Consider the following 113,770-nt stretch of genomic DNA (forward strand, 5'->3'; position numbering starts at 1 on the left):
CGCCTGTCCCGCGTGTTCCGCGACCATCTCGGCCAGACCGTGTTCGAATATCTGCGCGACACGCGCCTGCGCGCCGCGATGCATTTCCTCGCGGAGACGTCGATGGGGATCGGCGACATCGCCGAGGAAATCGGCTTTTCCACGCCCGGCAACTTCGCAACCGCGTTCCGCGAACGCTTCGGCATCACGCCGTCCGACTGGCGGCGCCAGCGCCATGCGGTCAATGCCCCTCCGGCCACGCCCGGGGAGCATCATCACGATGCTTAGGCGCCACGCGGCGTGGGCGGCCGGATGTCGCGCAGTGCTGCTGCTTCTGCTCGCGATGGCCGTCACCTGTGCGACCGCGCGCGCCGCGTCGGCGCCGGACCCGGCGCAACTGGACGCCGTGTCGGTAATGGAAGACGCAAGCACGACGATGTCAGCCGCCCAGGTCGCCGCACGGCTCGCCGATCCGGTTAATGGCACGCCGTTGGCAGGTACGTCGACGTTCAACGTCGAGTTCTCGCGATCGGCATGGTGGATCCGCGCGACGCTGACCAACCGCGACAGCGTCACGCGCCCGCTGGTGCTCGCGATTCGCGACGCACGGGTCGACCAGGCGGACTTCTATATCGGCCAGAACGGCCGGTGGACACTCGACAGCCGCTTCCCGGCCGCCGGCGCCGGCGTTGATGCCGCCGCGCCGTCCTCGCGCTACCCGGCGCTCGACGTCACGCTACGCGCCGGCGAAAGCGTCCCCGTGCTGATCCGCGTCACTTCGCGCAAGGAAATGCGGCTCGCGCCGGTCGCGTTCACGCGTGCGGCGTGGGATGCGCTGGAACGGCGCGCGACGATGTGGGACTTCGGCTTCTTCGGCGGGCTGCTCGCGCTGATGTGGTGCGCGCTGCTGATCGGGTTCTTTTCGCGCAGCGGGGTGTTCCATGTGCTGGCCGCGGTGGCGCTGGGCACGACGCTGTTCGAAGCAACTTACCGAGGCTATACGGCGATGGCGTTGCCGCCTGCGCTGCGTGAATGGTCGGCGCGCGGCGAAGTGATCTTCGCGTACCTGGCGGTCTCCTGCTTCATCGTCTTCATCCTGATGGTCGCCCGGCGCGAGCAGACGAAGCTGCCGATGCGCGCGATCTACATGGCCCTTCTCGCGCTCGAAGGTGTCGGCATGATCGGCGCCGCCTGCGGCGACCTGCTGACGTTCACGTGGTTCTGCCTGCGGCTGAACGCGCTAGTCGGGATCGTCAATATCAGCCTCGCGCTGCTGCTCGCGATCCGCCGGACGCCGACCGGCCGCGTGATGCTGATTGCCATCGCGATCGCCACCTTCAACATGCTGATCCGCGTGCTCGACGGCATGAACACGCTGCCGCCGGCGCTCGCGTGGCTGAAATCCGACATCTACCCGAACCCCGTCATCGCGGTCATCGGGCTCGCCACGCACCTGCTGGTGCTGGCCGCATGGATCCACCACGTGGGCCGCCAGCGCACCGAGGCGAGGAAACGGCTCGAACACTGGCAGATCACCGAACAGGATCGCCTGCGCGACGAAGTCGCACGACGCACGCTCGCGCTCAACGACGCGCTGCAGCAGGTGACGACCCACATGCAGCAGAAGATCGAGACGCTCGGCTACGTCAGCCACGACCTGCGTGCACCGCTGTCCACGATCAACGGCTACGCGAAGCTGCTGCTGCAAGGCGCGACGCACGGCCAGGCGCGGCTGATCCGGTCGATCGACCGCAGCATCCGATACCAGCTCACGCTGATCGACGAACTGCTCGCGTTCACGAAGGCGGAGCTGCAGCCGCTCGGCGTGTCGCCGGACGCGACCGACCTGCCCGGCCTGCTCGACGACATCGGCCACTACGCGCTCGCGCTGTGCGCGCAGCAGGACAACCGGTTCGTCTACCGGCCTGCCACGCCGCTGCCGCGCACGGTGTCGATCGACGGCATGCGGCTGCAGCAGGTGCTGCTCAACCTGCTGTCCAACGCATCGAAGTTCACGCGCGACGGCACGGTCACGCTGTCGATTCATGCGGCGCGTGAAGGCGACGCGTGGCGCCTGCTGTTCGAAGTCGCCGATACGGGCATCGGGATCGACATCAGCGGAAACCGCGACATCTTTCGCGCGTACCAGCAAGTGCAGGCCGTGAACGGCGGCACCGGGCTCGGCCTGTTCATCGCGCAGCGCATCGTCGGCGCGATGGGCGGCGAGCTGGCCGTCGCCAGCCAGCCGGGCATCGGCACGGCGTTCTCGTTCGCGTTTGTCGCGCCGGCCGTCGGGCACGCGCTCGTACCGGCGTCGGAGCTTCTCCGGCGGTTCCAACCGGACCACGATGCCGAACCGGACATCGCCGCGCCCGCGATGCCGTGCCCGCCCGACGATGCGCTCGACGCACTGATCCGGCTCGCCGACAACGGGCAGCTCACCGATATCGAGGAATGGCTCGGCCAGTATGCGGACCAGCCGGATTACGCGGCCTTCGTGCGGGACGTGCGCGAGCACCTCGATACACTGGATCTGGACGCGATCGGGAAACTGGCCGGCTCGCTGAAACACGCGCGCAGCGCCGATATGTCGTTCGACGCGAAGGCCGGCGCGGCCGGGCCGGTCTGACGGCGCGGGCGACCGCATCGCTCACGCTCAGGCCGGGCACCGGCCGGCCGCCGGGTTCGACAGCCCGCGCATCGACATCGCCCTCCGTCACGCCAGAGCACGTCGTCGTGCCGTTCGTTACCCTAGCCGGACGATACGCGCGCTACAGCCGCTGCATCGTCGAAACCAGCGCGGCATCCTCGTCAGGCGATGCCGGCCGCGCCTGTGCGGGGCCGCGTTTCGGCCTCGGCGCCCCGAGCCCCGTGCCACCCGTGCGCCGCCGCGCCGCGTGCCGTTCGATCACCCGTTGCAGCACGCAGAACACGCACAGCAGCGCGCCGATCACGATCCGCGTCCACCACGAACTCAACGTGCCGTCGAACGTGATCAGCACCTGGATCGTGCCGAGAATGCCGACACCGAACACCGAGCCGATCACGTAGCCCACGCCACCCGTCAGCAGCGTGCCGCCGATCACGGTCGCGGCGATCGCATCGAGTTCCATCCCCTGTGCCTGCAGCCCGTAACCCGACAGCACGTACAGCGTGAACACCACACCGCCGAGCGCCGAACAGAAGCCGCTCAACGCGTACACGCCGATCTTCGTGCGCGCGACCGGCAGCCCCATCAGCAGCGCCGAACGCTCGTTGCCGCCGATCGCGTACACGTTGCGGCCGAAGCGCGTGAAATGCGCGACGTAGATCGCGCCGGCCAGCGTCGCGAGCGCGATCAGCGCACCTGCGCTCAGCGTGCCGCCGCCCACCGGCACGCTGATGCCCGCGATCGCATGGAACACCGGCTCGTTGATCGTGATCGACTGCGTCGTGATCAGGAAGCACGCGCCGCGCGCGAGGAACATCCCGGCCAGCGTGACGATGAACGGTTGCAGCCGGAAGTAATGGATCAATGCGCCCATCGCCGCGCCGTACAGCGCGCCGAACGCGAGCACCAGCGGCACGATCACCCACACGGGCCAGTGCAGCCGCTCGGCACCGACCGCGCAGAAGATGGTCGTCAGCGCGACGACCGAGCCGACCGACAGGTCGATGCCGCCCGACACGATCACGAACGTCATCCCGATCGCGACGATCAGCAGGAATGCGTTGTCGACGAGCAGCCCGGTCAGCACCTGCATCGAGAAAAAGCCCGTGTACGTCACGGACCCGAAGCCGAACAGCGCGGCGAACAGCACGATCGTCACGACGATCGGCAGCGTGCGCGGGTCGGCGAGCCGGCCAAGGAGTCGGTTCATCGCGGCGTCGCTCCGGAAGTGGCGCGCGAACGCGCGGAAGACAGCAGCCGCGACGCGTGCCGGACGACCAGCGCGCGCGCCGCGTCCGACTGGATCAGCGTCACGACGATCACGACGACCGCCTTGACGACGAGCGTCGCCTCCGGCGGCACGCCGATCGAATAGGTCGTGTAGGTGAGCGTCTGGATGATCAGCGCGCCGAGCACCGAGCCGGCGAGGCTGAAACGGCCGCCGAGCAGCGACGTGCCGCCGAGCGTCACCGCGAGGATCGCGTCGAGTTCGAGCAGCAGCCCTGCATTGTTGCCGTCGGCGCTGCGCACGTTCGAGCTCGCTAGGATGCCGGCGAGCGCCGACATCGCACCGGAACACAGATACACGCCGAACACGACCGCGCCCGAGCGCAACCCGACGAGCCGCGTCGCGACCGGGTTCACGCCGATCGCGCGGATGAACAGCCCGAGCGCCGTGCGGTTCACCAGCAGCGCGGTCGCCGCGATCGTCGCAACAGCGATCCACACCGCGCACGGCACGGCTGCGAGATAGCCGCCGCCGAGCGCGAGGTAGCCGGGCGCGCCGATCGGGATGATCTGGCCGCCCGTCAGCAGTTGCGCGATGCCGCGGCCGGCCACCATCAGGATAAGTGTCGCGATGATCGGCTGCATCCCGACGAATGCGACGAGCAGCCCGTTCCACGCGCCCGCGAGCAACCCGACGCCGAGTGCTGCGGCCAGTGCCAGGCCGACCCGCGACGGGTCCGCGTCGAGCACGATCGCCGCGGCAGCCCCTGCGATCGCGACGATCGCGCCGACCGAGATGTCGATCCCGCGCGTCGCGATCACGAGCGTCATCCCGAGCGACACGATCACGAGCGGCGCCGCGCGGTTCAGGATGTCGACCGGCGCGCCGAACAGGTGACCGTCGAGCAGCGTGATCGACAGGAAGCCCGGGCGATGCGCGACGTCGAGCGCGAACAGCAGCACGAGCGTCAGCACGGGCCACACGAGCGAATGACGGAACATTGTGCGCAGCAGCGTCATGACTGGCCTCCCGCGATCAACCGGTAAACCTGCTCCTCGGATGCGTCGGCACCGGTCAGTTCGGCGACCTTGCGACGATCGCGCAACACCGCGATCCGGTGGCTCACGCGCACGACTTCACTGATCTCCGACGAGATGAACAGGATCGCGAGCCCCTGCGCGCACAGCGCGAGCACGCGCTCCATGATGTCGAACTTCGCGGCGACGTCGATGCCGCGCGTCGGCTCGTCGAGGATCAGCAGCTTCGGTTCCGTCGCGAGCCAGCGCGCGAGCAGCACCTTCTGCTGGTTGCCGCCGGACAGCAGGCCGATCGGCTGCTCCGCGTCGCGCGCCTTGATGCCGAGCCGCGCGATGTACGTATCGGCGAGCTCGCGCTGGCGCGCACGCCCGATCAGCCGCCACCAGCCGCGCCGCGCCTGCAGCGCGAGGACGATGTTCTCGCGGATCGACAGCTCGGCGACGATGCCCTCCTTCTTGCGGTCCTCCGGGCAGTACGCGATCCCGTGCCGCACCGCGTCGTGCGGCGACGCGAGCCGCGTGCGCGCGCCGTCGATCTCGATCGCGCCGGTGTCGGTGCGTTCCGCGGCAAATGCCAGCTGCGCGGTTTCGGTGCGCCCCGAGCCGAGCAGCCCGGCCAGCCCGACGATCTCGCCGGGCCGCACATCGAGGTCGAGCGGGCTCATCATCCCGCGCCGCCCGACCTGCTGCATCGACAGGAACGGTTCGGCCTCGCCGGCGGTGCGCTCGACGGCCGCGGCGCCCGCCTGCAGCGTGTCGGACATCCGCTCGCGGCCGGTCATTTTCGCGACGAGCACATCGACCGGCAGGTCGCGCGCCAGGTACTCGCCTTCGCGCTCGCCGTTGCGCATCACGGTGATCCGGTCCGACACCGCATAGGTCTGCTCGAGAAAGTGCGTGACGAACAGGATCGCGATGCCCGACGCCTTCAGGCGGCGCAGCACGTCGAACAGCCGCGCGACCTCGCCGTCGTCGAGGCTCGACGTCGGTTCGTCGAGGATCAGCACGCGCGCGTCGACCGACACGGCCCGTGCGATCGCGACCATCTGCTGCACCGCGATCGGATACGCGTCGAGCGAGCGCGTGACGTCGAGCGACAGGTCGAGTTCGGCCAGCGCGGCGCGCGAGCGCGCATGGATCGTGTTCCAGTCGATCGCGCCGCGCCGCATCGGCTGCCGGCCCGCGAAGATGTTCTCCGCGACCGACAGGTTCGCGCACAGGTTCACTTCCTGGTAGAGCGTCTGGATGCCGGCCGCCTCTGCCTCGCGCGGCGCGGCGAAGCGCACGGGCTCACCGGCGACGCGAATCTCGCCCGCGTCGTGCGCATGCACGCCGGTGAGCACGTTGATCAGCGTCGACTTGCCCGCGCCGTTCTGGCCCATCAGCGCGTGGATCTCGCCCGGAAACAGCCGGAAGTCCACGCGCTGCAGCGCGCTGACGCCCGGAAACGACTTGTCGATGCCGATCATCTCGACCACCGGCGGATTCGTCATGAACCCTCCCTCGGAGCGGTTGCCATCCGGGCGGCCGCCACGCCGCCGCCCGTGCCGGATTGTCAGCGCGTGCTCAGTACTTGCGGGTCGGCAGCACCTGCGCCGCGACGTTCATCGGGAACACGGTCTCGTTCGTGACGATGCGCTTGGGCAGCGGCTTGCCGGCGACGACGTCCTTCACCGCGCTCATCAGTTGCGGGCCGAGCAGCGGGCTGCATTCGACGTCGACGTTGATCTTGCCGGCGACCATCGCCTGGAAACCGCCCTTGGTCGCGTCGAACGACACGACGCTCACGTCCTTGCCGGGCTTGATCCCCGCTTCCTCCATCGCCTGGATCGCGCCGAGCGCCATGTCGTCGTTGTGCGCGTAGACGACGTTGATCTGCTTGCCGTAGGTCTTCGCGAACGCTTCCATCACCTGCTTGCCGCCGGCGAGCGTGAAGTCGCCGCTCTGCGACGCGATCACCTTGAATTTCGGATTGCTCTTGATCACTTCGAGCAGGCCGGCACGCCGGTCGTTGGCCGGTGCCGAACCGACCGTGCCCTGCAGCTCGACGATGTTGATCGGGCCTGCGTCATTCTTGTAATGCTCTTCCATCCAGTGGCCGGCGCGCCGCCCTTCCTCGAGGAAGTCCGAACCGATCATCGTCACGTACAGCGACGGATCCTTCACGTCGACCCCGCGGTCGGTCAGGATCACCGGGATGTGCGCGGCCTTCGCCTCGGTCAGCACGGGCTCCCAGCCCGATTCGACGACCGGCGAGAACGCGATCACGTCGACCTTCTGCGCGATGAACGAGCGGATCGCGCGAATCTGGTTCTCCTGCTTCTGCTGCGCGTCCGAGAATTTCAGGTTGATGCCGGCGTCCTTCGCCGCGCCCTTCACCGACACGGTGTTCGCGGTGCGCCACGCGCTCTCCGCGCCGACCTGCGAGAACCCGAGCGTGATCGGCTTCTGCTGCGCGTACGCGCCGCCAGCCAGCACCGTCGCCGCGGCAACGATCGCGCCGGCCGCCAGCTTCCTGATGAATGTCATGGTTCGTCTCCGATGATGTCGTTGTCTGCCGCGGCGCTGTTCTGTTTCTGCATGGGCCCGCGCGGGTCGGGACTGCGCCGGGCGGTGCGTCGAGCCGGCCCGGTCTGCACGCCCCGCATCAGTCTAGAAACAAGCCCGATAACCTTCCAATGAATTATTGGATTGAGGCGATATCGAAATCGGCATACGTATAAACACCTAAGCACATGGAGACGATGGCTTCGGTGCGCCTGCGGGGTCGTTTTGAACGCGCGAAGGCCGGCGCATTCGGGGAATGCGCCGGCCAGGTCACAAAGATATCGGCCTGCGTCGGGCAGAAAATGCCAGCCACTCGCCGGGCAGCGTGCGATGAGCGCCCGCCAGCAAGCCCGTACGTCGATGCCGTGCGCCGCCATGCAACGGCGCCTGCCGGATCAGCGCAACGCGCCCTTCGCGCGCAGTTCGTGGCCGATGCGCACGATCTCGCGCTCGCCCTCCACCAGCGCGGCTGCGCTCGTGTGCACCGAGTAGTTGCCCAGATGCAGATCGTGCGGATGCGGAACGGCCGTGCCGACCACGAAGCGCACATCGGTCACCGCTTCGAATTCGATCGGGGTGTCGGACGGGTCGAACACCACCAGTTCGCCCTGGCCGACCGGATCCGGTACGCGCAGGCTGCCGTCCATCACGGCGGTCCAGCCGACGCTGCAGCCCGGCTGCGGCCGGCAGGTCCAGCGCTCGCCGGCCTTGAGCTGCACGACGACGTAGTGGAGGCCCGGCGGCGCATCGATCGGGCTGACCGCGTCGCCGCTGCGGCCGAGCAGCACGCGCGCCGGGCCGTCCGACGGGATGTCGGCGATCGACAGATGCTGGCTGAAGGCCGGCGCCAGCTCGCGCTCCGGCGGCAATGCAACCCACAGCTGGAACACCTTGACCGGCGGCACGACGGTACCGGTATGCCAGACCCCGCGCCCGGCGCTCATCCATTCGATGTCGCCCGCCACGGTCGTGCCTTCGTGGCCGGTGGATTCGGCATAGCTGCCTCGACCGTCGATCACGAGCGTGAGCGTGGCGATCCCCGAATGCGGATGCCAGCCGAAGCCCGACCCGATCGACGCTTGCGTATCGACCAGATCGAGAAAGACGAACGGCTTGATCATCTCGCCGACGTCGGACGGGCTCACCATCCGGACGATCGGCCCGTGCGCGCGGCCGCGCGTGCGGAAGATGACGTGACGGCTGGCGACGGCGACATCGACGTCGGCAGGCTGCGTGGCAGGTGACATGGTGGTTCTCCGCTGGTCAGTCTCGTGTGCGTGGCATCAGGCCGCGAGCGCAGCCGCCGCTTCCTTCGCCGATGCGATGGCGCCGCTGCGCAGATCCTGCCCCATCGCCACGCCTTCCGCGCGGATGAACGTGATGTCCGTGATGCCCAGGAAGCCGAACGCTGCTTTCAGATAGGTTTCCTGATGATCGAACGCCGCGGCAGGCGAACCTTCGCTGTACACGCCGCCGCGCGACGACGCAACGACCAGCTTCTTGCCGCCGCACAACCCGACCGGCCCGTTCTCGCCGTAACGGAACGTCGTGCCGGCCACCGAGATACGGTCGATCCACGCCTTCAGTTGCGATGCGATGCCGAAGTTGTACATCGGCGCGCCGATCACCACGATGTCCGCCGCGAGAAATTCGTCGAGCGCGCGCTGGCCGATCTCGACGTCCGCTTTCAGCGCGTCGGAAATCGGGGCGCCCTGCGCGGCAGCCAGATGGTCCGCCGTCAGATGGCCGATCGGCGTGGCGGCGAGATCGAGGCGCGTGACCGTGAGGCCCGGATCGCGGGCGCGGAACGTCGCGACGACTTCCGCCGACAGTTCGCGGCTGACTGAGCCCTGACCGAGGATGCTGGAATCGATATGGAGCAGTTTCATGCGTGTGTTCTCCGAACGGAATTACTGTTTGAGCGCTTCGGCCGTGATCAGCAGCTTCGTCTTCATCTTGAAGCCGTACTGCTTGCCGTAGTCGAGGCCGAAATCGCTGCGGTCGAATTCGCCGACGGCGTCCACGCCGCACACTTCACGCTTGAGCATCGGGTGCGGCATGCACTTGAACGAATCGATCTTCAGCGTCACCGGCTTCGTGACGCCATGCAGCGTCAGGTTGCCGACCACCGACACCGGCTTGTCGCCGTCGAACTTGATCGCGCCCTTGTAGTTCGCCTGCGGGAACTTGGCGGCATCGAAGAATTCGGCCGTCTGCAGATGCTCGTCGAGCTTCGTGCTGCCGGTGTGGATCGACGCGATGTCGGTCGTCACGTCGACCGTGCCCGTCTTCGCCGCGCGGTCGAGCGTCACGGTGCCGCTCGACTTGTCGAACTTGCCGCGCCAGACCGACAGGCCGCCCATGTGGTCAGCCTCGAAGCTCGGGTACGTGTGGCTCGGGTCGAACTGGTACGTGACGCTTTCGGCGAAGGCCGGGAACGACAGCGACGCTGCCAGTGCGCCTACGGCGATCATCAGATGCTTCTTCAACTCTTTCTCCCTGGAACGTAGTGGTTCGTCTGTAGTGTGAGAGCAGTATGGAGATTGAAGCTGCTTTACACTAGACGGATAAATAGGATTTGATTAATCCATTTTTGGAGGAATCCGATGCTCGATCTGAATGACCTCGCGCTGTTCGTCCAGGTCGTCCGCGCCGGCAGCTTCTCGGAAGCCGCGCGCCGCCTGCGCATGCCGGCCAATACGCTGAGCCGGCGCATCGACCAGCTCGAAGGGCAACTCGGCACGCGCCTGCTGCATCGCTCGACCCGCAAGCTCGCGCCGAGCACGGAGGGGCAGGCGCTGTTCGAGCGCTATGCACCGGCGCTCGACCGGATCTTCGAGATCGAGCGGCTGCATGCGGACGGGCAGGAACCGTCCGGCACCGTGCGCGTGACGGCGATGGCCGGCCTGTTCGAAATTTTCCGGCTGGAATGGCTGGCCGAGTTCTATGTGCGCTATCCGCAGATCAGCATCGACTTCCTGCTCGACGACACGCCGTCCGACCTGATCGGCGAGCGCATCGACCTCGCGTTGCGCATGGGGATCGAGACCGGCAGCAGCTTTCGCGTGCGCCGGATCGCACCGGGCACGATGATCCTCGCCGCGAGCCCCGCCTATCTGGAACGGTGCGGCACGCCGCGCACGCCGCGCGAACTCGCCGACCACGACTGCCTGACGGTGTCCGGCCGCCAGGGCCGCAGCATGTGGCGCCTGCAGGGGCCGCGCGGCACCCAGGAAATCTCGATCGACAGCCGCTTCTCGGTCAACGACATGCGCGTGGTGGTGCAGGCCTGCATCGCCGGGCTCGGGGTCGCGCTGCTGCCGCAGTTGCTCGCCGAACCGGGCATCGAGCAAGGGAAGCTGGTGCGCGTGCTGCCTTCTTATCGACGGTCGAGCAGCGACCTCGGGCTGCAGCTCGTCTACACGGGCCGCCCGCCGTTGGCGCCCGCTGTCACGGTGTTTGCCGATTTCCTGCTGGAGAAACTGGGCGAGGCGCTGCCCGGGCAGATGAAGAATTCTGCTGGTCGATAGCGTTTCGTTGTTGCGGCAAGCGAGATTCGGCGATCGGACACGACGGTGCGTCGCGTCGGGTATCGACCGGCGTAATGCACGGGCGCGAAGCCAGCCCCATCGCAGAAGACAACCATGCCTGCAGCAGGAAGAACCTCGCACTCTTCCGTCTTTGACGTACACAAGCAGAATCCCGCTCGACACGGCGTTTCGCGCCCCGTGCGCCGGCCCGCTTCAACAGCATCCGCCCTGCTCGCCCCCGTGTCGTTTACCACCGGTTTCCGGGCGCATGACCGATAGTCGCCTGCGCGCGTTTCTCTAAACTGGCTCTCACAACACACCTGCCCGGTGTCGCCCGCAGCGCGCGTTACTTCACCGACATCGAGGCGCCCCGAGACACCCGCCTTCGCTGTCCCTCGGCCCGCACGACTCCACTGCACACCCGCCCGGCCGGCTGCCAAGGCAATTCCAGGAGAGTTCTTTGAGCCCGTCGCAAGCGCACCCCGCGAAATCCCGGTCTTCTCGCAAGTCCATCAAGCTGGATGACATCACGATCGTCGACCCCGCCGTCCTCAAGCGCGCGGTCGGCGCAATGGCGTTCGGCAACGCGATGGAATGGTTCGACTTCGGCGTGTACAGCTACATCGCCGTCACGCTCGGCAAGGTGTTCTTCCCGTCCAGCAGCCCGTCCGCGCAGCTGCTCGCGACCTTCGGCACGTTCGCGGCCGCGTTCCTCGTGCGCCCGCTCGGCGGCATGGTATTCGGCCCGCTCGGCGACCGCATCGGCCGCCAGCGCGTGCTCGCCGCCACGATGATCATGATGGCCGTCGGCACGTTCGCGATCGGCCTCATTCCCAGCTACGCGTCGATCGGCATCATGGCGCCCGTGCTGCTGCTCGTCGCCCGTCTCGTGCAGGGCTTCTCGACCGGCGGCGAATACGGCGGCGCGGCCACCTTCATCGCCGAATTCGCGACCGACAGGCGCCGCGGCTTCATGGGCAGCTTCCTCGAATTCGGCACGCTGATCGGCTATACGCTCGGCGCGGCGACGGTCGCACTGCTGACCGCGTCGCTGTCGCAGGAAGCGCTGCTGTCGTGGGGCTGGCGCGTGCCGTTCTTCATCGCCGGCCCGCTCGGCCTCGTGGGCCTCTATATCCGGCTGAAACTCGAGGAAACGCCCGCCTTCAAGAAGGAGGCCGAAGCACGCGAAGCAGACGAGCGTGCGCGGCCGAAGCAACGCTTCGCGTCGCTGCTCGTCGAACAGTGGAAGCCGCTGCTGCAATGCGTCGGCCTCGTGCTGATCTTCAACGTGACCGATTACATGGCGCTGTCGTACCTGCCGAGTTACCTGTCGGCAACGCTGCACTTCCGCGAATCGCACGGCCTGTTCCTGGTGCTGCTCGTCATGGTGCTGATGATGCCGATGACGCTCTACGCCGGGCACCTGTCGGACAAGATCGGCCGCAAGCCGGTGATGATGGCCGGCTGCGTGGGCCTGCTCCTGCTCGCGGTGCCGGCGCTGATGCTGATCCGCACCGGCGGCATGCTGCCCGTGTTCGGCGGGATGCTGATCTACGGTGTGCTGCTGTCGACGTTCACCGGCGTGATGCCGTCGGCGCTGCCGGCGCTGTTCCCCACGCGCATCCGCTATGGCGCGCTCGCGATCGGCTTCAACGTGTCGGTGTCGCTGTTCGGCGGCACGACGCCGCTCGTCACCGCGTGGCTGGTCGATCGCACCGGCGACCTGATGATGCCCGCGTACTACCTGATGGGCGCATCGTTCATCGGCATCGTGTCGGTGCTCGCGCTGCGCGAGACGGCACGCCAGCCGCTGCCCGGCTCCGCGCCGTGCGTGGCGAGCCGCGCGGAAGCGCTGAGCCTCGTTCGCGGCGGGGCCGACGAAGCGCGCAAGCGGGACCGGAAGCTCACGCCGGTCAGCGAACGCGCGTGATGCGGGCTCGTGTGCTGCGACGCCGCGCGACATGCGCCGGCGCTGCGCGCACCGGCGTCAGCCTGCCGACAGGTGTTGTGCGTCGAACCAGTCGAGCAGCGTGCGCGTGACGAACGCGGGATTTTCCAGATTCGAGATGTGGCCGGCGTCCGGCACCAGCGCATGCGGGCACCCGATCACGCTCGCCATCTTCACGGTTTCCGACGGCGGACGCGCCATGTCGCCCGCGCCGCACATCAGCAGCGTGCGTTCGGCGTCCAGTTCGGCGAGTGCCGACAGCGTGTCGGGCCGACCGAAGATCAGCCGGCCGAGCGGGACGATCGATTGCCGCAGCCGGTCGGCCGGCAGGTTCGCCAGCGCATCGCGAAACGCGGACGGCACCGGGTCCGCCAGATTGACATCCGGCCGGAAGAACAGCGGCACGATCGCATCGAGCAGCGGCGGCGCGATACGGCCCGCGGCTGCGATGGCATCGAGCATCCCGAAGTAGCGCAGGCGCGTCGCCTCGGGCTCGGCCTCGAGCGACGCATCCATCAGCACGAGCGCGCGCACGCGCTGCGGTTCACGCAACGCGAGCCGCGCGCCCCACATCCCGCCGACGCTGAGCCCGACGAGTGCGCACTGTTCGATCTCCAGCGCATCGAGCAGCGCACTCGTCTGCGCGGCGAGATCGTCGAGCGTCTGCGTGCCGTCGGGCAGTGCCCCCGATGCGCCATGCCCCCACAGCTCCGGCACGATGACACGGTACTGACGCGACAGCGCTTCGATCTGCGGCGCCCACATCGCCGCATCCCACAGATAGCTGTGCCCGAGCAGCACGGGGAACCCCGTGCCGTGATCCTGATAATGCAGGGTACTGCCATGAATGTTCACTGCGGGCATGTCGTCTCCGGTGTGGGCGCGAGCGGCAGCGGCCCGGAACCGGGCGCCGCGGTCAGCGGCGTGCTGCAACGCACGCGAAGCGGCGCATCATCGCACAGGTTGCAGGTGCGACGCATGACGCATCGCCCATCGATCCGTATCGAGCCTGCCGCACGACACCCTTGCCACGCCCGTGCCGTACTATCCGACGCGATACATCGGCAGCACGTTGCTGCCGGCAGCTTCCTGATCCGACGCGAGCGGATCGCGCGCCTGTTCGAGCAGCCAGTTGGTCAGCACCGCGATATCGAACTCGTTGCATGCATCCGGGTTCTGCACCAGCGCGTAGCTGCCCGATGCAACCGTGCAGTGCGGGAACAGCTCGACGAGCCGGCCCTGCTTCAGCAGCCCGTCGACCAGCGGCCGCCGCCCGATCGCGATGCCATGCCCGTCGACCGCCGCCTGCACCAGCTGGTCGTACTGGCTGAAATGCAGCGCGCCGGCGGGCCGCAGGCGCGGCACGCCCAGCTCCTTCAGCAGATGGCTCCACCCGTGCCACGGCCACTCGCCGCGCGGATCGTCGAGATGCAGCAGCACATGCTTGTCGAGGTCCTCCGGCTTCATCGACGCGGCGTCGCCCGCCGCCGGCATCAGGCTCGGGCTGCAGACCGCCACGACACGCTCGCGAAACAGCACGTCCGTCTCGTCCATCGACGTATACGGCCCGGCATATCGCACGGCCAGGTGCAAACGTTTGCGTTTAAGATCTTCAATTTCGCTCGTTGCCGATACGCGTACGTCGATGTCGGGATAGCTTGCGCGGAACGAACCGAGCCGCGGGATCAGCCACAGTGCCGCGAACGACACCGTCGTCGACAACGAGATCGAGCGCTGGCCGACACTCGACGACAGCTTGCCGATCACCGATTCCAGGTCGGACAACGCGAACGAGATCGCGTCGTACAGCTCCCGCCCCTTGTCGGTCAGTGTCAGGGAACGAATGTGCCGGTGAAAGAGCTCGATCCGGAGCTGCTCCTCGAGCGCCTTGACCTGGCGACTCACGGCGGATTGCGTGACGCTCAGTTCCTGCCCGGCACGCGTAAAGCTCAAATGACGCGCCGCGCATTCGAAGCCTCTCAGGAAATCCAGCGAAGGCATACTTCTCAATCGCTTTGCCAATCTCACATTAGCCATACTGCCGCCTCAAAGTTGCACCCACCGACAGGCAAGTCGCCGTTCGTCTCCCTGAATCGTTTCTCCTTTTTGGATTCTGGAGCGATTTTATATTGAAGCATGGATGCGGATCATTCTTATTTTCAATCGTGACACGCGTATTTACCTATCACTTTTTATCGGCCTTGAATTCTTACATTACCATTATGAAGTAGTGATTTTGTAAATATATATTCACTCGAAATGACGCGGAAGCCGATCGATAAAATCGCATAAAAACAGGATATTACGGGGATTAATCGGTGTTCTCGCAGCCATTCGGACGCCGCAACAGAGCCATGCCGGAATGCCTACAATATAATTTCAATTTACAAACAATTCAGCTCATTTACCGGATTACGAAAAGAAAAAGCGCTTCAACATACATGCGGAATACTATTTAAATCCGCAATTTCATGTTTATGAAAATATACTAAACGCATGAAATTGAATTGATTCCCGCAACGTCCGGCAATTGATGAACCAATTATGTCGGGAATTGAATATTCCGCCGGATCGAAACGGAAATCCGTGCGCATTGCACCGGCACGCGCTCCGGAATCGGTTCCTCCCTTGCCGGACGGAACGCGCGCATCCGCTTATATGCTGTCCACCACGCCGTCCGCCACGCTATTCGTTCGCGCGATCACTTCGCGGCGATAGCGGTTCAGCTCCTGCGCAGTGGAGAACGTGCGCTCGAACAGGATCGACAGGTTGTGCAGGATCCGCTCGACGACCTTCTTTTCCCACTCGCCGTCGAACCGGATCTGCTCGTCGAGCCAGCGCTCGAGCCATTCCGGATCGGGCAGGCGCGACTGCACGGTGTCGCGCGGGAACAGCGCCTGGTTCACGTGCAGGTTGGTCGGGTGCAGCGGCTTCTCGGTGCGGCGCGCCGACGCCATCAGCACGCCGATCTTCGCGAACGCGGCACGTGCGACGTCGCCGCAGTCGTTCAGCGCCTTCTTCATGTAGCGCAGGTACGCGCCGCCATGGCGCGCTTCGTCGCGCGAGATCGTTTCGTAGATTTGCTTGATGACCGGCTCGGTGTGCCAGTCGGCCGCGCAGCGGTACCAGTGGTTCAGGCGGATCTCGCCGCAGAAGTGCAGCATCAGTGTCTCGAGCGGCGGCGCCGGGTCGAATTCGAAGCGCACCGCGTGCAGTTCCGCTTCGGTCGGCACCCTCTCCGGCCTGAAGCGGCGCAGGTACTCCATCAGCACGAGCGAATGCTTCTGCTCCTCGAAGAACCACACGCTCATGAACGCGGAAAAGTCGCTGTCGTGCCGGTTGTCGCGCAGGAACATTTCCGTCGCGGGCAGCGCCGACCATTCGGTGATCGCGTTCATCCTGATCGTCTCGGCCTGCTCGTCGGTGAGCAGCGATGCGTCGTACCGGTTCCATGGGATGTCCGTCTCCATGTCCCAGCGCACCGCTTCGAGCGACCTGAAAAGTTCCGGATAGAGCATCGTCGTCACCGTCGTTGAAAAGCGTTCGGGCGCGGCACCGGCCGGCACCGTCGCGGTCATGCCGATTGCGTGGACGCCGGCGCGGCCGCTTCGGCGTCGGTTGCACGGTCGTCCGTGTCGTCGTCCACCGTGCGCGGCGACAGCCTGCCGCGCAGCAGCGCGTAATAGAACTGCCGGTACGTGCGGTGGTAATAGCGGATGCGCGGCCCGATCGCGCCATGCAGATCGTGCAGCCGCTCGATCGGCAGGTTCGGCATCATGTGGTGCTCGACGTGATAGTTGTTGCCGTTCGTGAACCACGTCATGAACGCATTGCTCTCGATCGTCCGCGTATTGCGGAACGGGTCGGTGCTCGTCAGGTCGCAACGGTAATGCTCGGGCATCTCGACCAGCGCATGCACAGGCGCGGCCACGAACACGAGCGGCACGACCCACACCCACACGACGAACCACGTGTGCAGCGCGAACGACACGCCGGCCAGCAGCGCGATCGCCGCGACCATCAGCAAGTGATCGCGGCGGATCGCGCGCGAAACCAGCGGGTTGTCGCCGAAGCTCGCGCCCGGCACGACGAGCTTCGCGACGTTCTTCGCGAACTGGATATAGTGCGCGGCCATCGACAGCCGCCAGGCCCACAGGCCGAGATTCACGACGGGGCTCGCGCCGTACTGGTCGCCGTAGTCGAAGAACTCCTTGTTCTCGGGCGTGCCAAGTAGCCGGTGATGGCGCAGGTGGCTGTCCTGGTACGCATGGAACGACACGAGCATCGGCATGCCGAGCAGCACGCCGAACACCATGTTGAGCCGCTTGCTCCTGAATCCCTGGTAATGCAGCGCCTGGTGCTGCAGCTCGACGCCGTGCGCGAACATCGCGCCGATCAGCAGGACGCCGACGATCTTCAGGACCACATACGTCGACAGCGCGAACAGCATGCCGTGCGCGATGAGCGCGACGTAGACCGCCAGTTTCAGCGAGAAAACGACGCCGCTCGGGCGGCTCTTCATGTCTGCAACCGGCTTCGGACGGGCGACAAGCGATGAGGTGACGGACAAAACGCTCTCCTTGGCCGGACCCTGCCCGGCGCCATGACACGGCGACGCTGGCGCGCTGCCGGGTTGCAATTCTTCTGTGAGTCGATGCTTCGGACAAACGAATTTTCCGAACGCATTGCATGACGCCCGCGCATGAGCGCACCACATCGTGAACTAGACGACCGGTCGAATGCGTACCGACCATTCACCTCGCACGTGCTCACGCGCATCGCAGCGTCGAGTGGATGCGTGCTGCTCATGCATAGCCTGCAAATATTCCGTTTGTCGCGTCATGTCGATCCGGCAAGAATCCCCCTCACTCGACGAACGGCGCCGCCGGCACCGTGGCGCGAGCGGCCGTGTTCCTCAAGGGGAGAATCCTCGTGACGAAGTGCGCATCCACCATTCATCGCCTGATCGAATCGCTCGAAGACGTCGCGGGCGCCATGCATCGCATGACGTTCGTCGACGACGCCGGCAACGAGGCGAGCATCACGTACCGGCGCTTCGCGGAAGAAGTGTTTCACCAGGCCGGCGCGCTGCGCGAACTCGACGTGCGCGAGAACGACATGGTGATGCTGGCCTTGCCGGCGTCGGTCGAACATGCGGTCGCGATGATGGCCTGCGTGATGACGGGCGCGCTGCCCTGCACCGTGCCCGTTCCCGCGCGCCGCACCACCGCCGGGCGGCAGGTGATCGACGTCGCATGCGAGCTGTACCGGCCGCGCCTCGTCATCGCCGCGGATGCGCAGTCCGCCGCTTGGCGCGACGACGCGTTTCCCGCGTCATCCACACGCATCGTCGATCTCGACACGCTGTCGATCGTCGCGGATGCCGGCGCGCGCGCGCTGATCAGCGCAAAGAACGGCCGCGATCCACACCATGTCCAGCTCACGTCGGGCTCGACGTCGCATCCGAAGGCCGCTGTGCTCAGCCACGAGAACGTGATCGCGAACGTGCTCGGCATCGGCGGGTCCGTGCGTTTCGACCTCGCGGCGGGCGACGGCACCGCGTCGTGGCTGCCGCTCTATCACGACATGGGGCTGCTCACGCTGCTGTCGAACCTGCATTACCGCGCGCCGCTGATGATGATGCAGCCGAACAGCTTCATCCGGAATCCGCTCGGCTGGTTGAAGCGCATCGCGTCGGCACGCGCGACGACGACATCGGTGCCGACCTTCGCATTGCGCTACTGCGTGCGCCGTTTCAATGCCGCCGCGATGGAAGGCGTCGATCTTTCCGCGTGTCGCAACATCTTCATCGGCGGCGAACGCGTGGACGACGCAACGCTGCGCGACTTCGCCGCGACGTTTGCGCCGTACGGCCTCGCGGCATCGGCGCTGCAGCCGTGCTACGGGATGGCCGAATCGACGCTTGCCGTTTCGATGCATCGTGCGTGGCACGAAGGCACGGTGGACGGCGCGCCGTACGTGATCGCCGACACGCTCGACCGGCGTGCGCTGATCGAGCGCCGCGACGCGCAACCGGCCGCCGCGAACGACGGCGCCGAAACGGAAACCGAAACCGTGCTCGCGATGGGCACGCCGATCGAGGGCATGGCGTTCCGGATCCTCGACGAAGGCGACCACGCGCTCGCGAACCGCGCGGTCGGCGAAGTCGCGATCCGCGGCACGTCGGTGATGCTCGGCTACCTGAATCCCGACGACGGTTCGATCGCCGCGCCGCTGACGGCCGACGGCTGGTTCCGCACCGGCGACATCGGCTACATCGCGGACGGTCAGCTCCATATCCTCGGGCGCAAGAAGGAAGTCATCATCATTCGCGGCAGCAACTACTTCCCGCACGAAATCGAGGAGGCGCTGGCGTCCCATCGCACGCTGCGCAAGAGCACGTGCATCGCGTTCGGGCTGCCCGATCCCGAGACCGGCACCGAGCGGCTGGTCGTCGCGATCGAGGCGCGGCCCGTCGACGCGACACCGCAGACCCGCGCCGAGTGCCAGCAGCTGCTCGCATCGCGGATCGGCTTCGCCGCGCAGGATCTGTGCTTCGTCGAACCCGGCTCGCTGCCGCGCACGACCAGCGGCAAGCTGCAGCGCCTGAAGTGCCGCGACCTCTATGCGAACGGCACGCTGTCCGTGATCCACGCGACGGCCGCCGAAGCCGGCCAGGGAGCGTACGCATGACGACCGCCACGCTCACGCCGGTGCTCGAACTGCGCGACGTCACGCGTGTGTACGAGGGTGCGGGCCGCGTCGTCGCGGTGCGCGGCGCGACGATCTCGATCGGCCAGCGCGACGTCGTCGCGCTCGTCGGCCCGTCGGGCAGCGGCAAGAGCACGCTGCTCAACCTGGCCGGTTTCCTCGACGTGCCGAGCACCGGCGAACGTTGGCTCGAAGGCCGCCGGATCGACGATGCGCCGGACACGCTCGAACGGATCCGCCGCGAGCGCATCGGTTTCGTGTTCCAGCAGTTCAACCTGATACCGGTGATGTCGGCGCTCGAGAACGTCGAGCTCGGCTGCTTCGCGTGGGGCACGCCGCGCACGCGCCGCGAGCGGGCCCGCGCGATGCTCGACGCGGTGGGGCTCGCCGCGCGCGAACGGCACCGCCCCGGCGAGTTGTCCGGTGGCGAGCAGCAGCGGGTCGCGCTGGCCCGCGCGCTCGCCAAGGAGCCGGCGATCGTGATCGCGGACGAGCCGACCGCCAGCCTCGACAGTACCAACGCACGGGCGGTGGCCGAGCTGATCCTCGATACCAACCGCACGCTGGGCACCGCCTTTCTGATTGCGTCGCACGACGATCGTCTGTGCGCGCACCTGCCGCGCCGCATCGAGATGCGCGACGGCGTACCGGGAGAGAATCGTGAACTGGTCGACGTTTGCGTGGCGTAACCTCTGGCGCAACAAGCGCCGCACCGTGCTGACGATGGCGATGATCGGCGTCGCCGCGTTCGCGTCGAGCCTCGCGCTCGGCTACGTGATCGCGACCTTCGACGCGGTGCGCGAAGGGTCGATCGACAGCGGCGTCGGCCACGTGCAGGTGCTGCACCACGGCTATCTCGACCTGATCGGCGAGCGGCCACTGCAGTACGGGCTGACCGCCGACGAACAGGCCACCGCAACGCACGCGATCGCGGCACTGCCCGGCGTCGCGACCACCGCGCGCGGTATCGACTTCGACGGGCTGATCTCGAACGGCGATCTCAGCTACGGCTTCGTCGGCGAAGGCATCGAGCCGAACCGCGAGCCGCCCGGTTTCTTCGACTATCACACGGTGCTGTCGGGCCGCTACCTGTCGCCGACGAACGCCGGCACCGAAGTCGTCGTCGGCGCCGAACTCGCGCGCAAGCTCGGCGTGCACGTCGGCTCGGTCGTGCAGCTGATGGCGTCGACCGCGCACGGCGGCATCAATGCGACCGATGCGCAGATCGTCGGCGTGATGAGCACCGGCAACAAGGATGTCGACGAGCGGATCGTCAACGTAACGTTCACCGCCGCTCAGGCGCTGCTGCGCACCGATCGCGCGTCGCGCATCGCGGTGTTCCTGGCGGATACGGCACATACGCCGGCCGCCGCCACGACGCTGCGCGCCGCGCTGCCGACGCTCGACGTGAAGACCTGGGACCAGCTCGTGTCGCTCTATCACCAGGTCGTCGCGCTGTACAAGAACCAGTTCTCGGTATTCGGCGCGATTCTCTGCCTGACGATCCTGCTGTCGATGAGCAACTGGATCCTGATGAGCATCGTCGAGCGCCGCCGCGAGATCTCGACACTGCGCGCGCTCGGCGTGCCGGCCGCGACGGTGCGCGGCGTGCTGATCCAGGAGACCGCCTTTCTCGGCCTGCTTGGAGCAGCCGCCGGAATCGCGGTGGCACTGCTGACGATGGTCGCGCTCAATCACGCGCAGATCCACCTGCCCGCGCCGCCGGGCCGCGTGAAGCCGATCCTGCTCGAATTCACGGTCTCGCCGGCCGCCGTGGCCGCCGTCGAAGGCGCGTTCGTCGTGCTCGGGGTCGCCGCCGCGCTGCTCGCGACGCTCGGGCTCGCCAAACGCAACATCCTCGAAGGACTCGCCCCATGATTCGCATCCGCCATCTGGCCGCCGCGCTCGTCGCGTGCGCGCCGCTCGTTCATGCCGCCGACGCCCCGACGGCCCAGACCATGCTCGCCCGTGCCGACGCGTACCGCAGCACGGCCGCCGATACGCAGACGAACATCCAGATCACGAACGAAGTCGGCGGACAGTCCGGCGACGCGACGCGCTACCTCGTCTATACGCGCGGCAACGGCGACACGCTCGCGCTGACGCGCAGCGGCGAGAACGACGGCCAGAAGTATCTCGCGACGACGCGCGGCCACTGGTTCTATGTGCCGAACACGCGCAGCGCGGTCCGCATCAACGGGATGCAGCGGCTGCAGGGCGAGGTCGTGATCAGCGACATCACGCGCACGCACTGGGCGGACAGCTATCGCGCATCCGCCGCCGCGGGCGCAACGACGATCGCCGGCAAGCCGGCCACCGAGCTCGACCTGACCGCGACCGATCCCGACAACGTCTACCCGACGATCAAGCTGTGGGTCACGCCCGACACCGACGTGCCGGTGCGCGCGCAGTTCTTCCTCGCGAGCGGCCTGCTGTTCCGCAGCGCCGACTTCTCCGCGCCGGTCGATGCGAACGGGCGCAAGGTGATCCGCAAGATCACGTATCGCAACGAGATCGAGAAGCAGCGCGCGAGCGTCGTCGACATCCTCGACGGCCAGCCGCGCAAGATTCCGTCGGGCTGGTTCAATCCCGACACGCTTGCCGATGGCCAGTGACCACGACGCCCATGTCGACGCCCATCGTGACCGCCTCCGTCCATCATCCGGCCGAATCTGGCCCGCCGTCGCGCTCGCCGTCCCGCTTGCGCTCGGCTGCACGCTCGCGCACGGAGAATCGCTGATGGAACAGTTGAGCACGCTGAACGGCATCGCCTACGCACGCTCCGTCGACAGCATGGACGGGCACGCGCTGCTAGGGAACCTGATCGGCGACCAGCCGCGCGACCAGCAGGAAGCAGGCGTGCTCGCGCGCATCGACGGCGAGAACCTGTTCATGAGCGCGCGCGCCGTGGCCAGCAACCACTCGCTCGGCGCGCAGGCCACCCGCTTCAACGAGGCCGGCGTGCGCTACGCGTTCGACAACGGCATCACGCTCACGGCCGGCAAGCGGATCGATCCGCTCGACACGTCGCAGGCGTTCTTTCCGCTCGGCTTCTTCCAGAAGCGGGCCGCGACGGCCGACATCTACGACCGCTACGGCGACGTCGAAGGCACGCCCCTCGTCGAAGCGAAATGGGCCGGCGAACAGACCACGCTGCAGTTCATCGCCGGCGAAAACCGCACGCTGCGCAACGACGTCGACAACCGCGACGTGCAGGGCGCGACGCAGCTCGTGCGCGGCGCGTACAACTGGTCGGGCGGCTCCGCCGCGTTGCTCGCCGGCCGTCATGCGGGCCGTGGCGGCGCCGGCGCGACGCTGTCGCTCGACGTCGCGCGCTCGAACACCGTCTATGCGAGCGCGTGGCTCGAACGCGGCACGACGCGGCCATTGCCGGCGTTCATCGCGAACGGCACGCCGCTCGATTCGCCGGCCGCATACGACGCGGTCGATCGCCGCAACGATCGCCAATACATGTGGCGCAGCGCGGTCGGCATGCAGAGCGCACTGCCCGGCAACCTGTCGCTGATCGTCGAGTGGTCGCACGACGAGGCGCGTTACGACGCGAACCAGTGGCGCCAGATGGTCGGCGCGGTCCGCGCGAACAACGCGCTGCTGCCCGTCGCGCCCGGCGCAGCGCTGGCCGGCCTCGGCGGCACGGCCGATTTCGTGAGCGTCGACGGCAACCTGCGCGACTACCTGTTCGCGCGGCTCGGCAAGAAGATCGGCCGCGTCGAGTACTCGCTGCGCGGCGTCTATTCGCCGCAGGACAAGGGCCTGCTCGCGATCGCGCAGGTCGTCGCCGACGTGAACAAGCGCGTGAGCGTCGATGTCGCGGTCACCCGCGCGTTCTCCGACAGCAACTCCGAGTACCGGATGGTCGGTCTCGGCACCCGTATCGACGCCGCCGTGCGCGTGCGCTTCTGACAGGAACCCCGCCCCATGTCCACGCTTTCCGTCCCCGCTTCGTCCGCCGACCCGCTCGCGACCCCACCGCTGCTGCGCGTGGCCGACCAGGCCGCGTATCCGGTGCTGCGCCACTTCGACACGATCGCGTCGCTCGGCACGCCGCCGCGCGCGGCCGCCCGGCTCGTCGAAGCGGCGGCCGTGCGGCTGCTCGACAGCGAGATGGTGATCGCGCTGCATGCCGCCACGCCGGACGTGCTGCCCGATTCGTCCGCGTCGACGCCGCTGCGGCACGACGAGGCGCCGCTCACCGAAGCGCTGCTCGAACAGATCAGCCGGGAGGGATTTCATCACCTGTTCAAGCCGTTCATGCGCGCGTTCATCCGCATCATGTTCGGGCTGTTCTTCTCGGACGAGCAGAACCGTCGCGCGTGCGACTGCATCGACAGCGGCCACAACTTCGCGTTCCTGATGAGCGACGGTGGCGGCCCGACGCTCGCCGCATGGCGCACGGTCATTCGCAGCGACGACAGCGGCCTCTCGCTCACCGTCGACAAGGTATGGGGCATCGAAGCACATCGCGACTGCATGGCGGTGGTCGCCGCGCGGTTGCCGGGCGTGATGTTTCCGGCCGCCTACCTCGTGTGGCCCGACGAATACCGGAAGCTGAAGCGCACGACCTGCGGCGCGCCGTTCCTCGCGGGCAACCTGCAGCTCGCGAACGTCGGCGGCCAGGTGCGCGTGAGCGCCGAGGATCGCCTGCGGATCGGCGGCCCGACCGTGTTCAACAAATACCTGACCGTCGTGCGCCCCTACTTCGTCCGCGCGCTGATGGCGCACGTCGGCTGGCTCGAACGCACCGGCCGCGTCGAACTCGACGCCGACGCGCGCGCCGTGCACCAGTTCATCTCGGACGCCGCACGCAGCCAGACCGACGACGCGCACTACAGCTTCGGCAAGGTGCAGCGCGTGCTCGCGATCAAGCTGCTGTCGAACGAGTTCCTGACGGCGCTCGTGCGCGACGGCAGGGTGGCGACCTTCGACGACCAGCGCGACCTGCTGGCGTTTTCGAAGATGGAAGGCAGTTCGTACCGTTGTTATCACGAGCTTCGCAAGAGCCTGCGCTGCGAAGCCGGCAGTTGACCCACGCGACAGGCCGATCGATCCCGATCAACCCACTTCATTATCAGGAGCTCCTCTCATGACGACCCAGAACGTTCCGGCCGACGCGCTCGACATCCTGTCCCGCGAAGTCGCGAAGATCCTCAACGTCGAGACCGTCGACACCGACGCCGGCATCGGCGAACTCGGTATCGATTCGCTGAACATCGTCGAGCTGATCGTGTTCTGCGAACAGCTCTACGGTTCGATCGACCCGGAAGCGCTGAACATCACGCAGTACACGACGCTGCAGCAGCTCGACGCGCAACTGCGCCGCCAGCAGCACGCCGCCTGATACGACGATGCTCGCGCCCCTTGCGACCGTGGCGGCCCCCGCCGCCCAGCCGGCCCCGGCGACCGCGCTGACCGTGCAGGCGCTCGCGTACCGGCGCGTCGCGCCGTCGCGCGACGGCGCGGCCGTGCCGCTCGACGACACGGCCCGCGCGATCGGCACGCTCGCGTGCGCCGAACGCGAGCGGCTGTGCGGCGCGGTTGGCGCGGACGACTACGTGGTCAGCTCGACGATCCTGTCGATGCTGCTGATGAACGATTCGCCGCAGCATCGCGTGTTCGCACAGGCACTCGCCGGCGCGAACGACTACACGCCCGACTGGATGACCTGCTCGTACGAATGCGCGGGCTGGGGCTACGTGCTGCGCCGCACGCTCGCGACCGCTGCAGAAACCGGGCCGCGCACGCTGCTGCTGCAGATCGTCGATATCGACGTGCACGGCTTTACGTACTGGCACGGCAACCCCGCGTGGGGGCAGTCGGGCTTCGGCGTGTGCACGCTGCTCGTCGACATCGGCCGCGAAGCGTCACCGTCGGCGCCGTCGGTGCTTGCGGACGCCGCGCCGCCGGCCAGCGCCGTCGCGCGGCTGGGTCGCGACATCCGCACCTTCTGCGCGGCCCGCCCCGGCTTGCAGGCGGCGCTGCCGTTCTTTCCCGCGACGTCGCGCCGCGCGTTGCTTGCGTCCGTCGGCAAGACCCCGCTGCTGCCGGACGGCCACGGGCTGTTCGGTCATGCGTTCGGCAGCGATCCGTGGCTGTCGGTGCTGCTCGCGCATCGCGACGGCGACACGCCGCGCCGCGCGGCCGTCTGCTCGCTCGCGCTGAACGGCTATTACGCGGTCGCCGACGTCGCGTTCGCGCCGGACGCGACGTTTTCTCTCGACGACGAGGCGTGACATGGTGCGACCCGTTCACTTCACCTACCGGATCGAGCGCGACGCGCGGCAGCCGGTCGCGGTTGCCGCAAGCGCGTACCGGATGCCGCTCGACACGCCGGCCGACTATGCGCGCGCCGCGCTCGCGGAAACGGCCGGCGACGTGTATGACGCCGGCGCCGTGCATACGGGCGATGCGCTCGGCGGCGATCGCCGTGTGCTGCTCGACCACGTCCAGTACTTCGCGTTTCTCTCGGACATCACCGCGCGGATCCGCGACGCCGTGCATCCGGACGCACGCGTGTTCATCGAAGTCTGCGCGCCGTACTTCGGCGCGCTGCCGGCCGAACTGCTCGCACCGCACGTGCTGCTCGGCGTGCACCTGTACGACGAAGCATTGCGCGATGCCGCGCGCGGCGCGCCGGTCGTATGGATCGGCGACCGGATCCTGCGCGATGCGGAATTCGCCGGCGACAACCGCGTGTGCTGCGCGATCTGGCCCGCGCGGCTCGCCGATGCCCTCGACGCGCAGCTGCGCGGCCCGTGGCCGTCGTATGCGATCCGCCTCGATCCGCACCCGGCCGCACCGCGCGGCACCGCCACGACGCTTACCGATCCCGCCCATCATTCCGGCGCCGCCGCGCGGCCGGGGAGACCTTGAAATGACTGACACGCTCACCGTAATGCAGGACACGGCCGACATTCGCTGGTCGATGCCCGTCGACGCCCTGATGTCGAACGACTACGAACTGCGCGAAGAGGCGCTGAACCGGCTGTACGAAAAGGCGAAGGCCGCGCAGTGGGACGTCGCGACCGATGTCGACTGGAGCCACGATCTCGACCCGGCGAACCCGCTCGGCATGCCCGACCCGACGCTGCTGATCTACGGCACGGAACTGTGGGGCAAGCTGTCCGACGCCGACAAGCGCGAGGTGCGCCATCACGCGCAGGGCTGGCTGCTGTCGCAGATCCTGCACGGCGAGCAGGCCGCGCTGATCTGCGCATCGAAGCTCGCATCGGCCGAGAACGGCCTGAGCGCGCGGCTGTGCGCGGCCGCGCAGATGATGGACGAAGCGCGCCACGTCGAGGCCTACGCGAAGCTCGTCAACGAGAAGCTCGACGTCAGCTACCCGATGAGCCGCTCGCTGAAGGGGCTGCTGCACGACACGATCACGAGCAGCGCACTCGACATGACGAACCTCGGGATGCAGGTGCTCGTCGAGGGCATCGCGCTGTCGATCTTCCAGAGCGTGGTCGCGTACAGCACCGATCCGTTCATCAAGGACCTGTTCGTGCGGATCCAGCGCGACGAAGCGCGTCACTTCGCGGTGGGCCGGATCACGCTGTGCCGCGTGTATGCGGAGATGAGCGCGGTCGAGCTGCGCGAGCGCGAGGAGTTCGTCTGCGAAGGCGCGGCCGTGCTGTACGAGCACCTGTGCGCGGACGACATCTGGGAACCGATGGGGTTGTCGAAGCGCGAATGCAGCGCGATGGTGCGCGAGTCGCCGGTCTCCAGCTCGATCCGCCGCTCGATCTTCCGGCGCCTGGTGCCGACGATCCGCGAAATGGGCCTGCTCACGCCGACAGTGCAGGCCACCTTCGAAAAACTCGACGTCCTCGACTACGCGGCGATGCCGCTCAACTGAACCATGACGACGAACGCCTCCCAAGCATCCCGCGACACCGGCTTCTGGATCGGCATCGACGCGGTGGCCTACGAGCTGCCGGGCCTGCCCGTCGATATCGAGGCCTGGGCCGCCGAGCGCGACTACCCGGCGCAGCGCGCCGCGGCGATCGCGCACTCGGGCAGCCGCTATTTCCACATGGCGCTCGACACGAGCGAGACCGATCTCGCGATCGCAGCGGCCGGCCGCCTGCTCGACACCGCGCGCGTGCATCCATCCGACATCGGCGCGATCGTGCACGTGCACACGCAGCAGTTCAGCGTGCCGCCCGCGCCGCGTAGCCTGCCGCACGAGCTGGCCGCGCAGCTCGGCATCGAGCCGCTGTGGCTCGGCTCGGTCGCGCAGCTGAACTGCGTGTCGGTCGCGGCCGGCATCGAGACGGTGCGCGCGCTGATGCGCCGCTATCCGCAGCTCGACGCGGCGCTCGTCGTATCGTCCGACCGCGTGTACGGCGAGGATTACCGGATGCGGCAGATGACGGGCGTGCAGTGCGACGGCGCTGCCGCGATGCTGATCGCGCGCAACAGCACGAAGAACCGGCTCGGCGGCATCGCGATCGAGACGCATGCGAAATGGCACCGCGGCTCGGACACCGTCGCCGCGAACGAGGCCGACCTGATCATGATGGAGTGGCCGTACACGCGCAAGGCGATCGACGCGGCGGTCGCGCTCGAGCCGCACGCGCTCGACGCGTACGAACTCGTGCTGCCGCACAACGCCGACCTGCCCGGCTGGAACGCGCTGTGCCGCGCGATGCGCGTGCCGGCCGAGCGGCTCTATGCGGAAAACATCCATGCGCGCGGCCACGCGTGCTGTTCGGATTTCCCGATCAACCTGGCCGACGTCGGGCTCGACGCGGTCGCGCGCGGGCAGCGCGTGCTCGGCGTGATGCAGTCGAACTGCGGCGCGTACGCAGCCGCCACGCTCCATCCGGTGGGCCGCCATGACGCCTGAGCGCCCGCTTCCGCCCGCCGGTGACCACGCGTGGATCGCCGACCTGCGCACGCCGTGCTACGTGTACGAGCCGGAAGTCGCGATCGCGCGCTACCGGTCGCTGAAGGCGCGGCTCGGCACGCGGCTGATCGTGTCGCTGAAGGCGAACCCGAACCAGGACATGCTCGCGCGCTGCGCGCATGCATACGAGGACGGCGTCGAACTCGCGAGCCGCGGTGAGCTCGACGCGGTGATCGGCCGGATCAAGACGGCGCGCTACCTGAACAACCCGTCGATGGACGAGATGTTCATGCGCGCCGGGCTCGCGTCACGCTGCCATTTCGTGCTCGACAACCCGGACGCGGTCGCGCGCTTCGTGCCGCTGGCGCGCGAGGCGGCGGCCGGCGGCAGCACGCCGGGCCCGGTCCTGCTGCGCGTGAATGCCGGCGCGCTGGCCGGCGACGATGCGCGCGCGCTGTGGCACGACCACTTCGGGATGACGCCGAACGAGGCGCACGACGCGGTGCGCACGCTCGCCGCCGCCGGCCTGCCGGTAGCCGGGCTGCACGTGTTCTCCGGCCCGCATTCGTTCATCCGCCAGGACGCGACGCAACCCGACACGCTCGTGCTGCCCGAACGGCTCGCGGCGCTCGCCCGCGATCTCGCACCCGCCAACGGCGCCCCGCTCGCGTCGCTGAGCCTCGGCGGCGGCTTCGCCGACGATCACCCGGGCGACGCCGCGTTCGAGCGCTATGCCGCCGCGCTCGCCCCGCTGGCCGGCCAGTACTCGCTCGCACACGAATCCGGCCGGGCGATCTTCGCCGATGCGGGCGTGTTCGCGACGCGCGTCGTCGCGGTGAAGACGTGGCAGGACCGCACGATCGCCGTCTGCGACGGCGGGCTGTCGCATGCGTTCCTGCTCGCGCAGACCGAATCGGTGATGCGCCGCCTCGCCGCGCCGTCGCTCGTGCGCCGCACGCCCGCGCAGCCGGCGCGTGGCGTGCCGACGATCTATGTCGGCAGCACCTGCAGCCGCGCGGACGTGATCGGCCGCGACGATACGGGCGCCCCGCCGCAGGTCGGCGACATCGCGGTGTTCGCGCGCTGCGGCGCGTATCACCGCACGTACTCGATGGCGCATTTCCTGTCCCACGAAGCCGCGCACGTGTACGTGCGGCCTGCCTAGACCAACCTGAGAGAGGAGCCGATCATGAACGCCCTGATCAGCGTCGCCGACCTGCTCGAACATGGCGCCGCGCGCTGGCCGCAACATCCCGCGTATGCCGACGGCGGCGGCACGATAACCTACGAACAGCTCGCACGCGCGGTCCGCCGTGCCGCCGCCGCGCTCGCGTCGCGCGGCGTGCAGCCCGGCGAGCGCGTCGCGATCTACGCGCCGAAACGCATCGAAACCGTAGTCGCGATGCTCGCGGCCAACGCGCTCGGCGCGATCTTCGTGCCGGTCAATCCGCAGTTGAAGGAAGCGCAGATCGAACACATCGTCGCCGACAGCGGCGCGGCGCTGTTCATGACCGGCGTGCAGCGATTGAAGCGCCTGCCTGCGCTCGCCGCGCTCGTCGGCGCCCGCGCGATGCTAATCGAGGAACTGGCCGATGCGATCAACGCGGCCGGCACCGACACACCGGAACCGGCCCTCTCCGGCCGGCCGGTGGACGACGATCCCGCCGCCCTGCTCTACACGTCCGGGTCGACCGGCAAGCCGAAAGGCGTGGTCGTGTCGCACCGCAACCTGGTGTCGGGCGCGTACAGCGTCGCCGCGTACCAAGGGCTGGCCGACGACGACGTCGTGCTCGGCGTGCTGCCGCTCAGCTTCGACGCGGGCCTGAGCCAGCTCACGACCGCGCTGGCCTCCGGCGCGTGCTATGCACCGCTCGACTTCCTGCAGCCCGCCGAAGTGCCGCGCCATTGCGACGCGTTCGGCGTGACGTCGATCACCGGCGTGCCGCCGTTGTGGATGCAGCTCGCGACCGCCGGCTGGAGCGATACGGCGCGCACGCGGATCCGCCGCTTCGCGAACACCGGCGGCCATCTCGCGACGCCGCTGCTGCACCGCCTGCAGGCGCTGTTCACGAACGCCGCACCGTACCTGATGTACGGGTTGACCGAAGCGTTCCGCTCGACGTACCTGGCGCCGGCCGACGCCGCACTGCGCCCGACATCGATCGGCAAGGCCGTACCGAACGCCGACATCCTCGTGCTGCGCTCGGACGGCAGCGAATGCGCGGCCGACGAGCCCGGCGAACTCGTGCATCGCGGCGCGTTCGTCACGCTCGGCTACTGGAACCGGCCCGAGCTGACCGCGCAGCGCTTTCGCCCACTGCCGCGCCGGCACGGCGAGATCCCGCGCCCCGACGTCGCCGTGTGGTCCGGCGACATCGTGCGCCGCGACGCGGACGGCTACCTGTATTTCGTCGCGCGCGGCGACGACATGATCAAGACCTCCGGCTATCGCGTGAGCCCGACCGAAGTCGAGGACGTGCTGTTCGCGCTGCCTCACATCCGCGAGGCGGCGGTGTTCGGCGTACCGCACGCATCGCTCGGCGAGGCGATCGCCGCGTGCGTCGTGTCGACGCTCGACGCCGACGCATGCCGCGCCGACATCGCGCGCGCCTGTCGCGACGCATTACCGACCTACATGAGCCCGCTCGTCGTCGAGCCGATGCCGGCATTGCCGCGCAACCCGAACGGCAAGATCGACCGCCCCGCGCTGAAAAACCAGTATCGCGACGCGTTCGCGCGCACGAACGAGGAGACCGCCGCATGACCCTGTCGACGCTCGATGAAACCTGCCTCGGCGCGCGCCGCGTCGCCGAGCCCGGCACGCTGGCCCTGTCGGGCGGCGTCGTGGTGCTGCCGCCCGCCGTGGTGTTCAGCGCGATCCAGGCGCAGGAACGCCATCCCGGCTACCGCCACCTGCTGCTGCCGCAGGCACGCTTCGCGCGGCCGCGCGGGATGGGTGCGCTGACGCCCGACGAAGGCACGCGCCTCGCGCCGGGCGGACGGCCTACGCTGCGGGTCGCGCCGCCCGGGCGCAGCCTCGCCGATCTCGCCGCCGATGCGGCGCTCGACCTGCGCGACCAGCTCGGCTCCGGGCAACTGGCCCGCACGACCCACGTGATCGTCGCGAGCTGCGCGCTCAACGAAGGGATCGGCGACTCGGTCGTCGGCCGCATGCAGTACGAGCTCGGCCTGCAGCACGTGACGCCGTTCGCGCTCGGCCAGAACGGCACGCTCGGCTGGTATTCGGCGCTGATGCTGCTCGACGGCCTGCTCGACGAAGGCGACCAGGCGCTCGTGATCCTCAGCGACAAGTGGCTCTACCCGTTCTTCCGCCAGTTCGGCGACCTGGTCGGCTACGGCGACGCGGCCGCCGCGCTGCTCGTGTCGCGTGCGGGCCCGGCGCCCGAACCGGCCGACTGGGGCGGCGTGCGGTCCGTTGCGGTCGAATTCGGGCCGTCGATCGCCGATCCGTGGGCCGACGCGCCGGGCGCGCTGCGCGACACGCTCGCGCCGGTCGCCGCGCGTGCGATCCGCCGCGCACTCGACATGGCTGGACTGCGCGCCAGTCAGATCGACTGGTGCGTGCCGCCTGGTTTCGATCCCGGCTTCGCGGCGCGCGTGGCCGACGCCGCGTCGATTCCCGTCGCCGCACGCATCCAGCACGAGGCCGCCGGCCACCTGTCGTCCGCCGAATCGGCGGCCGCGCTGATCCGGCTCGCGGGCGCACTCGACGAAGGCGAACGCCGCACGGTACTCGTGTGGGACGCGGCACTGCATGGCGCGGCGGCGGCGGCCGTCGTCGACCTCGCCGGCGGCCTCGATGCCGCGCTCGATATCGAAGGAGACGCGTGATGAGCGCCTACAAGGTGAGCCTGCGCGAACTGCGCTTCTTTCTGTGGGAGCTGTTCGAAGCCGACCAGCGGTTCCTGACGGAACACAGCCCTTACGGTACGCACGACCGCGCGTCGATCGACGCGCTGCTCGAACGCGCGCGCGACTTCGCGCTCGACCTCGGCCACAGCTACCAGCAGGCGGACGCCGAGGGCTGCACGCTGCTCGACGACGGCCAGGTGCGCATTCCGTCACATTTCCACGCGTTGTGGGCGCGGTTTCGCGACGAATGGTCGAACACGCTGTTCGGCACCGCGCACGGGCTGCCGCCGATCGTCACGCAGATGATCTACGAGATGTTCATGGGCGCGAACCCGTCGTTCATGACGTACGGCGGCTTCACGCGCCCCGCGATCAAGCTGCTGCAGATGCACGGCACGCCGCACCAGAAGGCATTGATCTCGCCGCTCGAGGCGTACCGCTGGGACGCATGTTTCTGCGCGACCGAACCGCAGGCCGGTACCGACCTCACCGCGGTCGCGCTGCGCGCGACGCCGCTCGAACGCGACATCTATGCGATCGACGGCGAGAAGGTCTATATCTCCGCTGGCATGCACGAGCTGACCGAGAACACGCTGTATTTCGTGCTCGGCCGCATCGACACTGCGTCGCCGGATTCCTTCTCGCTGTCGTGCCTCGTCGTGCCGCGCTTCTGGCCGGACGAGGAAACGGGCGAACTGCAGCCGAACCATGTCGACTGCATCGGCCTGCCGCGCAAGATGGGGCTCAAGGGCTGCGCGAACACGCACCTGGTGTTCGGCGCGAACGGCACGACCAAAGGCTGGCTGCTCGGCGGCCGGCGCAACGTCGGCTTGCTGCAGCTGATGCCGCTGATGAACCAGGCGCGGATGAGCACCGGGATGTTCGGCGTCGGCGTCGCGTCGAGTGCGTACCTGCATGCGGTCGAGTATGCGGGCCGCCGGCTGCAGGGCCGGCCGATCGAGCGCGCGTCGAATACCCATGCGGCACGCGTCGCGATCGTCGAACACGCGGACGTGCAGCGCATGCTCGTCGACATGAAGAGCCGCGTCGACGGCTGCCGCGGCCTGCTCGGCAAGCTCGCCGCCACCGCCACGCGCGCAGCGATGCTCGAAGCCGCGCCCGACGCCGACCCGGCCGAGATCGAGCGCCACCGCAAGCTGCAGCTGCTGCTGACGCCGATCTGCAAGGCGTTCATCTCCGATCAGGCGTGGCGGATCTGCGAGACCGCGATCCAGGTGCACGGCGGGCTCGGCTATACCGATGCGAGCCCCGTGGAGCAGAACGCGCGGGACGTGAAGATCCTGTCGATCTGGGAAGGCACCAACTACATCCAGGCGCAGGATCTCGTGCGCGACAAGCTCGGCTTCGGCCGTCATTCGCGGCTGATCCAGTACTACCGCGACGAACTCGACGTGTTCCTCGCGCGCCAGCATCACACCGGCACGCATGCGGAGCTGCGCCCGCTGTTCGACGCGTTGCGCACGGGTGCCGACCGGATCGCCGCCGCGCTCGACGACATCGCGCGCGACGTGCAGGACGGTCACACGCACCGCAGCAGCCAGTTCTACACGCGCTTTCTCGAGATGTTCGGTGTCGTCACGTCGGCGTGGGTGCTGCTCGAATCGGCGACGATCGCCGCGCGCCGGCTCGACGCGCCGGACACCGCCGACACGCCGGCCGAACTCGCGTTCTATCGCGGCAAGCTGAAAAGCGCGCGCTACTACTTCGCGAACGTGCTGCCTGTCGTCGACCAGCACGCGGCCGTGATCGCCGCGATGGCGCATGCGGCGATCAGCGTCAGCAGCGAAGAACTCGCGCAGGTGGAATGACATGGATACGACTCTCGATTCCGGCACGAGCGCTTCGACCGCCACGGCCACCTCGACCACCTCGACCGGCGAAGCGCCGCGCAACCTGCTCGGCCGTCCGGCGACCCGCCATCGCGGCACCGACATCGACGGCGCGACGCTCGAACCCGAAGCGCTGCGCGTACGCGATCTCGACCTGAACGCGCTGATCGGCGCGACGACGTTCGAAGGCGCGCTCGCGCACCTGTGGTTCGACGTCGCGCCCGGCAGCGCCGAGCATCGCGCGCACGAGGCGGCGATCCGCGCGCGGCTCGCGGCATTCGCCGATGCGCTGGCACCCGGCTCGGCTGCGCAGTCCGTCGCCGCGGATCTCGGCGCGGCGGGTGTCGCGCCGGTATTTGCAGCGGCGTCCGGGCTGTTGCGCGGCTTCGACGACTCGACCGAACGCGTGCACGGCGAAGCGCCGGACGACGCCGATCTCGACACGATGCTGCTGTGCGCGGCCGCCGCGCCGTTCCTGCTGCATGCGGCGATCGAAGGCCGTCCGTTTGCAGCACGCAGCGAATCATTCACCGCATCGCTCGCCGGCACGTCGAACCAGGCACAACGCATGCTCGTACTAACCGGCGCGACGCGCACCGACGCGCCGGCGCAAGCGGCGATGGACATGCTGCTCGTCGCGTGGCACGCCGGCTTCGGCTACATCACGCCGACCGTACTCGCACCGCGTGTCGCGATCGGCACCGGCGTCACGCTCACGCAGGCGATCGCGTCCGGTTTCCTGGCGAGCGGGCCGTCGCACGTCGGTGCGGCGCTCGAAGCGATGCACTGGCTCGCCGCGCTCGCGCAGTTCATCCCGGGCGGCACCGATGCACCGCCCGCCGCGCTCGACGCTGCCGGGCGCGCGGCGATCGATGCGGCGCTCGACGCGAAACACACGCTGTACGGCTTCGGCCATCCGCTGTTCGTCGCAGACCCGCGTCCGCCGCACATGCGTGCCCTGTTCGCAGCGCAACGCTTCGACGGCGCATACGTGACGCTGTTCGACGCGTGCTGCGCACAGGCCGACGCCCGCCGTGCCTTGCGGCCGAACATCGATTTCCTGACGGCCGCGACGCTGCTCGAACTCGGTGTCGCCGCGCCGTCATGGGGTGTCGGCGTCGGGCTCGGCGCGCGCATCGCGGCGATGGCCGCGCATGCGGTCGAGCGCCGCCGCCGCCCTGCTTTCGGCGTCAACAGCGCGACCGCGCGACGGCTGCTGGCCGCCGTGCCGGTCGGCTGGCTGTGATCCCTTCCTCCCTTCGGCACCCTTCTGCAAAAGGAACGTCATGCTGCTCAAGAACCTGCGCCCGGCGAACGACTACGATCGCTTCGCCACCGAAACGCTCGAACCGTGGGACCTGCTGTTCATCAGCCGCATCCGCCAGCTCGCGCGCGGGATGACGCCCGGCGTGATCGCCGACATCGGCACGGCCACCGGCGTCGTGCCGGTGCGGCTCGCGACCGATCCGGCGATGCGCGGCTGGCGCTACGTCGGCATCGACCTCGATCCCGCGATGCTCGACGAAGGCCGCCCGCGCATCCACGAACTCGATCTCGACGACACGATCGAGATGCGCGTCGGCGACGCGCTCGCGCTGCCGTTCGACGACGGCACGCTGACGATGGCCGTCGGCCGCGCGACGCTGCACCACCTGCCCGACAAGGCGCTGAGCCTCACCGAGATGTATCGCGTGCTGGAGCCGGGCGGCATCGCGCTCGTGCACGACATGCGCCGCGACGCGCCACAGCACCTGCTCGACCGCTTCACCGAGATGCGCGCCGCCGCCAACTATCCGCCGACTCACGTCGAGGAAAAGATCACGCTCGACGAAGCGCATGCGCTCGTCGCCGAAGCCGGTCTCGCGGAAGTCGCGTCGATCTACAGCCCGAGCGCCGGGCTCGGCGCGCTCGGCTTCGAGATCCTGCTGAAGAAACCGGCGCTGGCCTGAGTGATGACCGACCTCACCTTCCTCGCCGCGCACGCCGCCGCGCGGCTCGGTGCCGACGACGTGCACTGCTCGGCGGTCGCGCCCGGCGCGACGCTGCCGCTGTGCGTGACGCCGCGCAGCGCCGAACTCGCGACCTCGCCGGAGATGTTCGTCGCGTGGTACCGCTCGCGGCTGGACACGATCGACACGCTGCTCGACGCGTGCGGCGCGCTGCTGTGGCGCGGCTTCGCGGTGCCCGACACCGCCGCGTTCGGCCACCTCGGCGCGCTGTATCCGGCGCACGCGAACGGCTACACGGCGGGCGCCGCGCCGCGCAAGCAGATCGACGGCCAGGTGTACGAGTCGACCCGCATGCCGCCGCCGTTCAAGATCGGGCTGCACCAGGAGATGGCCTACATGCCCGCGTTCCCGCGCCTCGTCGCGTTCTATTGCCGGCAGCCGGCCGATGCGGGCGGCGAGACGCCGATCTGCGACATGCGGCGCGTGACGGCGCGCGTGCCGGCCGCGCTGCGCGAGCGGTTCGCCGAACGCGGCGTGATGTACCTGCGCAATTTCGCGGCGCCCGGCGAGCGCGCGGACGGCCTTGCCGCCAATCCAGGCATGCCGTTCGCCGAATACCACCGGCCGTGGGACGACGCGTTCGGCACGACCGAGCGCGACGAGGTCGAGCGGCTGTGCGCGGAACGCGGCGTCGGTTGCCGCTGGCTCGACGACGGCAGCGTGACGGTGTCGCACGTCGGCAGTGCGCTGCGCGCGCATCCGCGCACCGGCGAGACCGTGTGGTTCAACCAGGCGAGCGCGCAGCACCCGAACCCGCGCTCGATGGGCGAGCTCAGCTACCGCTACCTGCAGCGCATGTACGGCGGGCGTGCCGCCTTCCCGTACGAGATCCGCTATGGCGACGGGTCGCCGATGCCGTTCGACGATCTCGTCGCGATCTACGACGCGTTCGACGACGAGGAGCTCGCGTTCCCGTGGCAGGCCGGCGACGTGCTCGTCGTCGACAACATGCTGGTCGCGCACGGCCGCAACCCGTACCGGGGCGCGCGCGACACGCAGGTCATGCTGCTCGACTGACAGGAAGCCGACGATGAGCGATTCGTTCCTCGCCTCCGTGCGCGCGCTGTTCGGCCCGCACACCGCGTTCGACCGGCCGCTGCGCACGGCCGCGCAGCCGCTGCCCGATGCGCACGCGCCGGGTGCGGCGCTCGGCGCGCGCGCGATCGACGTCGCGGCCGGCGATTTCCGTTTTTCCGCGCGCCACGTGCGGTTCCGGCTCGGCGCGATCACCGCGATCGTCGGGCCGAACGGCTCCGGCAAGACCACGCTGCTCGAAACGCTGCTCGGCTTCCGGCGCGGCGGCACCGACGTGCGTGTGCTCGACGTGCCGGCCGCGCGCTTCATGCGCGATACGCCGTCGCTGCGGCGCATCGGCGCGCAGTTGCAGAAAGTCGAGTATCCCGACCATCTCCGCGTGTCGGAGATCGTCGCGCTGCACCGTGCGATGTACGTGCAAGCCGACGCCGCGGTCACGGATGCGCTCGGCATCGCCGAACTGCTCGACAAGCCGTGCCGCGCGCTGTCGAAGGGGCAGCGCCAGCGCGTCGATCTCTACGTCGCGCTCGCGCACCGGCCCGAACTGGCCGTGCTCGACGAACCGTTCACCGGCCTCGATCGCCGTTATGCGGGCGTCGTGATCGACCTGCTGCGGCACCGCGCGCGTGGCGCGAGCGTCGCGATGATCTGCCACGCCGAGGAAGAACTCGCCGTCGTCGACGATCTCGTGTGGGTGCGCGACGGCGGCGTGCGCTACCAGGGCGACAAGGACGCGCTGCGCGCGGAGCTCGTCGGCGATGCGCGCGCGGTCCTGCATTGCCGCGACGAAACCGACGCACGTGCGCTGCGCAAGCGGCTCGCGGCGCTGCCGGGCGTGACCGGCGTGCGCGTGTCGGCCGCGCATGTCGTCGAGGTATTCGGTGATGCGACGCTGCATCCGAACGTGCACCGCATCGTCGGCGAACAGGGCATCCAGCATCTCGCGCTCGCGCCGAGCACGCCGGGCGACCTGCTGCGCCTCTGTACCGAGGGCCCCACCCATGACTAAGGTGTTCCTGATTCTCGTGCGCAACGAGCTGCTCGGCTACCTGCGCAGCCGCTCGTCGCTGTTCTGGACGCTCGTGTTCCCGGTGTTCCTGTTGAGCGTGATGCTGTTCGCGTTCGGCGGATCGGGTTCGCTCGGCACCGCGGACATCGCGTTCGACGTGCCCGGCGGTGCAACGCCGTACAGCCGCGCCTGCGAAGCGCAGATCGTCGCCAGCCTCACCCACAGCGACACGGTGAAGGCGACGTTCGACGGCCGCGGCACGGCGGCCGATCGCGTCACCGTCGTGCTCGGCAACGACGAGCGCACGCCGGCGACGATCCGCTACGACTTCAACGGCTCGCTCGCGGTCAAGGCCGCGTCGCGCGTCGTCGAGATCGCGCTCGCGCGCTGCGCCGCGCAGCGGCTCGGGCTGCCCGCCGCGCAGGCGCGTTTCGAGAACTCGGCGCCCGCGCGCCGCCCGTTCGACTACGGCGCGTTCTTCGCGACCGGCATTCTCGTGATGGCGTTCATGGCGATCGGCCTCAACTCGACGACGACCGCGATCGCATCGCTGCGCGAACGCAATACCTTCAAGCTGTACGTGTGCTTCCCGGTCTCGCGCGGCGTGTTCCTCGCCGCGCTGATCGTTGCGCGGATGGCGATGATGGCGCTGTCGGCGCTCGTGCTGCTGACCGTCGCACGCGTCGCGTTCGGCATCGCACTGCCGATTGCGACGCCGGACGGGCTGCGCGCGTTGCCGATCGTGCTGCTCGGCGCGGCGATGGTGCTCAGCATCGGCGTGCTGCTCGCGAGCCGCACCAGATCGCTGGCCGCCGCCGAACTCGCCTGCAACGTCACCTACTACCCGCTGCTGTTCTTCAGCGACCTGACGATCCCGATGCACGATGCGCCGGCCTGGCTGAAGGCGGTGCTCGCGTTCCTGCCGACCAACCAGTTCGCGGTCGCGCTGCGCGGCGCGCTGGTCGACGGCGCCCCGTACGCGCAGCTCGCGCCGCAACTGCTCGGCATGACCGCGAGCACGGCGCTGTTCCTGTTTGCCGCCGCGCGGCTGTTCCGCTGGCACGACGCTTGACGCGTCGCCCGCTGTTTCGACGTTTCGACGAAGGAGAATCCCCCGATGAAATCGAGCAATCCCATCACCGGCTACCTGCTGCACGCGAGCAACTTCCTGCCGGCGATCGTGTTCCTGTTCTACGGCCGGCTCGGCCCCGAACAGCCGGACGTGCGCTGGACGCACGCGTTCCTGATCGGCGGCGTGCTCGCGCTCGTGCACGGCGCATGGCTGATCCGCCGCGCGGATCGCAACAGCATTGCGATCGGCGTCGACCTGTTCCTCGTGATCGGCGCGGTGCTCGCGCTCGTGTCGCCGACAGGTAGCCGTTTGTGGGGCGAAGAACTCGGGCCGGCCGCGATGCTCGTCTGCGTGTTGGTCGTCGGCATCGTGCATACCGCGTGGTCGGACGGCGGCTTCGTCGACGGAACGTTCGTCGACCAGGGGCGCGCGCGTTCGCTGTCGATCGTGCTGCTCGCCGTCACCGTCGTCGCGCTCGCGGTGTCGATCACGATGCGCCACAGCCCGCTGTGGGGCGGCGTCGTGCCGCTGATCGCGCTGGTCGTCGTGCGCGGTCGCCTGCGCAAGCAGCTCGTGCAGGCCGGCTGACGATGAGCGCGCTGCCCGACCGCGCCGCGCAACGGCACGCGCTCGCCGCGACGCTCGGCGACGGCTGGCTCGACGGTGCGTCGGGCGACGCATGCGAGCCGTACGCGACGGACGTGACCCGTCACGGCGGCATCGCACTCGGCGTTGCCCGACCGGCCTCGACCGCCGACACGAGCGCGCTCGCACGGGTCGCCGTCGCGCACCGCATCGCGCTCGTCGCGCAGGGCGCGCGCACCGGGCTCGTCGGCGCCGCCGTGCCCGATCGCAGCGGCACGCAATGCGTGGTGTCGTTCGACCGGATGCGCGCCGTTCGTGCTTTCGATCCGGCGAACCGCAGCATCACGGTCGAGGCCGGCGCGCGGCTGTCCGACATCAACCGCGTGGCGGCCGAAGCCGGCCTCTGCCTGCCGATCGACCTCGGCAGCGATCCAGCAGCCGGCGGCCTCGTCGGCGCCAACGCGGGCGGCAGCCGCCTGATCAAATACGGCGACGTGCGCCGCAACGTGCTCGGCGTCGAAGTCGTGCTCGCCGATGCGGCGGGCACCGTGATCGACGCGCTCGCGCCGCTGCGCAAGCGCAACGCGGGGTTCGACGTCACGCAATGCTTCATCGGCGCGAACGGCGCCAACGGGCTCGTGACGGCCGTGTCGTTCGCGCTCGCGCCGCTCGAACGGTCGTCGTGCGCCGCGTTCGTCGCGTTTGCATCGTACGAGGCCGCGCTCGCCGGCCTGCTCGCGTTCGAGCGCGCGTTCGGCGAGATGCTGTCGGCGTTCGAATTCATGTCGGCCGCGGCCGTCGGCTGCGTCGCGACCGCGTATCCGTCATCGCGCATTCCGTTCGAAGCCGACGCTGCCGCGTGCTATGCGCTCGTCGAAATCGCGACCGGCATGCCGGGGCTCGACGCGCTGCTCGAGGAACGCACCGTCGCAACCCTCGACGCGCTGGCGGGCGAACACGTGGTGCTCGACGCGGCCTGCGCGCCGGCCGAACGGTTCTGGCGGATCCGCGATGCACTGCCCGCCGCGGTTGCGCAGGACGGCATTCCGCTGTCGTTCGACGTGTCGTTTCCGCGCGGCGCGCTGGCCGCGTTCGTCGCCGATGCCGAGCAGTGGATCGCGGCCGCGCATCCGTCGCTGCGCTGTCACACGTTCGGTCATTTCGGCGACGGCGGCTGCCATCTCGTCGTATCGATTCCACACGCCGGTGCAGAACGCTACGGGCCGCTGCAGCAGGTGGCGCTGCGCGGCGCGCTGTACGACCGCGTGGTACGGGCCGGCGGCTGCTTCAGCGCGGAGCATGGCGTCGGGCCGGTCAACGTCGCGTACTACCGCAAGCACGTGCCGGCCGCACAACGGCAGGTCGCCGCCGCTATCCAGCACGCTGTCGACCCGCTGGGTCTGATCGGGCGTGTCCGCTATTGATGCGCCGTTGCGCGGCGCCCCGGAGAATTCGCATGATCCTTCGACACCCGCCCGGCCCGGGTACCGTTTCCGAACCGGATGCCGACCCGCCGCACTCCGGCATTCCAGCCACGCTGCCCGACTCGGGCGTCGTGATCAACGTGCGGGGGGGGGCGTACGTGATCCAGCTGCCGCCGCGCGATCATGCGCGCCCGGCGCTGTGGCGCGAGCTGGCGGATTGGCGTGATGACCGGTCGGTCGATGGCACGCCGGGCGGCGGCACCGATCCGGGCAAGCGGCAGGATTGATCGGTCGCGATGCGTCGATGGTCGCGGGCCCCCGCCCACCCGCGATCATCGTTGCCGGTTCGTGCATCGCCGCTGAAGCGGATATCCCGCGCGACGCCGCCCCGGGCAGACGCTCACCCCACCCGCGCAACCCGGAAAACCGCCATCGCGGCCTGCATGGAACCGGCCTGCTGCTCGAGCGCGGTCGCGGCGGCACTGGCCTGCTCGACGAGCGCCGCGTTCTGCTGCGTCATCTGGTCCATCTGCGTGACGGCCTGGCCGACCTGGTCGATACCCGCGCTCTGCTCGACGGTGGCCGTCGTGATCTCGGTCATGATCGTCGCCACGCGCCGCACCGACGCCACGATCTCGTCCATCGCCTGTCCCGCCTGCGTCACGAGCGTATTGCCGTCGCGTACGTCGTCGATCGACGCGCCGATCAGCTGCCGAATCTCGCGCGCGGCGCTCGCGCTGCGCTGGGCCAGCGTGCGCACCTCGCCCGCGACGACCGCGAAACCGCGCCCGTGCTCACCCGCGCGCGCCGACTCGACCGCCGCGTTGAGCGCGAGAATGTTGGTCTGGAACGCGATACCGTCGATCATCCCGGTGATCTCCGCGATCTTCTGCGAGCTCGTGTTGATCACGCCCATCATGTCGACGGCGCGACCGACCAGCTCGCCGCCGTGCTGCGCGAGGTCCGCCGCGCTCGCCGCGAGCGTGCTCGCCTGCTGCGCGTTGTCCGCGTTCTGGCGTACCGTCGACGTCAGCTGCTCCATGCTCGCGGCCGTTTCCTCGAGCGACGCGGACTGCTGCTCGGTGCGGCTCGACAGGTCGACGTTGCCCGCGGCGATCTCGCGCGCGGCCGTATGGATCGCGTCGCTGCTGTCGCGCATGCCGGTGACGGTCGCGGCGAGCCCTGCCTGCATCCGCTTCATCGCCGCGAACAACTGGCCGATTTCGTTACGGCCGGCATCGGGCACCGTCACGGTCAAATCGTTCGACGCGATCCGGTCGAGCAGCGCGGCCGCGTTCGCGAGCGGCCGGGACACGATCGCGCGCAGCGCGAAGTGCGTCGCGGCGATCAGCGCGAGCGCCAGTGCGACACCCAGGCCGACCATCGCGATGATGCGCGAGTACGCGGCGTTGTCGTCGTCGATCGTGTCTTCCGCCAGCTGGTTGGCCGTGCGCTGGAATTTCTCGACGTTCGCCGAATACACCTGGCCGGCGAGCGTGATTTCCTTGTCGTTGATCTCGGCATACGCTGCGGTATCGCCGCTGCGCAGCGCATCGGTCGCGCGGGCGAGGACGCTCGCGAGATGCATCGACGATTCGACCAGCGCCTGCTTCAGGTCGGCACCGAGACTGCCGATCGGCGCGGTGTCCTTGAATGCGAGCGTTTCCTTTGCGGACAGGTCGAACGTGCGCTGCGCGCTTTGCAATGCCGAGTCGCGCTGCGCCGGGTCGTTGTGTTCCTTCAGTGCCGAATAGGCACGCACGAGCGCCGAGCGGGTGCGGGTGCTGTCCTTGTACGCGTCGTTGACGAGCGACGTCTGCGCCGCGATGCCGTGCAGACGTTTCGCGTTCGTGTTCGCGCTGCCGAGCGCTACGACGCCGACAATGCCGCCGACGATGATCATCGCGGCGAACGCGGCCAGCACGGCGAGCAAACTGCTTTTTACCTTCAGATCGCGCATGGTGAATCGACTCTCGAAGTTGTCCCTTGTCGGTTAACGACAGCGGTTTATCCAACTTGAGTCGATCGAATGCAATTTCGATGCACCCCCGGCATTGCATGCAGGCGCACATCTAGAGACGGGCGGCACGCGCGCGATGCCACCCGCTCCGTCGCATGCAGATCAGTTCGCTCCGTCGTACGTGACGATCTCGACCCAGTTCGCGCCCTTGCCGACCGGATACTTGCCGATCGCGTCGAGGTGGCCGGAGTGCCGGTCGATCCTGTACACCGCGAGCGTCGGCGACAACTGCCCGGCCGCGAGCAGATACGTGCCCGACGGATCGATCGCGAACCCGCGCGGCTGCTGCTCGGTCGCGAACGTACCGATCCGCGCGAGCCTGCCCGACGCCGGATCGACACGGTACGCCGCAAGCGTGCTCGACGTGCGCTCCGACGCGTAGAGAAACTTCCCGTCCGGCGTCAGGTGCAGGTCGGCGCCCCACGGCTTGTCGCCATGAAAATCCGGCGGCAGGATCGACACGGTCTGGATCGGCCGCGCATCGGCGCCGCCCCGCGACAGCGCGAGCACGTGCAGCTTGCCGTCGAGCTCGTCGATCAGGTATGCGAACCGCCCGCTCGACGAAAACACGAAATGGCGCGGCCCCGACTTCTCCGGCAGCCGGTACGCGGGCTCGCCCGTGTCGGTCAGCTTGCCGGTCGATGCGTCGAACGGCAAGCGCAGCCACGCATCGGCGCCGAGCACGGAAGCGAACGCGTAGCGACCGTCCGGCGACTGGCGGATCGCGTGCGCCATCGGACCGGTCTTGACCGTCTGCTGCACGTCGCCGGCCACGCCGTTCTCGCCGATCCGGTTGACCGCGAGCAGGTTGCCGCCATACGACGCGGAGAACAGGTAGCGGCCAGACGCATCGGTCGACACATACGCCATGCTGTCCGCGAGCGGCGAGCGGCCGAGTTCGATCAACCGTCCGTCGAGCGGATTGATCGCGAAGCTGACGACGCGATAGGGCGTCGAGCGCAGCGCCGCATACAGCCGGTGGTGATCGGGCGACAACGCCATCGGCATCACGGTGCCGTCGACCGGCACGGTTTCGATCGCAGTCAGCGCGCCGTTCGACGGGTCGACGCCGAACACCGAGATGTCGCGGCTGTCGCTGTTCGATACGTACGCATACGTCGCGGCGTGCGCGAGCGACGCGGCCATCGCGAATGCGGCGGCCGCGACGGCCCGCCATGCTGTCTTCTTGTTCATGTGGAGTCGCTGCGGTGAAGGAACCGTTGACGTGATTGCGGCGCCGGACAATCGGGATCGTCCGGCGCCGCGACAGGCAAGGCAGCCGGTCAGAACACCGCGTGCCCGCTGATCAGGCTCGGCAGCCAGGTCGAGAAGAACGGCAGGTACGTGACGATGTTGATCGCACTGAAGATCGCGAGGTAGTACGGCCACGCCATCTTCGTGGTCTCGCCGATCGACACGTTGCCGATCGCGCAGCCGACGAACTGCACCGAGCCGATCGGCGGATGCACGAGGCCGAGCGAGCAGTTCAGCAGCAGCATGATCCCGAACTGCACCGGCCCGACGCCGCACGCCATCGCGATCGGCAGGAACAGCGGCGTCGTGATCAGGATGTGCGCGGCCATGTCGACGAACGTGCCGAGGAACACCTGGATGATGTTGATGTACAGCAGCATCAGCCACGGCGCGGCGGTCGACTGCTTCAGCAGCCCTTCGATCGCATCCGGAATCTCCAGGTACGACATCTGGAAGCGCAGCATGTTGGACACCGCGATCAGCAGCAGCACGACCCCCGTCGTGCGCGCCGCATGCGACAGCGCGCGGCGCAGCTTCTCGGCCGTCAGCGTCCGGTAGACCACCGCGGTCAGCACGAGCGAGTACACGACGGCGATCGCGGCGGCTTCGGTCGCGGTCGCAATCCCCTTCGCCACACACACGAGGATGATCGCGATCACCATCAGGCCGGGCACCGCGCCGACGAAGCTGCGCAGCACCGCATACCAGCCGGGAAACGCGGGCAGTGCGGACGAACCGTCTTCACGGCGCGGATAGCCGTGACGCACCGCCTGCCAGTACGCGGCGGCGAGCACGAAGCCCATCACCCACAACACCGGCAGCAGCCCCGAGAACAGCAGGTCGCCGATCGACACGCCGCTCACCGGCTGGCCGTGCAGCATCCCGGTGATGCCCTGCGCGGCGAACGCGTAGATGATCATGTTGGTCGACGTCGGCATCAGCGCGCCGGCGAGCGACGCATGCGTCGTCACGTTCACTGCGTACGCGGCGCTGTAGCCTTCGCGCTTCATCAGCGGAATCACCACGCCGCCCATCGCGGACGTATCGGCGGTCGGCGAACCCGACACGCCGCCGAACAGCGTACAGGCGACGACGTTCGCCATCCCGAGGCCGCCGCGGAAATGGCCGACGGTCGCCTGCGCGAAGCGCAGGATCCGGTCCGCGATGCCGCCGTGCAGCATCAGTTCGCCGGAGAAGATGAAGAACGGCACCGCGAGGAACGAGAACGCGTTCATCCCCGAGATCATGGCCTGCATCGCGGTCGCGATCGGCAAGCCTTCGACCATATAGGTCAGCACGCAGGCTATCCCGAGCGCAAACGACACGGGTACGCCGAGCACGAGGAAAATCAGAAAACTGACGGACAGGATCGCAAGTTCCATGGCGTTATTGTCCCGGCGAAGAACGACGAAGCGCGAGCAGGTGCTCGAGCGAGAAGAGGATGATGGCGATCGCCGCGGGCATCGCGATCAGGTAACGCACACCTTCGGGCAGCCCGATGATCGGAATGCGGTCGCCCATCGTCTCGGCGGCCATGCTGCCGCAGCCGACCATGATCATGATCGCGAATGCGATCAGGCTCAGGTGCTGGATCGCGATCACCGCCGTGCGCGATTTCGGCGGTAGCCGGCGCACGAGCGAATCGAGGCCGATATGCCCGCCGTCGCGCACCTTCATCGCCGCGCCGAACATCGCGATCACGATCACGAGCAGCAGCGCGATCGGCTCCACGAAATCCGGCGCATTCTCGAACACGTAGCGCATCACGACCGCGTAGAACACCAGCACCGTCAGCACCGCGAGGCACGCCGACGCAATCACGGCCAGCACGCGGAACAGCACGTCGTTCACGCAACGCAACAGCGGCGCGGCATGCGGCCGCGCCGGCGTCGCGCCGTCCGGGGCGGCCGCCGCCCCGCCCGCGGCCGTCGCGCTGTTCAGGGAAGTGCGACGCGTCACTTGGTGGCCTCGATCTCGTCGACGATCTGCTTCATCTGCGGCGTCTTCTCGTACTTCGTCCACAGCGGCTGCATCGCCTTCACGAACGCAGCGCGGTCGATCTGCGCGGCCGGCAGGACCTTCGCGCCACCCTTCGTCACCGTCTGCTGCGCGGACGCTTCGCGCGCGGTCCACAGCTTCTGGTAGTACGGCACCGAATCGGCCGCCGCCTTCTTGATGGCCGCCTGCTCCTGCGGCGACAGCGTGTCCCAGATCTTCTTCGAGAACACCAGCACTTCCGGCGTCATCGCGTGCTGCGTCTCCGAGTAATCGGGCGCCACTTCGTAATGCTTGGTTTCCTCGTACGACGGCATGTTGTTTTCGGCCGCATCGACGAGGCCCGTCTTCAGGCCCGTGTACACCTCGGCGAACGGCATCGGCGTCGGCGTGCCGCCCATCGCCTTGATCTCGTCGACCATCAGGTCCGACGGTTGCACGCGCACCTTCAGCCCCTTCATGTCGGCCGGCGAGCGCACCGGGCGCTTCGCGTAGATCGAGCGCGCGCCGCTCTCGTAGAACGTCAGCGCGATCATCCCCTTCGCGGTGAACGCGTCGAGGATCTTCTGGCCGGCCGGGCCATACATCGCCTTGCGGAAATGATCGACGTCGCGGAACAGGAACGGGAACGACGGGATCAGCGATTCCGGCACGATCTCGTTGAACGACGCGCCGTTCACGCGCGCCATGTCGATCGCGCCGATCCGCACCTGGTCGACCGTGTCCTTCTCCGAGCCGAGCGCGCTGTTGCCGAACACCTTGATCGAATCCTTGCCGCCCGTCTGCTTCGACAGCTCGTCGCCCATGAACTTCACGGCCATGTTGGTCGGGAAGTTGTCGCCGTGCACGTCCGCCGAGCGGAACACGCGCGCCTGGGCGGACATGGCAAAGCCGGCCATCAGCGCGACGGCCAGTGCGGTGCGGGAGCCGGTGAATCGGTGCTTCATGGTGAGTCTCCTTGATGGTCGATCGTTGTTGTGCGGCGATCCGTCGGCCGGCGCGTGCGCCGTCAATGTGCTTCCCCGAACCGCAGAGTCATACGTCGTATGACGTGTTGAGCGAATGTACGTCGGTTAATCGTTTAACTCACTTGGTGCATACCCCTATGACCGCCGCTATAACGGGTTCTCGGCGAGTTTCGGGGAATCGCCTTCTCCGCTTTGGGGATTTCTGGCGAAACGTTTTCCGGAAATGGGTTCGCATTTGAATCGGATGCCCGTGTGGCTGTTTCCCGACGCCGAAACGCAATCTTTCGCTTCGCCTGGCGTTGTCATAGGATGACTGACCACGACACGGACCTACCCGCGCGGTGCCACGAGCACGCGCCGGCCATGCATCGCGCGCCACGCGATCGCCCCCGTGGCGCCGGCTCCGGCAACTCGCGCCGGAGGCCCGCGCTCACCCGCCCCGGCCTTGCCCGCAGCACGTTCAGGCGCACGTTCGCGCCGGCTGACGCGCACGGCCCGGGCGACCCGATACCCACCCGGCATCACGCGACCGATGCCTCATCAGGAGATCTTCGCCATGACATTCCCCCTTTCCCGGCCGAACGGACGCCCGCGCGTGCTCGGCCTGCTCGCGGCGTTGCTCGCGACGGCCGCAACGCTGAGCGCGTGCGGCGGTGACGATTCGAGCAGCGCGGGCGGCGTCGCCTCCACCGCGCCGCCCGCCACCAGCGTGTTCCAGGTCGGCACGACGACCGTCGACGCGAACCTGCCGGCCGAACCCGTGCTGCCCGCCGACACGCAGGTCTGCAGCACGCTCGAGGCCGCCAATACGCTCGTGAGCCGCCCCGACGGCTCGCTGCCGCCGGAGGCCGACCCGTCGACGGCCGGCGTCGGCAAGGCCGTACCGGCCGCGACGGCCAACCCCGACCAGGCGCGCCTCCAGGCCGCGCTCGACGCATGCGGCGCGGCGGTGGACGCCGAGGTCGGCGCGACGATCGCGGCGGCGGACGCCGCGGCCACCGCCGCGCAGAAGTCGGCCGCCGTCCCGAACGCGAACCTCGCCGGCGCGTCCGGCGAGGAGCTCGCGAAGCCGAAGTACCGCGCGAGCAAGTTCGCGGTGCGGCTCGTCGTCAATCACGCGGGGCCCGGCAACGGCTTCATCAGCGGCCCGCTGACCCTGCCGTCCGGCGTCACGCTGTGGATCGACAAGGGTGTCACGCTGTATGCGTCGCGCGACGTGAAGGCGTATTCGCCGAACGCCGCGGGCCCGTACTGCGGCAATACGGCCGTCAGCACGACGAAAGCCGGCAGCTCGTCGAACTGCGCCGCGCTGATCACCGGCACCAACCTCGTGAACGCGGCGGTGGTCGGCGACGGCCGCATCGACGGGCGCGGCTACGCGGAGCTCGTCACGTCCGATGCGAAATACCCGCTGATGAAGGTCGATCTGACCTGCTCGAACACCTACGCGGCATACAAGGGCGGCACGGTGGCACCCGACGGCACCGCCTGCGACGACGGCGGCACCGTCGTCGACTCGAAATCGACGGTGCGCAACATGACCTGGTGGGATCTCGCGTATCTCGGCAACATGGTGCAGAACGGCACGACCGGCTTCGGCTCGCAGTCGAATTTCCGGCTGATGGTGTTCAACTACGCGAAGAACCTCACGCTGTACCGCATCACGCTGAACAACAGCCCGAATTTCCACGTGGTGCCGAGCGGCGTCGACGGGCTGACGATCTGGAACGTGAAGGTGCAGACACCGACGCTCGCCGCATTCGCGAACCCGGCCGGTAACGGCAACCCGCTGTACAACGGGCAGACGTTCAACGCGGACAACGTGAAGAACACCGATGCGTTCGACCCGGGCTCCGCGTCGAAGCCGACGTCGGTGGTGCTGTCGACCGGCAGCACGACGACGTCCGCCGCCGCGATCTCGTTCGACGGCTACCTGAAGAACTTCGTGTTCGCGTACAACTACGTGAGCACCGGCGACGACGACATCGCGCTCAAGGGCAGCAACAACCCGGCACCCGCCGGTTCGGGGCTGTTCGGCATCGACGGCAATCGCGACGTGCGCGCCGATCGCAAATGGGGCGTCGTGATCGCACACAACCACATCTACTGGGGGCACGGCATCTCGATCGGCAGCGAGACCAACGGCGGCGTGACGAACGTTCAGGTGTACGACAATTCGTTCCAGGATTCGGAAGAAGGGTTGCGCATCAAGTCCGACTATGCGCGCGGCGGCGAAGTGAGCAACATCCGCTATTCGAACATCTGCATCCGCGATGCGAAGAACGCGCTGCTGTTCACGCCGTACTACAGCACGAAGGCCGTCCCCGCGAGCGGGCCGCTGTACCCGAACTTCCACGACATCTCGCTCGCGAACGTCGTGATCGAGGGCACGGCCGGCGTGAAGCTGCAGGGGTTCGAAGCGAACACCGGCGGCTACGGCGAGCCGGCCTTCCCGCTCGTGATGTCGCTGAGCGACGTGGTGGCCGACACGCCCGACGGCATTTCGACGATCGCGTCCGACGCGAACCTCACGCTGCACAACGTGAACCTGCCGGTGTTCCCGTCGACGGCGAACCGGGTCGTCGTCAACGGCACGGCGGTCCGGACGATCGATCCCGCCAGCGTGCTCGACTGCAGCAAGGCGTTTGTCGACTTCCCCGGAATCGACCAGTCGAACCCGTTCGGTTCGACGTGGGCGCCGGCGCTGTAACGCGCGGCCAACGCGATCGGGTTTCCCGCGCCGACGCGGGAAACCCGCCGCGCCCGTGCGCGCGGCGCGTTCAGGTCTGCATGACCAGCGACGTCAGTTGCGCCGCGCGCGCCACGGCCGTCTTCGCGTAAATCGATTTGATCTGCGTGCGGATCGTGCCGATCGACACGCCGCGCAACCCCGCGCATTCCTGCGGCGACAGCCCGTCGCAGCACAGCAGCACGGCGAGATCGGCCTCGGCCGACGACAGCCCGTAGAACACGCGCAGCCGCTGCGCGCGGGCCGACGGCGAACGCAGGTCCGCGGCCGTCATCAGCGTCGCGACGCCCGGCCGCTCGCGCATCAGGCGCGACTGCTCGGGCACCGGCATCAACGCCAGCGGCAGCGGTTCGCCCGTTGCACGCCGCAACAACAGCCCGCCGCGCGCGTACGCGTGCCGCCATTGCGCATCGTCGACGCAGCCTTCCGGCGCGAAACGCCCGTTCACCACCCGCAGCGCCGGTTCCGACGCGATCAGCTGATCGGCCGCGCGATTCGTGTAGCGCAGTTCGCGCTGCGCGCCGAGCAGGAACACCGGCACCGGAATCGCATCGAGCGCCGATTCGGCTGCAGCCACGCGCGCTTCGAGCTCGCCGATCCGCGCCTGGATCTGCAGCGCGCGGCTGATGTGCATCCCCATGTTTTCGATCGCGTGGCGCTGATCGTCGGAAAGACCCTGCGATTCCGGGCCGCCCTGAACGCTGAGGAATGCGCCCGAGCCCTCGCTGCGATGGATGTACAGGCCCGAGATGCTGCCGAGCCCATAGGGGTGAAGGAATTCCTGATAGAACGCGCTGTGCGCGCGCTGGTGCGCGGACAGGTGCTTGACGTCCTCGAACCAGCGGCCCGCCGGCCAGTTGGCGGCGACCGGCACGACCGGGTCGTACAGATAGAACTCGGTGTTGTAGGTGTGGTAGCACGCGGCGACCCAAGACGCGTCGTCGCCCGCCGCCTGCTCGATCGCCGGCACCCTCGCCGCATCGTCGAATGACAGCAGCGTAACCATGCGCACGCCGACCCACGATCGCAGCCCGTCCAGCACCGTTTCCCATCGTTGATCGCCCAGCGCCGCAGCGTAGACGTCATCGATCCATGCCGATGGAATCAACCCGTTCATCTGCATCTGGCCACCCCGCGCCGTGCGTTTTTGTCGAACGTCTTCTGCGCATCTTAGTCAATCGGCGCCAACGTTTGAATCACTCGTTCGCATTTGATCGAAATACCACGTTTGTTACCGTTTATCGTCAGACGTAATGGCCGCTTGTTCCGGCGTTGCAACGCAATCGCATCCGGCGCGCGCGGTGCCGCCCGCTTTTCATCCGGATCAGGGTATGCCATGATGCGATGCATGACGATTCGAAACACCGCGATCTCGCTGCACCATCACCACGGACGCCCTCTGTTGCGCCGTGGCTCGTTTCGCATCTAGCAATTGCATCGGGTGAATGCCCGATCAAGACGACAACCAAGGCGCCTCCGGCGCCTTTTTTGTTTTTTGCCGCCTTAAAAACCTGCTGCGTCGATCAATCGAAACCGTACGGAGTGTTTTCAATGCAACAACCCTGGAAAACCGTCGCCTTGCCGGATTTGCCGCTCCGCGAGGATCTCAGGTTGCAGCACGCGTACGGGGCGCCGCAGCTCGACGTGCCGGTTTGCCTGAACGTCAACGAGAATCCCTATCCGCCGTCGCCGGCGCTCGTCGAGCGCATCGCGACCGCGGTGGCCGACGCCGCGCGCACGGCGAACCGCTATCCCGATCGCGACTTTGCCGAACTGCGAACGCATCTGGCTGCGTATCTGACGCACGACACCGGGGTGACGGTCGACGCATCAAGCGTCTGGGCGGCTAACGGCTCGAATGAAGTGATCCAGCAGATCCTGCAGGCATTCGGCGGCCCGGGACGATCGGCGCTGGCCTTTACGCCCGCGTATCCCATGTATGACGAATACTGCCGCACGACCTTCACGCGCCTGCATACGTTGCCGCGCACCGAGGATTTCGCGCTGGATCGGGATCAGGCGCTCGACAGCATTCGCCGGCACCAGCCGAGCGTGGTGCTGCTGACGTCGCCGAACAACCCGACCGGAACCGCGCTGCCGATCGACAATATCCGCGCCATCCTCGACGTCGCGCCGGGCGTGGTCGTCGTCGACGAAGCCTATGCGGAGTTCCGGCGGCGCGGCGTCCCCAGCGCGGTGACGCTGCTGCCGAGCCATCCGCGGCTCATCGTCACCCGTACGCTGAGCAAGGCGTTCAAATTCGCGGGCGGCCGCGTCGGATATTGCGCATGTGCGCCGGCGATCGTGGAAGCGCTGAAGCTGGTGCGATTGCCCTACCACCTGTCCGCCTTCACCCAGGCGGCGGCCTGCGCGGCGCTGGTCGCGCGTGACGAGATGCTGTCGCAAGTCGAGGCGATCAAGGCCGAGCGCGACTCGACCGTCGACTGGCTGCGCGGCGTGGGCCTTACGGTGGCCGATTCCGATGCCAACTTCGTGATGTTCGGCGAATTCGCGGATCGACACCGGATCTGGAGCGGACTCCTGCGCCACGGCGTCCTGATTCGCGAGTCCGGGCCGCCGGCGTATCTTCGCGTCTCCATCGGCACCCGCGCGGAGATGGCCGCGTTTCGTGCGGCCCTGCTTGACGTGATGGCGCCCGGATAAGCGACCGGCCACCCGGTCGACGACGCGGTGGAGCGCATGCGGACGCCGTATCCGACGATGTACTTACTTCATCGTCGCGAACCGCAATTCCATCGCGTTGATCTTCGCGAGCACCACTTCGCTGAGCTTCCTGACGTGGCGCGGCACATCGGGCGCCGACAGCAGCTCCTCGATGCGCCCTCGCCAGTAGCTCGGATGTCGCACACGCCCCGCGCCCGACATCGACACATCGTCAGCGTGCGTATCGCTGTCCAGGAGAGCCACCATCCTCTGGATGTGAGAGAGCTCTCGTTCTGCATAGTCTCGTGCCAGCATATTGATTGAAATTCCCCGAAATACGACAGCAGGCCTTCCGTCATCAACGCTCCATCGTGTTGCGATGTAAGGAACTCACCGCACACGTCGAGCGTCATCGTACGCAGAAGCTGTGTCAGTAAACCGCGTGGGCATTTGCTGATTTCGACACGGAATGGCGGGCCTTTCCGATTGTTCTGAAGACTTCCGGCCCCGATGCCCTGAGGGCAATCGTAGGCTTACTGTCGGGCGATGGCATCTCCCAAAGTGGGGATGTCGGAGGATATGGGTGGGGCGGGTTTTTCCGGAAGTTTCAGGGAGTCGGGAGTAGCGCGGAAGGCATGTGATTGCCGGCTGGCGACAAACTCACGATCGGCTTACGACTTGAACGGCAGGCAACCGATGTACTGCTGCCGGGTACGCGGAAGGCAACGATTTTCAGCGCGCACCGGGGTAGTGCATAGCCAAACGCGACGATTGCAGGCTCGAACGTGCAGCGCCGTGTTGCCGTACGCGTCGGCCACGGCAGCGTCCGCGCCTTGCTCGATGAGCCAGCGCGCATTCACATCTCAGGTATTGAAGATCGCCCGAAGGTTCGCGAGATCCTCATCGGCGAGCAACCTGTCGAAATCCTTCGGCGGCAGTCTATATTTTCCTTCGCCATTGTGGGCGCCTGCTGTCACTGGCTGGCGTGTCATGCGTCGGATACCTGAATGATTCGCGAAACGACACACCCGCAAGAGATGGCCCGCCGGAATCAGATACCGACTTCGCCGCGCTTCAACCCGAAAATGAAATCCGCTTCCACCGACGCGCCTTTAGGCAATTGCAGCACACCGACCGACGAACGCGTATGAACGCCTGCGTCGCCAAGCACCGCATACAAAACGTCGGATGCGCCATCGGCGACTTCGCTTTGCATCGAGAAGCCGGGCGCACTTCGCACATACACGGTGATGCGCGGCACCGTCGCTATCGCATCGAGCGTGCCGCAGTGCTTTTTGATCAGCGAGAGCGCACGCAGCGCCGATACGCCGGCGGCCCGGCGAGCTTCATCGAGCGAAACGGATTCCCCCACTACGCCCACGAAATGCACCACTTCGCCGATCCGCGGAATCTGGCCGGCAATGTACGCCGTGTTCCCGTCGACCAGAACCGGCGTGTACTTTCCGCCGATCCTGATTTCCTCGTCCGGATTGAAGCCGAATTCGGCCGCGACCTGGCTGAGCTTATTGTCTCTGTTCATTAGTGAATTCCCCGATACTTCAGAAAAATGTAAAGAATAATTAAATCTCGATTGCTTGTCTCGAGAAAAAACGACATGCCGCGAGCGGTCAAAATGACGTGCCGCCGCCGTTAAGACTTTCCGGGTAATCCTCTACGTTTTCTCAAACATGACACACTTCTCAGGTGTTCGAAGCAGTCCTGCATAGCCGAATGGATGATAAAAGGCGTAGTCGAAGAGAATTTCCTAAAAATTTCCCGCTGAAACCGCTATCATGTGGGTACTCAACCTGAAGAGTGATACATGGCAACGTACAAGGAACTGAAAGCCCAAATGGAGGCTTTGGCCGAAAAAGCCGAAGCTGCACGTGCCGCGGAATTCCAGGCTATCGTCGACGACATCCGCACCAAGGTTGCGGAATTCGGCATTACCGAAAAGGATATTTTCGGTTCGCGCCGTGGTCGACCGGCCAAGCAAGCGGCCGCCCCCGTGCAGGCCAAGTATCGCGACCCGAAGACCGGGGCAACCTGGTCGGGCCGCGGTCGCGCGCCCGCATGGATCAAGGACGCGAAGAATCGCAATCGATTCCTGATCCAGGAATAAGATTCTCGACGCGTAGCGGCGTGCGGTTTAGCGCGCCGCCCGGCTATTTGGGCATCGATACCGGCGGTATTCAAAGACCGTTCCGGTTGATGAAGCTTTGTCTCAATCGGCGCGTGGCGTGCATGCTACGCGCCGAATCGTATTTCGCCCCGCCCAATATTTCCTGACTCAACGTTCGTAATAGATCGCAAGCCAGACGGATTGCGTTTCTTCGTGCGTCCACGCGACGCGATGGCGGCAATGCGGCTCGATCAGCACGTAGTCGCCCGGGTGCATTTCATGGCGCGTCGGGCCTTCTTCGAATTCGAGTACGGCTGCCCCCGACAGCAGCACGACCCATTCGGCGCGCGAGTCGTCATACCAAAAGCCGTCGGGGCTCGTGTGGCCCATCGATATGATTCTCTCGACGTTCAGGCGCTGGCCTGTGACGAGGAGGTCGATTTGCTCGTCGTCGCGACGCTGGCCTTCGGTGGTGAACAGGTTGCCGGTTTGAAGTTGCATGGATCGCCTCGTCGGTAATATTCGGGGAGCTGCGGGCAGGCTTGAAGGTGGCGGGGAATGTTCACTGTAGTCCAGTGGCCGCCAATACGGCGCCCTTGTTTCGCTGCGAAGGACGCGGCGGAACACGTCGATCCGTAGTCGACCGAGGCCGGCGTAACGTGCCGAATCCCGGCGAAATCGCGTCAAGCCCCTGCAAACGTGTCGCCGATTCCATAACCAGCGTAACGACTCGCCATTACAACGCCTGCGCCCATTCGTTGCCGGGGTGGAGAACGTCGAGACAGCCTTTCAGCCACGCTCGTTCGGCAGCCGGCAGTTTCGGCAATGCGCTGTCGAAATCCTGTTGATCTTTCGGGCGCCGGTCTCGAGCCTTGAACAGCAGTACGGCAGATGGGTTCAGATAGGGAATGCCGCTGGCTGTCTTCAACACCATTTCGGCGCGCGGTCGCTTGAACGACGGCTCTCTCTTGTACGCCCACGATTCAACCGTTCCCGGTTCGATCATCATATCTATCCGCCAGCTTCCATCCGCGCGGTCGAATCCCCAGAATTGCATGATCCCCGATGGGGCATCCTGATCTTCCGGCAGCTTTTCGACAACGCCGGCGTGCGCAGTGTAGAACTCCAGATCACTGAACGCTCGGCGGAAGGATCCAAAGTCTTCTCGCAATATGGTGAATTCCAGATCGTCATGTTCACGCGTCTGGGCGCCGTGCCAAAGATCGAGGGCCCATCCGCCGACGACACACCAGGGCAAATGGACGGCGTTCAATCGTTGGGCGAGTTCGGCCGGGTGCCATGCTTTCCACGCATCCTGGTCGGGGACAGTCATTCGAGTATTCATCCTGTTGAAGCGACTTGTGTTGAAGAATGCTTACCGAGATCGCCAGCAAATGTCCCAATACATGGCCGCCTCGCAGCGACCCCGATGCGCATGACGCGTTGCCAGCTGCCGTCGATCATCGTCAGTTTCGCATGCCTGGAGAGCGGCGACGCGGGTATCGCACAAGACGCAATCATTGACCCGCTGGCGGTTGATTCGCTTTCTATACTGTTTACGTTGCCGAATTATCAGGGCATGCGTGCATCAGCAACGCACACGTCCGACAAATCCCGGGGTAAACGAAAACTGCACCTGCCGCAATCAATTGTGGCCGGCCGGTGATGTTCGTCCCGTGCATGGACGGCGGAACGTGGATGGGCTCCTTAACCATCGGAGGCAATATGGCGACATACATTGTGTTGATGAATTGGACTGAACAAGGCGCGCGATCCGTGAAAGACACGGTCCAGCGAGCGAAAGCGTTTCAGGAAGGAGCACAAGCGATGGGCGTCACCGTCGCCTCGCTCAAATGGACACTCGGGCCTTACGATATCGTCGCGACACTCGATGCGCCCGACGACGAAACCACGACGCGGCTGGGACTGATGCTGGCGCAGATGGGCAATGTTCGAACCGTCAGTATGCGTGCTTTCGGCGAAGCGGAAATGGAGAGGATCGTCGGCGGCATGAAGTGAAGCCTTGACGCGCGAGATGCAACAACCATCGACAGATGGTGAAACAGGCGTCCTGGAAGCCGGCTGGTTGCCTTCGCATCGTGGCGTCACGGGTATTGCTCACGAGCCAGGCGCATAGCGCAGACAAAAGCCAACGACGCGGGCGGCGAGTGTGTAGCGTGACGCCATTCTCGCGCGCCTCGAAATGAGCCGGGCGCCTGCGCCGTTGCGCTCTCGGCGGTTGATCCACGACCAGGAACGGTGACGCTTATCCGGGAAGGTTGTACATGAACGGGCAGCTTTCCTGCGCGACATCGATAACCGAATAATGGGTCGGTTAATGCCTGCTGCATAAAACGTGCCGCCGGGATGATGCTCATGCCCGTTGCGCGGCGGATGCCAGGACGCCCGACTCCGCGTGGCGAACCGACAGCTGCGCCGCCAGAACGAGCGAAGTCTCGGCGACGACATACCGGTCAACGCCCCGCGCGGCAGCCGATCCGCGCCGCCTGCGCCACGCATGAACGTGCCGCGACGCACCCCGCGACCGATTCACTCGGTCAGCAATTCAACACCGCGGCGCGACGAGATCTCGACCAGCTGTTCGGCGGGCTGCGGCCGCGCGAACAGGAAACCCTGCACCTGGTGGCAGCCGATCTCCTGCAGGAAAGCCAGCTGCTTTTCCGTCTCGACGCCCTCCATCACGACATCGAGCCCCAGCGCACGCCCCATCGCCACGATCGCGCGCACGATCGCGTCGTCCGTGCTGCCCGAACCGCAGTCCGTGAGGAACGATCGATCAATCTTCAGCGTATCGACGGGTAGATCCTTCAGATACACCAGCGACGAATAGCCGGTACCGAAATCGTCGATCGCCAGGCTGATCCCCCGCGTCGCCAGTTCGCGCAGCAGGATGCCGATTTCCTCACGCGTGTTCATCGCCATGCTTTCGAGCAGCTCGAGCTGCAGGCATTCGGCCGGCAATGCGGTTTCGCTGAGGATGGTCGTCAGGTCGCTCAGGAAATGGTCGGTAAAGCATTGCCGTGCCGACACGTTCACCGACACACGCCCGAACTCGAAGCCCTCGTCGAGCCAGCGGCGCGCCTGCCGGCAGGCTTCGCGCAGCACCCACCGTCCGATCGGGACGATCAGCGCGGATCGCTCCGCCAGCCCGATGAAGTCGCCCGGCGGCACCAGGCCCTTGCGCGGATGTAACCAGCGCAGCAGCGCCTCCACACCGACGATCCGCCCGCTAGCCAGATCGTATTGCGGCTGGTAGAACAGGCGGAATTCGTTCTGCTCGAGCGCGCGGTGCAGCTCGCCGAGTGTCTCCAGCTGCTCCATCGCCGACGACGTCATCTTGCTCTCGAAGAACTGGAACACATTCCTGCCGCGGCTCTTCGCGCCGTACATCGCCTGGTCCGCGAGCAGGATCAAGTGCTCCGCCTCGGTGCCGTCGTCCGGATAGATGCTGATGCCGATGCTCGGCGTCACGAAGATCTCGCGGCCACCGATATCGATCGCCCGCCCCACTTCGTCCAGCAGCTTGCGTGCCACTCGCCCGACGTCGCGGACATCGTCGAACTCCTCGAGCACGAGCGCGAATTCGTCGCCGCCCATGCGCGCCACCGTATCGTTCGCGCGCACTTTCGCGACGATGCGGGCCGCGACCATCTTCAGCACCTCGTCGCCGGCGTTGTGGCCGAGCGTGTCGTTGACCAGCTTGAAGCGGTCGAGATCGAGGTACATCACCGCGACCTTGCGGCCGAGCCGCTTCGCGTGAACGATCGCGTGCGAGAGCCGCTCCTCGAACAGCGCCCGGTTCGCGAGATCGGTGAGCACGTCGTGCGTGGCGAGATAGCCCAGCCGCTCCTCCGCCTGGCGCCGCTGCGTGATGTCGGAGAAGATCGCCGCATAGTGCGAGATCTCGCCGTCGTTGTCGCGAATGCTGGTGATCGTCAGGTATTCGAGAAACAGCTCGCCGGTCTTGCGGCGATTCCAGATTTCGCCCTGCCAGTGGCCATCGGTCGTCAGCGAATGCCACAGCTGCTTGTAGAAATCAGGCGTCTGGCGCCCGGAACTCAGCAGGCCCGGATCGCGCCCGATCACTTCGTCCTCGGTGTACCCGGTCAGGCGCGTGAAGGCCTGGTTGACGCGCTCGATCTTCGCGTGCCGGTTGGTCACCATGATGCCTTCGAGCGCCGATTCGAACACCCGATCCGCCATGCGCAGGTTGAAGCGCGCGAGACCCAGCGCTTCGTCGCGCTCGCGCAACGCGCTGCGCAGCTCGTTCGCGTATTCGTGCTCGATGCTCTGCAGCACGTCCGCGAAACAGAGCAGCCCGGTCAGCCTGCCCGCCTCGTCCTGGATGCCGACGTGCCGCATATTGTGCTCGGTCATGAAGCGCTGCGCCGCATACAGGCTCTGCTTCGCGGTCAGCATCTGCAGCGGCTTGCTCGCGTACGCCCCGACCGCGCCTTGGGCCCCGCCGTCCGCCAGGAGCCGGACGATGTCCCGTTCGGTCAGGATGCCGTGCTCGCCGTCGTCGTAGCCGACGAGGATCGCATCGAGTCGTTGCGCGCGCATCCGCGCGATGACCTCGTGCAGCGTGACCTGCTCGGGCACCACAACGGGCGGATGAACGCGGATCGATTCGATCGGCTTCAGGTGCAGGAAGAATTCCGGCCCCTGGTTCACGACGACGTCGGTCTGCGTCAGTACGCCGATCGCGGCGCCATCGCGGACCACCACGAAGTGCCGCACGCCCGACTGCTTGAACTTCATCGCGGCTTCGCCCAGCGGCGTATTGGCGTCGAGAGTCAGCACCGGACGGCTCATCACCTCGCTGACGGGTCGATCGAGCCCGTGCGGATCGTCGCCGGCCGACAGGGCGTCATGCTCGGTCCAGATCCCGACGACCTGTTCATCCTCCATCACGACGATCGAGCTGCAACGCTCGGTGAACATGCATCGCGCGACCTCCCGCACCGGCGTGGCAGGCGCGCAGGACAGAATCTGACGCGCCACGAGGCGCGCAATCGGAACATCGTAGCTGCTCGGATACATTCTCTAACCAAGACGAAAAAGCCTCGCCGGCGCACTTCGATGCGGCAACCTGCGGGCTCGCCCGCGACAAGCACGGTGCGATCTCACTTACCTCGGATGGTTGCGTACTCATCGAATTCGCAAACGGGGAATTGACCCATCGTTTGAGGCGTCGCGGCGGCGAGCGCGGCACATTGGCCGCGATGCCGCATTTGACGATCCCTTGCCCGGCGGGTCCACACGCCGGAGCACTGCCCTCGCAGGGGCAGCCGCCCTGAGTTAACGACAGATTTGGACAAGAGTTGAGTGCTGTGGCGATATTCGGGCTGCGCGCCGGCGAGGTGAGCGGCTGCGGGCCGCGTGACATATCGACGCGCCTGCGACGTCGCCGCCCCACCCAACTGCTGTGCTCTACGTGGGCGGCAAGACATGTCACCGTGTTCGGACCTGCGTGATATACCCAGGCGATTCCGCTCGCGGAAGGGTGGGCGCCGTGACGGAAAGCGACCGTTGCCATGTCTGTCGAACAACGGTGACGGCCGTACCGGAACAGGCCGCACCCCATACGTGGCGAGTATTGCGGCCGGTGCAACACCGCCAAGGACACCCCATACCTTTCAAGACATATCGATCGCCTTCCACACGAAAAGAATGGCGACCGATCCGTACCGCGGGAATAAAACCATGCGGGCTCCGGTATATCGGGGCATCACGCCGCGCTCACCACGCCGAACGAGCCGGTGCACTACGCCCAACCGAAACGGAGAGACCGCAATGTCACGCCCTGACCACGTCGCCTACACACGCTTCGCGATCGCCATGCACTGGTCGATCGCAATCTTGATCCTGTCGAACCTGTTGATCGGGATCTACATGGATACATTTCCGCACAACTCGTCTCAGTTCAACAGCATCCTGTTCTATCACGCGTCGATCGGCAGTCTGATCTTCATGCTGACCGTGCCACGCCTCGCGTGGCGTGCGACGCATACACCGCCGCCGCTGCCGGCCAGCGTTCCGTCGTGGCAGGCGCGGATCGCCGGCGCACTGCACGGCGTGCTTTACCTGCTGCTGTTTCTCGTACCGCTGACCGGCTACGTGCACCGCCTCGCCGGCGCCCATCCGGTCAGTTTCTTCGGAATCGCGGAATTGCCGGTGTTTGTCGGCCGCGACGAACCGTTGCGACTCCTGACCGATACGCTGCATCGCGCGCTGGTGCTGACGCTTGGCTTGCTGCTGGTCATGCACGTCGCGGCCGGGCTGAAGCACAAGTTCGTCGATCGAGACGGTGTCGCGGAGCGGATGGGGATCTGAGCGCGACGCGGTGGATGACTCGAGGCTGTACTGTGGATTGCCCGCACGGGTAATCCGTGGCGTGATTTGCCAGGAGAATTTGGCAGCTGGAACAGCGTGTACAGGCGATTCGCTTGATGGTCCCAAGCCGGCATCTGGCATGGCGTTTTTGCTACGTTGACGGGAGGTGCTGACTTCGATGAGATCTTCATAGACGGCACCATCGTGCACGCGCACCAGCACGCCGCAGGCGCGCCGAAAAAAGGAAGATCAAGCTCTTGGACGTTCTCGCGGCGGGCTCAGCACGAAGATTCATGCGCCGTCGCATTAACTGCTTCGCTCATCTGGCTCGCCCGAGATGATCAAGCAGACTTTAGCGAGACTGAAGCCAGTCCAGAAATTCAGAGGCAACGTCGGGCGTAAGTTCTAATGCGGCCTCGGCAACCGTACCGAAGCCTTTTGCGGAGGCAATAGCAGCCAGTGCGCAAACCAGAAATCCATCATCCCAGTCTTTGTCAGATGCGAATGCCACCAGGCGGGGAAGCGCCGCCAGTGCGCCGAAGTAATCAGCACGCAAGTCTTCTGGTACTTCGATGCCCTTCCGCTGACGCCATGCCTCGACAACAGCAGGAAACTGGAAATACGGCCACGTGGCGCTCGCTGGTGCTCCAGACAAAACACGTATCACATGAGGGACAGCTGCAAACGAAGCAGAGAAAACATCACCCTGATGTGCCAAAGAACTCCAGAGTGAGAACCACGGTTCTTCGTCATACTCTAACCCCGGTGGCAGTGCCTCCAGCCTTCCTAAAAGCACCGGAATGTCATCAGCCTTTCCATACGCATGGTCAAGCTCTGCCCAGCGGGGGCTATCAAGCGAGAGACATCGAATGGAAGGAGCGCTGGTCACAGTTGGATATCCGGTTGTCGCGGCACCAAAGGATACTCCACGCATTGTGTCGGGGCGCGTTCAAGCCGTCTCTTGTGCTTTGCCCGGAGATTGTCAACAAACCCTTGCAGCATGCTTCTTTGCCGGAGTAGTGCAGCCACTACTCCGGACTTCCGCGTCGGCGATCAGAAGCCGTGGTACATGCCGATGTTGACTTGAACCTGGTTGCCGCCCGATGCCGTGTTGCCAAAGTCGGCCACCGAAGCCTGAGCGCCCTGAGCGTGAACGTACCCGCCCATGGCGTACAGCGCGGTGCTCTTCGACAGCGAGTACGTCGCGCCCAGCGACACCTGGTTGATCGACGCCATCGTGCGGCCTTCGGCAGCCAGCTTGGGTGTGGCTGCGGAACCGTAGACGTACGTGTACCCGGTCGCCAGCGCCAGCGCCGGGGTTACCTGGTACTGCAGGAGGGCACCCAGCACGTTGAAGTGGATCGACGGCTGGCCAGCGTTGCCTTGGTACTGCGCGTTCGAATAGCGCAAGCCGGCCGTGTACGGACCAATCTGGTATTGAGTCGCGACTTGCGCGATGCCCGCGCTCTTGAACGCATTGCCGCCGTTGTAACCCGAACTCGGATAGCCCAGCGCACCACCGAAACTCGGTTGCGCTGTTGCATTCATCCACCCGTTCTCACCCTGGTTTGCAGCATGGAAGTAGCCGCCGGCGACCGTCAGACCACCCTGAGCGTAGTTCGCAGCCACCGACCACGATTGACCCGAACCCATCGAACCGGCAACGCCGCCGAACGAGTACGCGCCTTCAGCCTGGAAGCCGTGGATGAGCGGCGAAATGTACTTCACGGCGTTGTTCTGGTTCGTCGTGTTGTCGTTGTTGTCTACGTCGCCCGGGGTCGAGAATGTCGACGCCGAAATGGCGTCGCCCGTCAGGACCTGAACCATTTCCGTCACGGCGTCGAGCTGGCGCCCCATCCGCACCGTACCGTACTGATCGGAAGCGAGCGATACGTAAGCCTGGCGGTTGAACAACGAACGCGTGGAACCGATCGGCCCCTGGCCGCCTATGCCGCCGGTACCAATGTTGAAACCGTTTTCGATCTTGAAGATAGCCTTGAGGCCGCCGCCGAGGTCTTCGGTCCCCCTGAGGCCCCACTTGTTCGAACCTGCGGCACCGCCATCGAGGCCGACCCGCTTGTGGCCGTTGATGTTCGACGTGTAGCCGATACCCGCATCGAGCATGCCATACAGGGTGATCGACGACTGTGCCATTGCTGCCGAAGATGCTGCGAAGGCGGCAACAGCGATAACGCTGACCTTGATTTTCTTGTTTTTCATCTGTATTTCACTGTCAGGAGTGGTTTCGGGATTGTTTGAAACGGGTTTTGTTGTTTTCGAATGCAGATGACGGCGCACGGCCTGCGCGTCGTCTCAAGCCGGAACGACCGGCGTCATATTCACCAGATCGGCATATTTGACTCAATCATTTCGTCATCCTCAAAATTCCATGCAGGAAGGCGCCTCGCATCTCGACCTGTCCGGCATTCCCTCGACTAGAACCATCGCGGCGTCCCTACCTGGACGAAAGCCGCTTCCTTGCTTCCGTTGCCGCTCCAGCTATCCGGCGCCGTGGATTGATAACGTGCCGACTTGCCTACTCCAACGGATCACCGCGTGGAACCGAACGTTTCTTCGATGGCATTTCGAAGAAGTACTCCACCGCCACGTTCCACGCTCGCGCAATACCCACGAGCGAGATCAGCGATGACGAAGCCGGACCACACTCGACCTGCGACAAAAAACGGCCTGGAAATACCGGCCGCCATTGCAGGCTGATTGAGCGCCCGGTCCAGGCGCCGGCGACGGGCGCGAGCCTTTTCGCCGAGCGCCAACGACAACCGGGGCGCGCTTTGCAGGTGCGAAAAACCATATCAGGAACATAAATCGTCGTCAAAATTTGTTTGATATAAGTTAATCGCGTTTGATAACCATGCGCCTTACCGGGATTTCCCTAATAGGAACCGGCACCAGGACAAAGTGTTAGGGAGATCCGTGCACGATCAGACACAAATCGGGGGGGCGAACGGGCGCGCCCAAGCGGTAACGGCAAACGGTTTGCGCGTTTCGCGTGCATCATCGAAAGTCTTTCGTCACTGCCGGTACCTGAATGAATTGATACCCCATTCGACTCCGCGAGCACGTACCGTCCGACATCGATCGATTTTGCGAATTGCGGATGAGTTCGCAGGTGGCCCGCCATGTGTCGTGACTCCCGCGAACGAGAACGCAATGTGAGCACGCGTTGGCCGATGCAATCACTCGGCAACGTTCCGCGGCTCGGGTTCGGCGGATTGTGGCTGGTTTTTATTGCCGGACTTTTGGGGAAAGGGCTATGCGGCGCCCGCGATTCGTGCGCGGCTCGTTCTCGCATTTGGTTCAGACGGGATGATGAGCATGGCGGCGTCATGTTCGATCGCGAATCGATTCGAGACAAGCGGAAGCCATCGAGTTGGCCGTCTCGGCTGCATCCGCATCACTTCGGCCATCGCCACGACGGCTCGGAAAGGTGCTCCGCAAAGTAATCGGACAGCGCGGCAACCTTGGCAGGACGCGCGCGCGCCGACGGTGTGACGAAGTAAAGGCCGCCCGTGGTCAACGACCAGTCGGTGAGAATTGCTTCGAGGCGACCATCGGCCAGATATTCGCCGGCAATGAATTCCGGCAGTTCTGCAATCGCGAGGCCATCGAGCAGCGTGGGCAGCAACGCATCGGCATTCGTCACGCGCAGCGGTCCGTTCGGCATGACCGGTTCCTCGTCACCCGCTCCGTTCGTGAAGCGCCACACATCGCCGCGCGCGCGATACGCATATGAAAGGCACGGCCGATCCACCAGTTCGCGCGGATGTGCTGGCCGTCCTTCGCGCGTCAGATACGCAGGCGACGCCACCACGAACTGGGTGACCGCGCACAGCCGTCGCGCGACCAGCGACGAATCCGGCAGCGCGGCGATGCGCAGCGCGGCGTCAAAACCGTCGGCGACCAGATCGACTGACGCATCGGAAAGATGCAAGTCGATCGACACCTCGGGGTACGCGCGAAAGAAGCCGGGTAACAGCGGGGCAACCCAGCGCAGCCCGAACGACATCGGCACGGCGAGACGCACCAGTCCGCGCGGCTGCAACGACATCTCGCGCGCGGCGCTTTCCGCCTCTTCGGCCCGGCGATAGATTTCGCCGGCTGTCTCACAAATGGTCCGGCCGAATTCGGTCAGCGAGAGCTGGCGCGACGTGCGATTGAAGAGCCGCGAACCCAGCCGGTCTTCCAGACGGGCGACGCCACGAGAGACTGTCGCGACGGACACCCCCGTCGCACGCGCCGCGGCCGCGAACGATCCTTCCTCGGCGACCTTCGCGAACATCGCGAGTCCTTCGAAATCCGGCAGCTTTGCCATTGCCCCTCATCTTTTCATTTATGCAACGTTAGATTGCAATCAATTCTATTTAGAAACGATCGGGGCGTCGATATTCTCCTCACATCGCAACACGCAACACCGAACGCAGTCACCCACTTATCGAACGGAAGGAGAAGCAAAATGGCACGCAAACTCGACAGCAAGATCGCACTCGTTACCGGCGCAACCAGCGGCATCGGCCTTGCCACCGCCCAACGCTTCGCGGCAGAAGGCGCGCACGTCTACCTCACCGGTCGCCGTCAGGCCGAACTCGATGCCGCCGTGAAGAGCATCCAGGCAGCGGGTGGCAACGCGACCGGCGTACGTGTCGACTCCACGAAGCTCGGTGAACTCGACGCGTTGTATGCGCAGATCAAGGAAGAACAGGGGCGCCTCGACGTGCTGTTCGCGAACGCCGGCGGTGGTTCGATGCTGTCGCTCGGCAACATCACCGAAGAACACTACGACGACACCTTCGACCGCAACGTGAAGGGCGTGCTGTTCACGGTGCAAAAGGCGCTGCCGCTGCTCGCCGAAGGCGCATCGGTGATTCTCACGGGTTCGACGGCAGGCAGCGCCGGCACCGCTGCCTTCAGCGTGTATTCGGCGTCGAAGGCCGCGGTGCGCGCGTTCGCACGCAGTTGGATTCTCGACCTGAAGGACCGCCGCGTCCGCGTGAACACGATCAGCCCGGGCGCAACCCGCACGCCCGGCCTGCTCGACCTCGCCGGTGACGACGCCGCACAGCGCGAGGGTCTCGCCGATTACCTGGCTGCCCAGATCCCGATGGGGCGCCTCGGCGAGCCCGGCGAGATCGCGAGTGCCGCGCTGTTCCTCGCCTCGGACGACGCAAGCTTCGTGAACGGCGTCGAGTTGTTCGTCGATGGCGGCCAGCAGCAGATCTAAGCGCGGCCCGGGCGCGTGGATGCGGTGTTCGATGATCGCGCCTGCGCCGTGCGCGCTGCCTATCCACGCCGACGCGCGGGCATCGCGACGCTACGCCAACGCGCGACGGTGTACCACGCGTCGGGATCGGGCGTGGCGTATCTGATTGCCGATCATGGCCGACTTGATGTCGGAGAAATCCGGCTCATGCCACGCGACGAAGTTGTCGTCCATGACGAATCGCAGCTTGGGTTGCTGGCGCGAGACGACACCGATGTCGTGATAGCCGAGCTTTGGCGATAGGGAATCCATGCCTTGAGGCTCGACCGCAACGTCTTGCGTTATAGGGTCGCCTCTCATTTGCAACGCGATCTTGATCGTGGCCAGTCATATCGTCAACGCGTTGGCCGACTGAAACACCATCCGGCGCGCCAGCAACATTCGACGCCACGGTTCCGCTCAAGCGGCCGATGTCCGGCCATCAGAGGTTGCGCCGGCGCGAATCCCGGCGGTAATGAAGGTCACCAGATGCTCGGCCTTGCGCTTCAGCGCACCGGCCTTGACCTTGCCACCCGAGATTCGCTCGATGCGACTGTCGAACGCACTCATCACCAACGCCCCCACCGCGAACAAATAGGCCCAGTGCGCATAGTTGGCGCTGTGGCCCGGCAGCGTCTTCCTGATTGCCTTGATGAACTCCGCCGCAAACGGATCGAAATGTTCGGCAACGATGCCGCGCTCGACCTCGCGCGGATCGGAAGCTTCGCGCGCCACGAGCTTGGCATACGCGAGCCCGGACTCGGTATTCTGGATCTGCATCACCGGGAGCACGAAGGCGCGCACGATATGCTCGAGGGGGTCTTCCCCCGCTGCGACCGGTTCACGAAGCAAAGCCAACCGGGTATCGAGCACCGTCTTGCGGCGCTCGAACAGCGCGCGGTACAGGCCCATCTTGGTCTCGAAGTGATACACGATCAACGGCAGGCCAACGTCTGCCGCCGACGCAATATCCCGCATCGAAACGCCATCGAAACCGCCTTCGGCAAACAGCCGCTCCGCCACGTCGAGCACCCGCTCGCGCTTGCTCGTCTCGACCGTCTGTTGCGCGCCCTTCCCGCCCCGTACACCGGCCGCCTTTCCCGTGACTTCCTTCGCCTGCATGGTGTCTCCGCTGTCCTGTGGCTCGATTGCCGCGAATGCCAATCCGGTCATTACGCGACGCCAGTTTACACCAACACGATACTGACTGTACGATCGTACAGTCTGCATAACGTGAACGCTGCCATGCGGCGTCGGTGGTAAGTCCCCAAAACCAGGAGCAACCGCACATGACACGACGCTTCGTCGATCTTTCGATCTATCTGGAAAACGACGTCATTTCCGATCCACCGGGCTACGGTCCCAAGATCCAGTATCTGACGCACGGGAATACGGCCAAATCCGTTACGGCCTTCTTTCCCGGACTGCAGGAAGCCGACCTGCCGGACAACGAAGGCTGGGCCATCGAACACATCCAGTTGAGCACACACAACGGGACTCATCTGGATGCGCCCTATCACTTCCACAGCACGATGAACGATTCGACGGGCGAGCGGGAGCGCTCGATCACCATCGACGAAGTGCCGCTCGATTGGTGCTTCCAGCCCGGCGTGAAGCTCGATTTCACCGGTTTCGACGATGGCTACGTCGTGACCGCTACCGACGTCGAAGCCGAGCTTGCGCGCATCGGGCACGAACTCAAGCCCCTTGAAATCGTCGTCGTCAACACGCGTGCAGGCAAGCGCTACGGACAACCCGACTATGTTTCCTCAGGGTGCGGCATGGGCTTCGACGCGACCATGTACCTGCTCGAGCGAGGGGTTCGCCTGACGGGCACCGACGCGTGGAGCTGGGACGCGCCATTCGTGCATACCGCGAAAAAATATGCCGAAACGCGTGATGCATCGCTGATCTGGGAAGGACACAAGGCCGGCCGCAAGATCGGCTATTGCCACCTGGAGAAACTCCACAATCTCGAGGTGCTGCCACCTCACGGCTTCTTCATCTCGTGCTTCCCGCACAAAATCCGGGGCGCCTCCGCCGGCTGGACTCGCGCAGTCGCGATCTTCGACGACGCCCTCAACGCAACAGCTTGCGACCCGCATCGAACCGCATAGGCAAGGAGCCTCGATGGAACTGAATCACACACACGACGTCACTCAACGCAGTTGGCTGGAAGCAGCCAACGTCGCGGGGACCGACTTTCCGTTGCAGAATTTGCCACTCAGCGTGTTTCGCCGCAGGGGCGTCGGCGAAACCTGGCGCGGCGGGATCGCGATCGGCGACCAGATCGTCGACCTCGCTGCGTTACAGCAGGCGGGCTGCATCGACGGCCTGGCACTCGAGGCCGTGCGAGCGGCCACGGCAACCACACTGAATGCGCTGCTCGATATGGGGCCGCCTGCGTGGCAGGCACTGCGCCACGCACTCTTCGAACTGCTTCGGGCCGGCAGTCCGCATGAGCCGGGCGTACGGAAGACGCTGGTATCACAAGCGGAAGCCGAGTATGCCGTCCCCGTGCGTATCGGCGACTACACCGACTTCTACACCTCGCTCGATCATGCGGTGAACTGCAGCCGCCCGCTCGGCATGGCGATCAGCCCGAATTTCGACTGGTTACCCATCGCTTATCATGGCCGCGTGTCGTCGATCGACGTCAGCGGTCAGCAGGTCTACCGGCCGATGGGACAATATCGCCCGGATCCGTCCGCCCCTCCCGTTCACGACGCCTGTCGCCGGCTCGACTACGAGCTGGAACTGGGCGCGGTGATCGGGATCGGCAATCCACGCGGCAATTCAATCCCCCTGCGTGACGCTCAACGGCATATTTTCGGGCTCTGCCTGCTGAACGATTGGTCCGCGCGCGACATCCAGTCGTGGGAAATGCAGCCGCTCGGGCCATTCCTCGCGAAGAATTTCGCGACGACGATATCGCCGTGGCTGGTCACCCTCGAAGCATTGCTGCCGTACCGCACCACGTGGTCACGCGCCGCCGAACGCCCGCAGCCGCTCGACTACCTGTCCTCGGACGACAACAGTGCGGCCGGTGCGTTCGACATCCGGCTCGAGGCGTCGATCCTCAGCGCGCGTCAGCGCGCTCAAGGCGTGCAACCGCGTACGTTGACGCACACCAGTTTCCGGCACCAATACTGGACGTTGGGGCAGATGATCGCGCACCACACAATGGGGGGCTGCAACCTCCAGCCTGGCGACCTGCTGGGAAGCGGCACCATCTCCGGCCCGTCATCGGGCGAAGCCGGCGCGTTGATCGAACTGACCGTAGGCGGCACTCAACCCGTGGATATCGGCAATGGTGAAAGCCGCGCATTCCTCGACGATGGCGATACCGTCATTTTCCGGGGCTGGTGCGAACGCGATGGCTTTGCGCGAATCGGTTTCGGTACCAACCATGGAACCGTGTTGCCGGTGCCGGCCGCGGAAGGTGATCATTAACCGCACGTCGTTTCTCAACCGGCACTGAGTCGATGCGAGGACCACGTTCGTGGTTCTCGCGCCTTGAAACGCCCCGCCAGTGGACTCGCGGTGTCCGCTCGCCGTGCTTGAACACCGCGCCGCAACGCCAGCACGCATGCGTGAAATCGCCGCCAGCGTCATCGGCTGGCGGCGATTTCAGCGCATGTGTCTTTCGGGTGCGCTAGAAGAGGTGACGAACGCCAACGACGATGCCCACACTGCTGCCGGTTGGCTCATACAGCGCGCCATTCACCGTGAACCCCGTATGCATCAACCCGTGGTTGTTCACGCATGCCGCGGCGCCATACAAGGTCGTTCGTTTCGACAGAAAGTAGTCCAGCCCGGCAGACGCCAGTAAAGAATGGTTCGCCGAGTCGTTGCTGTCCCGCATGTACCAAACGCCTACGTCGGTGGACACTGCCGGCGTGATCAGATATTCGCCGCCCGCGGCGTACACTTTCTCGTTGAAAGAGCCGGCGATCTTGTAGCTTGTGTACGATCCCTTGAGTGTCGCGCCTCCCCACCTGTAGCTCGCGCCGACCGTTCGACCGCTGAATTCGATCGTCGACGGGAATGGCGTGGAAACGCTGGCTGACCCGCCGGGATTTCCACTGAAGAGCGCAGCGTTCACGACCAGGTCTTTCCATTCGTATCTCACGCGAGCCGCGTACTGGCGCCCCGCCTGAAATCCCTTTGGATCGCCGCCCAGCGCAAGCAATGCACTCGCCTGCAAGCCTGCGATCGTCGGGCTCGTATAGGACACCGCATTGGCGACGAAAATGCCGGTCGCAAAAAAATTGCCCATGTAGATTCCGGCCTGACTCCCGAAGAACGACGCATGCCGCGCGTCCATGTCGACGATCGCAAGTCCGAACGGCGAGTACTGCAGGCCGGCCTTGACGGTACCGAAGTGTCCGGAGAGCCCGATGAAGGCTTGCCGCCCGAAGAGATTCCCGTTCGAGTTGCCCAACGCCCCGTTGTTCGTCGTAAAGCCGCTTTCGAGCGTAAAGATCGCCTTCGTCCCTGCGCCCAAATCCTCGGCACCGGTGATACCGAAGTGAGAACCCGAGATCCCGCCATCCGTTGCCGATACCTGATGCGGGCCGCTCGCACCCGTTCCGGCGTCGAAGGTACGGCTCGTGTACATCACGCCGGCGTCCACGACACCATACAGCGTGACGTTACTTTGCGCATGCGCGTTCGACGGTAAGCCCGATACCGCGATCGAAACAGGGATCAGCAGCATCGGACGGATTTTCTGCATCTTGCTCACGTTTTAATGTCTCCCCCAGTCATGCAGGACTGCAAAATAATTGAATAAGAATCCGCCTCCGTGCGGCGCCCGACGTATGGCGATCAAATGAAGCCGGACAGAGGGTCGCTTCGGCTTAGGTCCTCGGTGTGCTGCCGGGCACGCACGCCGGAGCGTTGGTTCTTCTTGAACCGTCGCCGGTCGGTGATTGATGTCCCTCGCGACGTTGCCGAGGGATCGGATCGAAAATTTGATCGCACATCGGCCGCAATCGGCTCACGGTATCGATGACGCGGCAAAGCGGTTGCATGTTTCCGCTGCTGCCTTGCCGCTCCACCCAAGCGGCCCGCGCCGCACTGGCCCGCTCGAAGTACGCGAACCGATCGCGCGGTCACGTATTCACGGAGAGCGCCAACGGCATCAAGTCACTTGCTTGCGTCCGCGAGAGGACGTACAGCTCGAACCAGTTGTACCACTCGACCATCAGGTGGTCCGAGTGGCCGTGAATGAGTGCTTCCGGTGCAGTCGATGGCCAGAAGATCTCCAGCCGCGCATCGAACCCCGGAAGCGTGTCCCGGAACTGGTGCAGCAAGTAACCGACGGTCACACCATCGGGCGTCTCGACGCGCCCCATCATCCGATGCGGCATATCGGGAGCCAGTTCGATCGGGATACCGCTCCAGTCATCCAGATGGCGGAGCTTCAGGAGGGCCGGCGACTTCGTATGGCCGGGTACTTCGAGAATGCCGACACGCCCGTCCGGGAGCGGTAGCGCACCGAGATGCTCAGGGTGAGCACGAAGCATTGCCGGGCTGTTCGGCCCGCCATATCCCTCCCAGAACCAGGCCACGAACTCCGCGCTGGTGCCCACCGCCACGTGCGCTTCGGCAACTGACGAACTGAAGCGGCCATTCGCACGCAGCGACCAATCCTTCTCGTTCGATTCGTGCTCCGCGATCTCCTGCGCGAACAGGCTGACCATGCCGTCTGCCCCCAGTTTCTCCATGAGCAAGGCCATCATGTAGCGCGCCCTTTTGACCTCCATTCTGAGGATGTCCTCGCCGGCCACCTCCGTACCTGACTTGAAAAACGTCACTGCTTTCACTTGAACCTCCGTAGCACTGTTGAACGAGTTGCCATGTTTCCCGACTCGCGACACTAACGCAAGTTAACTTGCGTTAGTGTTTACCGCATGCCTGTCGGCCGTCGCGCATGGTCGTGGTCGTGGTCGTGGTCGTGCTCGTGCTCGTGGCCGGACCGCCGTGACGACGCGGGCAGCCGATGAAACGATGTGTAAAATCCGCTCATGCCAAAGTCAGCCGAACAAGAATCGCCGTCGCCACGTCGCCGCCTTGGCGGCCGCAGCGCACGCGTCCGTGAAGCCGTGATCTCCGCAACGATTGCGCAATTGCAGGCAGCGGGTTTCGAGGGGCTCAACATCGGCGCCATCGCCGCGCTTGCGGGCGTGCATGAGAGTTCGATCTATCGCCGCTGGAAGAGCAAGGAAGGGCTGATGATGGAGGCCGTCTTCGAGCTTTTTGCCGAGCACATCGAGATACCGGATCGGGGCTCGCTTCACGCGGATCTCGTCGCGCTGCTGTCGGCAACCGCGCGCTACTTGCGAACGGGCGTGGGCAGGTCTGCCATTCAGTTCGTGCTGGCCACGTACAACGATGCGGCCGTGGCGGGCGAACTGCGCAGGTTGTGGACGAACCGCTTTTCGGCGGTTCAGCAGGTTTTCGACCGCGCCGCAAAAATGGGCGAGTGGCCGCAGGGAGCGGACCCGATGCCCCTGCTTCATTGCCTGCTCGGCGCCGTTTATCTACGCACGCTGATCCTGCACGAGCGCGTCACGACCGAACAGATTCGAGAACTGACGCGCTGGATGCTCCGCGAGCGCGACGCCTGAGCATCGGGCAATCTCAACGATCAGACCATCCAGGCCGGGCGAGCGCTTTACGACGTTCCATGCGGCTCGAGCGAACGGGAATCGACGGCAGAAGGTTCACCAACGCCCCCATCGCGCCGAAGCCAGCCGCAGCGGTCACTGAGCATTGAATGACCGAATCGTATCGTCTGTCGTCCTCGCGCTAAACGCAGGGCGGTCGGTCAACGCCACGGCAGGCCCGACGACTTTCGCGCGGCAATCGACTTTAACGCCGACGTGGCGTGCGGGACCTTCGCACCGGATTCGACGCAGTAGCAACGGCCATCACGGCGGCCTGCAATACCGGGCGCAGGGGCCGATTGCGATGCCCGCGCCGATCTTCTCCACGCCTCTTCGATGGGGACGCGCGACGTCTCCCACCCATCTGCGCACACCCGCGAACCATCAAACCGCCGCCCTCAACCACCCCAGCAAATCCGCCGGCGCACTCCCGGCCACCACCGGCCCCGGCGTCAGCAGGCAATAGTGCGAGCCATCCTCGACGAACCCCATCGGCGCAACCAGCACACCGCTTTCGATGTCGTCTCGAACGAGGTGCCATGGGCCGATGGCAACTCCAAGCCCCGCAACCGCCGCCTGCAGACTGAAGTAGAAATGGTCGAATATCTGCCCGCGTCCACTCACGGCCGGCTGATTCGCCGCCACTGCCCATTCCTTCCACGCGTCCGCCCGTGTCCGCGTATGCAATTGCGGCACGTCCGCCTTCAACGAGCGATCCCCTCGACGCGCGGAAAACCACGCGTCGACCTTATCCGGCCGGCAAACCGGCCCCACCTTCTCCGCGAACAAACGCTCCGCGTGATAACCCGCCGGCCACGCAAAGTCATCGCGTCGAATCGCCATGTCGATGCCGCTGTCGAATGAAAACGGGCCGCCCGCCGCAGCCAGGTGAATATCGACGCCCGCATATCGCGCCTGGAAATCCGGCCAGCGCGGAATCAGCCAGCGCATCAGCAGCGTCGGCTCGCACGACAGGACCCAGCGCCGTGCCCGGGCGGCCTCGGTGCGCAACTCCTGCGCGGCGTGACGCATCAGCCCCAGCCCGTCATGCACCGCCTGCGCGAGCTTGCGGCCCGCCTCGGTCAGGAACACGCGACGGCTGCGCCGCTCGAACAGCGCCACGCCCAGATCATCCTCGAGCAGTCGCACCGCGCGGCTGACCGCGCCATGGGTCAGGCACAGCTCGTCGGCGGCACGGCTGAAATTCTCGTGACGCGCCGCCGCCTCGAAGCAACGCAACGCCATCAGCGACGGCAGGTTCGTGCGAACGGATTGTGAGTCAATCTCACCATTCTGGTCAGAAATCATCGCTTTTCCCGATGAAACATGACCCATAAGATTGCGCCATCAAGCCACCAATCGCAAGGACTAGACGATGACCGAACTGATAGTTGTAGTCACCATCACGCTGCTGGCCGTGATCAGCCCGGGCCCGGACTTCGCGATGGTCACGCGCAACAGCCTGATGCTGTCGCGCCGCTCGGGCGTGCTCACCGCGCTGGGTATCGGGCTCGGCGTGACGGTTCACGTGAGCTACACGCTGCTGGGCGTCGGCCTGCTGATCCGCCAGTCCCTGTGGCTCTTCAATGCCGTCAAGCTGGTCGGCGCGATCTACCTGGTCTACCTGGGCGTGAAGATGCTCATGACGAAGGCCGGCAACGGGCAGCCGGACGCACAGGCCGCCCCGCTGTCCGACCTGGCCGCGCTGCGCACCGGCTTCCTGACCAATGTGCTGAACCCCAAGACCACGGTGTTCATCGTCAGCCTGTTCATGCAGGCCGTGCGGCCCGACACGCCGTTGATCGTGCAGATCGGCTACGGCGCGTTCATCGCCGTCGCGCATGCCGGCTGGTTCAGCCTGGTGGCCCTCTGCTTCTCCGCCACGGCAGTCCGTGATCGCCTGCTGGCGCTGCGCCACTGGATCGACCGCACCTTCGGCTGCCTGCTCGTCGGCTTCGGCGTCGCACTCGCCATCGCGCGCGGCGGGCGCTGATCCGGGCCTCCGCGCCGCGTGCCGATGCAACCGTCGGGCGCGCTCCGCTGGCCCACCGGATGCCCCGTTCGGCAGCGTCAGAACGTGCGCGCGATCGTGCGGGCCTCGTCGATCGCGCGACTACGATCGACCTTTCCGTCGGGACCGAACAAGGTGCGCTCGACGACGATGCCGGTGACGTCCTTCACGCCCACGAACCTGAGCCAGGTCTCCATGTACGGGCGCTGAAGGTCGAACTCGGCGGCCGGCGTAAATGAGCCCGGCGACTGATAGCCGAGCCCGCGCGCGTAGACCACCGCTGCCTTTTTCCCGGCCAGCTTGCCGGCGAAACCGGTGCCGTCGAACGTGAACAGAACGTCCTTCTGCGAGATCGCATCGATCAGGTGCTTGAGTTTGTACGGAATGCTGAAATTCCACAGCGGCACGCCGAACAGGAACTTGTCCGCTTCGTGGAACGGTGCCGCGAGCTGCTCGATCCGCTGCCATGCCGCCGCCTGCGACGGCGTCAATGCCGTGCCGCTCAGCCCCGCATATTTCGCGGCCAGCGCGGCTTCGTCGAATTCGGGCATCGCCAGATTCCAGATGTCGAGCTTCTGTATCTCGTGATCCGGATGGGCGAGCCGGTACGCATCGAGAAAGGCATTGCACACCTCGATGGATGCCGAATAGTCCTTGTTGGGTGAGCCTTCGATATAGAGCACGCGTGTCATGAAGCCGGTCCTTGCCGAAAGTGACTGCGACGCGCGGGATGCGCGGCCGCCCACTGCACTTCGCAGCCTATCGGATCGACCTATAATCCGGAAACGATATGAATTGATCGAATTAACCCGAATTGGTGATCAATGAACCCTCCCCTCGACACGTCACTGCTTCACACGTTTGTCGCCATCGCCGACGTCCGGAGCTTTACCGGCGCAGGCCGCAGGCTGAATCTCTCCCAATCCGCGGTCAGCGCCCAGATCGCTCGTCTCGAGGAGCAGGTCGGCCGGGCGCTGCTCGCGCGCAATACGCGTAGCGTCACGCTCACCGAGCATGGCCAGATGCTGCTCGGCTACGCACGCGCGATGCTCAATCTGAGCGAGGAAGCGAAGACAAGGCTGGGTACCGGCCAGGCAGTCGACGTCACGTTGCGTATCGGCGCATCGGAGGACTTTGCAGGAGGCTGGCTTCCCGACGTGATGCGTCGCTACGGCGTCGCGCGGCGCGGCTTGCGGCTGAACCTGACGGTGGACATCGGCGACAGCCTGTTTCGCCGGCACGCCAGCGGCGAATTCGATCTCGTGATCGGCAGCCGGTGCGCGCATACGGGCCAGGGCGCGACGTTGTGGCGAGAGCCGCTCGCCTGGGCGTTTGCGCGCCACGAGCCGCTGCCGGAAGGCGATGTGCCGCTCGCGTGCTTCCCCGATCCGTGCCCGTACCGGGGCGCTGCCATCAAGGCGCTCGCACTCGCCGGCATGCCCTATCGCATTGCCTGCGAAAGCCCGAGCGTCACGGGCATCCGGACGTTCGCGCGCGCCGGCATCGCGATCGCGCCGGTGCCGCGCAGCGCGATCGACGACACGCTCCGTGAGCTGGGCGCGTCCGAAGGCTTGCCGGCGCTGCCGGAAATGGAATTCGTGATGATGCATGACGCGGAAATGCCGGCCGCCGTCGAATTCGCCGCGACGATTTTCGACGAAACCGCCATTCGCAACGGGGCAGGCACGCGCAACAGGCCGTAGCGGGCACCCTCCGCACTTGAGGCTCGATCCAGGCACTCACCGACGCATTCGCGTTCGACCACAACGGCGCGCTGCTGGCGAAACAGCCGCGCGCCGGTCGCGATGCGTCTCCGGTTTCAGCGCTTCGCGCTCAATCCCGCCCGCACGCCCTCCGGTTCCCGGCTGCGCCCGAGCAGCGCCGCCAACGACAGATCCGCGAGCTTGCCGAACGGCGCGCGCAGCAGGCTCGGCAGGTTCCAGCGCCCCAGCACGAACACGCCCTTGGCATGGCTCATCGCGCGGAATCCCTCGATGCCGTGATACGCGCCCATCCCGCTCGGGCCGACGCCGCCGAACGGCAAGTCTTCCTGCGCGACATGCAGGAGCGTGTTGTTGATGCCGACATTGCCCGACGTGGTGCGCTTCAGCAACGACTCGCAGTCGCTGTCATGCGCACCGAAGTAATACAGCGCAAGCGGCCGCGGACGCGCATTCACGTAGTCGACGACTTCGTCGATCGTGCGATACGTGCGCACCGGCAGGATCGGCCCGAAGATCTCTTCCTGCATGACGGTCGTATCGTCGCCGGCCCCGACGATCAGCGTGGGCGCGAGCGTCCGCTTGCGGGTGGCCGCCTGCTGCGGGTTCACGCCCGCCTCGATCACGCGCGCGCCCTTGCTGCGCGCTTCGTCGACGAGGCTTTTCAGGCGATCGAAATGCCGGTCGCTGACGATCGACGTGTAGTCCGGGCTGGTTGGCCCGTCCGGGTAGAAGCGCGCGACGGCCGCATCGTATTGCGCGACGAACGCGTCGAGATCGTCTTCATGCACCAGCGCGTAGTCGGGCGCCACGCAGGTCTGCCCGCAGTTCGACAGCTTGCCGAACACGATGCTGGACATCGTCCGGCCGTCGACGTGCCCTCTCGCGACGATCGCCGGGCTCTTGCCGCCGAGTTCGAGCGTCACCGGCACCAGATTGTCGCTGGCCGCCTTCATGACCTTGCGGCCCACCTGCGTGCTGCCGGTAAACAGCAGATGGTCGAACGGCAAGCCGCTGAAGGCGGCGCCGACTTCCGGCCCGCCGAGCACGACCGCGACTTCCTCGCTCGGGAAGGTTTCCGCGAGCATCCGGCGCATCACCTCGCTGGTGCGCGGCGTCAGCTCGGACGGCTTGAGCATCGCGCGGTTGCCTGCGGCCAGCGCGGTGGCCAGCGGAATGAACGTGAGCGCGAACGGATAGTTCCACGGCGCCATCACGCCGATGACGCCCAACGGCTGGAATTCCACGTGAGCCTGCCCGGCCCGATAAAGAATACCGACGTGCCGGCGCTGCGGCTTCATGAAGCGGCGCAGGTTGCGGGTCAGGTAGTCGATCGCCTGGATCACGCCGACCAGTTCCATGATCGCGGTTTCGTGTCGCGAGCGATGCCCGAAATCGGCGCTGATCGCCTCCTCCACTTCACCGCGATATGCCAGCACCACGGCGCGCAGCCGCGCGAGACGGGCCTTGCGCTGCTGCATGCTCGGCGGCCCCTCGCTGACGAACGCGTTGCGCTGGCGGGCCAGCAACGCCGCCGGGTCGATGCTCGAACTGGATTCTGCGGAAACGGCCATGGTGCACCTCACGAGTTTGCGTCGATGTAGACACTGTCAACTTGCATGCGGCGGATCATAGGACCACAATGTGTTCCCTGTCAACATAGGAGCAACACGATGTCGTCGGATGTGGATGCGGACGCCGGGCAAAAGGCTTATCACCACGGGGATCTGCGTCGCGCGATCATTGAAACGGCGCTCGACACGCTGCAGGAGCAACAGGGCTGGCAGTTCACGCTGCGCGAAATCGCGCGGCGCGCGAACGTCAGCCACTCGGCGCCGTACCGGCATTTCCCGGACAAGGCCGCGTTGCTGCACGAACTCGCGCTGATCGGCTTCGATCGGCTGCACGACGACCTCGCCGCGTCCGTCGATCAGGCCGCGGATGCACCGGACGTGCTGCTCGCGCTGGCCTACGCTCATCTCGCGTTCGGGCAGCGCAACCCGGATCTCTATCGACTGATGTTTGCCGCGGATGCCGGGGAGCCCACGGACATCCATCTCGATCCGCGCGTGCAGGCGCCGTTCCTTCTGGTCGTCGACATCTTGGAACACGGCCAGCGCGCCGGCACGATCCGCCCGCGCCCGGCGCTCGGCCAGGCGACCGCCTGCTGGGCGCATCTGCATGGCCTGACGATGCTGGCGATCGACGGCCGGCTGGTGCGCGAGAAGGTCGGCGATCACGCGATCGAGGATGCGCTGACCACCTTGCTGGACGGCCTCGTGCTGCCCGCCGGCCCCGCACCGGCAGCGAAGACGAAAAGGCCTTGACCTTCAACTTCGCTTAAAGGTTATGGTTTGCCTCGGCAGTGTATCGAGGCCAGGGGTATGGGGACTGCCATCCGACAATCCGGCGGTGCGTCGACGACGCCCGCCCGTGGCCGATGAAAGGGAAACCGCATCATGAGCAAGCGCATCCTGCATGTCGTGAGCAACGTCGCGCACTACGCCGATCCGTCGCAACCGACCGGCCTGTGGCTGTCCGAACTGACCCATGCCCATCACATCTTCGCGGCGAAGGGCTATGAGCAGCGGCTCGTGAGCCCCAAGGGCGGCGTGTCGCCGCTGGAGCCGCGCTCGCTCAAATGGCCGCATGCCGACGCCGCCGCGAAAGCGTGGCGCGCCGACAAGGCCAATGAAGCGCTGCTTGCCTCCACAGCGCGCCCCGACGAGATCGATCCGGCCGATTTCGATGCGATCTACTTCACCGGCGGCCATGCGGTGATGTGGGACTACCCGGACGATGCGGGGCTGCAGCGGCTCACACGCGAGATCTACGAGCGCGGCGGCGTCGTGTCGTCGGTCTGTCACGGCTACTGCGGGCTGCTCAATACGAAGCTGTCGGACGGCTCGCTCCTGGTTGCCGGACGGCGGATCACCGGCTACTCGTGGGTGGAGGAAATCCTGGCCGGCGTCGCGAAGAAGGTGCCCTACAACGTCGAGCAGCAGATGCAGCAGCGTGGCGCGCGCTACGAGAAGGCGCTGCTGCCGTTCACGTCGAACGTCGTCGTCGACGGCCGACTCGTGACCGGCCAGAATCCGCAATCGGCGAAAGCGACCGCCGAACAGGTCGTCGCGTTGCTGTGATGTGATGCGCCGGAGACCCTCTAAGCACGGGTCGGCCGGCGCACAACCGCTTCGCCGCGATCGGCAGCGGTTGTCGCAGCCTCACCGCCATCCACCGCATTCCCCGGCGGAATCCGCGACAGCAATCTTTGCGCATGGGTTGCGCAATCGATCGACCCTGGTTTCGCGGCGATGTCGGCGATCAGCGACACGATCTGCGCCTTGCTTTGCGCGAGCCGCGCCTCCAGCGCCTCGATATCCTGCACCTTGCGGCACAGCGCATTCAGCAACGAAGCGCATGGCCACTGCGCGAGGTCGGCCGGTATCAGCGTGCGAATCTCGTCGAGACTGAAATCCGCCTTCTGCGCGGCCGTGATCAGGTCGAGCACCGTCACCGCTTCCTGCGGATAAGTGCGATAGCCGTTCGCTTCGCGCTCGACGAGCGTCAACAGACCGATGCGTTCGTAAAAGCGGATGCGCGAAGGGGTAAGGCCGGTGCGTTCCGCCAGTTCCCCGATCTTCATGTTCCGATACTCCCTGGCCGGATCGCGTCCGGCCATCTGCCCCGTCGTGACTGTCGGTTGTCTCCTGACGTTGATTCGCAATCCGATCCTTATCGGCTTCCTGTCGAACGGCGAGCGGACGATGCACGCTCAGATCACTTCGAAACGCAACCCCGCATGGCGAACCAGGCGCTCGATGTAGCGCGCGTCGAACATCGTCGCGGGCGTCCAGAAGCCGCCGCCGCGGCCGGTCTTGATGCCGTCGCCGGCGCAATCCAGTGCGAGACTGATCGCTGCCTGCCCAAGCATCTTGCCGGTGGAGCCGTAGCCGGGATCGCGATCGCCGGTGACTTTCACGCGCAAGGTCTTCCCGTCGTCGGCACGGCCGAAGAAGCGTAAATCGTAGCGGCCGGTCAGTTGCGCCTCGACGCTCGGCCCCTCGCCCGGCTTCGGCAGCAGGAAGCGCTCCATCAGGCTGCGCACCGGCTTGATGACGACACCCACCATGAACGCGCCGAGGCCGGCGACCATCGTCACCGCGGTCACGCGGCCCTTCAGGCCCGTGCCCGTCATCACCGCTTCGTCATACGTGAAGCGGCTGCCGTATGCGTTGCCGGCCAGCGCATTGGAGCGATGCACGACCCGCTCGTTCACCGCCGCCATCACGAACGGCGCGATCCACGCGTCGAAGTCGCGATCGAATGCGGCGGATCGCACCGCATGCTGGCGCATCGTGAAGCCATGCCCCTTCGGGCACAGTGAATAAGGATCGAGCAGTTCCCTGCGCAACGCGGGATCGGCTGCCGCTTCCCGGACGACGTTGATCACGCTCGCCACCGTGCCGCCCGACGCGCCGCCCTTCAGCGTTTTCACACGCATCTTCACCTGCGTGGCCGGCACGCCCCACTGTTGCCGCGCCTGTTGCTGCAGGAAGAACACGCCCATGTCCGACGGCACCGAATCGAAGCCGCAGCAATGGACGATGCGCGCGCCGGATTGCCGGGCCGCCGGCTCGTACTTGTCGATCATCCGTTTGATCCACTGCGTCTCGCCGGTGAGGTCGCAGTAGTCGGTGCCGGTTTCCGCGCAGATCCTGACCAGCGGCTCCCCGTAAAGCGCGTAGGGGCCGACGGTGGACACGACCACCCGCGTCTGCGCGCAAAGCGCTCGAAGCTGCGCTTCATCGGCCGCGTCGGCGACGATGATCGGCACCGACTGACCGGCCGTGCCCAGCGTATCCCGCACCTGCCTGAGCTTGGTTTCAGAGCGGCCGGCGATGGCCCAGCGCAGCGTCTCCCCGGAGCCCGACAGGTACTCGGACAGGTAGCGGGCCAGGATCTGCCCGACGAAACTGGTGGCGCCGAATACGACGAGATCGTGGGTCGGACGGGTCATGGGCGGTTCCTTCGGCGCGGGCGGGCCGCGGCGTTGCGTTGCGTGGCGTCAGCGTTGCTTTCCGGGTTCATCGAAAGCCTTCAACGGAGTCGGCAGGTTCAGGACCAGTTGCGCGTCCTTCACCACGTCGAGACGCAGGATGGTGGACGCGCCCAGCCCGTCGAGCAGCTGGCTCAGCGGGCCGCCGTGCCGCACGAGCTCGACGTTGCGCGGCAACAGGCGCTGGGCGAACGATAGCGCATTCGTCTGCACCAGTGTCTGGTGCCATTCGCCGTCGATGCGATTGATCATCGTCGACGTGCCCATGTGCGACTGGGACGCGACGTTGGTCAGCTCCGGCAGCGGCACGCTCAGGCTCAGGTCCGGCCGGCCGCCCGGCCCGGCAATGCGGGCGCTGGCGGTGGCGCCGAGATTCACGTCGATATCGGCGAGCCACTTGGGCAGCTGATAGCCGTGCACGCCGCGCACCCGTGCGATTTCCGTGGTGACCGGCAGCGCCAGTACGTGCGCGAAGAAGCTGCGGCGCCGCATCGAGTCGATCAGCTCGAGCGCGTGCGACCCGGTCGCGCCGGGCTGGCGGATCACCACCGCGACGGACACTTCGTCATACGGATCGTTGTCGCAGACCGAATACGAGAAGAAGGTCAGCGCGACCAGCCCGTACCCGGGGAGCGCGCGCAGCGGCTCGAGCGGCACCGGCAGCGTGGTCCGCAGGCGCTCGAGCGGCGCAAGGAACAGCAGCTGGATGCTGCTGGAACGGTAGTAGAAATTCGGCGCCCAGGTCGGGCCGACCCGTGAAGCGACCTGACGCTTCGGAATCCGACGGAAAAAATCGATGTTCCCCGCCGCGGGATCGCGCGCCACCGCGTCGAGATCAGGATTCATCCGGAACCGGTCGTAGTACCCGCCTTCGGGCACATCGACCTTGTGTGGGCCGAATTCGACCTGTGTAAACCGCCTGTCCATGTTCGTCGCCTCTCGTCGATGATCGACCGTGGCAGGCAACACCCGATGCCCGCTGACTCACTGCCGTCAGCAAGCACTCTAAGATTTAAGTCAACTTTAAGGTCAAGGCCCCGAGTAGAGGGGCGCGTCGGATTGCGTCCGGGCGGGCGGCCAGCGCTCACCATGGGGCATCGAATCATTTTACGGCGGTCGTGCGACAGCCCTTGCCGCGTATCGACACCATGCGCTGATTGTGCAGCCGGCCCGTCACCCGATGTGTGCACCCGCAGCAGTCCGTTCGCCCAAATCGCAGGCTGACGGCCGTCCGCTATCCGAAGCCGAACGCAGCTAGTCGAGCCCGCGAAGAAAATCGGGGACCGCTTCTCCGATCGATGCAAGATAGCCGGCCATCGCACCGGCGACCTTGCGCACGGCGGGACGTGTCGTCATCCGGTCACGCCACGCGAGCAGATGGGGCGTTTCGTCCGTCATCGGTGCGCCCTTGCGTGCACCGAACAACTGCGCCATGTAGAACGCGATGTCGGCGTACGAATACGTTCCGGCCAGAAACTCGCGATCCGCAAGCACGCGCGCCATGCGCCGATAGTATTGGGCCGCTTCGGCGCGCGCAGCGTGCGCCGCCGGATCGTCCGGCGTCGCTTCCAGCCCCATCAGCCGGACGATGTGCGGAAAATAGATTTCGTCGCTGCAGTGCTCGAGTTGACGCGCGATGGCGCGCGCCGCCGGATGCGCCGGCCATAGCGCCGGATCGGGCTTCAGATCCTCGAGATACTCGAAGAGCTGCGTGGAATCGAAGAGTTCCAGATCGCCGTCGATCAGCACCGGCACCTGCCGCTTCGGGTTGATGCGCAGCACATCCGGATGTCTGGGATCGTAGCCGCGAAGCTGGCTGAACGGCACCATCACCAGCTCGAAATCGATGCCCTTCTCGTGCGCCGCAATCTCGACCTTTGCACCAAACATGCTCAGTGGCCCGGAAATGATCTTCATCGTTCTATCCCCTGTGGTGTCATGCTGCGTAACCTGCGTCGATGAAACAGCGCAGGAATGCCGCAAAGCATAAGTCCGATAACATGACACCTCATGTCAGGTATTTGAGGTAACGTGTCGCTCATGAAAGCGAGCCGCCTGTTATCGATCCTGATGATGCTGCAAGCGCGCGGCCGGATGACCGCACCGGCGCTCGCCGAAGCACTGGAAGTGTCCGAGCGCACGATCCTGCGCGACATCGACCAGCTCTCCACGGCCGGCGTGCCGATCTGGGGCGATCGCGGCCGCAACGGCGGCTTTCAGCTGAGCGACGGCTGGCGTACCGATCTCACCGGGCTCACCGAGCACGAAGCGCACGCGATGATTCTGGCGGGCTTGCCCGGGCCCGCGAGAGAACTGGGCCTCGACGGCATGGCGACCTCCGCGCGGCTGAAGATGATCGCGAGCCTGCCGCCCGGCTCGCGCGAGCACGCCGATCGCGTCGCCAGCCGGCTGCACGTCGACACCGTGGATTGGTACCGGGCGCAGGAAACGCCGGCATTCCTGCGTGAAGTCGCCGATGCGGTGTGGGGTTCGTACCGTATCGACGTGATGTACCAGAGCTGGCGCGGCGTGTCCCGCCGCGCACTCGAGCCGCTCGGCCTGGTGCTCAAGGGCGGCGCCTGGTACCTGGTTGCCAAGGTGGCCGGCAAGCCCGGCGCACTCACGTTCCGGCTCGCGAATATCCTCGAACTCGATGCATCGCGCCGCCGCTTCAAGCGGCCCGCGCGATTCGACCTCGCGACGCACTGGCGCGACGCGATGAGCCGGTACGAAACCGACCTCAATCGGCTGACCGCCCATATCGCCGTGTCGCCGCGCGGCGAAACCTGGCTGGCCAACGCGCGGATCAAGACCGCGCCCGTCTCGCAGGAAGCAGGCAGCGTGGAGGTGCCACCGGGATGGAAGGCGTTCCTGATGCCGATCGAATCGATCGAGCACGGCGCGCGGAAACTGCTGGGGTACGGCGCACACGTGAAGATCCTCGGGCCGCAGGCGCTCAAGGATCAATTCATCGAAGAGTTGGCGCAGGTGAAGGTGCTTTATCAGGGAGGCGAAAATTGAAGCGTTCGTGTCAGCCGCGAGGCAGTCGCCGCATCGTGCTTGCCCACGAGCGACCGGGAAGTTATCGGCGATGCGTCGGAAACGGCCGAGCACATACGCCGACAACCCGGCAAGAGCGGTAGCTGCTTGATTGACTCGCAGCTTGCATCCGGCATCAACGGAATCGTTCGGATGACGAGTAAGTTCTCGTGTGATGGTAACTGCCGGTGACCAGCACCGATCCATCGTTCAACAAAGTGGACGTATGCATCGATCGTGGATCGCTCATGTTGGCAATCGCAGCCCAGTTCCCGGTGGCCGGATCAAAAATCTCCGCCGACGTACCATTTCCGCTGTAACTGGCGTCATAGTTGCCCGTCACGACGACGCGTCCATCCGGCAGCCCCGTGGCTTGAGCTTCGACGCGTGGCATGACCATCGGTCCCGTCAGTGTCCAGGCCCCGGTCGCCGGATCGTACTGCTCGGCGGTAAGCGAAGCGCTCGTGCCGCCAGCCACCAGCACCTTGCCGTTCGGCAGCATCGCCGCCGTCGGGCTGGATCGCTTGACATGCATATCGCGAACAAGGGTCCACGTGCCGCTGCGCGCATCGTATAGCTCGGCCGTCGCCGTGATGCCGGCCTGGCTGCCGCCGCCCGCCACCAGCACTTTTCCGCCGGGCAGTAGCGTTGCGATGTGATGTGCCCGCGCGACATTCAGACTGCCGGTGGTAGCCCACGTCTTGCTGACCGGATCAAACAACTCGGCCTCGGCAACATAGGTGCCGAAATCGCCTTCCTCGATGCCGCCAACCACCAGGACCCGGCCGTCCGGCAACAGTGTCGATGTCGCCTGATGACGCCCACGCTTCATGTGGCCGACAGAGGCCCACGTACCGGTGGACGGATCGTACAACTCTGCCGTGCGTGTCGTGGTGCCTCCCACCACGTTTCTTCCACCGGCCACCAGCACATCGCCATTCGCCAGCCTGGTTGCCGTGTGTTCGGTGCGCGCGGTCTGCATTTTTCCTGCAAGCGCCCATGAGCCGTTTGCCGGGTTGTATCGCTCGGCCATGCCGACCAGGCCCCCCGTACCCACCCCACCCGCCACCAGAACTTCACCGCTGGACAGCAACGTTGCCGTATGCCAGGCACGCCCCTCGAACATGCTGCCGCCAGGCACCCATTCACCGCTCGTCGCCTGGGTTACCGAAATGTCCAGTTGCGTCTGTGTCGTGCCCGCGCCGTTGCTTCCCGAGATCAGGTATGTCAGCGGACCTTGAGCACGGGCCGGCGTCCCGCTGATCGCGCCCGTCTGCACATTCAGACTCAGCCCTGCGGGCAATGCCGGGGATACAGCGTACTGCGCGATACTGCCGCCCGCCGACTTCGGCAAATTCGGCGCAATCACTTGGCCAACTTTGTAAGTCACGGTCTGGTTTGCATACTCGAGATGCAATGGCGGGGCAACTGCCGCTCGCACTTCGAGCGTGAACTGAGTCGTTGTGTTGCCGGCGCTGTTGCTGCCGGTCACCCGGTAAGATACCGGGCCGGCGGCTGCCGCTGGCGTTCCACCGATTGCTCCGGTCGCCGGATCAAGTACGAGCCCGTTCGGCAATGCAGGTGAAATCGTGAATTGCGTCACCCGGCCGCCCGATGTGACAGGAGCAATGCCCGTGACGGCTTCCCCGGCGGTGACGATAATGGCTTCGTTCCCGTAGGCAATTGTCGCGGGAGCAACGGTCATCGGCTTCACCTCTATCTGCATCCGCGCCGTGACACTTCCCTGAGCGTTACTTCCCGTCACCGTGTAAATTTCGCTCGGCGCAACCGTGGACGCCACACCGCTGATTACGCCAGTTCGCGGATCCTGTACCAGTCCGGCTGGCAGCGCTGGCGCTATGCTGTATGTCGTGATCGTGCCGCCACTATTGGACGGGGTATTCGGCGTGATGCTTTCACCGATTCGATATACGGCGACCGGCATGAGGTAGGAAAGACCGGCCGGGGCAACGACTGCACTGTCCGTTACGTGCAACACGTTCTGGTCGCCAGGCCCGTTGTCGCCACCACACCCCGTCAGCGATACGGCAAGCACCAGCCCGCATGTCGGCCAAAGTTTTCGTCCGATCCGAATCATCACCCTGTTCCCCCGAGAATGAAAACACGCTCTCATTTATTTAGTTTTACAGATTAATTGAAATTATTTTTCGCATCGGAAGCAACCAATGCAGCCTCTCTTCAGGACGCGAAATCCTGACAAAATGCCGACGAAGATTACCAGATATTTTCAAAAAAGACTTCTTCAATAAATGTCAAATGGCGGGATACCCATTCACAGGATTCGTCCACTCGTCGATATACATAAACAGGACATCCCGCGGCCGTCATCCCGGACGTGATCGACCGCCACCAGGCCCTGTGATCGTTCACGCTCCCGCCTGGTTGTTGCATGCGAATGCCACCTCCCGCGCAGCCGATCGGTCAATTCCGTACATCGAAAGCGCCGACCGCCGTCATTCCAATTTCGACGTAGGGAAATCCCTGCCCCCATCGGATTCGCCACACTCGAATCGACACTTCGGAAACGCTCAATTGGCTTGCCGTTGACATGCTCTTACCCTGTCCGTCACGAATCGGATTCGCTCGAATCCTGCGGACAGGCAGCAGCAAGCGACATCGGCATCACCTGATCAAGCGGCACACGTTTCCTGCTCCCGCGGGTCATCTCCACGGGCAAGGTGCGATGCCGCCGGTCAACCCTGATACCGATTTCGTGACGTCTTCTTCCTGATCGCCGTTCCGGTTCGTCCGCGCGTGTACGCAAGCCGGCATGCGGCTCGGCACCTCCCGACCGCCTGCCCGACGCGCACCCGCACGAAGCATGTCAAGCGAGCGCGACCGTCATCGGCGCGTGCCTGAAAAAACGGGCTGCACCCGCGGTGCCGCGAGCAAGACCATCGCACCCGTGAAAACCCGAAAGGTCCGCCTGGCAATAAAACCGATACAACAAAGGTAAGGAGACAACGTGAGTCAAGCATCGCCTCAGGCCCGAAGCCGTCTATTCGTCATCTTTCTATGTTTCCTGACGCTCGTAGCCGATGGCTACGATCTCATCGTCTACGGTGCGACCGTCCCGCATCTGCTGAGTGAACCCGGCTGGCATCTGAGCCCGGCCGGCGCCGGCATGATCGGAAGCTGGACCCTGGTCGGCCTGATGGTCGGGCTGGCGGTGGCCGGCCCGCTGACCGACCGCATCGGCCGGCGTCGCCTGCTGATGACGGGCGTCCTGTGGTTTTCCGTCGGCTCGATCGTCTGTGCGCTCGCCACGTCGCCGACGTTCCTGGGCGCGGCCCGCTTCGTCACGGGCATCGGCATGGGCGGCGTCGTGCCGTCCGCCGTCGCGCTGTCGGTCGAGTACGCCCCCAAGGGCCGACGCCAGTTGTACAACGCGCTCACGCTGACCGGCTATTCGGTGGGCGGCATCGTGAGTGCGTTGGCCGCCATCGCATTGCTTCACGAGCATGGATGGCGCACGTTGTACGCGCTCGGTGCGTTCTATGCGGTGATCCTGCCGGTGATGGCCTTCTTCCTTCCCGAATCGGTGGACTTCCTGGTCGATCGCGGCCGCGTCGACGAGGCCCGCACGCTCGCGGCCCGGTATTCGCTCGACTTCGACCAGATCCTGCAGGACAAGCAGGCGCAGCGCGCGTCGCAAGATGGCGCGCAGGCAACTCGCGGCTACCGGCTGGTGCTGTCTCGCGAATTCCGCACCACCGCGTTGCTGCTCGTGTTCATGACGTTCTGCGTCCAGTTGATCACCTACGGGCTCAACGCATGGCTGCCGCAACTGATGCGCTCGGCCGGCTATCCGCTCGGCTCGTCGCTGCAGTTCCTGCTGGTGATGCAGTTCGGCGCCGTCGTGGGCATGCTCGGCGGCGCGTGGCTCGCCGACCGGCTCGGCTCGAAACGCGTGATGTTTCCGTTCCTCGTCATCGGCGCACTGTCGCTGGTCGCACTGAGCCAGAAGCTCGATTTCGCGTGGCTGATGCTCGCCGTGTTCGGCGCCGGGCTGGGTTCGATCGGCACCAGCAGCCTGATCTACGGCTATATCGCCGCGCACTTCCCGACCGCGTGTCGCGGGTCGGCCCTGGGCGGCGCGCAGGCCATCGGGCGCTTCGGCTCGATCCTGGGCCCGATGATCGGCGGCTGGATCGTCGGCGCAAACCTCGGGCTGCACTGGAACTTCTATGCGTTCGCGATTCCCGCCATCGTCGCGGCGACGGTCGTCCCGCTGATTCCGTCATCGCAATAAGACACCCGTCCATGGAAATCTACGACTACATCGTGGTGGGCGCCGGTTCGTCGGGTTGCGTGGTCGCCGGCCGGCTGTCCGAGGATCCCGCCGTTCGCGTCCTGCTCGTCGAAGCCGGCCCGGACATGAACAACTTCTGGGTACGCACGCCCGCCGGTGCGGGCAAGCTGTTCATGAACAAGCGGTTCAACTGGGCGTTCGATACCGAGCCGGTGCCGACGCTCGGCGGCCGCACGGTGTACTGGCCGCGCGGCAAGGGGCTCGGCGGCAGCAGCGCGATCAACGGGATGATCTACATGCGCGGCCAGCCGAGCGACTTCGACCATTGGGCCGCACTCGGCAATGAAGGCTGGAACTGGAACGACGTGTTGCCGTACTTCATCCGGTCGGAAACGAACCAGCGCGGCGCGAACGCCTATCACGGCAGCCAGGGCCCGTTGCACGTGAGCGATGCGGCCATCACCCACCCGACCGCCGACGATTTCATCGCCGCCGCGCAACAGGTCGGCATTGGTCGCAGCGACGATCTCAACGGGCCGCCGCACGAGGGCGTTGCCTATCGGCAATATACGATCCGCAACGGGCGCCGCCATACGTCGTACAACGCGTTCGTCGAGCCCGTCCGCCATCGCCGCAACCTGACCGTCCGTACCGGCGTGCGCGTCACGCGCGTGCTGCTGGAAGCCGGCGAGGCCACCGGCATCGAGGTGCTCGACCGCGACGAGCGGCGCCGGATCGTCGCGACGCGGGAAGTGATCCTGTCCGGCGGCGCACTCGCGTCGCCCCATCTGCTGATGCTGTCGGGCATCGGCGATGGCGCGGACCTGCACCGGCACGGGATCGCGGCGACGGTCGAATCGCCCGACGTGGGCCGCCACCTGCAGGATCACTGGTTCGGCTCGTTCGCGTGGCGCGTGACGCCGGAAAGCTCGTACAACCACCAGCTGCGCGGGTTGCGAAAATATCTGGAAGGCGCGCGCTACCTGCTCACCGGCGGCGGCTATCTCGCGATCGGCGCGGCGCCCGTGACCGCCTATGCGCGCAGCGAAGCCGGGCGTCCGGAGGCGGACCTGCAACTGACGGTGAGCCCGATGACGTTCAAGTTCGATGCGTCGGGCAACCCGGTCGTCGACGACTATCCGGCCATCGGCGGGTCGATGGTGCTGCTGACACCCGATTCGCGCGGCCATATGGCGCTGAAGTCGCCCGATCCGCTGCACCCTCCCGCGTTTCATCCGAACTACCTGAGCGACGCCGGCGACATCCGCCGTTCGCTCGCGGGCCTGCGGATGCTGCGACGCATTGCCGAAGCCGCGCCGCTCGCGTCGCGGATCGTCCACGAGCTCGCGCCCGGCGCCGCCGTCACGACCGACGAACAGTTGCTCGCGCACCTCAAGGCGAACGGCAACAGCGGCTGGCATCAAGTGGGCACCTGCCGGATGGGCGCCGATGCACAGGCCGTCGTCGATCCTCGGCTGCGCGTACGCGGCGTCGCCCGGCTGCGCGTGATCGACGCGTCCGTGATGCCGCGGATCGTGGCCGGCAACACCAATGCGGCCTGCATCATGATCGGCGAGAAGGGTGCCGACATGATTCGCGCGGATGCCGCCGCGCCGCGGGCCGTTTCCGTCTGACTCCTCACACAAGGACGACCTCACCTCTCATGCAAGCAAACGACCGAACCATCCCGCTGGACCATCCCGACTGCTTCTACATCGACGGCCAGTGGACGCCCGCTCCTTCCGCTCAAACCTTCGAGGTGCTCGACTGCAGCACGGAGCACGTGGCAGCGCGGGTGGCGCGCGCCGACGCGGCCGTCGCCGCGCGGGCGATCGATGCGGCACGCCGCGCGTTCGATCATGGGCCCTGGCCGCGCATGACGCCGGCCGAGCGGGCCGTCTTCCTTGAACGGATCGCACAACGCCTCGAAGCGGCGAACGACGAGTTCGCGCGCGGCTGGAGCATCGAATCCGGCATCCTCCAGCGGATCGCGAAGCCGCGTATCGGCCAGTTTCTCGGCGCGGCGTTTCGGCAGTACGCGGCCATGGCCGACACCTATCCGTTCGTCGAACCGCACCGCTCGATAACCGGGCACCAGGCGTATGCCGTCAAGGAAGCGGTGGGCGTCGTCCTCGCGATCGTGCCGTGGAACGGCCCGGCCGCGCTGATCGCCTACAAGGTCGCGCCCGCGCTGCTCGCGGGCTGCACGGTCATCATCAAGCCGTCTCCGGAAGCGCCGACTTCCGCGTATCTGTTCGCGCAGATCTGCGACGAGATCGGCTTGCCGCCCGGTGTCGTCAACGTCGTGACCGCCGATCGCGAAGTGTCCGAAGCGATGGTGCGAAATCCATCGGTCGACAAGATCACCTTCACGGGTTCTACCGCAGCGGGCCGCAGCATCAGCGAGGCGGCGGCCGGACGGATCGCGCGCGTCACGCTCGAACTGGGCGGCAAATCGGCGGCGCTCGTGCTGGACGATTACGACATCGACGCGGCTGCCCAGGTGCTCGGCAAATCGTATTTCAGCTACCTGACCGGGCAGGTCTGCCACAGTCTGACGCGCATCATCGTGCCGCGCGCGAAGCACGACACGATGGTGGACGCATTGAGCGAGGCCGCGCGCGCGATGGTACTCGGCGACCCGTTCAGCGATGCCACGACGGTCGGCCCGCTTGCCACCGCGCGCCAGCGCGACACGGTCGAGCACCACGTAGCCAGGGGCATCGCCGAAGGCGCGACGCTCGCCGCCGGCGGCGCACGCCCGCGCCATCTGTCGCGTGGCTTCTTTTTCGAGCCGACGGTGTTCGCCAACGTCGACAACCGGTCGACCCTCGCGCAGCAGGAAATCTTCGGGCCGGTGCTGTCCGTGATCGCGGCGGACAGCGAAGCGCATGCGATCGAGCTCGCGAACGATTCCATCTTTGGCCTGAATGCCGTGGTGTTCACGTCCGACGCCCGGCACGCATTGCAGGTTGCACGGCAGCTGCGTACCGGCACGGTCGGGCACAATGCGTCGCGCACGGACTTCTCGATCGGCTTCGGCGGCTTCAAGCAATCCGGTATCGGGCGCGAAGGCGGCGTCGAGGGGCTGAACGCGTTCGTCGAATCCAAGACGATCGTGCTCGATCAGCCGCTGGCGTAATCCGCGCCGAAAGCGCAAACCGCCTGGTCGACGCAGTCGAGCAGGCGGTACGAGCAAGCTGGATGCTTCTCCTTTTTCATTGCCCCCTGCTTCAATCGCCGGGGCGTTCCCTGTCCCGTCAGGTCCCCGGCATGTCGTCAGGCTGGTCGAGCAACTGCTCGATCAGCGCGCGCGCGATCGGGTTCAACTCGCGACCGCGTGCCGTGGCGACCTGAACGCGGCGCACGGCCCACGGCTCCGCCAGTTCCAGCACCGCGACCCGGTTGAACAGCTCATGGCTGACCATGCATTCCGGCTGGACCGTCACACCGAGCCCGGCCTGCACCAGGCTCACGGCCACGCCGGTGCTCCGGACGTCGTAGCGCGGCTGGAAATCCACGCCGAGGCGGCGCGCCGCGGCCCGGATCGCACCGACCATCGCCCCGACGACGATCAGGTTCTCCGACAGCAGATCCTCGGTCGTGACGCTCGTGCGCGCGGCGAGCGGGTGCCCCTGCGGAACGACCGCGATGAGGCGATCCTCGCGATACGGCGTGACGTCGACGCCACCGAGATCGAGCGCATGGGCCGCCGCGAACACGCCGACGTCCACTTCGCTGCGTGCGACCGCCTGCACGATGCCGGCATTGTCGAGTTCACGCACCACGATCTTGACGAGCGGATACGCGCGCTGGAATTCGCCGATCTCCCGCGCGAGAAACGGCACGATGATCGAGCGCGCGGACGCGATCGTCAGCTCTCCTCGCATGCCGTCGGTAAACGACGCGATCTCCGAGCGCATGTCGTCGAGGTTCGCGAAGATCCGCCGGAGATAGCGGACGAGCACCTCGCCCGCCGGGCTCGGCACCACCCCTTTCGGGCTGCGTTCGAGCAGCTTGATGCCCGCGATGTCCTCGAGATCCTGAATCCGCTTGGTCGCCGTCGACGCGGCCACGTTCTCGCGAATCGCCGCCAGGCCGATTTGCTGCTCCTCGACCGCCGACAGGAACAGCTTCAACGTCAGCAGATCGACCTGCCGAATCAGGTGCAGGCGATTGAAAGTACTCATGTCTCCCCTCATGCACGTCTTCAGGACGTCGCCGGACGGTGCGACTGTCGCCACGCGTCGCCCGAGCGCCCTGTCAGGGTCATACGATGCAGTCCAGGCCCCCGGTGCCTCTGCGGACATCCGGGATGCTGGCATTCGATACCGACCGCGCACCGCGGGCCACGCGGCGCGGCGCGTTAACGTGCGACTCGCCAGCATCCCGACGATGCCGGCGTCGCACGCCCGGTGGATCGACTCTCAGGTTTTCGTCAGGCCCTGGATCGCGCGCGCACCGTCGCGCCGGCAACGACGTTATTTGGCCGTCGAACGCCGCTGACCGCTACCGCGTCACGCTTGCTTGCTCGCATTGAGCAGCGCTTCGAGCGACGGGTTGTCGGCGCCGATATCCCTTGCCGCATGCAATGGCGGGGTACGCTTGCCGTCGAAAGACAACGGCAGCCCGACCAGCCCGATCTCGTCGTCCGACGGCTTTTCGATGATGCCGAGCGCATGCGTCTGCGCATGCTCGACCACCTCCGCCGTCGTCTGGATCGGCGCAACGGGAATGCCGGCGGCCTGCAATCGTGCCTGCCACGCCGCGCGGGTATCCGTCGACAAACGCTCGCCGATCAACCGATCGATCTCCGTCCGGTTCTTCAGCCGCGCCGCATTGGTCGCGAACCGATCGTCGATCGCCCACTCGGGGCGATCCAGTGCCGCGCACAGCTTTGCGAACAGCGTGTCGTTCGCCGAGCTGACGATCAGGTGACCGTCCGAGGTCGAGTACGCGCGGTGCGGCACGATGAACGCCACGCCGGAGCCGTGGCGGCCGCCGGTGTCGCCGTCCGCGTTGTAGTTCGCGATGCTGACGGTCATCCACGCCAGCGCGGTTTCCAGCAGCGAACCGTTGACGGTCGCGCCGCAATGCTTGACCTGGCGACGATACAGCGCGGACAAAATACCGATGACGGCCCACAGGCCCGAGCCGAAATCGACGATCGACACCCCGGCGCGAACCGGCGCCTGCCCTTCTTCACCGGTGATGCTCATGATCCCCGAGAACGCCTGCATCAGCGGATCGTAGCCGGGCAGCGTGTTCATCGGGCCGAGATGGCCGAACGCGCCGATCTCGCAGTAGACCAGTTCCGGCTTGGTCACGCGCAGGCTGTCGGAATCGAGACCATATTCGGCGCTGGAGCCGGGCCGCAGGTTGTGCAGGAAGACGTCCGCCCGCTCCGCGATCAACTGGTGCAGCGTCTCGAGCTGTTCGCGATCCTTGATATCGATGCAGATCGCACGCTTGCCCCGATTGAGCCCGTGATACGCGGCGCCGCTGCCCTTCCATTCGCTCGGCCCCCAACCGCGGGCCGAGTCGCCCGTCGGGCGCTCGACCTTCCATACCTCGGCACCCAGCGCCGCCAGGACCCTTCCGGCGAACGGCGCCGACGCGCTATCGCTCAGTTCGACTACCACGACACCCGACAGCGGCAGATCGCGTAACATGTCGCTTCTCCTGATTTCGTATTTATTGCGGTTGCGGCACGCCGCCGGTTTCGGGCGCAACCACGCCGCCCGAACGCAGCATCCCGTCGATTTCATTGCGATCGAACCCGTACTCCGTGAGCAGCGCCACCGAGTGTTCGCCCAGACGCGGCGCCGGATAACGCAGCTCCGGTGCGCTCTCGCTCCATTGCTGCGGGATGCCGAGCGTCCGGATCCGCCCTTCCGACGGGTGCTCCTGCTCCGCGAAGAACCCGACCGCCGTCATGTGCGGATCGTCGATCAACGTCTCGGGCGTATTCATCTCGATCACCGGAATATCGGCTTCGGTCAGCGTGTCGACCCATTCCGCCGTGGTCCGCGTCTCGAACACGCGCGCGAGAAACGCGTACAGGTGCGCGATGTGCTCGGTCCGGCCGCCGATGTTGTTGAAGCGCGGATCCTCGGCCATCTCGGGATGCCCGGACAGCAGGAAGAAGCGCTTCCAGTGATGGTCCGCATAGACGTTCACGCCGATGTAGCCGTCGAGCGTGCGATACGGGCGCCGGTCCGGATTCATCATCCGCGCATAGCCCCAGTCGCCGAGCGGCGGGACGAACGTGTGTCCGTACAGGTGATCGCCCATCACGAAATGCGCGAACGTCTCGAGCATCGGCACGAACACCTGCTGGCCGACGCCCGTCTTCTCGCGCCGGTACAGTGCCATCGCCACCGCATTGCTGGTCGCCATCCCGACCACCCGATCGGCGATCGCGCTCGCGACATAGGTCGGCGGGCCGTTCTTGCGGCTTTGCAGTACCGGCATGCCGACCGCGGCCTGGATCAGGTCGTCGTAGGCCGGGCGCGACGCATACGGGCCGTTCTGCCCGAAGCCGAATGCGCCGCAGTAGATGATGCGCGGGTTGAGCGTGCGAACGTCCTCGTACGCGATGCCCAGCTTCGCCATCGTGTGCGGACGCATGCTGTACAGCAGCACGTCGGCGGTTGCCGCCATCCGCTTCAGCGACGCGATGCCGTCCGGGTGCTTCAGGTCCAGCACGAGGCTGCGCTTGTTTCGATTCAGATGCAGGAAGATCGGCCCCATGCCGGGATGCCGGCTCGGCCCGATATTGCGCGTCGTGTCGCCGTCGCGCGATTCGATCTTGCACACGTCGGCACCCATGTCCGCCAGCAGCAGCGATGCGTAGGGGCCCATGAAGTTCGACGTCAGGTCGAGGACGCGTACACCGTCGAGTGGTCCGGCCATGTCAGCCTCCGTCGACGGGGTGGGAATACAGCATGTTCACGATGTCTCCTCCGTGAATGAACGGCCGCGCGGGCGCCGGTTGTTCCGGCGCTCCGCGCGCGGCCGTCAGGATGCCGACAGGACGAACACCGGCAGTTTCTGTGCACCGCGCTGGATGATCCGGGCCTCGACGCGCTGGCCGATCCGGATCGCTTCGGGCGCTTCGTCGATCTGCGCGAACAGGTAGTAGCCTTCGTCCATCCCGATGAAGCCGACCGTGTACGGGACGATGTCGGCCCATACCGGCGTCGGCCCGCGCATGATCGTGCTGTGCGAGTAGATCTCGCCACGGCCCGACGCTTCGGTCCAGTTCAGCGACTTGCCGCCGCAGTGCGTGCAGAACGAATGGGCCGGCCACACGGCTTCGCTGCAGTCGTTGCAGCGCTGGTACGTCAGCTTGTCTTCGGCCAGTGCGTCCCAGTAGGGCTGGGCGTCGAGCAGCCGATACGGCTGCGGCCAGGCATTCGGCAAATGGGTTTCGGTCATGGATGCTCCCGTTCAGGTATCACGTTGCGGACGACAGCAGCAGCACGGCGCCGGCGGCCAGCATCCCGCCCGCGCCCTGCACCAGCACGGTTTCGGGACGACGCGACGGCGCCAGCCCCAACGGTTGCCCGCGCAACTGCCTGACGGCTTCGATCATGCTGTCCATGTTGCAGGAAATGCCGGGCTGCCCGAACGACAGCCAGCCGCCGTTCGTGTCGGTCGGCAGGTCGCCGTCGACGCCCGTACGGCCTTCGCGATAGAGATCGATACCGCGCCCCTTCTTCGCGAAGCCGAGGTCCTCCATCACGATCGGCCCCATGTGCGCGAAGTTCACCGATAGCTGTGCCATGTCGACGTCCGACGGCGCCAGCCCCGACATCGCATACGCCTGGCGCGCCGCCTCGGCGGTGGCCGTGGTGGTCAGGTTCGGGAATGCGCCGAGGCTCTCGAACCGGCATTCGCGCATGTTCATCCGGTCGGTCAGGTATTCGTGCGTCGTCGCCGATCCGTAACCCATCAGGTACACCGGATTACGCGCGTTGCGTGCATTCTCCGGCGACGTCACGACCAGCGCGCCACCCGTGCCGCCGCCCCACGTCGAACACATCCAGCGGCGCAGCGGCGTCGCGACGTACGGCGACGACAGCACCGCCGCACGATCGATCTCGCCGAACTTCGCCTTCGCCGCATGCGGATGATGGCGGCCCCAGCGCTGGTTCGCGATCGCGACATCGGCGAGGTCGCTTTCGGTGATGCCGAACTCGTGGAAGTAGCGCTGCGCGGCCTGTGCATAGAGCGCCGGAATCGTCGGGCCGTACGGAATCTCGAACTGCGGATCCGCATCGGCCTCGGCACCCATCGCGACCGCGTCGACGAACAGCTCGGTCGCATCGCTCTGCAGGCACAGCACGTATTCCGCGCGCCCTGCCGCGATCATCTGCGACGCGATCGCGAGCGTCGACGTCAGGCCCGCGCCATGCATCGTCAGCTCGCTGGTGATCGTCACCGGCATCTGCATGTGCGAGATGAAGATGTTGCTCCACTGGGAGCGCTTGTCGGCCCACGGCGAACGGCCCGTGAACACCGCGTCGACCTGGTCCTTGCCGATGCCCGCGTCGGCGAGCGCATTGAGCGTCGCCTCGGCGGCCAACTGCAGCGGGTCCTTGCGATTCGCGCGCGACGCATAGGCATCGCCCATGCCGACGATCGCCGCAACCGGACGGGGAGTCATGGCCATGCTCCTCAGACCTTGAAGTCGGGTTGCGCTTCGGCGATCAGCGCGTCGAGATCGGCGCGCTTGCGCAGCATCAAGAGGCTCCATTCGCTGCGCTGCAGGACTTCGCCGCGCTGGTTGTACGCCTGGATCAGCATCGTGCCGACGCCGAACTTGTCGTCCTTCTCCTTCTTCGCGATCACCTCGGCGCTGGCGTAAACCGTGTCGCCGATCTTCACCGGGTTCAGGAAGCGCATCTTGTCGACACCGTAGTTCGCCTGGATCGCCGGGCCGAACTGCAGCAGACCCGAAATCAGCGAGAACGTCAGCTGCCCCTGCACGATGCGCTCGCCCCAGCGGGTCTTCGACGCGTATTCCTTGTTCGAGTGAATCTCGATCCAGTTGCCCGTGAACATGCAGAACATCACGACATCGCTCTCGGTCACGGTGCGACCATTCGAACGGAACTTCGTGCCGATTTCCAGCTCGTCGAGCGGAATGTTGACGCTGTTGTTGATGACGCTCATTACTGTGTCTCCGGTTGAATTGGGATGGTGGCGGGCACCGCGTGCCCGCGCGCTTCGTTCGAGGAAATAGCGTGACCGTTACTGACGCATCGACTTCGCGATGATCGTGCGCTGGATCTGCGACGTGCCGCCGCCGATGGTCGACTGGATGCTCTCGCGCAGGTAGCGTTCCATGTCCGCTTCCGGCAGGTTCGCGTAGCCGCCGAGGATCTGCATGCCGGCCAGCGCGCACTCCTTCAGCGTTTCCGAGCCGTACAGCTTCGCCATCGACACTTCGCGGCTGCACGGCACGTGGTCGGCCGCGAGCTGCGCCGCGCGATAGCAGAGCAGGCGCGCCGCATCGACCTTCGTCTGGCAGTCGGCGAGCAGGTGGCGAATCACCTGGAAGTCGTAGAGCTGATGGTCGAACTGGATACGGTCGTGCGCGTAGCGCGTGGCGGTCGTCACGGCCTGCTGCGCGTTACCCGTGTAAGCCGCCGCCACCGCGCAGCGTTCGAGTTCGAGGTGCTCCGTGATGATCTTCCAGCCCTGGCCTTCCTCGCCCAGCAGCGCATCGCCCGGCACGCGCACTTCGTCGAGGAAGATCTCGGTCGTGCCCGTTGCGTGACGCGACAGCGTCGGCAGCTTGTTGATCACCATCCCCGGCGTGTTGTTCGGGATCAGCAGCACCGACAGGCCCTTGTGCTTGTCGTCGGTGCTCGTGCGCACCAGCATCGCGATCACGGTGTCCTTCGCTGCCGCGCCGCTGCACCACAGCTTCTGGCCGCTGACGATCCAGTCGCCATTGCTGTCGCGGCGGGCGCGCGTCTTCGTGTTCGCTGCGTCGGAGCCTGCGTCCGGTTCCGAGATCGACACCGAGAAGCGGATCTTGCCGTCGATGAACGGCTGCACGTATTGCTTCTTCTGTTCGGGCGTGCCGAACTTGATGATGTTCATCGCGGTGAACGTCGGCACCAGCACCGAACACGCGAAGTCGAAACCGAACTTGCCGAGGCCTTCGGCCATCAGCGAGTAATCGAAAATGTCGCCGCCCGAGCCGCCTTCGGATTCCGGAATGAGGATGCCGAGCCAACCTTGCTTGGCGATCTTGTCGTAGGCCTCGTACGGGTAGTCGCGATTCATGTCGCACTTGCGCACGTATTCGACCGTGATCTCGTTGTCCATGAACTTGTTCACGGTGTCGAGCCACATCGTTTGCGATTCGTCGAGAAAGTTAGCCATGTGTCTTCGCTCCAGTTGTTGGCGTCTGCTCAGGCAGCCGCGTTGTTCGTCGTGGAATGAGCTTAGGGCTTCGAGCTTTCCAAACCAACTGACCATTTCTGAAGTGCCGATTCGGAAATTCCGAAACCCTCAATGGCCCGCCATAGCGATGGCTGCCGCGATCGCAAGCACGAACAGGCGCGCAAATAGAAACGCCGCGCAGGGCGAGACATCACCCTGCGCGGCGGTCATTGAAGTCGGTGTGAAAAATCAGGGAGACGCTCACATGCCACGCGAGCGCCGATGACAGGCAGCGCTCACATCATGCGATCGCGCCAGCCTCCCGTAGCGCGGCCAGTTCGGCAGCGGTGAATCCCCAGTCGCCGAGGACTTCGTCGGTGTGTTCACCGGGCAGCGCCGGCGACGATTGAATTTCGCCAGGTGTCCTGCTGAAGCGCGGCGCGGGCGCAGGCTGAACCACGCCATCGCGTTCGATGAAAGTCTGCCGCGCGCGCAAGTGCGGATGGTCGGGCGCTTCCTTCATCGACAGCACGGGCGCGATGCAGACGTCACGCCCTTCGGCGAGCGCGCACCATTCGTCGCGGGTGCGCGTGCGGAACAGTTCCGCAAACTTCGCATGGACCTCGGGCCATCGCGAACGATCATGCTGATCCGGCATCTCTTCCTCGCGCAGGCCCAGCATCTCCAGCGTATTGCGCCAGAATCGCGACTCGTTCGAACCGATGCTGATCCAGCGCCCGTCGCGCGTTTCGTACACGTTGTACCAGGGTGCACCGGAGTCCAGACGATTGCTGCCGCGCTCGTCCTTCCAGTAGCCGCTCGCCAGCATGCCGTAGAAGAGCGTCATCAACGAAGCCGAACCGTCGACCATCGCGGCGTCGACGACCTGCCCCTTGCCCGACCGCTTGCTCTCGAGGATCGCCGACACGACGCCAAGCGCGAGATACAACGAGCCGCCTCCGAAGTCCCCGGCCAGATTGAGCGGGATCACCGGCGGGCCGCCGGCCATGCCGACCGAATGCAGTACGCCGCTCAGCGAGATGTAGTTGATGTCGTGGCCCGGTGCCTGCGCGAGCGGGCCCTGCTGCCCCCAGCCGGTCATCCGGCCGTAGACGAGCGACGGGTTCGCCGCGAGGCAGGCATCCGGCCCGAGACCGAGTTTCTCCGCGACACCGGGGCGAAATCCTTCGACCAGCGCGTCGGCCTGGCCGACCAGTTTCAGGATCACCGCCGTCGATTCCGCTTTCTTCAGGTCGAGCGCGGCGCTGCGCCGGCCGCGGTTCAGCAGGTTGAAACGCGGATCGCCGGGCTGGCCGCCGTCATAGCCGGGCGGCCGGTCGATACGAATGATTTCGGCACCGAGATCCGACAGCAGCATGCAGCAGAACGGCACGGGGCCGACACCGCCCAGCTCCACGATCCTGATGCCGGCAAGCGGCCCTTTTGCGTTGTGCATCCTGATTGTCTCCATGAGAGTGTTCTTTCAGCGTCGGCGTGGCGGGCATCGTGCGTGCGGCACGCGCGAATGCGCTTGCGAGCCCTTCGCCGATGCGTCGACACGCACCGGCATTCAGCACGCGCTGTCCCGCGCGCCCCGCCTTCATCGTTCACTTCTCGTCTCGGATCGGTGTCGCGATTCACATGGCGGCCGGTCTCGCGACATCGCTACACGCGCCATATCGCGAACGACTGCGGTATCCGCTGACCATTTCATTGTCGGGTCTAGGCTACCGTCGTCGATTCCTCGATCCAATTGATCATTTTCGAAGTGCCGCCTTCCCTGCGTCGAAACGGCGGGCAACGCGCGGCGCAATGCCGGTCAGGCACCGAGTGCGCACACGGTCTGGTTGAACAGCCGATCGGAGGACACGGCGGCCACGATCCGCAGTGTCGGCATGGCTTCCATGGAAATGACGCACCGACGACGCCGTCGGCGACCACGCACATGGATTTCGAAGTACGGAATCGATGCGCGTTAACCCTTGATCTCGCGAGAGGGCAAGCCGAATATCCGTTGGATTTCGCCCGGAGTCCACGTGTCCCTTCAGCCTCACATCGGCGCCACGCCCCATGCGCGCGTCCTGCCCCCCACCCGATTCGCCCGCCGGCACATGTCGCCGGCGCGCACGCCCGAGGGTGTCGCGTCATGAAATTCACGCCCGCCCGCGCCCGCCTGTTCACGCTGAGGCATCTGCGCGGCGATCTGCTGCCGTGGGCAATCGCGTTGTCCGTCGGCATCGACTACTTCGACAACTCGATCTTTTCGTTCTTCACGAGCTATATCGCGGGCGGCATCAATGCGTCGCCGGACGAGCTGGTGTGGTCGTCGACGGCCTACGCAACCGCCTCCGTGCTCGGCATCGTGCAGCAGCAATGGCTGATCGAGCGCCTCGGCTTCCGGCGCTACCTGAGCGGCTGCCTGCTGATGTTCGCGGCGGGGTCGCTCGCCGCGTCGCTCAGCGAATCGTCGCTGTCGCTCGCGATGGCGCGCGGCTTCCAGGGCTATTTCATCGGACCGATGCTCGGCACCTGCCGCATCATGCTGCAAACCGGCTTCACGCCGCAGGAGCGCGCGCCCGCCACGCGCATCTTTCTCGTGATGATCCTGCTCGCGAGCGCGCTCGCGCCGATGGCGGGCGGTTATCTCGTCGCGCACTTCGACTGGCGCGCGCTGTTCCTGTGCTCGACGGTCGGCGGGGCCGTGCTGTCGGCGTTCACCTTCCTCGTGGTGCCGCACATCGGCAGGCGCCCGATCGAGCGGCGCAGCGACACGCATCTATGGCCCTATCTGGTGTTCGCCATCGCGCTCGGGGCGCTGCAGATCGTCGCGCAGCAGCTGCGCTTCGAAGTGTTCAGCACCACGCCGCTGATGCCGCTGGCCACCGTCGCTGGGCTGACCGCGCTCGGCTGGTTCGCGTGGCACCAGTGGCACGATCCGCGCCCGCTCATTCGCGTGAACGCGCTGCGCGAAGGCCCTTTCCGGCAAGGCATCGTGCTTTACGCGTTCTACTACTTCATCAGCAATGCGATCGGTTTCCTGATCTCGCGGCTGCTGCAAAGCGGGCTGGGCTACCCGGTGGAAAATGCGGGCCGGCTCGTCGGGCTCACGTCGCTCACGGCGATTCCGATGGCCATCGCGTATTTCCAGTACGCGCGCCTCATCAAGCGCAAATGGCTGATCGTGCCGGGCTTCGCGATGGCGGCCGCGATCGGCATCTGGGTGCTCAACCTGCCTCCCGACGTCAGCATGGGCTGGCTGCTGCCACCGCTGGTGTTGCGCGGCTTCCTGCTGATGTTCATCGCGCTGCCGACCGCGAGCGCCGCATTTCAGATTTTCTCGAACGATGAATTCACGCACGGGTACCGCTTCAAGAACGTGGTCAAGCAGCTGGCCTACTCGCTGTCCACCGCGACGTTCATCATCGTCGACCAGCATCGCACGGCCGTGCATCAGACGCGCCTCGTCGAGTTCGCGAATCCGTACAACCCGGTGTTCCAGAACACGCTCGACACGATGACGCGTGCGTTCGAGGCACAAGGGCTCGGTGCTGGCGAGGCGCGGGGCCTGTCGTTGGGACAGATCGCGCATATGGTCGCGCACCAGGCCAGTTTCCTGAGCGCGCTGGACGGCTTCGAGATGATCGTGGGGCTCGCGCTGGTGGGTGGAACGATCGCGCTCGTGCAGCGGCAGATTCGGTAGTCATGCGGGGAGGCAAACCGTTACCCCCGATAGAACCGGCTGGTTGATCATGCCCGATTCCGGTCTGGGCAAAATGCCGGGGTTCTCCGGCTAGATGACCATCGACATCGACGACGGCCGACATTCCTGTCGCGTCGGTTGCTCATTGCCTGATTCTCCGCAGCGAACCGATTCGCGGAAGTGCGGCGGCTCTTCCGAAGGCCGCGTCAGCACAATCAGATCTCTTCGGAAAATTCGTCGAGAAAGCGCTGCAATCTATCGCGTCGAACGATCGCCATACGGGTACCGGTGACGGTCTGGAAACCGGCAGAAAGCCTCAGCAGCTTCGTGCGGAAGTGATCGATCGCGAATCGCGTGTCGTCGAGTTCCCGCTCCGATCCGTGCGGATCGACCGAGTCATAGAGCGCGCTGCCCATCCGGCCCGCGACATAAAAGCAACGCGCGACGCCCACCATGCCGATCGCATCGAGCCGGTCGGCATCCTGCAACACCTTGGCTTCAATCGTCTTCGGTGCAATGCAGGCCGAAAAACTGTGCGCCTCGACCGCGTGCGCAACCGCATCGATCTTCGCGTCCGGCCAATCCAGCGACCTCAGCACCTTCCGGGCCTGTTCCGCCGATAGCCGCGAGGCCTGCGCGCGAAGCGGGGAATTTTTCTCCACCGCTACGCAGTCGTGCAGCAGTGTCGCCGCAAACAGCACCTCGGCGTCTCCACCCTCCTTCGCGTGGATCGCGGCCGCGTTCTTCCATACGCGCTGCAGATGCGAAGTGTCATGGGAGCCGTCGCGATCGGTATCGCTCCAGTGAGCCAGCAAGGCCGTGGCCAGATCCTGAAAGGGTGCGAACGCAGGGGTAGTCATCGGGAAAGCGGTCGAGGTCGGGATGCCGATTATCGCCGCAAGTGCCGCGCGGCACGCGATCTGCCCTTGTTCCCGACGTATCAAGCAAACCGTTACCTCCGGTAGTACGCGGTTGGCTTATAGTGCGGGTTGCCAATTCGACGAGGAGCGCTGCAATGACACTGCTGGCTAATGGCCCGTTTGAAGTAAAGCTGAATCCGGAATCCCTGAGTCCCGTCGCGGAACAGTCCGGGCTCGGCCGCATGTCGCTGGACAAGCAGTATCACGGCGACCTGGAAGCCGTCAGCCAGGGAGAGATGCTCGCGTTTCGAAGCAGCGTCCAGGGCTCCGCGGGCTATGTGGCGATGGAAACCGTGCGAGGCGCGCTGGGCGGCCGCCCCGGCAGTTTTGTCCTGCAGCACAGCTCCACGATGACCCGCGGGCAGCCGCAGCAGTCGATCACCGTCGTGCCCGATTCCGGAACGGGAGATTTGCTGGGGCTCTCCGGCTCGATGATCATCACGATCGACAACGGCCGGCATTCGTACCGCTTCGACTACACGCTGCCCGACTCGCCTCGGTAAGCCGACTCGAGGGGATGCGGCTGCTTCAGGGCGTCGCCGCGCCGGGACAGTGACGCATTCCCGTCTCCCGGCGCAGCATTCGCCTGTCCGGTAACGCGCGATTGCGCTTCGACGAAGGCATAGCCGGGTTCGCTGACGATCGTGTAGACGGGTTCGACCGCGGCGACGCGTCCAACTCGGCCATCGCAGAGCCGGAACGCCACGATCGCAACGGGTTCAATTCCACGCATGGCGCGCCGGCCGCACGCCGTTCAGGTAGTAGTTGCCGACGAGGTGATATTTCCAGCGCACCGGATCGTGCAACGTATGCGTGCGTGCATTGCGCCAGTGCCGGTCGAGGTTGTGCTCGGCCAGCGTCGACTGCGTGCCGGCCAGCTCGAACAGCTTCTCGCCCGCAAGCAGCGCGATCTCCGTCGTCAGCACCTTCGCCTCGCCCACCGCCACCGACGCGCGCGCGACATCGTCCTCGGTCACGCCACCGCTCGCCGCGATCTCGTCGAGCGTACGCGCCGCGCGCTCCAGCAGCGCCTCCGCCGCATGCAGCTGAATGTGCAGATGGCCGATCTCGCGGATCGTCAACGGATCGTCGGCCGCCCGCTCGACACCGCTGTCGACCCACGGCCGCGTGCGCGTGCGCACGAACGCCAGCGTATCGTCGAGCGCGGCCTTCGCGATGCCCGCGTCGATCGCCGCCTGGATGATCTGCGACAGCGGGCCGTTCAGCGTCGGCAGATCCGACACGCGCTGGGCCGGCAACACGTGCGACGCAGGCACGCGCACATTGTCGAGCACGACGGTGCCGCTCGCGGTGGTCCGCTGCCCGAACCCCGACCAGTCGTCGATCACGGTCAGCCCCGGCGTCGGCTGGCGAATGTACGCGAGCCACGCGCGGCGCTCGTCGTCGAGTCCGAGCACCGGCACGTAATGCGCGAACAACGCGCCGGTCGAATAGAACTTGGTGCCGTCGACGACGTAATCGTCGCCGTCCTGCCGCACGCGTGTCTTCAGGTCGAGCACGTGCTTTGTGCCCTTCTCCGAAAAACCGTTGCCGAACCGCTTGCCGCTCAGCACTTCCGAGAAGAAGTGGCGCTTTTGCGCGTCGGTGCCGGTCAGCGCGATCACATCGACCAGCCCGAAATGATTCTGCGGCAACTGTCCGAGCGACGGATCGGCGGCCGCGACGATCTTCACCACCTCCGTCAGCGTCACATGCGACACGCCCGCGCCACCATAGGCCTTCGGCACGGTGATGGCCCACAGCCCCGACTGCGAGAACCATTCGATTTCGTCACGTGGCAACCGCCGCTCCCGGTCGCGCTCGGCCGCCCCTTCCGCGAGCCGCTGCGCAAGCGCATGCGCGGCCGCGATGGCCTGCGCGTCGTCGGCGATCACGCGGGCCGCTTGCGGTTGCGTATCGGCCGGCCGTTCCTGGATCGTGGCGCTCGTCTCTGACATCGGGCTCTCCTGCTGATTGACGGAAACATTCAATCTAGCAGCGCCCCGCGCGCCGGCAAACCGAGCGATTCGCACAACGATATTCCTTCGGCTGACAAACAGTGCGGCACGCCGCCCGCAACGAACCGCGCGTCAACGACGACATCGACGCCCCGGCATCGATGCCGCGCCGCCTCGCCCGCGTAATGCGCGGTGGCGATAACGATGTACGAATCCGTTATTGGATCGTCCGCAGCGTGCTTCCTATACTGGCCTGCCGGCATCGACGGCCCGCCTTTCAAGGACCCCCGCATGACTTCGTCTCCCGCAGCAACCGACCTTTCCACCGGCACCGACTATGACGCGCTTGCCAGCCGCTTCAGGCCGATCTTCGACCGCATCGCGGCCGGCACCGCGGAACGCGAACGCCGCCGCGAACTGCCGCACGACGCGATCGGCTGGCTGAAGGCCGCCGGCTTCGGCGCCGTGCGGCTACCGGTGCGCGACGGCGGCGCCGGCGCGTCGCTGCCGCAGCTGTTCCGGCTGCTGACCGAACTTGCGGCCGCCGATTCCAATCTGCCGCAGGCCTTGCGCGGGCACTTCGCGTTCGTCGAGGACTGGCTGAACGCGCCGCCCGGCGCCGATCGCCAGACGTGGTTCGACCGCTTCGCGAGCGGCCAGCTCGTCGGCAATGCGTGGACGGAAACCGGTGACGTGGCGCTCGGCCAGACCATCACGAAGGTGTCGGAAAAGAATGGCCGCCTCGTGCTGAACGGCCGGAAGTTCTACAGCACCGGCAGCCTGTTCGCCGACTGGATCGACGTGTTCGCGCAACGCGCGGATGACGGCAGCGACGTAATCGTCGCCGTCGCGACCGCGCAGCCCGGCGTGATCCGCGAAGATGACTGGGACGGCTTCGGCCAGACCACGACCGGCAGCGGCACCACGCGCTTCGAGGACGCGACGGTCGATGCACGGGACGTGATCGACTTCGCGCGACGCTTCAAGTACCAGACCGCGTTCTACCAGCTCTTCCACGTCGCGACGCTGGCCGGCATCGGCCACGCGATCGTGCGCGATGCGGGCGAACTGGTGCGCAATCGCACCCGCGTGTACAGCCACGGCAACGCCCCGCGCGCGGCCGACGACGCGCAGTTGCAGCAGGTGATCGGCGAGATCGCGTCGTGGGCCTATGCGGCCGACGCGCTCGCGGTGCGCGCCGCGCAGCCGCTGCAACTGGCCTACGAAACGCACTTCGGCGGCAACGATGCGGCCGAGCACGACGCCAACGTCGCGGCCGAGATCGAATCCGCGCAAAGCCAGCTCGTCGTATCGGAACTCGTGCTGCGCGCGGCGACGCGCCTGTTCGACGCGCTCGGCGCATCGGCTACCCGCAGCACGACGGCACTCGACCGCCACTGGCGCAATGCGCGCACCGTGTCGTCGCACAATCCACTCGTGTACAAGGCGCGGATCGTCGGCGACTGGGTCATCAACGGGCGCACGCCGCCGTTCGTCTGGCAGGTCGGCAACGGCACGGGAGCGACCGCGGACACGCGTGCGGAAACGGGAGCCGCCCAATGAGCAAGACCATCCGCTTCAATGCATTCGAGATGAACTGCGTCGGCCACCAGTCGCCCGGGCTGTGGGCGCATCCGCGCGACCGCTCGTGGCAGTACAAGGATCTCGACTACTGGACCGACCTCGCCCGCGTGCTCGAGCGCGGCATCTTCGACGCGATCTTCATCGCGGACGTGATCGGCTACTACGACGTCTACAAGGGCAGCAACTACCACGCGCTGCACCAGGCCGCGCAGATCCCGGTGAACGATCCGCTGCAGCTCGCCGCGCCGATCGCGATGGCGACCGAGCATCTCGGCATCGGCATCACCGCCTCGACGACGTTCGAGCACCCGTACACATTCGCGCGCCGGTTGTCGACCGCCGACCATCACACGAAGGGCCGGCTCGCGTGGAATATCGTCACGTCCTACCTCGAAAGCGGCGCGAAGAACGTCGGCGATAACGGCTTGCGCACGCACGACGACCGCTATGCGGTCGCGGCCGAATACGTCGAGGTGCTGTACAAGCTGTTCGAAGGCAGCTGGGAAGACGGCGCGGTGGTGCGCGATCGCGACGGCCGCGTGTTCACGCATCCGGAGAAGGTGCACGAGATCGGCCACAAGGGCCGCTTCTTCGACGTGCCCGGCTACCACCTGTGCGAACCGTCGCCGCAGCGCACGCCGGTGCTGTTCCAGGCCGGCGCGTCCGGCCCCGGCAAAACGTTCGCCGCGCAGCACGCCGAATGCGTGTTCGTCGCCGCGCCGACCCGTCCGCAGCTCGCGCGCTACGTGGCCGACGTGCGTGCTCAGGCAACTTCCGCCGGGCGCGACGCGAGCAAGGTATTGATCTACAACCTCGTCACCGTGATCGTCGACGAAACCGACGAGAAGGCGCAGGCCAAGTTCGACGAGTATCGCAAGTACGTGTCGTACGACGGCTCGCTGGTGTTCATGTCCGGCTGGACCGGCATCGACTTCGGCCAGTACGCGCCGAACGATCCCGTCCGGCGCGTCGAGACGAATGCGATCGTGTCGGCGGTCGAGCACCTGGCGGGCGGCGACACCGCATGGACGATCGAGGAGCTGGCGGCCTGGGGCGGCATCGGTGGCCTCGGCCCGGTCTTCGTCGGCTCGGCGGCGACCGTCGCGGACATCCTGCAGGAATGGGTCGCCGCGACCGACGTTGACGGCTTCAACCTCGCGTATGCGGTCGCGCACGAAACCTTCGAGGATGTCGTGCGTTATCTCGTCCCCGAGCTGCAGCGGCGCGGCGTGTATCCGACCGGCTATGCGCCGGGCACGCTGCGCGAGAAACTGTTCGGCCGGTCGGCACGGCTGCCGGACGAACATCCGGCCGCGCAATTCCGCGACATCGAGCAGGTGAAGCGCGATGCCGAACGCGTGGCCGCCTAGCGTGACGGCCATGCGGCGGCTGGTTGGCCCGCGTGCGGGCCGGCCGGCTTCCTCTTCACGCTGAGCAGCAACCGGTGCGTCGGGCCGCTCGCCCGACCGCCGCCTGATCCCCTTCCCCTCATCCGAAGTCCAATGCGGCCCCGATGCGCGTTCTGCTTCCGCACGCGCACATCGAGCGTGCTCGAAATCGTGGCTGTAGCAACGACGACGCGCGCACCAAAGCGTGCGCGCTTGTTCCTGACGACGAGCGATCCCGGCCGCGTTCACACAACGCCATCGTCGTCGATGTCGTGCGCCGTCGGCTCGTAGCGCACGATCAACAGGAACACGATCGGCGTCGCGGCACTGATCGCGACGATCCAGAACATGTCCGTGCCGAGCCGCGCCTGCAGGATCGGCAGCACGAACAGCGCGAGCGCCTGACCGATGCCGCACAGCGAACGCCCGAAGCCGACGCCGGTGCCGCGGATCGCCGCCGGATACGACAGCGTCGGATAGATCATCATCTGCGCGCCCGGCCCGAAACCTTCGGCGAACAGCCAGGTGCCGAGCATCAACAGCACGAAGCCGATCGCGAGTGCGCCATGCGGATGCCCCGCCAGCGCGAGCGCCACGAGCGCGACGAACTGGAGCGCGAACCCCGCGATCGCGACATGGCGCGACGCATGGCGATGGGCGAGGCGCATGCCCAGCAAGCCACCGGTGAACGCAAACAGGACGTTCAGCGCCAGCGACGCCGCGATCGTCTCGAACACGCCCGCACCGAGAAACTGCGACAGGATCGACGGCAGGAAGAAGGCGATCGCCGTGTATTCGAACGGGATGCACAGGTTCATCACGCTGGCGACGATCGTGCGCGCCAGGTACGGGCGCTGGAACAGCACGCGAATCCGGACGGGCGGCTGGCTCGGCGCGCGTCGGGCATCCTCCGCTTCGTGTGCGTGAATCCCGTACGACTCGCGCAGAATCCGAGCGGCATTGGCGAGATCGCCCTGGTTCGCGGCCCACAGCGGCGATTCGTTCATGAAGCGGTTCCTGAACAGGATGATGACGAGCGCGGGCACCGCGCCGAAGATCAGCGACGCGCGCCAAAGCCATCCCGCATGCTCGGCAGGCAGCAGGAAATACAGTCCGAAGATCAGCAGGAAGCAGACCGAGGAAGCCACGTACCACATCGGGCACCACGCCGCGAGCCGCGACGCCTTGTTGCCGCGACCGTTGAACTTCGAGAATTCCGCGAGAAACGCCATCGCGACGGGCAGGTCGATGCCGACGCCGAGCCCCATGACGAAGCGCGCGCCGATCAGCACCCATACATTGGGCGCCAGCCCGGCCGCGATCGCCGCGACCACGAAGAACAGCATGTCGGCCATGAACACCTGATAGCGGCCGATCTTGTCGGTCAGCCATCCGCCGATCAGGCTGCCGAAGATCGTGCCGATCATGATCGCCGACCCGACCAGCCCGGTCAGCGCCGGTGTCAGGCCGAACTCGCGCGCCACGTCGTCGATCCCGTAGGACAGCGTCGTCAGGTCGTACGCATCGAGAAAGACGCCCCCGAGCGCCAGCAGCACGATCATCCGTGCATGGCTGACCGAGCTGTCCACGGTGTTGATCAGGCGCGCGACGTCGCTTGCCGAACGAATGGGGGAAGAAACCGGGGGGATGGCGTTGATATCGATCGAACTCATCGCATTCCTTAATTTCGTTTCACAACGAATGGCACTGTCCGCATCCGGCACCGGCATCGTGCGCATTCATTCACGACCGGCGGAGCCCGGCGCAACCGCACGCCGCATCGACACCCGATGCCGTCGCGTTCCGGCAGCACGCATTCTGTTCTCCCGAATCCGTTATCCCAAGCGATATAAATCGATAAATTAATCGGCCCGCGTCATAAAGTTGCTCGCCGTCCGCGCTTAGCAGCAGCGCGCATGTTCAATCGCGGATTTCTTCGTTCGCGGATCGCCGATGCTTCGTTACATTAGCCGGTCACCCTGCCTGTTCGCGGCACCTTGCCGCCCTTCCGGAGAATCCCCGATGAAGCTGTCCTGGTCCCGCGCGTGGCGCGCCGCGGCCCTCGTCGTTGCCGCGTTCGCCGGCCTCGTCTCGGTGCACGCCCGCGCGGCCACGCCCGCGGAAATCCGCGTCGACTACGCGTACTACTCACCGGAGAGCCTGGTGATCCGCCACTTCGGCTGGCTGGAAGACGAATTCAAGGCCGACCGCACGTCGATCCGCTGGGTGCTGAGCCTGGGCAGCAATCGCGCGCTCGAGTACCTGAACAGCGGCGCGGTCGATTTCGGTTCCGCCGCCGGTCTCGCGTCGGTGCTCGCGCGCGCGAACGGCAACCCGATCCATACGGTCTACGTGTTCTCCCGCCCCGAATGGACCGCGCTGGTAGTCCGCAAGGATTCGCCGATCCGCTCGCTCGCGGACCTGAAGGGCAAGAAGATCGCCGCGACGCGCGGCACCGATCCGTTCCTGTTCACGCTGCGCGCACTGCACACGGCCGGCCTGAGCCGCGACGATGTCGAGATCGTCAACCTGCAGCATCCCGACGGGCGCACCGCACTCGCGAACGGCCAGGTCGATGCGTGGGCGGGCCTCGATCCGCACATGGCCGCCGCGCAGCTCGACGACGGCGCTCGCCTGCTCTATCGCAATGTCGCGTTCAACACCTATGGCTTCCTGAACGTCCGCGATGCGTTCGCCAGCCAGTACCCGCAGGCGGTCACGCGCGTACTGAAGGTCTACGAGCGCGCGCGCCAGTGGATCGTCGCGCATCCGGCCGACACGGCGCAGATCGTGGCCGACGAATCGAAGGTATCGCTGCAGGTGGCGAAATTGCAGCTGCAGCGCAACGACTTCAGCGATCCCGTTCCGGGTGACACCCAGCGCGCGGCGCTGAAGGCGGCGGCGCCGGTGCTGACGGCCGAACAGCTGACCAAGCCCGGTGTCGATCCCGCGAAGATCGTCGATACGCTGATCGATCCGTCGTTCGCGCGCCCGCTCGTCGACGCTTCGCGCTGAGACTGCCGCCCGTGACCGACACCGCTGCCCGCGACGACACGCTCGCGCCGCGCCGCCCTGCCTCGCCACGCACCGGCCGCGATCCGCTTCGCCGGTGGCGGCTCGCAGGCCTCGCACTGCCCGTCGCGGCGCTCGCGTTGCTGGAGGTCATCGTGCGGCTGGGCTGGCTGCCGAACCATCTCGTCCCGGCGCCGAGCGAAATTCTCGACACGCTCGCCCGCATGGGCGTCACGCGCGTGGCGCGCCATGTCGGCGCGAGTACGCTGCGGGTCGCGGCAGGGTTTGCGGCGGGTGCCGGACTCGCGCTCGTCGTCGGCGCGGCGATGGGCCTGAGCCGCCGGATCGACGCGCTGTTCGAACCGACGTTCCAGGCACTGCGCGCGATTCCGTCGCTCGCCTGGGTGCCGGTGCTGTTGCTGTGGCTCGGCATCGATGAAGCACCGAAGATCACGCTGATCGCCATCGGCGCCTTCTTTCCGGTCCACCTCGCCGTGGTCGCCGGCATCCGCGACGTCGACCGCAAGCTCGTCGAGCTTGGCGCGGTGTACCGGCTCAGCCCGCTCGCACTATTCCGTCGCATCCTGCTGCCGGCCGCGCTGCCGCAGATCGTCACCGGCTTGCGCACCGGCCTCAGTCTCGCGTGGATGTTCATGGTCGCCGCGGAGCTGATCGCGGCCACGCGCGGCCTCGGCTTCCTGTTGAGCGACGGCCGGGAAACCGGGCGCCCCGATCTCGTGTTCGGTGCGATCCTGCTGCTGGCGTTGCTCGGCAAGCTGACCGACGGCGCGATGGCGCGCATCGAATCGCACTGGCTCGGTTGGCGCGACGCGTTCGACCACACGTCACGCAAGGTGTCGACATGAGCACGCGTCCTTCCGCACACACAGCGGCTGGCACCGGTACACCGCTGCTCGACCTGCGAATCACGCGCAAGCTCTACGGCGATCGCACGATCCTCGCCGACGTCCCGCTGCGGGTCGCGCGCGGCGAGATCGTCTGCGTGGTCGGCCCGAGTGGTTGCGGCAAGAGCACGCTGCTGCGGATCGTCGCGGGCCTCGACACCGATTTCCGCGGCAGCGTGAAGCTGGGGGGCGTCGCACTCGACGGCCCCTCCCCGCGCGTCGGCGTGATCTTTCAGGAGCCGCGGCTGCTGCCGTGGTTATCGATCGCGGACAACGTCGGCTTCGCGGCCGGCCCGCGAGGCGGGCGCGAGCCGGCCGTCGCAAGGCTGCTCGACGAAGTCGGCCTGGCCGGCGCCGCCCGGCAACTGCCGGCCACGTTGTCG

Annotated in this window: 101 protein-coding genes and 2 pseudogenes (2 of these 103 only partly in view); 54 read left to right on the forward strand and 49 right to left on the reverse strand. The window is 66.2% G+C overall.

Annotation, left to right across the window (positions count from 1 at the left end; translation table 11 throughout):
* Positions 1-267: the end of a response regulator transcription factor gene (locus BCO18175_RS13845; protein WP_174967082.1), read on the forward strand. The gene continues 570 nt to the left of window position 1, outside the view; only the last 267 of its 837 coding nucleotides appear in the window; the start codon falls outside the window, past its left edge; it ends in the stop codon at positions 265-267.
* Positions 260-2,608 (forward strand): sensor histidine kinase, encoded by a 2,349-nt coding sequence (locus BCO18175_RS13850; RefSeq protein WP_174981643.1) that lies wholly within the window; start codon positions 260-262, stop codon positions 2,606-2,608. Before BCO18175_RS13845 ends, BCO18175_RS13850 begins: the two co-directional genes overlap by 8 nt.
* A 142-nt stretch (positions 2,609-2,750) precedes the next feature.
* Here the strand turns inward: BCO18175_RS13850 and yjfF are convergent, their stop codons facing one another.
* The 7 genes from yjfF to BCO18175_RS13885 all read right to left on the reverse strand — a co-directional run bounded on the left by yjfF (position 2,751) and on the right by BCO18175_RS13885 (position 9,930).
* Positions 2,751-3,839, reverse strand: a complete 1,089-nt coding sequence (gene yjfF, locus BCO18175_RS13855) for a galactofuranose ABC transporter, permease protein YjfF (protein WP_174981644.1) — start codon at positions 3,837-3,839, stop codon at positions 2,751-2,753.
* A complete protein-coding gene (locus BCO18175_RS13860; RefSeq protein WP_174981646.1) occupies positions 3,836-4,876 on the reverse strand; it encodes an ABC transporter permease in 1,041 nt (346 codons plus the stop codon). The genes yjfF and BCO18175_RS13860 overlap by 4 nt, the downstream gene beginning before the upstream one ends.
* Positions 4,873-6,387: a sugar ABC transporter ATP-binding protein gene (locus BCO18175_RS13865; protein WP_174981648.1), complete on the reverse strand. Its 1,515-nt coding sequence runs from the start codon at positions 6,385-6,387 to the stop codon at positions 4,873-4,875. Before BCO18175_RS13865 ends, BCO18175_RS13860 begins: the two co-directional genes overlap by 4 nt.
* A gap of 73 nt (positions 6,388-6,460) precedes the next feature.
* Complete coding sequence (locus BCO18175_RS13870; RefSeq protein WP_174981650.1) at positions 6,461-7,423, reverse strand: ABC transporter substrate-binding protein; 963 nt, start codon at positions 7,421-7,423, stop codon at positions 6,461-6,463.
* Between the two features lie 413 nt (positions 7,424-7,836).
* Positions 7,837-8,688 carry a pirin family protein gene (locus BCO18175_RS13875; RefSeq protein WP_174981652.1) on the reverse strand — a complete coding sequence of 284 codons (852 nt, stop codon included), beginning with the start codon at positions 8,686-8,688 and terminating at the stop codon, positions 7,837-7,839.
* Positions 8,689-8,724: 36 nt separating this feature from the next.
* Entirely contained in the window at positions 8,725-9,330 is a 606-nt protein-coding gene (locus BCO18175_RS13880; RefSeq protein WP_174981654.1) for an FMN-dependent NADH-azoreductase, read from the reverse strand.
* Between the two features lie 21 nt (positions 9,331-9,351).
* Complete coding sequence (locus BCO18175_RS13885) at positions 9,352-9,930, reverse strand: YceI family protein (RefSeq protein WP_174981656.1); 579 nt, start codon at positions 9,928-9,930, stop codon at positions 9,352-9,354.
* A gap of 117 nt (positions 9,931-10,047) precedes the next feature.
* Between BCO18175_RS13885 and BCO18175_RS13890 the strand changes: the two genes are divergently transcribed.
* Together BCO18175_RS13890 and proP are read left to right on the forward strand one after the other, a co-directional pair.
* A complete protein-coding gene (locus BCO18175_RS13890; RefSeq protein ID WP_174981658.1) occupies positions 10,048-10,971 on the forward strand; it encodes a LysR family transcriptional regulator in 924 nt (307 codons plus the stop codon).
* 460 nt (positions 10,972-11,431) lie between these two features.
* Positions 11,432-12,901, forward strand: a complete 1,470-nt coding sequence (gene proP / locus BCO18175_RS13895) for a glycine betaine/L-proline transporter ProP (RefSeq protein WP_174981660.1) — start codon at positions 11,432-11,434, stop codon at positions 12,899-12,901.
* A gap of 57 nt (positions 12,902-12,958) precedes the next feature.
* Here proP and BCO18175_RS13900 read toward each other — a convergent pair whose 3' ends face one another.
* From BCO18175_RS13900 to BCO18175_RS13915, 4 genes are all read right to left on the reverse strand, one after another.
* Positions 12,959-13,783 (reverse strand): alpha/beta fold hydrolase, encoded by an 825-nt coding sequence (locus BCO18175_RS13900; protein ID WP_174981662.1) that lies wholly within the window; start codon positions 13,781-13,783, stop codon positions 12,959-12,961.
* 180 nt (positions 13,784-13,963) lie between these two features.
* On the reverse strand, positions 13,964-14,956 hold the full coding sequence (locus tag BCO18175_RS13905; protein ID WP_174981664.1) for a LysR substrate-binding domain-containing protein: 993 nt from the start codon (positions 14,954-14,956) through the stop codon (positions 13,964-13,966).
* Between the two features lie 617 nt (positions 14,957-15,573).
* Complete coding sequence (locus BCO18175_RS13910) at positions 15,574-16,446, reverse strand: ferritin-like domain-containing protein (RefSeq protein WP_174982233.1); 873 nt, start codon at positions 16,444-16,446, stop codon at positions 15,574-15,576.
* A 47-nt stretch (positions 16,447-16,493) separates the two neighbouring features.
* The gene (locus BCO18175_RS13915; RefSeq protein WP_174982234.1) at positions 16,494-17,441 is read right to left on the reverse strand and encodes a fatty acid desaturase family protein; all 948 of its coding nucleotides are present in this window, start codon (positions 17,439-17,441) and stop codon (positions 16,494-16,496) included.
* A 410-nt stretch (positions 17,442-17,851) separates the two neighbouring features.
* Here BCO18175_RS13915 and BCO18175_RS13920 point away from each other — a divergent pair, with 410 nt between their 5' ends.
* From BCO18175_RS13920 to BCO18175_RS14030, 23 genes are read left to right on the forward strand one after another with little or no spacing between them, the layout of a single operon-like run.
* Positions 17,852-19,612, forward strand: coding sequence for a fatty acyl-AMP ligase (locus BCO18175_RS13920; RefSeq protein ID WP_254608066.1), 1,761 nt, complete (start codon positions 17,852-17,854; stop codon positions 19,610-19,612).
* Positions 19,609-20,319 carry an ABC transporter ATP-binding protein gene (locus tag BCO18175_RS13925; protein WP_174967104.1) on the forward strand — a complete coding sequence of 237 codons (711 nt, stop codon included), beginning with the start codon at positions 19,609-19,611 and terminating at the stop codon, positions 20,317-20,319. Before BCO18175_RS13920 ends, BCO18175_RS13925 begins: the two co-directional genes overlap by 4 nt.
* Positions 20,291-21,508 (forward strand): ABC transporter permease, encoded by a 1,218-nt coding sequence (locus BCO18175_RS13930; protein WP_174981668.1) that lies wholly within the window; start codon positions 20,291-20,293, stop codon positions 21,506-21,508. The genes BCO18175_RS13925 and BCO18175_RS13930 overlap by 29 nt, the downstream gene beginning before the upstream one ends.
* On the forward strand, positions 21,505-22,245 hold the full coding sequence (locus tag BCO18175_RS13935; RefSeq protein ID WP_174967106.1) for an outer membrane lipoprotein-sorting protein: 741 nt from the start codon (positions 21,505-21,507) through the stop codon (positions 22,243-22,245). Before BCO18175_RS13930 ends, BCO18175_RS13935 begins: the two co-directional genes overlap by 4 nt.
* The gene (locus BCO18175_RS13940; protein ID WP_174981670.1) at positions 22,235-23,554 is read left to right on the forward strand and encodes a hypothetical protein; all 1,320 of its coding nucleotides are present in this window, start codon (positions 22,235-22,237) and stop codon (positions 23,552-23,554) included. The genes BCO18175_RS13935 and BCO18175_RS13940 overlap by 11 nt, the downstream gene beginning before the upstream one ends.
* 15 nt (positions 23,555-23,569) lie before the next feature.
* The gene (locus BCO18175_RS13945; protein ID WP_174981672.1) at positions 23,570-24,676 is read left to right on the forward strand and encodes a hypothetical protein; all 1,107 of its coding nucleotides are present in this window, start codon (positions 23,570-23,572) and stop codon (positions 24,674-24,676) included.
* 58 nt (positions 24,677-24,734) lie between these two features.
* A complete protein-coding gene (locus tag BCO18175_RS13950) occupies positions 24,735-24,989 on the forward strand; it encodes an acyl carrier protein (RefSeq protein WP_011350104.1) in 255 nt (84 codons plus the stop codon).
* A gap of 7 nt (positions 24,990-24,996) precedes the next feature.
* The gene (locus BCO18175_RS13955) at positions 24,997-25,881 is read left to right on the forward strand and encodes a hypothetical protein (protein WP_174981674.1); all 885 of its coding nucleotides are present in this window, start codon (positions 24,997-24,999) and stop codon (positions 25,879-25,881) included.
* Between the two features lies 1 nt (position 25,882).
* Positions 25,883-26,521: a hypothetical protein gene (locus BCO18175_RS13960; protein ID WP_174981676.1), complete on the forward strand. Its 639-nt coding sequence runs from the start codon at positions 25,883-25,885 to the stop codon at positions 26,519-26,521.
* A gap of 1 nt (position 26,522) precedes the next feature.
* Positions 26,523-27,506, forward strand: a complete 984-nt coding sequence (locus tag BCO18175_RS13965; protein ID WP_174949553.1) for a ferritin-like domain-containing protein — start codon at positions 26,523-26,525, stop codon at positions 27,504-27,506.
* A gap of 3 nt (positions 27,507-27,509) precedes the next feature.
* Positions 27,510-28,499 carry a ketoacyl-ACP synthase III family protein gene (locus BCO18175_RS13970; protein WP_174981678.1) on the forward strand — a complete coding sequence of 330 codons (990 nt, stop codon included), beginning with the start codon at positions 27,510-27,512 and terminating at the stop codon, positions 28,497-28,499.
* Positions 28,489-29,664 (forward strand): PLP-dependent decarboxylase, encoded by a 1,176-nt coding sequence (locus BCO18175_RS13975; protein ID WP_174981680.1) that lies wholly within the window; start codon positions 28,489-28,491, stop codon positions 29,662-29,664. Before BCO18175_RS13970 ends, BCO18175_RS13975 begins: the two co-directional genes overlap by 11 nt.
* A 24-nt stretch (positions 29,665-29,688) precedes the next feature.
* Positions 29,689-31,263, forward strand: coding sequence for an acyl-CoA ligase (AMP-forming), exosortase A system-associated (locus BCO18175_RS13980; protein ID WP_174981681.1), 1,575 nt, complete (start codon positions 29,689-29,691; stop codon positions 31,261-31,263).
* The gene (locus tag BCO18175_RS13985) at positions 31,260-32,351 is read left to right on the forward strand and encodes a hypothetical protein (RefSeq protein ID WP_174981683.1); all 1,092 of its coding nucleotides are present in this window, start codon (positions 31,260-31,262) and stop codon (positions 32,349-32,351) included. The genes BCO18175_RS13980 and BCO18175_RS13985 overlap by 4 nt, the downstream gene beginning before the upstream one ends.
* Positions 32,351-34,201, forward strand: coding sequence for an acyl-CoA dehydrogenase (locus tag BCO18175_RS13990; protein WP_174981685.1), 1,851 nt, complete (start codon positions 32,351-32,353; stop codon positions 34,199-34,201). Before BCO18175_RS13985 ends, BCO18175_RS13990 begins: the two co-directional genes overlap by 1 nt.
* Before the next feature lies 1 nt (position 34,202).
* Complete coding sequence (locus tag BCO18175_RS13995; protein WP_174981687.1) at positions 34,203-35,468, forward strand: citrate/2-methylcitrate synthase; 1,266 nt, start codon at positions 34,203-34,205, stop codon at positions 35,466-35,468.
* Positions 35,469-35,508: 40 nt separating this feature from the next.
* A complete protein-coding gene (locus BCO18175_RS14000) occupies positions 35,509-36,171 on the forward strand; it encodes a class I SAM-dependent methyltransferase (protein WP_174981689.1) in 663 nt (220 codons plus the stop codon).
* Positions 36,172-36,174: 3 nt separating this feature from the next.
* The gene (locus BCO18175_RS14005; RefSeq protein WP_174981691.1) at positions 36,175-37,248 is read left to right on the forward strand and encodes a TauD/TfdA family dioxygenase; all 1,074 of its coding nucleotides are present in this window, start codon (positions 36,175-36,177) and stop codon (positions 37,246-37,248) included.
* A 13-nt stretch (positions 37,249-37,261) separates the two neighbouring features.
* Positions 37,262-38,275 (forward strand): ATP-binding cassette domain-containing protein, encoded by a 1,014-nt coding sequence (locus tag BCO18175_RS14010; protein WP_174967119.1) that lies wholly within the window; start codon positions 37,262-37,264, stop codon positions 38,273-38,275.
* Complete coding sequence (locus tag BCO18175_RS14015; protein WP_174981694.1) at positions 38,268-39,347, forward strand: ABC transporter permease; 1,080 nt, start codon at positions 38,268-38,270, stop codon at positions 39,345-39,347. Before BCO18175_RS14010 ends, BCO18175_RS14015 begins: the two co-directional genes overlap by 8 nt.
* 45 nt (positions 39,348-39,392) lie before the next feature.
* Positions 39,393-39,935, forward strand: coding sequence for a permease (locus tag BCO18175_RS14020; RefSeq protein ID WP_174981696.1), 543 nt, complete (start codon positions 39,393-39,395; stop codon positions 39,933-39,935).
* A 2-nt stretch (positions 39,936-39,937) separates the two neighbouring features.
* On the forward strand, positions 39,938-41,356 hold the full coding sequence (locus BCO18175_RS14025; RefSeq protein ID WP_174981698.1) for an FAD-binding oxidoreductase: 1,419 nt from the start codon (positions 39,938-39,940) through the stop codon (positions 41,354-41,356).
* A gap of 32 nt (positions 41,357-41,388) precedes the next feature.
* The gene (locus BCO18175_RS14030) at positions 41,389-41,643 is read left to right on the forward strand and encodes a hypothetical protein (protein WP_174981700.1); all 255 of its coding nucleotides are present in this window, start codon (positions 41,389-41,391) and stop codon (positions 41,641-41,643) included.
* 113 nt (positions 41,644-41,756) lie between these two features.
* Here the strand turns inward: BCO18175_RS14030 and BCO18175_RS14035 are convergent, their stop codons facing one another.
* The 5 genes from BCO18175_RS14035 to BCO18175_RS14055 all read right to left on the reverse strand — a co-directional run bounded on the left by BCO18175_RS14035 (position 41,757) and on the right by BCO18175_RS14055 (position 47,572).
* Entirely contained in the window at positions 41,757-43,316 is a 1,560-nt protein-coding gene (locus tag BCO18175_RS14035) for a methyl-accepting chemotaxis protein (protein WP_174981702.1), read from the reverse strand.
* A 162-nt stretch (positions 43,317-43,478) separates the two neighbouring features.
* Positions 43,479-44,570, reverse strand: a complete 1,092-nt coding sequence (locus BCO18175_RS14040; protein WP_174981703.1) for a lactonase family protein — start codon at positions 44,568-44,570, stop codon at positions 43,479-43,481.
* Between the two features lie 89 nt (positions 44,571-44,659).
* Positions 44,660-46,012 (reverse strand): TRAP transporter large permease, encoded by a 1,353-nt coding sequence (locus BCO18175_RS14045; RefSeq protein ID WP_059241306.1) that lies wholly within the window; start codon positions 46,010-46,012, stop codon positions 44,660-44,662.
* 4 nt (positions 46,013-46,016) lie between these two features.
* Positions 46,017-46,589: a TRAP transporter small permease gene (locus BCO18175_RS14050; RefSeq protein WP_174967126.1), complete on the reverse strand. Its 573-nt coding sequence runs from the start codon at positions 46,587-46,589 to the stop codon at positions 46,017-46,019.
* On the reverse strand, positions 46,586-47,572 hold the full coding sequence (locus tag BCO18175_RS14055; protein ID WP_174981705.1) for a TRAP transporter substrate-binding protein: 987 nt from the start codon (positions 47,570-47,572) through the stop codon (positions 46,586-46,588). Before BCO18175_RS14055 ends, BCO18175_RS14050 begins: the two co-directional genes overlap by 4 nt.
* Before the next feature lie 577 nt (positions 47,573-48,149).
* On the opposite strand from BCO18175_RS14055, the gene BCO18175_RS14060 reads away from it, so the two are divergent.
* The gene (locus BCO18175_RS14060) at positions 48,150-50,303 is read left to right on the forward strand and encodes a glycoside hydrolase family 28 protein (RefSeq protein ID WP_174981707.1); all 2,154 of its coding nucleotides are present in this window, start codon (positions 48,150-48,152) and stop codon (positions 50,301-50,303) included.
* A gap of 70 nt (positions 50,304-50,373) precedes the next feature.
* Here BCO18175_RS14060 and BCO18175_RS14065 read toward each other — a convergent pair whose 3' ends face one another.
* Complete coding sequence (locus tag BCO18175_RS14065) at positions 50,374-51,459, reverse strand: helix-turn-helix transcriptional regulator (protein ID WP_254608067.1); 1,086 nt, start codon at positions 51,457-51,459, stop codon at positions 50,374-50,376.
* A 53-nt stretch (positions 51,460-51,512) separates the two neighbouring features.
* Positions 51,513-51,692, reverse strand: coding sequence for a hypothetical protein (locus BCO18175_RS14070; protein WP_174981711.1), 180 nt, complete (start codon positions 51,690-51,692; stop codon positions 51,513-51,515).
* Here BCO18175_RS14070 and BCO18175_RS14075 point away from each other — a divergent pair.
* A complete protein-coding gene (locus BCO18175_RS14075; protein ID WP_254608068.1) occupies positions 51,687-53,006 on the forward strand; it encodes a histidinol-phosphate transaminase in 1,320 nt (439 codons plus the stop codon). The genes BCO18175_RS14070 and BCO18175_RS14075 overlap by 6 nt on opposite strands.
* A gap of 63 nt (positions 53,007-53,069) precedes the next feature.
* Here BCO18175_RS14075 and BCO18175_RS14080 read toward each other — a convergent pair whose 3' ends face one another.
* Both BCO18175_RS14080 and BCO18175_RS14085 read right to left on the reverse strand, forming a co-directional pair.
* Positions 53,070-53,321 carry a hypothetical protein gene (locus tag BCO18175_RS14080; protein ID WP_174981713.1) on the reverse strand — a complete coding sequence of 84 codons (252 nt, stop codon included), beginning with the start codon at positions 53,319-53,321 and terminating at the stop codon, positions 53,070-53,072.
* Between the two features lie 736 nt (positions 53,322-54,057).
* Positions 54,058-54,546: a RidA family protein gene (locus BCO18175_RS14085; RefSeq protein WP_174981715.1), complete on the reverse strand. Its 489-nt coding sequence runs from the start codon at positions 54,544-54,546 to the stop codon at positions 54,058-54,060.
* 282 nt (positions 54,547-54,828) lie between these two features.
* On the opposite strand from BCO18175_RS14085, the gene BCO18175_RS14090 reads away from it, so the two are divergent.
* Complete coding sequence (locus tag BCO18175_RS14090; RefSeq protein ID WP_059902647.1) at positions 54,829-55,128, forward strand: H-NS histone family protein; 300 nt, start codon at positions 54,829-54,831, stop codon at positions 55,126-55,128.
* A gap of 168 nt (positions 55,129-55,296) precedes the next feature.
* On the opposite strand, the gene BCO18175_RS14095 is transcribed toward BCO18175_RS14090, so the two are convergent.
* Together BCO18175_RS14095 and BCO18175_RS14100 are read right to left on the reverse strand one after the other, a co-directional pair.
* Positions 55,297-55,629, reverse strand: a complete 333-nt coding sequence (locus BCO18175_RS14095; RefSeq protein ID WP_174967132.1) for a cupin domain-containing protein — start codon at positions 55,627-55,629, stop codon at positions 55,297-55,299.
* 235 nt (positions 55,630-55,864) lie between these two features.
* Positions 55,865-56,461 carry a nucleotidyltransferase domain-containing protein gene (locus BCO18175_RS14100; protein ID WP_174981717.1) on the reverse strand — a complete coding sequence of 199 codons (597 nt, stop codon included), beginning with the start codon at positions 56,459-56,461 and terminating at the stop codon, positions 55,865-55,867.
* 96 nt (positions 56,462-56,557) lie between these two features.
* On the opposite strand from BCO18175_RS14100, the gene BCO18175_RS14105 reads away from it, so the two are divergent.
* Positions 56,558-56,794, forward strand: a complete 237-nt coding sequence (locus tag BCO18175_RS14105; RefSeq protein ID WP_174981719.1) for a hypothetical protein — start codon at positions 56,558-56,560, stop codon at positions 56,792-56,794.
* Between the two features lie 59 nt (positions 56,795-56,853).
* On the forward strand, positions 56,854-57,147 hold the full coding sequence (locus BCO18175_RS14110) for a GYD domain-containing protein (RefSeq protein WP_174967134.1): 294 nt from the start codon (positions 56,854-56,856) through the stop codon (positions 57,145-57,147).
* 531 nt (positions 57,148-57,678) lie between these two features.
* On the opposite strand, the gene BCO18175_RS14115 is transcribed toward BCO18175_RS14110, so the two are convergent.
* Positions 57,679-60,192, reverse strand: coding sequence for an EAL domain-containing protein (locus tag BCO18175_RS14115; protein ID WP_174981721.1), 2,514 nt, complete (start codon positions 60,190-60,192; stop codon positions 57,679-57,681).
* Between the two features lie 753 nt (positions 60,193-60,945).
* On the opposite strand from BCO18175_RS14115, the gene BCO18175_RS14120 reads away from it, so the two are divergent.
* Together BCO18175_RS14120 and BCO18175_RS40600 are read left to right on the forward strand one after the other, a co-directional pair.
* Complete coding sequence (locus BCO18175_RS14120) at positions 60,946-61,485, forward strand: cytochrome b (protein WP_174981723.1); 540 nt, start codon at positions 60,946-60,948, stop codon at positions 61,483-61,485.
* An 18-nt stretch (positions 61,486-61,503) separates the two neighbouring features.
* Positions 61,504-61,780, forward strand: a pseudogene (locus BCO18175_RS40600) (IS5 family transposase); the annotation flags it as partial.
* Between the two features lie 57 nt (positions 61,781-61,837).
* Here BCO18175_RS40600 and BCO18175_RS14130 read toward each other — a convergent pair.
* Both BCO18175_RS14130 and BCO18175_RS14135 read right to left on the reverse strand, forming a co-directional pair.
* Positions 61,838-62,374 (reverse strand): hypothetical protein, encoded by a 537-nt coding sequence (locus BCO18175_RS14130; protein WP_254608069.1) that lies wholly within the window; start codon positions 62,372-62,374, stop codon positions 61,838-61,840.
* 164 nt (positions 62,375-62,538) lie between these two features.
* A complete protein-coding gene (locus BCO18175_RS14135; protein ID WP_174981725.1) occupies positions 62,539-63,705 on the reverse strand; it encodes a porin in 1,167 nt (388 codons plus the stop codon).
* Positions 63,706-64,680: 975 nt separating this feature from the next.
* Between BCO18175_RS14135 and BCO18175_RS40995 the strand changes: the two are divergent.
* Positions 64,681-64,998 (forward strand): annotated as a pseudogene (locus tag BCO18175_RS40995) (GNAT family N-acetyltransferase); the annotation flags it as partial.
* On the opposite strand, the gene BCO18175_RS14145 reads toward BCO18175_RS40995, so the two are convergent.
* A complete protein-coding gene (locus tag BCO18175_RS14145; RefSeq protein WP_174981726.1) occupies positions 64,901-65,818 on the reverse strand; it encodes a LysR family transcriptional regulator in 918 nt (305 codons plus the stop codon). The pseudogene BCO18175_RS40995 and the gene BCO18175_RS14145 overlap by 98 nt on opposite strands.
* A gap of 141 nt (positions 65,819-65,959) precedes the next feature.
* On the opposite strand from BCO18175_RS14145, the gene BCO18175_RS14150 reads away from it, so the two are divergent.
* Positions 65,960-66,724, forward strand: a complete 765-nt coding sequence (locus BCO18175_RS14150; RefSeq protein WP_174981728.1) for an SDR family NAD(P)-dependent oxidoreductase — start codon at positions 65,960-65,962, stop codon at positions 66,722-66,724.
* A gap of 90 nt (positions 66,725-66,814) precedes the next feature.
* Here BCO18175_RS14150 and BCO18175_RS14155 read toward each other — a convergent pair whose 3' ends face one another.
* Positions 66,815-67,015, reverse strand: coding sequence for a hypothetical protein (locus tag BCO18175_RS14155; protein WP_174981730.1), 201 nt, complete (start codon positions 67,013-67,015; stop codon positions 66,815-66,817).
* 147 nt (positions 67,016-67,162) lie between these two features.
* The gene (locus BCO18175_RS14160) at positions 67,163-67,864 is read right to left on the reverse strand and encodes a TetR/AcrR family transcriptional regulator (protein ID WP_174981732.1); all 702 of its coding nucleotides are present in this window, start codon (positions 67,862-67,864) and stop codon (positions 67,163-67,165) included.
* Between the two features lie 167 nt (positions 67,865-68,031).
* Between BCO18175_RS14160 and BCO18175_RS14165 the strand changes: the two genes are divergently transcribed.
* A complete protein-coding gene (locus BCO18175_RS14165) occupies positions 68,032-68,859 on the forward strand; it encodes a cyclase family protein (RefSeq protein ID WP_174981734.1) in 828 nt (275 codons plus the stop codon).
* 13 nt (positions 68,860-68,872) lie between these two features.
* Positions 68,873-70,195 carry a fumarylacetoacetase gene (gene fahA, locus BCO18175_RS14170; RefSeq protein ID WP_174981736.1) on the forward strand — a complete coding sequence of 441 codons (1,323 nt, stop codon included), beginning with the start codon at positions 68,873-68,875 and terminating at the stop codon, positions 70,193-70,195.
* Between the two features lie 202 nt (positions 70,196-70,397).
* Here fahA and BCO18175_RS14175 read toward each other — a convergent pair whose 3' ends face one another.
* The gene (locus BCO18175_RS14175) at positions 70,398-71,480 is read right to left on the reverse strand and encodes a porin (protein ID WP_174982240.1); all 1,083 of its coding nucleotides are present in this window, start codon (positions 71,478-71,480) and stop codon (positions 70,398-70,400) included.
* Between the two features lie 379 nt (positions 71,481-71,859).
* Complete coding sequence (locus tag BCO18175_RS14180; RefSeq protein WP_254608070.1) at positions 71,860-72,573, reverse strand: hypothetical protein; 714 nt, start codon at positions 72,571-72,573, stop codon at positions 71,860-71,862.
* A gap of 201 nt (positions 72,574-72,774) precedes the next feature.
* On the opposite strand from BCO18175_RS14180, the gene BCO18175_RS14185 reads away from it, so the two are divergent.
* A complete protein-coding gene (locus BCO18175_RS14185; RefSeq protein ID WP_174981740.1) occupies positions 72,775-73,377 on the forward strand; it encodes a TetR/AcrR family transcriptional regulator in 603 nt (200 codons plus the stop codon).
* A 423-nt stretch (positions 73,378-73,800) separates the two neighbouring features.
* On the opposite strand, the gene BCO18175_RS14190 is transcribed toward BCO18175_RS14185, so the two are convergent.
* Positions 73,801-74,724 carry a LysR family transcriptional regulator gene (locus tag BCO18175_RS14190; RefSeq protein ID WP_174981742.1) on the reverse strand — a complete coding sequence of 308 codons (924 nt, stop codon included), beginning with the start codon at positions 74,722-74,724 and terminating at the stop codon, positions 73,801-73,803.
* 67 nt (positions 74,725-74,791) lie between these two features.
* Between BCO18175_RS14190 and BCO18175_RS14195 the strand changes: the two genes are divergently transcribed.
* A complete protein-coding gene (locus BCO18175_RS14195) occupies positions 74,792-75,409 on the forward strand; it encodes a LysE family translocator (RefSeq protein WP_174981744.1) in 618 nt (205 codons plus the stop codon).
* Between the two features lie 77 nt (positions 75,410-75,486).
* Here BCO18175_RS14195 and BCO18175_RS14200 read toward each other — a convergent pair whose 3' ends face one another.
* Entirely contained in the window at positions 75,487-76,119 is a 633-nt protein-coding gene (locus BCO18175_RS14200; protein WP_174981746.1) for an FMN-dependent NADH-azoreductase, read from the reverse strand.
* Between the two features lie 132 nt (positions 76,120-76,251).
* Here BCO18175_RS14200 and BCO18175_RS14205 point away from each other — a divergent pair, with 132 nt between their 5' ends.
* Positions 76,252-77,130 (forward strand): LysR substrate-binding domain-containing protein, encoded by an 879-nt coding sequence (locus BCO18175_RS14205; protein ID WP_174981748.1) that lies wholly within the window; start codon positions 76,252-76,254, stop codon positions 77,128-77,130.
* 116 nt (positions 77,131-77,246) lie between these two features.
* Here the strand turns inward: BCO18175_RS14205 and BCO18175_RS14210 are convergent, their stop codons facing one another.
* Positions 77,247-78,722 (reverse strand): coniferyl aldehyde dehydrogenase, encoded by a 1,476-nt coding sequence (locus BCO18175_RS14210; RefSeq protein ID WP_174981750.1) that lies wholly within the window; start codon positions 78,720-78,722, stop codon positions 77,247-77,249.
* Positions 78,723-78,821: 99 nt separating this feature from the next.
* Between BCO18175_RS14210 and BCO18175_RS14215 the strand changes: the two genes are divergently transcribed.
* Positions 78,822-79,475: a TetR/AcrR family transcriptional regulator gene (locus BCO18175_RS14215; protein WP_174981752.1), complete on the forward strand. Its 654-nt coding sequence runs from the start codon at positions 78,822-78,824 to the stop codon at positions 79,473-79,475.
* 132 nt (positions 79,476-79,607) lie between these two features.
* Positions 79,608-80,291 (forward strand): type 1 glutamine amidotransferase domain-containing protein, encoded by a 684-nt coding sequence (locus tag BCO18175_RS14220; RefSeq protein WP_174981754.1) that lies wholly within the window; start codon positions 79,608-79,610, stop codon positions 80,289-80,291.
* A 20-nt stretch (positions 80,292-80,311) separates the two neighbouring features.
* Here the strand turns inward: BCO18175_RS14220 and BCO18175_RS14225 are convergent, their stop codons facing one another.
* The 4 genes from BCO18175_RS14225 to BCO18175_RS14240 all read right to left on the reverse strand — a co-directional run bounded on the left by BCO18175_RS14225 (position 80,312) and on the right by BCO18175_RS14240 (position 84,124).
* Positions 80,312-80,794, reverse strand: a complete 483-nt coding sequence (locus BCO18175_RS14225) for a MerR family transcriptional regulator (RefSeq protein ID WP_174981756.1) — start codon at positions 80,792-80,794, stop codon at positions 80,312-80,314.
* A gap of 129 nt (positions 80,795-80,923) precedes the next feature.
* The gene (locus BCO18175_RS14230; RefSeq protein ID WP_174981758.1) at positions 80,924-82,168 is read right to left on the reverse strand and encodes a saccharopine dehydrogenase family protein; all 1,245 of its coding nucleotides are present in this window, start codon (positions 82,166-82,168) and stop codon (positions 80,924-80,926) included.
* A gap of 48 nt (positions 82,169-82,216) precedes the next feature.
* Positions 82,217-83,134, reverse strand: a complete 918-nt coding sequence (locus tag BCO18175_RS14235) for an acetoacetate decarboxylase family protein (protein ID WP_174981760.1) — start codon at positions 83,132-83,134, stop codon at positions 82,217-82,219.
* A 327-nt stretch (positions 83,135-83,461) separates the two neighbouring features.
* Entirely contained in the window at positions 83,462-84,124 is a 663-nt protein-coding gene (locus tag BCO18175_RS14240; protein WP_174981762.1) for a glutathione S-transferase family protein, read from the reverse strand.
* 123 nt (positions 84,125-84,247) lie between these two features.
* On the opposite strand from BCO18175_RS14240, the gene BCO18175_RS14245 reads away from it, so the two are divergent.
* Positions 84,248-85,228, forward strand: a complete 981-nt coding sequence (locus tag BCO18175_RS14245) for a helix-turn-helix transcriptional regulator (protein ID WP_174981764.1) — start codon at positions 84,248-84,250, stop codon at positions 85,226-85,228.
* Positions 85,229-85,382: 154 nt separating this feature from the next.
* Here the strand turns inward: BCO18175_RS14245 and BCO18175_RS14250 are convergent, their stop codons facing one another.
* On the reverse strand, positions 85,383-87,344 hold the full coding sequence (locus tag BCO18175_RS14250) for a kelch repeat-containing protein (RefSeq protein ID WP_174981766.1): 1,962 nt from the start codon (positions 87,342-87,344) through the stop codon (positions 85,383-85,385).
* Positions 87,345-88,232: 888 nt separating this feature from the next.
* Here BCO18175_RS14250 and BCO18175_RS14255 point away from each other — a divergent pair.
* The 3 genes from BCO18175_RS14255 to BCO18175_RS14265 are packed head-to-tail and all read left to right on the forward strand — an operon-like array spanning position 88,233 to position 92,661.
* Positions 88,233-89,519 (forward strand): MFS transporter, encoded by a 1,287-nt coding sequence (locus BCO18175_RS14255; RefSeq protein ID WP_174967159.1) that lies wholly within the window; start codon positions 88,233-88,235, stop codon positions 89,517-89,519.
* 11 nt (positions 89,520-89,530) lie between these two features.
* Positions 89,531-91,153: a GMC family oxidoreductase gene (locus tag BCO18175_RS14260; protein WP_174981768.1), complete on the forward strand. Its 1,623-nt coding sequence runs from the start codon at positions 89,531-89,533 to the stop codon at positions 91,151-91,153.
* 29 nt (positions 91,154-91,182) lie between these two features.
* On the forward strand, positions 91,183-92,661 hold the full coding sequence (locus BCO18175_RS14265; protein WP_174967161.1) for an aldehyde dehydrogenase: 1,479 nt from the start codon (positions 91,183-91,185) through the stop codon (positions 92,659-92,661).
* Positions 92,662-92,779: 118 nt separating this feature from the next.
* Here the strand turns inward: BCO18175_RS14265 and BCO18175_RS14270 are convergent, their stop codons facing one another.
* The 8 genes from BCO18175_RS14270 to BCO18175_RS14305 form a co-directional block, all read right to left on the reverse strand.
* Positions 92,780-93,709 (reverse strand): LysR family transcriptional regulator, encoded by a 930-nt coding sequence (locus tag BCO18175_RS14270; protein ID WP_174981770.1) that lies wholly within the window; start codon positions 93,707-93,709, stop codon positions 92,780-92,782.
* Between the two features lie 327 nt (positions 93,710-94,036).
* Positions 94,037-95,191 carry a CaiB/BaiF CoA transferase family protein gene (locus BCO18175_RS14275; protein ID WP_174981772.1) on the reverse strand — a complete coding sequence of 385 codons (1,155 nt, stop codon included), beginning with the start codon at positions 95,189-95,191 and terminating at the stop codon, positions 94,037-94,039.
* A gap of 22 nt (positions 95,192-95,213) precedes the next feature.
* A complete protein-coding gene (locus BCO18175_RS14280) occupies positions 95,214-96,434 on the reverse strand; it encodes a CaiB/BaiF CoA transferase family protein (RefSeq protein ID WP_174981774.1) in 1,221 nt (406 codons plus the stop codon).
* Positions 96,435-96,539: 105 nt separating this feature from the next.
* Positions 96,540-96,959, reverse strand: a complete 420-nt coding sequence (locus tag BCO18175_RS14285) for a Zn-ribbon domain-containing OB-fold protein (RefSeq protein ID WP_174981776.1) — start codon at positions 96,957-96,959, stop codon at positions 96,540-96,542.
* Positions 96,960-96,978: 19 nt separating this feature from the next.
* Complete coding sequence (locus BCO18175_RS14290; protein ID WP_174981778.1) at positions 96,979-98,196, reverse strand: thiolase C-terminal domain-containing protein; 1,218 nt, start codon at positions 98,194-98,196, stop codon at positions 96,979-96,981.
* A 5-nt stretch (positions 98,197-98,201) separates the two neighbouring features.
* Positions 98,202-98,699 (reverse strand): MaoC/PaaZ C-terminal domain-containing protein, encoded by a 498-nt coding sequence (locus BCO18175_RS14295; RefSeq protein ID WP_011350178.1) that lies wholly within the window; start codon positions 98,697-98,699, stop codon positions 98,202-98,204.
* Positions 98,700-98,777: 78 nt separating this feature from the next.
* Positions 98,778-99,920 (reverse strand): acyl-CoA dehydrogenase family protein, encoded by a 1,143-nt coding sequence (locus BCO18175_RS14300; protein WP_174967167.1) that lies wholly within the window; start codon positions 99,918-99,920, stop codon positions 98,778-98,780.
* A 301-nt stretch (positions 99,921-100,221) separates the two neighbouring features.
* Positions 100,222-101,376: a CaiB/BaiF CoA transferase family protein gene (locus BCO18175_RS14305; protein WP_174981780.1), complete on the reverse strand. Its 1,155-nt coding sequence runs from the start codon at positions 101,374-101,376 to the stop codon at positions 100,222-100,224.
* Between the two features lie 690 nt (positions 101,377-102,066).
* Between BCO18175_RS14305 and BCO18175_RS14310 the strand changes: the two genes are divergently transcribed.
* A complete protein-coding gene (locus BCO18175_RS14310; protein ID WP_174981782.1) occupies positions 102,067-103,620 on the forward strand; it encodes an MFS transporter in 1,554 nt (517 codons plus the stop codon).
* A gap of 215 nt (positions 103,621-103,835) precedes the next feature.
* Here BCO18175_RS14310 and BCO18175_RS14315 read toward each other — a convergent pair whose 3' ends face one another.
* Positions 103,836-104,480, reverse strand: a complete 645-nt coding sequence (locus tag BCO18175_RS14315; protein ID WP_174981784.1) for an HD domain-containing protein — start codon at positions 104,478-104,480, stop codon at positions 103,836-103,838.
* A 155-nt stretch (positions 104,481-104,635) separates the two neighbouring features.
* On the opposite strand from BCO18175_RS14315, the gene BCO18175_RS14320 reads away from it, so the two are divergent.
* The gene (locus BCO18175_RS14320) at positions 104,636-105,043 is read left to right on the forward strand and encodes a DUF3224 domain-containing protein (protein ID WP_174981786.1); all 408 of its coding nucleotides are present in this window, start codon (positions 104,636-104,638) and stop codon (positions 105,041-105,043) included.
* A gap of 216 nt (positions 105,044-105,259) precedes the next feature.
* On the opposite strand, the gene BCO18175_RS14325 is transcribed toward BCO18175_RS14320, so the two are convergent.
* A complete protein-coding gene (locus tag BCO18175_RS14325) occupies positions 105,260-106,498 on the reverse strand; it encodes an SfnB family sulfur acquisition oxidoreductase (protein WP_174981787.1) in 1,239 nt (412 codons plus the stop codon).
* Between the two features lie 291 nt (positions 106,499-106,789).
* On the opposite strand from BCO18175_RS14325, the gene BCO18175_RS14330 reads away from it, so the two are divergent.
* Together BCO18175_RS14330 and BCO18175_RS14335 are read left to right on the forward strand one after the other, a co-directional pair.
* Positions 106,790-108,061, forward strand: coding sequence for an acyl-CoA dehydrogenase family protein (locus tag BCO18175_RS14330; RefSeq protein ID WP_174981789.1), 1,272 nt, complete (start codon positions 106,790-106,792; stop codon positions 108,059-108,061).
* Positions 108,058-109,452, forward strand: coding sequence for an LLM class flavin-dependent oxidoreductase (locus BCO18175_RS14335; protein WP_174981790.1), 1,395 nt, complete (start codon positions 108,058-108,060; stop codon positions 109,450-109,452). The genes BCO18175_RS14330 and BCO18175_RS14335 overlap by 4 nt, the downstream gene beginning before the upstream one ends.
* Before the next feature lie 263 nt (positions 109,453-109,715).
* Here BCO18175_RS14335 and BCO18175_RS14340 read toward each other — a convergent pair whose 3' ends face one another.
* Positions 109,716-111,143, reverse strand: a complete 1,428-nt coding sequence (locus BCO18175_RS14340) for an MFS transporter (protein ID WP_174982242.1) — start codon at positions 111,141-111,143, stop codon at positions 109,716-109,718.
* Between the two features lie 349 nt (positions 111,144-111,492).
* Here BCO18175_RS14340 and BCO18175_RS14345 point away from each other — a divergent pair, with 349 nt between their 5' ends.
* The 3 genes in view from BCO18175_RS14345 to BCO18175_RS14355 are tightly spaced (at most 11 nt apart) and all read left to right on the forward strand, a layout consistent with a single transcriptional unit that may run on beyond the window.
* Entirely contained in the window at positions 111,493-112,485 is a 993-nt protein-coding gene (locus tag BCO18175_RS14345) for an aliphatic sulfonate ABC transporter substrate-binding protein (protein ID WP_174981792.1), read from the forward strand.
* A gap of 11 nt (positions 112,486-112,496) precedes the next feature.
* Entirely contained in the window at positions 112,497-113,348 is an 852-nt protein-coding gene (locus BCO18175_RS14350; RefSeq protein ID WP_438820496.1) for an ABC transporter permease, read from the forward strand.
* A protein-coding gene (locus BCO18175_RS14355) for an ABC transporter ATP-binding protein (protein ID WP_174981794.1) crosses the window boundary here: on the forward strand, positions 113,345-113,770 show its 5' portion. It continues 411 nt past the right edge of the window; only the first 426 of its 837 coding nucleotides appear in the window; the start codon lies at positions 113,345-113,347; the stop codon falls past the right edge of the window. The genes BCO18175_RS14350 and BCO18175_RS14355 overlap by 4 nt, the downstream gene beginning before the upstream one ends.

The organism is Burkholderia lata, assembly GCF_902499335.1.
GTDB lineage: Bacteria > Pseudomonadota > Gammaproteobacteria > Burkholderiales > Burkholderiaceae > Burkholderia > Burkholderia lata_B.

What these genes read in the sequence shown, in the direction of transcription:
- BCO18175_RS13850 (WP_174981643.1), top strand. Translation starts at nt 260, where the DNA reads ATGCTTAGGCGCCACGCGGCGTGGGCGGCCGGATGTCGCGCAGTGCTG.
- yjfF (WP_174981644.1), bottom strand. Translation starts at nt 3,839, where the DNA reads ATGAACCGACTCCTTGGCCGGCTCGCCGACCCGCGCACGCTGCCGATC.
- BCO18175_RS13860 (WP_174981646.1), bottom strand. Translation starts at nt 4,876, where the DNA reads ATGACGCTGCTGCGCACAATGTTCCGTCATTCGCTCGTGTGGCCCGTG.
- BCO18175_RS13865 (WP_174981648.1), bottom strand. Translation starts at nt 6,387, where the DNA reads ATGACGAATCCGCCGGTGGTCGAGATGATCGGCATCGACAAGTCGTTT.
- BCO18175_RS13870 (WP_174981650.1), bottom strand. Translation starts at nt 7,423, where the DNA reads ATGACATTCATCAGGAAGCTGGCGGCCGGCGCGATCGTTGCCGCGGCG.
- BCO18175_RS13875 (WP_174981652.1), bottom strand. Translation starts at nt 8,688, where the DNA reads ATGTCACCTGCCACGCAGCCTGCCGACGTCGATGTCGCCGTCGCCAGC.
- BCO18175_RS13880 (WP_174981654.1), bottom strand. Translation starts at nt 9,330, where the DNA reads ATGAAACTGCTCCATATCGATTCCAGCATCCTCGGTCAGGGCTCAGTC.
- BCO18175_RS13890 (WP_174981658.1), top strand. Translation starts at nt 10,048, where the DNA reads ATGCTCGATCTGAATGACCTCGCGCTGTTCGTCCAGGTCGTCCGCGCC.
- BCO18175_RS13900 (WP_174981662.1), bottom strand. Translation starts at nt 13,783, where the DNA reads ATGCCCGCAGTGAACATTCATGGCAGTACCCTGCATTATCAGGATCAC.
- BCO18175_RS13905 (WP_174981664.1), bottom strand. Translation starts at nt 14,956, where the DNA reads ATGGCTAATGTGAGATTGGCAAAGCGATTGAGAAGTATGCCTTCGCTG.
- BCO18175_RS13915 (WP_174982234.1), bottom strand. Translation starts at nt 17,441, where the DNA reads ATGAAGAGCCGCCCGAGCGGCGTCGTTTTCTCGCTGAAACTGGCGGTC.
- BCO18175_RS13925 (WP_174967104.1), top strand. Translation starts at nt 19,609, where the DNA reads ATGACGACCGCCACGCTCACGCCGGTGCTCGAACTGCGCGACGTCACG.
- BCO18175_RS13935 (WP_174967106.1), top strand. Translation starts at nt 21,505, where the DNA reads ATGATTCGCATCCGCCATCTGGCCGCCGCGCTCGTCGCGTGCGCGCCG.
- BCO18175_RS13940 (WP_174981670.1), top strand. Translation starts at nt 22,235, where the DNA reads ATGGCCAGTGACCACGACGCCCATGTCGACGCCCATCGTGACCGCCTC.
- BCO18175_RS13945 (WP_174981672.1), top strand. Translation starts at nt 23,570, where the DNA reads ATGTCCACGCTTTCCGTCCCCGCTTCGTCCGCCGACCCGCTCGCGACC.
- BCO18175_RS13950 (WP_011350104.1), top strand. Translation starts at nt 24,735, where the DNA reads ATGACGACCCAGAACGTTCCGGCCGACGCGCTCGACATCCTGTCCCGC.
- BCO18175_RS13955 (WP_174981674.1), top strand. Translation starts at nt 24,997, where the DNA reads ATGCTCGCGCCCCTTGCGACCGTGGCGGCCCCCGCCGCCCAGCCGGCC.
- BCO18175_RS13960 (WP_174981676.1), top strand. Translation starts at nt 25,883, where the DNA reads ATGGTGCGACCCGTTCACTTCACCTACCGGATCGAGCGCGACGCGCGG.
- BCO18175_RS13965 (WP_174949553.1), top strand. Translation starts at nt 26,523, where the DNA reads ATGACTGACACGCTCACCGTAATGCAGGACACGGCCGACATTCGCTGG.
- BCO18175_RS13970 (WP_174981678.1), top strand. Translation starts at nt 27,510, where the DNA reads ATGACGACGAACGCCTCCCAAGCATCCCGCGACACCGGCTTCTGGATC.
- BCO18175_RS13975 (WP_174981680.1), top strand. Translation starts at nt 28,489, where the DNA reads ATGACGCCTGAGCGCCCGCTTCCGCCCGCCGGTGACCACGCGTGGATC.
- BCO18175_RS13980 (WP_174981681.1), top strand. Translation starts at nt 29,689, where the DNA reads ATGAACGCCCTGATCAGCGTCGCCGACCTGCTCGAACATGGCGCCGCG.
- BCO18175_RS13985 (WP_174981683.1), top strand. Translation starts at nt 31,260, where the DNA reads ATGACCCTGTCGACGCTCGATGAAACCTGCCTCGGCGCGCGCCGCGTC.
- BCO18175_RS13990 (WP_174981685.1), top strand. Translation starts at nt 32,351, where the DNA reads ATGAGCGCCTACAAGGTGAGCCTGCGCGAACTGCGCTTCTTTCTGTGG.
- BCO18175_RS13995 (WP_174981687.1), top strand. Translation starts at nt 34,203, where the DNA reads ATGGATACGACTCTCGATTCCGGCACGAGCGCTTCGACCGCCACGGCC.
- BCO18175_RS14000 (WP_174981689.1), top strand. Translation starts at nt 35,509, where the DNA reads ATGCTGCTCAAGAACCTGCGCCCGGCGAACGACTACGATCGCTTCGCC.
- BCO18175_RS14005 (WP_174981691.1), top strand. Translation starts at nt 36,175, where the DNA reads ATGACCGACCTCACCTTCCTCGCCGCGCACGCCGCCGCGCGGCTCGGT.
- BCO18175_RS14010 (WP_174967119.1), top strand. Translation starts at nt 37,262, where the DNA reads ATGAGCGATTCGTTCCTCGCCTCCGTGCGCGCGCTGTTCGGCCCGCAC.
- BCO18175_RS14015 (WP_174981694.1), top strand. Translation starts at nt 38,268, where the DNA reads ATGACTAAGGTGTTCCTGATTCTCGTGCGCAACGAGCTGCTCGGCTAC.
- BCO18175_RS14020 (WP_174981696.1), top strand. Translation starts at nt 39,393, where the DNA reads ATGAAATCGAGCAATCCCATCACCGGCTACCTGCTGCACGCGAGCAAC.
- BCO18175_RS14025 (WP_174981698.1), top strand. Translation starts at nt 39,938, where the DNA reads ATGAGCGCGCTGCCCGACCGCGCCGCGCAACGGCACGCGCTCGCCGCG.
- BCO18175_RS14030 (WP_174981700.1), top strand. Translation starts at nt 41,389, where the DNA reads ATGATCCTTCGACACCCGCCCGGCCCGGGTACCGTTTCCGAACCGGAT.
- BCO18175_RS14035 (WP_174981702.1), bottom strand. Translation starts at nt 43,316, where the DNA reads ATGCGCGATCTGAAGGTAAAAAGCAGTTTGCTCGCCGTGCTGGCCGCG.
- BCO18175_RS14040 (WP_174981703.1), bottom strand. Translation starts at nt 44,570, where the DNA reads ATGAACAAGAAGACAGCATGGCGGGCCGTCGCGGCCGCCGCATTCGCG.
- BCO18175_RS14045 (WP_059241306.1), bottom strand. Translation starts at nt 46,012, where the DNA reads ATGGAACTTGCGATCCTGTCCGTCAGTTTTCTGATTTTCCTCGTGCTC.
- BCO18175_RS14055 (WP_174981705.1), bottom strand. Translation starts at nt 47,572, where the DNA reads ATGAAGCACCGATTCACCGGCTCCCGCACCGCACTGGCCGTCGCGCTG.
- BCO18175_RS14060 (WP_174981707.1), top strand. Translation starts at nt 48,150, where the DNA reads ATGACATTCCCCCTTTCCCGGCCGAACGGACGCCCGCGCGTGCTCGGC.
- BCO18175_RS14065 (WP_254608067.1), bottom strand. Translation starts at nt 51,459, where the DNA reads ATGAACGGGTTGATTCCATCGGCATGGATCGATGACGTCTACGCTGCG.
- BCO18175_RS14075 (WP_254608068.1), top strand. Translation starts at nt 51,687, where the DNA reads ATGCATGACGATTCGAAACACCGCGATCTCGCTGCACCATCACCACGG.
- BCO18175_RS14070 (WP_174981711.1), bottom strand. Translation starts at nt 51,692, where the DNA reads ATGCATCGCATCATGGCATACCCTGATCCGGATGAAAAGCGGGCGGCA.
- BCO18175_RS14080 (WP_174981713.1), bottom strand. Translation starts at nt 53,321, where the DNA reads ATGCTGGCACGAGACTATGCAGAACGAGAGCTCTCTCACATCCAGAGG.
- BCO18175_RS14085 (WP_174981715.1), bottom strand. Translation starts at nt 54,546, where the DNA reads ATGAACAGAGACAATAAGCTCAGCCAGGTCGCGGCCGAATTCGGCTTC.
- BCO18175_RS14090 (WP_059902647.1), top strand. Translation starts at nt 54,829, where the DNA reads ATGGCAACGTACAAGGAACTGAAAGCCCAAATGGAGGCTTTGGCCGAA.
- BCO18175_RS14095 (WP_174967132.1), bottom strand. Translation starts at nt 55,629, where the DNA reads ATGCAACTTCAAACCGGCAACCTGTTCACCACCGAAGGCCAGCGTCGC.
- BCO18175_RS14100 (WP_174981717.1), bottom strand. Translation starts at nt 56,461, where the DNA reads ATGACTGTCCCCGACCAGGATGCGTGGAAAGCATGGCACCCGGCCGAA.
- BCO18175_RS14105 (WP_174981719.1), top strand. Translation starts at nt 56,558, where the DNA reads ATGCGCATGACGCGTTGCCAGCTGCCGTCGATCATCGTCAGTTTCGCA.
- BCO18175_RS14110 (WP_174967134.1), top strand. Translation starts at nt 56,854, where the DNA reads ATGGCGACATACATTGTGTTGATGAATTGGACTGAACAAGGCGCGCGA.
- BCO18175_RS14115 (WP_174981721.1), bottom strand. Translation starts at nt 60,192, where the DNA reads ATGTATCCGAGCAGCTACGATGTTCCGATTGCGCGCCTCGTGGCGCGT.
- BCO18175_RS14120 (WP_174981723.1), top strand. Translation starts at nt 60,946, where the DNA reads ATGTCACGCCCTGACCACGTCGCCTACACACGCTTCGCGATCGCCATG.
- BCO18175_RS14135 (WP_174981725.1), bottom strand. Translation starts at nt 63,705, where the DNA reads ATGAAAAACAAGAAAATCAAGGTCAGCGTTATCGCTGTTGCCGCCTTC.
- BCO18175_RS14145 (WP_174981726.1), bottom strand. Translation starts at nt 65,818, where the DNA reads ATGGCAAAGCTGCCGGATTTCGAAGGACTCGCGATGTTCGCGAAGGTC.
- BCO18175_RS14150 (WP_174981728.1), top strand. Translation starts at nt 65,960, where the DNA reads ATGGCACGCAAACTCGACAGCAAGATCGCACTCGTTACCGGCGCAACC.
- BCO18175_RS14155 (WP_174981730.1), bottom strand. Translation starts at nt 67,015, where the DNA reads ATGGATTCCCTATCGCCAAAGCTCGGCTATCACGACATCGGTGTCGTC.
- BCO18175_RS14160 (WP_174981732.1), bottom strand. Translation starts at nt 67,864, where the DNA reads ATGCAGGCGAAGGAAGTCACGGGAAAGGCGGCCGGTGTACGGGGCGGG.
- BCO18175_RS14165 (WP_174981734.1), top strand. Translation starts at nt 68,032, where the DNA reads ATGACACGACGCTTCGTCGATCTTTCGATCTATCTGGAAAACGACGTC.
- fahA (WP_174981736.1), top strand. Translation starts at nt 68,873, where the DNA reads ATGGAACTGAATCACACACACGACGTCACTCAACGCAGTTGGCTGGAA.
- BCO18175_RS14175 (WP_174982240.1), bottom strand. Translation starts at nt 71,480, where the DNA reads ATGCAGAAAATCCGTCCGATGCTGCTGATCCCTGTTTCGATCGCGGTA.
- BCO18175_RS14185 (WP_174981740.1), top strand. Translation starts at nt 72,775, where the DNA reads ATGCCAAAGTCAGCCGAACAAGAATCGCCGTCGCCACGTCGCCGCCTT.
- BCO18175_RS14190 (WP_174981742.1), bottom strand. Translation starts at nt 74,724, where the DNA reads ATGATTTCTGACCAGAATGGTGAGATTGACTCACAATCCGTTCGCACG.
- BCO18175_RS14195 (WP_174981744.1), top strand. Translation starts at nt 74,792, where the DNA reads ATGACCGAACTGATAGTTGTAGTCACCATCACGCTGCTGGCCGTGATC.
- BCO18175_RS14200 (WP_174981746.1), bottom strand. Translation starts at nt 76,119, where the DNA reads ATGACACGCGTGCTCTATATCGAAGGCTCACCCAACAAGGACTATTCG.
- BCO18175_RS14205 (WP_174981748.1), top strand. Translation starts at nt 76,252, where the DNA reads ATGAACCCTCCCCTCGACACGTCACTGCTTCACACGTTTGTCGCCATC.
- BCO18175_RS14210 (WP_174981750.1), bottom strand. Translation starts at nt 78,722, where the DNA reads ATGGCCGTTTCCGCAGAATCCAGTTCGAGCATCGACCCGGCGGCGTTG.
- BCO18175_RS14215 (WP_174981752.1), top strand. Translation starts at nt 78,822, where the DNA reads ATGTCGTCGGATGTGGATGCGGACGCCGGGCAAAAGGCTTATCACCAC.
- BCO18175_RS14220 (WP_174981754.1), top strand. Translation starts at nt 79,608, where the DNA reads ATGAGCAAGCGCATCCTGCATGTCGTGAGCAACGTCGCGCACTACGCC.
- BCO18175_RS14225 (WP_174981756.1), bottom strand. Translation starts at nt 80,794, where the DNA reads ATGAAGATCGGGGAACTGGCGGAACGCACCGGCCTTACCCCTTCGCGC.
- BCO18175_RS14230 (WP_174981758.1), bottom strand. Translation starts at nt 82,168, where the DNA reads ATGACCCGTCCGACCCACGATCTCGTCGTATTCGGCGCCACCAGTTTC.
- BCO18175_RS14235 (WP_174981760.1), bottom strand. Translation starts at nt 83,134, where the DNA reads ATGGACAGGCGGTTTACACAGGTCGAATTCGGCCCACACAAGGTCGAT.
- BCO18175_RS14240 (WP_174981762.1), bottom strand. Translation starts at nt 84,124, where the DNA reads ATGAAGATCATTTCCGGGCCACTGAGCATGTTTGGTGCAAAGGTCGAG.
- BCO18175_RS14245 (WP_174981764.1), top strand. Translation starts at nt 84,248, where the DNA reads ATGAAAGCGAGCCGCCTGTTATCGATCCTGATGATGCTGCAAGCGCGC.
- BCO18175_RS14250 (WP_174981766.1), bottom strand. Translation starts at nt 87,344, where the DNA reads ATGATTCGGATCGGACGAAAACTTTGGCCGACATGCGGGCTGGTGCTT.
- BCO18175_RS14260 (WP_174981768.1), top strand. Translation starts at nt 89,531, where the DNA reads ATGGAAATCTACGACTACATCGTGGTGGGCGCCGGTTCGTCGGGTTGC.
- BCO18175_RS14265 (WP_174967161.1), top strand. Translation starts at nt 91,183, where the DNA reads ATGCAAGCAAACGACCGAACCATCCCGCTGGACCATCCCGACTGCTTC.
- BCO18175_RS14270 (WP_174981770.1), bottom strand. Translation starts at nt 93,709, where the DNA reads ATGAGTACTTTCAATCGCCTGCACCTGATTCGGCAGGTCGATCTGCTG.
- BCO18175_RS14275 (WP_174981772.1), bottom strand. Translation starts at nt 95,191, where the DNA reads ATGTTACGCGATCTGCCGCTGTCGGGTGTCGTGGTAGTCGAACTGAGC.
- BCO18175_RS14280 (WP_174981774.1), bottom strand. Translation starts at nt 96,434, where the DNA reads ATGGCCGGACCACTCGACGGTGTACGCGTCCTCGACCTGACGTCGAAC.
- BCO18175_RS14285 (WP_174981776.1), bottom strand. Translation starts at nt 96,959, where the DNA reads ATGACCGAAACCCATTTGCCGAATGCCTGGCCGCAGCCGTATCGGCTG.
- BCO18175_RS14290 (WP_174981778.1), bottom strand. Translation starts at nt 98,196, where the DNA reads ATGGCCATGACTCCCCGTCCGGTTGCGGCGATCGTCGGCATGGGCGAT.
- BCO18175_RS14295 (WP_011350178.1), bottom strand. Translation starts at nt 98,699, where the DNA reads ATGAGCGTCATCAACAACAGCGTCAACATTCCGCTCGACGAGCTGGAA.
- BCO18175_RS14300 (WP_174967167.1), bottom strand. Translation starts at nt 99,920, where the DNA reads ATGGCTAACTTTCTCGACGAATCGCAAACGATGTGGCTCGACACCGTG.
- BCO18175_RS14305 (WP_174981780.1), bottom strand. Translation starts at nt 101,376, where the DNA reads ATGCACAACGCAAAAGGGCCGCTTGCCGGCATCAGGATCGTGGAGCTG.
- BCO18175_RS14310 (WP_174981782.1), top strand. Translation starts at nt 102,067, where the DNA reads ATGAAATTCACGCCCGCCCGCGCCCGCCTGTTCACGCTGAGGCATCTG.
- BCO18175_RS14315 (WP_174981784.1), bottom strand. Translation starts at nt 104,480, where the DNA reads ATGACTACCCCTGCGTTCGCACCCTTTCAGGATCTGGCCACGGCCTTG.
- BCO18175_RS14320 (WP_174981786.1), top strand. Translation starts at nt 104,636, where the DNA reads ATGACACTGCTGGCTAATGGCCCGTTTGAAGTAAAGCTGAATCCGGAA.
- BCO18175_RS14325 (WP_174981787.1), bottom strand. Translation starts at nt 106,498, where the DNA reads ATGTCAGAGACGAGCGCCACGATCCAGGAACGGCCGGCCGATACGCAA.
- BCO18175_RS14330 (WP_174981789.1), top strand. Translation starts at nt 106,790, where the DNA reads ATGACTTCGTCTCCCGCAGCAACCGACCTTTCCACCGGCACCGACTAT.
- BCO18175_RS14335 (WP_174981790.1), top strand. Translation starts at nt 108,058, where the DNA reads ATGAGCAAGACCATCCGCTTCAATGCATTCGAGATGAACTGCGTCGGC.
- BCO18175_RS14340 (WP_174982242.1), bottom strand. Translation starts at nt 111,143, where the DNA reads ATGAGTTCGATCGATATCAACGCCATCCCCCCGGTTTCTTCCCCCATT.
- BCO18175_RS14345 (WP_174981792.1), top strand. Translation starts at nt 111,493, where the DNA reads ATGAAGCTGTCCTGGTCCCGCGCGTGGCGCGCCGCGGCCCTCGTCGTT.